This is a genomic window from Sinorhizobium fredii USDA 257 (assembly GCF_000265205.3).
In the GTDB taxonomy this organism is placed as follows: Bacteria; Pseudomonadota; Alphaproteobacteria; order Rhizobiales; family Rhizobiaceae; genus Sinorhizobium; species Sinorhizobium fredii_B.
Genome location: NC_018000.1, coordinates 2,678,647 through 2,792,296 on the forward strand (window position 1 = coordinate 2,678,647; position 113,650 = coordinate 2,792,296).

The window sequence follows — 113,650 nt, forward strand, 5'->3', positions numbered from 1 at the left end:
GGGATCGCGCTATGCCATTCCGTGGACGCTCTGGTACACCTCGAACGGCGAGAAAGGCGAGGAGCCACCCGAAAGCCAAAAGAAGCGCTTCAAGCTCTTCGACGAGGCCCGTTCGACCGCTGATCTCGCCAAGCGCGGCGAGATCATGAAACAACTCTTCGACATCACCGCCGAAGAGTTCGAAACCATTGGCGTGTGCCTCGCGGTCGGCGGCTTCGGCGTCATCCGCAACAATCTGCGCAACGTACCGGAAAAGCAGCCGGACAGTTGGACCTGGCCGAATCCGGGACCTGCTTTGCCGCAACAGTTCACCTTCACCAGCTAGCGATTTTCGAGACGCCGCCGCTTGCGGCGGCGTCTCACCTCAGACCGGATTCGCGGGGAGGGGCGCCGACCCGTCCCCGGAAAGCTGCGAGATATTTCCATGCTGAAATTCATCGTGAAACGCCTGTTCTGGATGGTTCCGTCGCTGTTTGCCGTCAGCTTCCTTGCCTTCGTGCTCATCCAGCTGCCGCCGGGCGACTTCGTCACCACCTATATCGCCACGCTTGCCGCCTCGAACGAGATCGTCGACCAGAATATGGCCGCCCAGTTGCGCGAGCGCTTCGGGCTCGGTGATCCGGTGCTTGTGCAATATTTCAAATGGATGTGGGGCATTCTCAGCCGCGGCGATTTCGGCATCTCCTTCGAATGGCAGCAACCGGTTTCCGGGCTCATCTGGGAGCGCATGGCGCTGACCTTGGTGCTGGCCGTCGCTAGTCTCCTTGCCACTTGGGCGATCGCGCTGCCGATCGGTGTCTTTTCGGCTGTGCGGAAGTATTCGATCGGCGATTATTTCTTCACCGCCTTCAGCTTTTTCGGGCTCTCTGTGCCGTCCTTCCTGCTGGCGCTGGTGCTGATGTACGTCGCCGCCGTCGAATTCGGCCAGGACGTCGGCGGACTGTTCTCGCCCGAATTTGAAACTGCCTCCTGGAGCATCGCCAAGATGCTGGACTTGCTGTCGCATCTGTGGCTGCCCGTTGCCATTCTGGCGGTCTCGTCCACCGCAAGCCTCATCCGGGTGATGCGCGCCAACATGCTCGACGAACTGCCGAAACCCTATGTCACGACGGCGCGCGCCAAGGGCCTGTCGGAGTTTCGCCTGCTGACGAAATATCCGATGCGCATCGCGCTGAACCCCTTTATCTCCACGATCGCCTGGCTGCTGCCCAATTTGATATCGGGCTCCGTCGTGGTCGCCATCGTCCTGAACCTGCCGACGGCTGCGCCCTTGCTGCTGCAGTCGCTGATGGCGCAGGACATGTATCTTGCCGGCGCCTTCGTGCTTCTGATCTGCGCTCTGACGCTGATCGGTTCTCTCATCAGCGACATCCTCCTGGCGCTGGTCGATCCCCGAATCCGGCTCGAATAGAGGTCGTCCATGTCCGATATCGCCGTCACCAATGTCCAGCCGGATCGCGCCGCCGTCGCCTCGCAATGGCAGCTCATATGGTGGGCCTTCCGCCGCCATCGCCTCGCCATGGTCGCCCTGGTGGTGACTGTTGCAATGTATGTGGTTGCACTCGTTCCAGGCTTTTTTGCCATCAACGACCCGACGCTGCAGAATGCCCGCGCGACATTTCATCCGCCGCAGGGGCTGCACCTCATCGACACGACAGATGGTTTCTCGATTGGCCTGCATTACTACCCGCTGAAGCTTACGCGCGACCCGGACACCCTGGCGGCGATCTACAAGGAAGACACCAGCCAGAAGATACCGGTCGTCCTTTTCGGACGCGGTTACGAGTATTCGTTCCTCGGTCTGTTCAGGACCAACATCCACCTGCTCGCGTCGGCCGATAAATCGCGCCCGCTCTTCCTCTTCGGCGCAGACCGCCTCGGCCGCGATGTCTATAGCCGCGTCATTCAGGGCGGGCAGATTTCGCTGTCGATCGGCCTCGTCGGCGTGTTCATCTCGCTTTTGCTAGGGGTCGTGCTCGGCGGCATCTCCGGCTATTACGGCGGCCGCATCGACTTCGTTATGCAGCGTGTCATCGATTTCGTGCTGTCGCTGCCGACGATCCCGATCTGGCTTGCGCTTGCGGCCGCATTGCCGCAGGGCTGGCCGGCGACGCTGCAATACATGATGATCACCATCATTCTCTCCTTCACCGGCTGGGCGCAGCTTGCCCGCGTCGTGCGCGGCCGCTTCCTGTCATTAAAGACTGAGGAATTCGTCGCGGCGGCCCGCCTCGACGGCGCTTCGGAGGGTCGCATCATCTTCCGGCACATGCTGCCGAGCTTCTCCAGCCATATCATCGCGTCGGTGACGCTCGCCGTTCCGGCAATGATCCTCGCCGAAACCTCGCTCTCCTTCCTGGGCCTCGGCCTGCAGCCGCCGACGATTTCCTGGGGCGTCCTTCTGCGCGAGGCACAGAACATCCGCTCCATTGCGACGGCTCCCTGGCTGTTCTTGCCGGGTGCCGCCGTGGTCGTCGCGGTGATGGCGCTGAACCTTCTCGGCGACGGCCTGCGCGATGCCGCCGATCCCTACAACAAATGAGGCCGCCGATGACCGACATAGTGCCGATCGCCGGCCGCAAGCCTCTCCTCGAAGTGCGCAACCTGACGACCGAATTCCCGTTGCGCACGGGTGTGTTCCAGGCCGTCAAGGACCTCTCTTTCTCGATCGAACCCGGCAAGACGCTCTGCGTGGTGGGCGAGAGCGGCTCCGGCAAGTCGGTGACGGCCCGCTCGATCCTGCAGATCGTCGATACCCCCGGCCGCATCGCCTCCGGCTCCATTATGCTGAGCAACGCGAACGGCTCCTCTGTCGATCTCGCCAAGCTTGACCCTCGCGGACGGGCAATCCGCGCCGTGCGCGGCCGCGACATCGCGATGATCTTTCAGGAGCCGATGTCCTCGCTCTCTCCGGTCCACACCGTCGGTGACCAGATCACCGAGGCGCTCAGGCTGCACATGAGGATGTCGAAGGCGGAGGCGCGCGCCGAGGCGATCAACCTGCTGAAGCAGGTGGAGATTCCCGATCCCGAAAAAGCAATCGACCGCTACGCCTTCCAGTATTCGGGCGGGATGCGCCAGCGCGCCATGATCGCCATGGCGCTCGCCTGCAAGCCGAAGCTCCTGATCGCCGACGAGCCGACGACGGCGCTCGATGTGACGACCCAGGCGGAAATCCTCGATCTCATCGCCCGGCTTCAGATGGCAACCGGCATGGCGGTGCTCTTCATAACCCACGACATGGGCGTGGTCGCCCAGATCGCCGACGACGTGCTTGTCATGCATAACGGCGTCGCCAAGGAATACGGGCCCGTCGAGGAGATCTTCCACGCGCCGAAGGACCCCTATACCCGGATGCTGATCGGTTCGGTGCTGAAGCTCGAACAGAAGGCGGAAATCCGATTGAAGCGGCCGCCGCTCGACACCAAGGCCGCGCCGATCCTGGAAGTCCGCGATCTTTCGATGCAGTTCGGCGAGTTGAAGGCGCTCGACCAGGTGTCGATCTCACTGCTGCCGGGCGAAACGCTCGGCATCGTCGGTGAAAGCGGCTCGGGCAAGACGACTATGGGCCGCTCCATCATGCGCCTCTACGATCCGACGGCGGGCGAGATGCTTTACCGCAGGGCCGATGGGACGGTGGTGGACCTTGCCAAGATCCACGGCCGGGATCTCAAATCCGCAAGACGCGAATTGCGCATGGTTTTTCAGGACCCGTTCGGCTCGCTCAACCCGCGCATGACCGTGGCGCAGGTGATTGGCGAGCCCCTGCTCGTCAACGGCATCGCCAAGGGCAAGGAACTGGAGGAGCGGGTCTGCCATCTGATGGAGCAGGTGGGCCTCGATCCTTCCGGGCGGGAGCGGTATCCGCATGCTTTCTCAGGGGGTCAACGCCAGCGCATCGGGATTGCCCGGGCGATCACGCTCAATCCCCGCATCATCGTCGCCGACGAGGCGACCTCGGCGCTCGACGTCTCCGTACGCTTCCAAGTGCTCGACCTTCTGATGCGGCTGCAGGACGAGCTCGGCCTCGCCTACATCTTCATCAGCCACGACATCGGCGTGATCCGCTACATGTGCGATCGCGTCGGGGTCATGTATCGCGGGCGGCTGGTCGAGGTCGGCGCTGCGGAGAAGGTCTGCAACCAACCGGACCACCCCTATACGCAGGCGCTTCTCTCCGCGATCCCGCGCCCCGATCCGCGCGACCGCGATCGCTCGCGCCGATTCCGTTACATCGAACCCACCATCAAGAATGAAAGCGTTCTCAGATGAAGATTACAGGCATCCGTACTTTTCTGATGCATGCGGGTCAGCCGGACCCGTCGAAATGGGCCTCCGACGGGCACGCCAGCCATGTGACGCAGCACAAGCTCGAAGGCACGCGCAACTGGCTGTTCCTGAAAATCGAGACGGATGAGGGGATCACCGGCATTGGCGAATGCTCGGGCTGGCCGCGCGTCATCGAGACGGCGATCAAGGATATCGCGCCGCTGCTGATCGGCGAGGACGCGGCGCACATCGAAAAGCTCTGGCAGAAGATGCAGATCGCCGTGATGGGCCATGGCATGCTCGGCACTGTCGGTGCCGGTGCGATGACCGGCATCGACATGGCGCTCTGGGACATCAAGGGCAAGGCACTCGGCGTGCCGGTCTGGATGCTGCTCGGCGGCAAGCTGCGCGACCGGATTCCGATCTATTCGCATGCCAACACCGCCGAGCGGGCGCTTGCGGTAAAATCACGCGGCATCAACACGATCAAATGCGGCGGCGTTTCCGATCCGGTGCGCAAGGTCGCAATGCTGCGCGAAACGGTCGGCGACGAGATGGATATCGCCATCGACCTGCATGGTCCGCCGTGGATGACGCCGGCCGACGCCTGCCGGCTGGTGCGGGCGCTGGAACCCTATGAACTGCTGTGGGTCGAGGATCCGATCGCGCCGGACAATCTCGAAGGGTACCGCCGCATCCGCGATGCCGCCCACATCCCGCTTGCCTCGGGCGAGCGCACCGCGACGATCTTCGGCGAACGCCAGTTGATCGAGGAGGAATTGGTCGACGTCATCCAGCCCGATACGGGCCGAGCCGGCGGCATCACCCAGATGAAGAAGATCGCCGCCATGGCCGAGGCGCATCACATCCAAATGGCGCCGCATTCCGGCTCGCTCGGACCTGTGGCGGAATACGCAGCCCTGCATGTTTTGGCGTCGATCCCCAATGCGCTGATCCTCGAGCGCATCGACGACGACTGGGAAGGACGACGCCACACCATCGTGCCGCACCCGGTTCAAGAAGGCGGCTCGATCGCCGTTCCGGACGCGCCGGGCCTCGGCTGTGACATCGACGAGGACTTCGTGGCGCGTTTTCCCAGCGAAGGCAATGTCTCCGTGCCGGTGCAGGAAAGCGCCAACTCCTACAATCCAGGCACCTATGGCGAACGCCTTTACGTGCAGACGCGGCTGTCGCGCCGCAGCTATTTCAATCCTTGAGGAACAGGCATGAAGATCGATCGCATGCGGGTCTTCGTCACCCGCGACAAGGACAGGCCGCGCGTCATCGTGGCGCTCGACACCGACGACGGGCTGACTGGCTGGGGCGAGTGCTACAATCACGGGCCCGATAAGGCCCTGCCTCCGCTGCTCGACTATCTCTACGGCTTCCTTGCCGGCCAGGATCCGACGCGCATCGAGTACCTGTACAATCTGCTGATCCAGCAAAGCCGCTTCCCGCCCGGCGCGCTCGGCCTTTCGGCCATATCCGCGCTCGACCATTGCCTGTGGGACCTCGCGGCCAAGGCGGCGGGCGTTCCCGTCTATAAGCTTCTCGGCGGCGAGGTGCGCGACCGCGTGAAAGTCTATGCCGGCGTCTATACGGCGCCGGACGCGCCGGCGGCCAAGGAGGAATTCGACCGCCTGAACGAGGAATGGGGCTTCAAGGCTTTCAAGCTCAGCCCCTGGCGGATCGACATCCATGCCAATCGCTGGGGCGAGGTGGTAAAAAGCTCGGCGGAGTATTTCCGCTCGCTCAGGGAAACCGTGCGCCCGGAATACGAGATCGCCTTCGATGCGCATGCCAAGATCTTCGAGCCGGCCGCGGCTCGGCAGCTTGGCAATGCCCTGGCACCCTATGACCCGCTGTTTTTCGAGGAACCGCTTCGCCCCGAAAACATCGAGATGTGGGGCGATCTTAAGCAGGGTCTCGACTGCATCCTGGCAACCGGCGAGTCGCTCTATCATCGCAATGAATTCCTGCGGCTGTTGCAGGTGAAGGGCGCAGACCTCATTCAGCCCGACATTTGCGCCGTCGGCGGCATTTCGGAAATGCGCCGCATTGCCACGCTTGCCGAGGCGTTCTTCGTTGGCGTCGCTCCGCATAACCCGATGGGGCCGCTGGCAACGGCGGTCAATGTCCACTTCTCGGCTGCACAGCAGAATTTCCGTATTCTCGAATACCGGCTGCCGAAGGGCCAATGCTATGTCTATGGCGGCACCGATCTCGAACGGCGTGAAGACGAGACGCGCTACGTTGTCGATCCCTATCTCCCGAAGGACGGTTATCTGGAGCTCCGGCCGGACCGGCCGGGCTGGGGGGTCGACATGGATGAGAAGGCCATGCAGGAGGACGGCTACGTTCACTGGCAGCGGCGCGTGCCGAAAAGGCCCGACGGTTCCTATGCCTTCGCCTGAACCGCTCGAGATCCGTCGCGGGCCGTTCGTGGCCCGCTTCGCGCCCCAGAATGGCGGCCGCATGACGCATCTCCGTCACGCCGCTATGGGCGACATTCTCGTTCCGACGCCGGATGCAAGCTTCGATCCGCTTTACTGGCCGAAAGCCGGAGCCTATCCGCTCTTTCCGTATCACAATCGTCTCATCGGAGCCGCATTCGTGCATGAGGGGCGGCGGTATCTGGTGAAGGCGCATCCTGCGCTCGGCACCGACGCCGTACATGGCCCTGCGCACCGGCGACCCTGGCACGTCATATCTCGCGGCGACGATCGTCTGGTGCTGGCGTTGGACTATCAGGCGGACGAAGACTGGCCCTTCGATTTCCGTGCCACACAAGCCTTTCGCCTGCACCCGGACGGGCTGGAGGTCGTGCTCACCCTCGGCAATACTGGTCGTGAAAACATGCCGTCCGGCTTCGGCTGGCATCCCTATTTCGCTGCCGGACTCGGAAAACAGGTCTTTTGTGATGCAGCGAAACGCTGGCCGCTCGATGCCGTCGGCATTCCGAGCGGCGTGCCGCCGGAGGCACGCGCCGGCAACGAGCCTTTCCCGGACGAGGCTTTTACCGAACATCTTTCCGAATGGAGCAGGGCGGCGGCCGTCCTGGACGGTGGTGCGCAGATCACGCTCGCCGCGGACTGGGCGCTGCCGCATCTCGTCGCCCACCGCATGCCCTCGTACATCTGCCTGGAACCCGTTTCGCACGTCGCCGGCGCCTTCGGCTTTCCGCCGCATTCCCGCGCCGAGACTGGACTTCGCATACAGGCACCGGGCGAAGAGCGATCGGCACGCATTTCCCTTCGCATGACGGCAAAGACCTAAAACGATGGCAAGAAGAGAGGTGGTCGGGAGCCACCTCTCTTCTTCCAACCTCAGCCCGTGGAGATTGGCTGCAGTCTGGTAACCGGGACGTTCTGAGCGGTTTTCTCCTTCTCGCGTCCTGCGTCGCATCGGTACCGGCGCTCACACTGTGAAAATGCTGCCGATCAATAGTGGATTACAGATCGAACAGACTGGCCCGCGTGCATCAGATCGAACGCTGAGTGGATTTCTTCGACCATCGTGTGGGTGACGAAAGGTGCCAACTTCCGTTCTGGCAAAGCACCAACCAGCAGCAAAGAGCGGACAGTGAAGCTCGGTCCGCATCAGCTTACGGCTAGATACTCTCTGGCGTGATGATCTCGAAAGGAACAACGCGTTGCAGGATGGTCGTGCTGTTGCGATGTTCCAACGAGTCAACCATCGTCGCGATCAATTCGTCGGAGATCTGGTCGAGGGGATGGCAGAGAGCCGCCGTGATCAGCCCTTCGGTCAGTCCTTTGCGGGTTTCGGGCCCAATGTCACGACAGACGATCCTGACCTTTTTTCGCTTTTCTTCCGGAGCTTCGCGAAGGGCTCTCAGAACCCCCGAAATGCCGCCCCCCGCAATATAGATGCCCCTGAGATCGTCGAGCCCGGAAAGCAACTCGGTCACGATCCGGTAGGCTTCCTGCGGCTCCTCGTGGGTCGGTCGGCTGTCATCCACCCGAAGATGAGGCGCATGCTCTCGCATATAGGACCGGAAGCTTGCGTCTGAAATGTCCTGACACTGGTAGCGGTGATTGCCGATGAAAACTGCGACCCGCCCGGCGGTAGAGGTCGTCTGCGCAAGAAACCACGCCGCGGTCCGGCCGAGCTTCCAGTTGTCGGTGCCGACGTAGCCCGCCCGACCTGGCGCGGATTGGTCGGTGATATAGGCAATCACCGGTTTGCCGCGCGTCCTGAGGGACTGGATCGTCTGGCCGATCAGAGGGTGGTCGCCAGCAACCACAGCCAGCGCGTCGCACCGCCTGCCGAGCACTTCGAGACGGTCTGCAATATTTTGCGGTTCAAGAAGATCGACGAAATCGACCAGCGGCTCGATCGTTTCACGGTACCTTCGCGCGGCCGCCTCGACGATCTTCGCGCCAAACAGCCGATACAGCTCGCGCGTCGACTGCTGGAGGAGAAAGCCGAAACGGTAGCTCGGAAGCGTCCGCCTCTTGCGGTCCTCTATCGCGCCGAGGCCGTAGAAGCCGATCGCCTCCGCAGCCTCCTGAACCCTCTCGATCGTATGCGCCCGGACTGAGCCGGAGCCGCCGAGAATGCGGTTTACCGTCGAGATGCTGACGCCGGCTGCTTCGGCAAGGTCGGCAATTGTCGGTCGGCTTTTCATGATATATTTCACACCAAAATCGAATGAAACTAAATGATACAAAAATTTCTTTGTATTGCAACAAGTATTCCATCTATGGGAGCCATTTGGTACAAACATTCCAGCGGGCCGAGAGCCTTTTTGAGGAGATGTTTTCTCGACCGCAACTCTAGGGAGGAATACAGATGAGTTTTACGAAACGTGCCCTGCGCGGGCTGTTGACCGGTGTCGTTCTGGTCACCAGCGCATATTCGGCCATGGCTGACGGAGCCAACATCTTCGTTGTGGGCGGCAAGCCGGACGATCCGTTCTGGTCGATCGTCAAGCGCGGCGCCGAGGATGCCGGCAAGGTCGCGGAGGCCCAGGGCGGCAAGGTAACCTGGCTCGGGCCCCAGAACTACGACAACCTTGGGGTCGATGCAGCTGAGCTGATCCGTCAGGCGATCGACCAGGGTGCCGATGCGATCGTTGGACCCGACTGGGTGCCGGAGGCAATGGACCCCGCATTCAAGGCGGTTGTCGACGCCGGCATTCCGCTGGTCATCTATAATGCTGGGGGTATCGAAGCCGCCGATCGCCTCGGGGCGATGAACTATGTCGGTTCCAACGACTACCTGTCCGGCAAGGCTGCAGGCACATACTTCGCTAAGCATGACCTGAAGAACGCAGTCTGCCTTAACACGCTGCCTGGTGCAGCGAACATCGAAGCCTTCTGCAAGGGCATGATTGATGGGGTCACCGAAGGTGGCGGCGTCGGCTCGTCACTGCCGCTGCCGGCAACCTCCTTCGGTTCGGCGACGGCGGTAGCCCAAGCCCTGAAAGCGCACCTGCTGCAGAACCCGGACATCAATGCCGTGTTCGCCATTGGCAACGTCGACACGAACTCGGCGGTGAACGGGGTGACGCAGGCCGGCAAGCAGGGTCAGGTGCAGGTCTGTGGCATGAACATGGATGAAACAATCCTGAACAACATCAAAAACGGCACCCAGCTCTGCGCGGTCGACCAACAGGGTTACCTACAGGGGTACCTCGCGGTCTCGATCCTGAACGCCAACGTCAATTACGGCCTCACCGTGCCGACGCGGGAAATCCTGACCGGTCCCGGCGTGATCGACAAAGCGAACGTCGACGCCACCTTGGCCGGTGTGCAGGCGGGCGCCCGCTAAGCTTCGGCTATGCGTCGTGAAGCTGCCTGCCGCTCGGGCAGGCCGCTTCCAGTCTTCCAATAGTGCCGACCGTTACCGGTCATTCGGCTTCATTGGTGGTATCAAATGAACACGAGAAATAGTCTCCTTGCCTCCTCCATTCCTGCAGGTGGTCAAAATATCAAAGCGACCATCGGTCAGCTCTCCCGTCGGCCCGAAGCAGGGTCTCTCCTGGGGTTGATCGCGGTGTTCGTCTTCTTCGCCATGGTGGGCGGCAAGGTCTTTGTCTCCTCGGCGGGCTATGCGAGCTGGCTCAACGTCGCCGCTGAGATCGGCATCGTGGCACTTCCAGTTGGGCTTTTGATGATCGCAGGGGAGATGGACCTCTCGATCGGCGCGATGATCCCGGCGGCATCTCTGACGGTCGCCATCGTTTCCGGTGTCTACGGCCTTCCCGAGATTGTGGGGATTTTCGCCGGTCTGGGCGTCGGGCTCATCGTAGGATTTCTCAACGGCTACATGGTCAACCGGACCGGGGTGCCCTCCCTGATTGTCACCATCGGCTCCATGTTCGGCGTCATGGGCCTGACACTGGGCCTCACCGTGCTTATCGCCGGCAGCACCGGCGTGTCGCTCGTGCCAAGCCCAACCGCCAAGGCGATCCTCGGCGAGTTCATCGGCGGCATGTTTCAAGTGACGATCTTCTGGTGGGTCCTGTTCGTGGCGGCGTTCTTCTATCTGCTGCACATCTCGCCCGTGGGCAACTGGATCCTCGCTTTGGGTGGCGACAAGGTCTCGGCCCGCAACGCAGGCATCCCGACGGCCAGACTCACCATCGCGCTCTATATGCTATCGGGCTTCTCAGCTGCCTTCGTCGGCGTAAGCCAGGTGTTCGTCTATCAAAGTGCGCAGGTGCTCGCGGGGCAATCGTTCATCTTCAATTCGATCATGTGCGTGGTCATTGGCGGTGTGCTTCTGACCGGAGGTGCCGGGTCGGTGGTGGGCATTGTCCTCGGTACGCTCACATTCGCGATCGTGAACCAGGGCATCTATTTCACTGGTATCGACCCGAACCTTGGTAGCGTCATCATCGGGGCGCTCCTGCTGCTCGCCGTGATGATGAATGACAAGTTCCGGCTGATGGCGATGTCCTACGCGACGAAGAAGAAATGAGGGCTGGGAGATGAGCGACTTTTCCATTGGACAATTTGTACGCCGCCCGGAGTTCGGGGCAGTGTTGAGCTTCGTCGCGGTGATCGCCTTCTATGTAGCCGTCGGTGGAGTCAGCCTGGGTGCGCTCTTCGGCGCGGCAAGCTGGATCAACTTCGCGGCCAATCTGGGTATCGTCGCGCTGCCCGTCGGGCTGCTGATGATCGCGGGCGAGCTCGACATCTCAATCGGTGCAATGATCCCGGCGGGCTCGATGTCGATCGCCGTCCTGTCGGGCTACTACGAGTTGCCGATCGTGATCGGCATGCTTGGCGCGCTCGCCTTCGGCGTTCTGGTGGGGCTGGTCAATGGTTTCCTGGCGGTGCGCACGAGCGTGCCCTCGCTGATCATCACACTGGGCACGTTGGTTGCGGTGCAGGGTCTCGTGCTGGCAGGATCCGTCATTCTGACCGGGGCTGCCTCGGTTCCGCTCGAAGCGCCGGCCTGGGCCAAGATGGTCTTCGGCCAACTCATCCGCGGCAACTTCCAGGTGATCATCCTGTGGTGGTTCGGCCTGACGGTGGTTTTCGGCTTCGTGCTTCACGCGACGCGCTATGGCAACTGGATCTTTGCGATGGGAGGAGACGAGGTCAGCGCGCGCAATGCCGGGATTCCGACAAAACGGCTCAAGATTGCTCTCTTTGTACTATCGAGCACGGCAGCCTCCTTCGTAGGCATGTGCGGGGCGATCCTGTTCAACTCCGCGCAGGTCTCAGGCGGCATGAACTACATCTTCAACACGATCGTTTCGATTGTGGTGGGCGGGGTGCTGCTCACCGGCGGCTTCGGTTCGGTCGTCGGGATATTCCTCGGCGCGCTGACCTTCGCCGTCGTCAACCAGGGCATTTATTTCACCGACATCGACCGCAACTGGTCAAACCTCATCATCGGCGTGATGCTCATGGCCGCCGTTCTGATGAACAACACGTTCCGGCAGATGGCACTGAGCTTCGTGCCGAAGAAAAGGAAGTGAGCGTCCACCATGTCTGACAACACTCCGATCCTTGAACTTCAAAATGTCGACAAGAGCTTTGGTCCGATCGACGTACTGCACGACATCTCGCTCAAGGTCCGTGCGGGCGAGGTGCTCTGCCTGCTCGGCGACAATGGCGCTGGTAAGTCGACGCTCATCAAGACGCTTGCGGGGGTACACAAACCGACGCGCGGCACCATCCTGATGGACGGCAAGCCCGTCGAATTCAGCGGACCGCGCGATGCGCAGGAAAAGGGCATCTCGACGGTGCACCAGTTCGGGGGCACCTTTCCGCTGATGTCGATTGGCCGCTCCTTCTTTGTAGGAGTCGAACCGACCAAGGGCTGGGGCCCGTTCAAGATCTATGACCGCAAGACGGCCAACGAGATTGCCGTCAAGGCCGTTCAGGACTTCGGAATCACCCGTATAGAGGATGGCGATCGTCTTGTCGGGGGGCTCTCGGGGGGCGAACGCCAGTCATTGGCCATCGCCCGTGCCGTGCATTTCGGGGCCCGTGTGCTGATCCTTGACGAACCGACCGCCGCTCTCGGCGTGAAACAGGCGGCGCATGTGCTGCGGATCGTGAATGAGGCGAAGCGACGTGGCCTGGCGGTGATTTTTATCACCCATCAGGTCATGCATGCGATGGCGGTTGGTGACCACTTCGCCGTGCTCATCCGCGGGGCGATCGCCGCTGATTTCCGCAGGGGTGAAAAGACCCGTGAGGAGATTACCGACTTGATGGCGGGCGGGGAAACCATGGCGGACCTCTCGGCTCAAATCGAAACCTACATGGCAAGCCACGAGGGGCATCCGCCGCCGCCAGCCCAGTAATCGCTGACGCCACCACAAACGAAATTGCGCAATGCGCCAGCTTCGACAGCGCCTGAAAAGACCGCCGTTGGAGGAGGGAGAATTGCGTCCGGAATCTGGAGGTCAAAATGAAGATTGCACTCGACCCGTTCATGCATCGGCATCTCTCGCTTGAGGAGTTGCCCAGCAAGGTCAAGAAACTCGGCTACGATTGGATCGAGCTTTCGCCTCGCGGCGATTTCCTCGAATGGTTCAAGGCGCCGCGCGTTTTCCCCAACCGCATCAAGTCGTTCAAGAAGGCACTTTCTGATGCCAATGTCGGCATCGCCTCGCTGCTGCCGATGTACCGCTGGGCCTCTAACGACGAGACCGAGCGACAGGCTGCGGTAAAACACTGGAAGCGCGCCATCGAGATCGCCGTCGAACTGGGCGTCGACACGATGAACTCGGAGTTCGGTCGCGGTCCGCATCCCGACAAAGGCTCGTGCTACTGCTGCCACACCGGCTCCATGATCGAGGCCTGCGAGGACGCCTGGTGGCGATCGATGGAAGAGCTGGTGCCGGTCTTCGAGCGCGAGGGCATCGCGCTTCATGTCGAGCCCCATCCCGAAGATTGGTGCGAGACGCTGCAGCCCGCCCTCGACATTATCCGCACGGTGAATTCGAAGAACGTCAAGTTCCTCTACTGCGCGCCGCATACGTTCTACTTCGGCGACGACACCAAGGCGATGCTGCGCGAGGCAGCGGATGTGCTCGCGCACATTCACGTGGGCGACACCTTCAACCACAAAGCGTCTTCAGGCCTGCGCTACATTCTCAATCCTCCCGGCACGCAGGCGCGGGTGCACCAGCATCTGAATATCGGGCAGGGGGAGGTGCCCTGGGACGACTTCTTCGCCACCCTGGCCGAGGTGGGCTTCGACGGCATCATGACGGCCTGCGTCTTCGCCTGGGAAGACAAGGCGGATCATTCCGGCACATTCATGCGCACCGAGATGCAGCGCTACATCGACAAGTACTGGGGCGCGAAATGACCCTGAGAGTTGGTGTCATCGGCACGGGCATGATCGGTCAGGACCACATCCGTCGCCTGACCCAAGTGCTCTCGGCTGTCGAAGTCGTCGCGGTGAGCGATATCGACGGGGCACGCGCCGCCGCGGTCGCGCCTGAAGGAGCCGAGATCTTCGCTACGGCGGGTGATCTGATCCGGTCCGAGACGGTCGAGGCGGTGGTCATCTGCTCCTGGGGGCCCGCCCATGAAGAGCAGCTTCTCGACTGCATCGCCGCCGGCAAACCTGTCTTCTGCGAAAAGCCGCTGGTCACCACCGCGGCCGCAGCACTCAGGGTTATGGAGGCCGAGGTGGCCTTTGGCCGGCGCCTGGTCCAGGTGGGCTTCATGCGCCGCTTCGATGCCGACTACCGCCGCCTCAAGGCGACGCTGGACGCTGGCATCCTCGGCGCGCCGCTGATGTTCCATTCGACCCACCGCAACGCGGCAGTTCCCGAGGGGCTCTATACCTCGGAGATGCCGCTCAACGACACGCTCGTCCATGACGCCGACATTTCGCGCTGGCTTCTGAAGGACGAGGTGACGGGGGTCGAGGTCCGCGTGCCTCGCCGCTCGCGCCGTGGCAATGACCTGCGCGATCCGGTCATGGTGCTTCTGCACATGGGCTCCGGTGCGCTGGTCGATGTCGAGATCTCGGTAAACATCACCTACGGCTACGACATACGCGGCGAGGTGAGCTGCGAGGAAGGCACGGCGAGCCTGCCGCTTCGTCCGGCGACCGTCATCCGCGACATCCATGGCGTCCGCCACATGGTACCCGCGGATTGGCGCGAGCGCTTCATCGAGGCCTATGACCAGGAGTTCCGCGAGTGGACAGCCGCGGCAGGGCAGGGGACGGCGACCGGCCCCTCCACCTGGGACGGCTATGCCGCCACGCTCGTCGCCGATGCTGCGCTCCGTGCCGTGGAAACGGGCGCACTCGAGCCCGTTCGCATGTGCGAACGACCGTCACTCTACGCTGGAGGCCGCACGGTAACCAATGTCTCCGGGCGCGCCCCGACAATCAAAAAGACAACGTCCTGAAAGGTTCAAATAATGTTGAATGGAGAAAGACTGATCGAACGGCCGCTCCGCTGGGGCATGGTCGGCGGCGGCCGTACCGGGCAGGTGGGCTACAAGCACCGGACCGGGGCGCTGCGTGACGGTGCCTATCGGCTGGTGTGCGGCGCGTTCGATCTCGACTCCGAGCGAGGCCGCGATTTCGGCGTGAATCTCGGGGTCGAGGCGGACCGCTGCTATGCCGATTACAAGGAACTGATCGCCAAGGAGACGGCGCGCGAGGACGGCGTCGAGGTCGTCTCGATCGCCACGCCAAATTTCACCCATTACGAAATCACCAAGGCATGCCTGGAAGCGGGTCTGCATGTGATCTGCGAGAAGCCGCTGTTCTTCACAGTTTCCGAATGCGAAGAGGTGGCGAAGCTCGCCGAAGAAAAGGGCCTGATCGTCGGCGTGACCTACGGCTTCACCGGTCATCCGCTGGTTCACCAGATGGCCGCCATGGTCAAGAAGGGCATGCTCGGCGACATCCGTATCGTCGACATGCAGTATACCCATGGCTTCAACTCGGGCGACGACGTCGGTGCCGGCGAGGCTGTGAAATGGCGCACCAACCCCAAGACCGCCGGCCCGACCTTCGTGCTCGGCGATATCGGCACGCATCTCTATTATCTTTCCGAGATCGTCCTGCCGCATCTGAAGATCGAGAAGCTGCTTTGCGACCGCAAGGCCTTCATCCCGACGCGGGCGCCGCTTGAAGACCATGCAACCGTTCTCATGCATTACGACAATGGCGCCCGCGGCCGTCTCTGGGTGTCTTCCGTAAACGCCGGCAACATGGGTTCGCAGCGCTACCGCTTCGTCGGCTCGAAGGCTTCGATCGAATGGTCCGACAGCCATCCCGATCAGTTGATCTACGAAGTGCAGGGCGAGCCGAACCGCACTCTGCATCACGGCATGCCCTATCTCGAGGAAGAGAGCCTCGCCGTCGATCGCATGGGCGCGCTGCATACCGAAGGCCTCGGCGACAGCTGGGCCAATATCTATCTGTGGATCGCGCAAGCGATCGACGCGAAGAATCGCGCCAACGAAGCCTTCCTGAAGACCCACCACTATCCGGGCATCAAGGCCGGGACGGAAGGTGTCCGCTGGCTGGAGAACTGCGTCCGCTCGGCTGACGCCGGCTCCGCCTGGGTTGATTTCGAATAAGTTCCTCCCCGCCTGGGGGCGCTTTCCGGCGCCCCCCTTTTTTGGACAGAGACAAACATGAAACTTTCAATCTGCACCGATGTGATGGGAGATCTCTCCTTCACCGATATGCTCGACAAATGCGTCAAACTCGGCGTCGAGGGCATCGAGATGACCGGCGGCGGTTGGTCGCGCGCACCGCATTTCCGCGCCGACGAGCTCCTGGCCGATAAGGGGCTCCTGAGGTCCAAGCTCACGGAAATCGAAGCGCGCGGCTTGGAGATCGCCGCGCTTAACTGCTCGGCCAACCCGCTTGATCCGGGCGATATGGGCAAGCGTCACCGCAAAGAGATGGAGCAGACCATCCGTCTCGCCGGCGAGATCGGCGTGAAGACCATCGTGACGATGTCCGGCCTGCCGGAAGCGACACCGGGCGACATGGTCCCCAACTGGCTCGTTTACACCAAGAGCTGGCCCGACGAGATGCCAGAGCGCGATCGCTACCAATGGGAAGACCGTGCTTTCCCGCTGTGGCACGATCTGGTGAAGCTCGCCAAGGAGGCCGGCGTCGAAAAATACGCGCTCGAAAACTTCTCGGCCATGCTCGTGTGGAACCCCGAGACCCTTTTCCGCCTGCGCAATGAAGTCGGCCCAACGGTCGGCATGAATCTCGATCCCTCGCATCTGATGTGGATGGGCGCCGATCCGATCGCCTCCGCCCGCGCGCTGGGCGATGCGATCCACCATTGCCACGGCAAGGACACCCGCATCGAGCGGGGACTTGCAGATGTGAACGGCCTTCTCGAACTGAAGGATGTGACCGACGTCGCCAACCGCAGCTGGAACTACGTTGCTGTCGGGGCGGGCCGTGATCTGCAATGGTGGAAGGAGTTCTTCTCCGTCGTCCGCATGTGCGGCTACAACGGCTGGGTCAGCCTCGAGATGGAAGATTTCACCATGTCTACAGAGGCCGGCATCCAGTCCTCCATCGACGCCCTCCAGGCAACGATCAGCCGCTGAGAGCCTTTCGCGCGGGCAGGCGGCTGCCCGCGCCCGCCGCTTCGGTCCGGCCCATCGAGGCCGGCCGCGGCGGCTTGATCACCATCGAACAGGAACGGGACACGAACAGCGGCTCCATTCTCGACGACCCGTGGCCAGCCGGCCGTTTCTGAAAACGCACGGCATTTTGAGGACAGAGCATGACCAAATCATTGGACGTTATCACGATCGGTCGCGCGGGGGTTGACCTCTATGGGGCGCAGATCGGAGGACGCCTCGAGGATATGGGATCCTTCGAGAAGTATATCGGCGGCAGCCCGACCAACATTGCTTGCGGAGCGGCGCGTCTCGGCTTGAGGTCGGCGCTCATCACCCGGGTGGGCGACGAGCATATGGGGCGGTTCATCCGCGAGGAGTTGGCGCGGCACGGGGTCGAGACGCGCGGCGTCGCGACCGATCCCGAACGGCTGACGGCGCTCGTTATCCTCGGCATCCGCGACGAGGAGCGCTTTCCGCTCATTTTCTACCGCGAGAACTGCGCGGATATGGCGCTCTGCGAAGCGGACATCGACGAAGCGCTCATTGCGTCGGCGCGCTCCGTGCTCGTAACCGGCACCCATTTGTCGAATTCACGCACCGAGGCCGCGGTTTTCAAGGCGCTCAATCTTGCCCGCAAGCACGGGGCAAAGACCGCGCTCGACATCGACTACCGTCCAAACCTCTGGGGCGTGGCCGGGCATGATGACGGCGAGAGCCGGTTCGTCGAGAGCGGCGCGGTGACGGCGAAGCTCCAGTCCACGCTGCATCTCTTCGATCTGATCGTCGGCACGGAAGAAGAGTTTCACATTGCAGGCGGGACTACCGATACGGTGGCCGCGCTGCGCGCCGTGCGCGCCGTCTCGGCCGCCACGCTCGTCTGCAAGCGGGGGGCCAGGGGCGCGGTCGCCTTCGAGACGGAGATCCCGGACAGTCTCGACGAAGGCGTCTCCGGCGAGGGCTTTGCAGTCGAGGTCTTCAATGTCCTGGGGGCGGGCGACGGCTTCTTTTCGGGGCTCCTGAAGGGCTGGCTCGACGGGGAGGACTGGCCCACTGCGCTGAAATACGCGAACGCCTGCGGAGCCTTTGCGGTATCGCGTCACGGCTGCACGCCGGCCTACCCCTCGCTCGAAGAGCTGAACTTCTTCCTGAAACGCGGCATGTCGCGGGCCGACCTCAGGAACGATGCCGAACTCGAACAGATGCACTGGTCGACCAACAGGCACGGCGACTGGCCGGAGATGCGGGTCTTCGCCTTCGACCACCGGATGCAGCTCGAGTCGCTTGCCGGCTACACGCCCTCCAAGGGCGGGGCCTTCAAGGAGCTCTGCCTCCAGGCAGCGCTTCGTGTGCAGAACGGGCGTCCCGGTTACGGTATCCTCTGCGACGACCGGATCGGGCGGCGGGCGCTGCATGCGGCCTCCGGCACGGGCCTTTGGATCGGGCGACCCTGTGAATGGCCGGGCTCGCGGCCGCTTAACCTCGAGCCCGCGCTTGGTCCCGATTGCGGCGGGCTTTCCGAATGGGCGCGCGAGAACGTGGTCAAGGTGCTGTGCTTCTGCCATCCCGATGACGCGCCCGCCATATGGGCGACGCAGCTGGCGGAGGTCAAGCGGCTCTTTACCGCCGCCCGTCGCAACAAGCTGGAGTTCCTGCTGGAGATCATTCCCTCGAAGGTGGGGCCTGTTGCTTCCGACACCGTCGCCACGCTTATCCGGCGCTTTTATGCCGAAGGGATTTATCCGGACTGGTGGAAGCTGGAGCCGATGGAAGAGGCAAACGCCTGGACGAGCGTCTGCGCGGCCATTGAGGAACGCGACCCCTACACCCGCGGCATCGTCGTCCTGGGCCTCGATGCGCCGGAATCGGTGCTCAAGGCCAGCTTCGCGGTGGCGGCGCGTTTTCCGCTCGTCAAAGGTTTTGCCGTCGGCCGCACGATCTTTGGCTCGGTCGCACGTGACTGGTTCGAGGGGCGGCAGAGCGATGAGGGTGCTGTGGAAGAGATGATTGCAAGATACGCGCGTCTTTGCGCCCTCTGGGATGAGGCGCGCACATCTGCGCAGGAGGCAGCGGCATGAACATGAAAACGATCCGACTGACGGCGGCGCAGGCCATGGTGAAATGGCTCTCGGTGCAAATGACCGAGGACGGCGAGCGCTTCATCGACGGCGTCTGGGCGATCTTCGGCCACGGCAACGTGGCCGGGCTCGGCGAAGCGCTGCATGGGATCGGCGAGGCGCTGCCGACCTGGCGCGGGCAGAACGAGCAGACGATGGCCCATGCGGCGATAGCCTATGCGAAAACGCTGAAGCGCACCCGAGCCCAGGCGGTCACCTCCTCCATCGGGCCCGGTGCCACGAACATGGTGACCGCCTGCACGCTTGCCCACGTAAACCGGCTGCCGGTGCTATTCATTCCCGGGGACGTGTTTGCCAACCGCCGCCCCGATCCGGTGCTGCAACAGGTGGAGGATTTCGGCGACGCAACGGTCAGCGCCAATGACTGCTTCCGCCCGGTCTCGGCCTATTTCGACCGAATCATGCGGCCCGAGCATCTCCTGACCTGTTTGCCGCGGGCGCTCGCGACGATGACCGATCCGGCTATCTGCGGCCCGGTCACGCTCGCCTTCTGCCAGGATGTGCAGGCCGAGGACTATGATTACCCAGTGGCGTTCTTCGAGCCGAGGGTCTGGCGCATCCGCCGCCCAGAGCCCGATCCGCGCGAGGTCGCGGATCTTGCCGAAGTGATCCGGGCGGCGAAGCGCCCGGTGATCATCTCGGGTGGCGGGGTGATCTATTCCCGGGCGGAGGCGGACCTCATCGCCTTTGCCGAGGCGCACAACATTCCTTTCGTCGAGACGCAGGCGGGAAAGGGAGCGAACAGTTGGGACCATCCGCTGAACTTCGGCTCACCCGGGGTGACGGGCTCGACCTCGGCCAATGCGCTCTGCGCCGAGGCGGATCTGGTGATGGGCGTCGGGACGCGCTTCCAGGATTTTACCACTGGCAGCTGGGCGCTGTTTCGCAACGCCGCCCGCCGGCTCATGTCGATCAATCTTGCCGGGCATGATGCGACGAAGCACGGGGCTCTGCCCTGTGTCGGCGATGCCAAAGTCACGCTGGCGCGGCTGAGCGCGGCGCTTGGTGAATATCGCGCGCCCGCTTTCGACGCCCAGAGGCGCCTGGATTGGCATGCGACGGTCACACGCGTGACGGCGGCGCCGGAGGCAGCCGGGGCGGGCAATCTGCCGTCGGACGCGCAGGTGATCGGCGCGGTGCAGCGGGTGGCAACCGAAAAGACCGTGGTCATGTGCGCGGCCGGCACGATGCCCGGCGCGCTGCAGGTGCTCTGGCAAGCGGCCGCCGGCGGCTACCACATGGAATACGGCTATTCCTGCATGGGTTACGAGGTAGCAGGGGCCATGGGCATCAAGCTCGCCCGCCCGGACAAGGAGGTGATCTGCTTTGTCGGTGACGGCTCCTACATGATGGCGAATTCGGAGCTTGCCACCGCCGTGATGCGCCGCGTGCCATTCACCGTAGTGCTCACCGACAATCGCGGCTACGGTTGCATCAACCGGCTGCAGATCGAATGCGGCGGGGCGGAGTTCAACAACATGTACAAGGATTCCAATGTCGAGGTGCAGCCCGAGATAGACTTCGTCGCTCATGCCGCGGCAATGGGAGCGCATGCCGAGAAGGTGGGCTCGATCACGGAGCTCGAAGCACGGATCGTAGCGGCGCGTGGACGGACTATCCCGAGCGTGATCGTCATTGACACGGACGCTGTACCCGGCACCGGTGCGGGGGGGCACTGGTGGGACGTCGCCGTCCCGCAAGCCGGCGGTCCGGAGCGGCTTGAACGCGCCCGGGCGCACTACAATCAGAACGCTGCCAATCAGCGGACGTTCGATTGAGGGAGAGGAATAGATGGTCGATCTGCTGCGCAAACCCTTCGGCAACCACGGCAAAGTCCACGAAATTTCGCCGCAATCGGCAGGTTGGCGCTATGTGGGCTTCTCGCTCTATCGCCTGCGCGCCGGCGAGCAAGCGGCCGAGGTCACGGGCGACAGGGAGGTGATCCTCGTGATGGTCGAGGGGAAGGCGGCCTTCACCGTAGCGGGTCAGGACTGGGGTGTGCTTGGCGAGCGGATGGATGTCTTCGAGAAGATCCCGCCGCATGGCCTGTACGTGCCGAACGGCTCGGACTGGCGGGCGGTCGCGGAAACCGGGTGTACAATTGCGGTGTGCTCGGCTCCGGGCACCGGCGGCCATCCGGCGCGGCGGATCGGGCCGGACGGAATTACGCTCACCGAGCGCGGAAAATGGACGAATACGCGTTATATCAACAACATAGCCATGGAGGCGGAGGACTATTGCGATAGCGTTCTGGTCACCGAGGTCTTCACCCCCGCGGGCCACTGGTCGTCCTATCCGAGCCACCGCCATGACGAAGACGACTTCCCGCGCATCACTTATCTCGAGGAGACCTATTACCACCGGCTCAATCCCGCCTCCGGCTTTGGGATCCAACGGGTCTACACCGATGACGGGCTACTTGACGAAACCATGGCAGTGAAGAACCACGACGTGGTGCTGGTGCCGCGCGGCCACCACCCCTGCGGTGCGCCCTACGGCTTCGAGATGTATTACCTCAATGTCATGGCTGGCCCGGTACGCAAATGGCGCTTCATTGCAGCCCCCGAGGTTGAATGGATCATGGAACGAGACGCGAAATGATTCGTCGCGCGCTCAACCAGAAGACCGCCTGTCAGCTTTCCTACGAGGGCTTCCTCGATCTGGCAAAGGACCTCGGTTGCGTGGGCGTCGAGGCCCGCAACGATCTCGGGCGGCCATTCTTCGACGGAATCGCACCCCGCCAGGCCGGCGACATGGCGCGCGCAAGGGGCCTCCGGCTCCTGGGTCTGAGCGAGGTCTATCCGTTCAACGACTGGTCAGACGTGCGTGCGGCTTCTATTCAGGGTCTCATCGATACCGCAGAGGCATGTCGTGCGGAGACGATCAGTCTCATTCCACGCGTGGACGGGACAGGAACCGAGAACGGACTGCGGCAGAGGGTGCTGCGCGACGTTATGCGAGAGATCCTGCCCCTGCTGGAGGGACGCAAAGTCCTCGCTCTGATAGAGCCCATCGGATTTTCCACCTCGTCGCTTAGGGACAAGGCCGAGCTTGTCGAGGCAATCGAGGCGGTGGGCGGTCCGACCAAGTTCAAGCTGGTGCACGACACGTTCCAGCATGCGCTCGCCGGTGGCGGCCCGATCTTCCCCGATTACACCGCGCTGGTCCATATCTCGGGAATCTCCGATCCGCTTCCGCCGCTGGACGAACGGCTCGACGCACACCGCATGCTCGTCGATGAACGGGATCGCTGCGATACTTCCGGCCAGATCAAGGCCTTTCTTGAAGCCGGATATGCCGGCACATTTTCCTTCGAATGCACCGATTCAAGTGTTCAGCGGAGTCCCACGCTGGCAAAGGACATTGCCGGTTCATTCGAATTCGTCGAGGACGATTTGGCGTCGAAATGAACGGTGAGATGGGCCTGGGAAGCAACTGATGATAGCGGCGCTGTGCTTCCCACAAAGGCACTCCGACGCTTCAGATCCGCCTATCGATGCGCTGGAAGCGTTACAACGAAGCAGGCGCCCCCGCCCGGTGGGGATTCGTAACGGACGGCGCCTCCGTGGCGCTCGGCAATCTGGCGCACCAGCGCCAGCCCCAAGCCCCAGCCGCCCGCGGCCTCGCTGCGTCCCGAGGGCCGGTAGAACGGCTCGAAAACACGGGCACCCTCGCTATCGGGTATGCCTGGTCCGTGGTCGCGGATCCTGAGTTCCACGGTACTGCTTGCCTGCGCGACGGTGGCTGAAACAGGCGGGCCGCCATGGCGCAGCGCGTTGTGCATGAGATTGCGCACCAGCCTGCCGAGCAGGCGTGCATCGCCCGTGACCGTCGCGGCAGTGCCGGAGACATCGACGCCGTTGCGGGCCCCTTCTTCCGAGACCAGGGCCAGAAAGTCGACCGGCTCGGGCGCGTCGAGCTTCTCGACATGGTCGAGCCTGCTCGCCAGCAGGATTTCCTCGACCAGCGTGTCCAGTTCGGCGAGGTTGCGGACGATCTCCTCCTTGCGGTTGTCGTCCGGCGCCTGCTCATAGAGGTCGATTGCCATGCGCAGGCGCGCAAGCGGTGAACGCAATTCGTGGCTGGCATTGGCGAGAAGAGCGCGGTGCGACTTGATCAGCCGTTCGACATGATCGGCGGCCTTGTTGAAGCTCTTCGCCACTGCCGCCACCTCGTCGCTGCCATTCGCCGGCACGCGGGCGACGAAATCGCCGCGACCCCAGGCATCGACGCCGGCGCGTAGCCGCTCCAGCCGGCGCGTCAGGTGACGCACCACCGGATAGGCGGCGAGCCCGATGACGCCGGCGATCAAGGCCAAGTAGGCGAGCGGATTGCGAGCCGACGGACGGAAAGGCCGCGCCATGCGCGCGGCCACTGCGCGACCGTCGGGCAACTCGGCCATCATGGTGTGAACGTCGCCTCCGTCGCGGCGCCAGCGCCGCTCGAGAATGTCGCGGGGGAGCGGCCGGCCGGCGCTGGCGATCAGCCTGCCGCTCGGATCATATACTGCAATGTCGGCATCGAAGGCCCGTGAAAACCGCTCCAGCGTCGCCTCGACCGACCGGCGGTCCATGTCTGACGGAATCAGCGCGGCGACGAACCGCGCCCGCTGGGTTTGCCAACTCAAATCCTCCTCGCCCTGTCCCAGCCAAACGAAGGCCGCGCTGGCGATGGCGACCGCGGCAAGGCTCGCCAGCAGCGTTAGGTAGATTTTCAGGAACAGCCGGCTGCGCATCGCTCTATCTCTCGTCATCCTGGAAGCGGGCGAAGACATAGCCGGCACCGCGTACGGTGATGATGCGCCTCGGGTGCTTGGGATCGTTCTCGATGGCTGACCGGATGCGCGAGACGTGGACGTCGATCGAGCGGTCGAAGGCTTCCAGTTCCTCGCCCTTGACGGTGTCCATCAACTGCTCGCGCGACAGCGTTCGGCCGGCATTTTCGGCAAGCGCCACAAGCAGGTCGAACTGGTAGCTGGTCAGCGCACATTCGCGGCCGTCGATCCTGACCGAGCGAGATCCCGGATCGATCTCCAGCCGTCCGAAGCGAAAGGTCCGCGAAACCGCCGCGCTGCCGTTGCGGCGGCGCAGAATCGCCTTCAGCCGCGCCAGCAGTTCGCGCGGATTGAACGGTTTGGGCAGATAGTCGTCGGCTCCGAGTTCCAGACCGACGATGCGATCTGTCTCTTCGCCTTTGGCCGTAAGCATCAGGATCGGTACGTCCGAGACCGCCCGTATGCGCCGGCAGGTTTCGAAGCCGTCAAGGTCCGGCAGCATGACGTCGAGGATCACGACGTCCGGCGCACGCCGGCCGAGGTCGGTGAGCCCAGCCGTGGCCGTCGCCGCGGTATGGACGGTGTAGCCGTTTCCGGAGAGATAGTCGGCAAGCATGGCGGACAGGCGCATGTCGTCGTCAACAATCAACACCCGTTCTGCCATCTATTGTGCTCCGATCAGCTGGCTAAAGCGCGTCGCGTAGCTACCTAACGCGCTTTGGGTCTTTGCGTTCTATGCATGTCGCTCAAAACCGCTGCTCACTTTTGAGCGACATGCAGTAGCCGACTCAGTCTTACCACCGGCCGCAGCCCCTGCGCTCCTTCAAATGCTCGACGAGCTGGGTGCGCTGCTCCGGCGTCAGCACTTCAGCGGCCTCGAGGAGCGCAGTCGTCATCTTGCGCGAGGCCTCGTCGATCGCCGCGATGCGTTCGCTGCGCAGTTTCTCGGCGGCGGCGCGGTCGATGGTCGCCGCGCCGAGGAGTTCGATAACCTCCTCGCGCGTCTCGCGGAAGTCCCGCAAGGTCGGTCTGACATCGGTGCGCGCCTTGTCGATGATCTCCCAAAGCTTGTCTTCCTGCTCAGGCGTCGCATCAAGTTCGTCAAGCATGGAGCCGATCCGCCGTTCCATGAAACCACCACCTCCCATATGCGCGTGCATCACATGGCCGCCCATGCCGAAACGGCCCATGCCGAAGCCGAAATCGTCGTTGCGCGCGGCTGCAAAACCGACCGCGCTGACGACACCGACTGCTGCGAGGCCGCCGATCGCGGCGCGCCGTCCCCATCCTTTCGAAGCGGGTTGGCCGGTGGTCGGGCTCGACAGGTTCTTGTCCTCGTTTTCCATAGTCAGTCTCCTTTCACTCCGCAGCACCTGCTGCAATGGAGGAGAGCCTAACCGGGTAACGTTTCGAGCCTTCCGGGTGAACGTAAAGAAATGTGAAGCCATAGCGTTGGCGTCGCGGCCGCTCAGCATCACTGGGAGGGCGACATGCGCTGTGAAGTCCAGGAAACTTTCGCTCCGCGGAGCGGGTGGTCGCCTGATGCGCTATCCTTTTACGCGGCGGAGCACCGCTTCAAGAGCATCGGTCAGCGCCCGGCTTCCGCCGCCGCGCTCGAACTCGTCGAATACCTGCTCATTCAAGCCGCCAACCGTCGAAAACTCGCGCCTCAGGTCGTCGAGGGGCGTCTGTTGGGCCTGGACCGCCGTCTGCGCCAGGCTGGCAAAGAGTGGCGCGAGATAGGCGCGTGCTTTCTCGCGCGCCATGCCCTTCTCGGCCAGCCATCCGGTTGCCCGGTCGAGGATGCCGAAATAGGTGCCCATCAGCGCGCTGGCGGCTGCGAGGAGGTCATATTCCTCTTTCGTGTCGCATTCGACGGCGGTGCCAAGCGCCGCGAAGATAACGGCAATTGCTGGATTGGGCGGATAAATCGCGGTGACGCCTTGATGCTCGGCGACAAAGGGCAGGGGAACCGCCTGGGTGAGGTCCACCTCTTCTTTGATCCAACCTAGAAGCCTGGGGCGGTCCGTCGCCGCTATGACGCTGACGACCGTCTGGCCCGCTCGGAATTTAAGTCCGCTGACTACCTCCTCCGCAATCTGCGGACGGACCGCCAGGAACAGGACGTCTGCGGAACCGACCACTTCCTGGTTATCCTTGGCGATGCGCACAGCCGGAAACCGGTTTGCGAGCCGGGCGGCGATCTCCCGATTGCGCGGCGAGACAACAATCTCCGTGATGTCGAACCCAGAGGTGACGATCCCGGTCACCATCGCCTCGGTAATGGTCCCTGTGCCGACAAAACCTATGCGCATTATTCCGCTGCCTTCCGCCGCGCGAGCGAGACGTCCGTCGTGTAGTTCTCGCGCATGAAGTTGATGAAGTTCTGCTGGAACTGCCGCGTATGGGCATGCGCCAGCTCGTCGGCGAGATCGACATTCTTCGTCCGGATCGCTTCGAGCATCAGGTTGTGTTCGTCGGTCAGAAGATAGCCTTCGTGGGTGCGTTCCAGATACTCGAAGTGGAGATGGAGCATGCGCTGACCCTGATTGAGCAGCCGCTCGTAGAACGAGGTGAGGTAGGGGTTCTTCCCGGCATAGGCAATCGCCATGTGGAACTGCTTGTTGGCTTCCGACATCTTGAGGTGATCGCTGGTCTTGACGGCCGCCTCGAATTCCTTCTGGCGCTTGGCGATCGCCTTCAAGTCCGCCTCGGTGCGCAGCTCCGCGGCAAGGCGGGTGTTCATGCGCTGCGCGATGTCCAGCGCCTCGACATATTTCGGGAAGGTCGCCACCTCGATCGGTGCGACGATCGTGCTGCGATTGGAAAGGGTAACGACAAGATCCTCGCCTGCGAGCCGGATCAGGGCCTCGCGAACGGGCGAGCGAGACATGTCGAAACGTTCGGCGAGCGTGCTCTCGTCCAGGAGTTGGCCGGGAGCCAGCGTCAGCGCCAGGATTTCATTGCGCAACGTCTCGTAGACGTTTTTCCAGCCAGTGCCCCTGGCCCGTTTCATTTCAATTTCGTCAGACACTTGGCTCGCTTTCTCCGATGCTGAACCCATAGGGCCAGAAAACCGCGCCCTCGACAATGTAATTTTTCCTCTTGACTTTGTCGACACGTAGACGACATAAATATTCGTGTCGACACGTAGACGACAAAAATAGCGAAGATCGGCTCGAAGCCGACGAGAGGAACCGCGCGCAGCGCGCGCCCGTCAAACAGAGGAAATGACGATGCTTTCGAAGATGCTTTCGCCCGTCCTGCGGGCGCTGCCTGCGCTTGCCCTGATCGCTGGCCTTTCGACCACCGCTGCATCCGCCCAGACCGCCGAAGGCTACTGGCAGGGCGTGCAGAAGGCGGGTGTCCTTCGCTGCGGCGCGGCTGTGGCTCCGCCCTATGTCATGCGCGATCCCGCGAGCGGCGAATATTCCGGATTCTTCGCCGATCTTTGTCGTGAATTTGCCGATGCGCTGAAGGTCAAGCCGGAATTCGTCGATACGACCTGGGACAACATCGTTGCCGGTCTGCAGGCAGGAAAATGGGACCTGTCGCTGGCGCTGAACAGGACGCCGGCGCGTGCCATGGCCGTTCAGTTCTCCGTACCGGCGATGGAGTACCAGATCTCGCTCGCCTATAATAAGGAAAACCCGAAAATCCCGGCCGGAGCGACATCGGTCGCCGACATCGACAAAAAGGATGTGACGCTGGCGGTCATGTCGGGAACGGCCCAGGACAAGGCGATCTCGTCTGCGGTGAAAAACGCCACGATCCTGCGGCTGCCGGGCAATGACGAGACGCGCCTGGCGGTGGTCTCCAGACGGGCCGACATCCTTGTCGACGCGTCGGACACCAATCAGCTTTTCACCCAGTCCAACCCCGACTGGGCAGTCTCGCTCAATCCGACGCCGGCGCTGGCGAAGCAGGGCGTCGCCTTCGGCCTGCCGCATCAGTTGTCGGCAGCCGACGTGGAGGTGGTGAACATCTTCCTGGAGGAAAAGGTCGCGACGGGCCACGTGGAAGAACTGATCCGCAAGGCTGTCGATGAGGTGCTGAAGGGCGCGCAGTGACGACAGCCGGGCCGGGCGCGGGATAACGATCGCCCGGCCACTCTCATCCCTTCTTTTTGACCAGCGAGATCGGCGATGACCATGACCTTCAGTGCTCCCCTTGTCAAAATTCAGGCCCTGCACAAGAGCTATGGGCCGCATATCCAGGTTCTCAAAGGGCTCGATATCGAAATGAAGCCTGGCGAAAGAGTCGTGGTCATCGGCCCGAGCGGCGGCGGCAAGAGCACGCTGCTACGCGTCGTGATGGGTCTCGAAAAGATCGACAGCGGCTCGATCAGCTTCGGCGGCAAGCCCTATATCTCGTCGGATGGCGCCGACAAGAAAACCCAGATCGACACCGAGGTGCGGCGCTCGATCGGCATGGTGTTTCAGCACTATACGCTGTTCCCGCACCTCACCGTCACCCAGAACCTGATCCTCGCGCCGTGCAAGGTGCGCGGTGAAAACAAGGCGAGCGCCACCAAACGCGCCCAGTCGCTCCTCGAACGCTTCGGCCTTGGCGCCAAGGCGAATGCCTATCCGGCGCAACTCTCCGGCGGCCAGAAACAGCGGGTGGCGATCGCCCGCGCCCTCATGCTCGATCCGAAGCTGATGCTGTTCGACGAGGTGACCTCGGCGCTTGATCCCGAACTCGTCGCCGAGGTCGAGCAGGTCATCCTGCAGCTTGCCGCCCAGAACATGCCGATGATGATCGTCACCCATGACATGTGGTTTGCAAAGAACATCGCCTCGCGCGTCATTTTCTGCGCCGGCGGCGTGGTCGTCGAGGACGGACCGCCCGAGCAGGTGCTAGGCTCTCCCAAGGAAGAGCGCACCCGCGACTTCATCGACCGCGTCTTCCATATCCGGCACTAGGAGGGGGAGATGGGATATTCCTTCGACTTCCAGTCCATCTCCTTCGGGCCGTTGCTTGAAGGGCTCCTCGTCACGCTTGAGCTGACGATCGCCGCCAATCTGATCGGCGTCGTGCTCGGCTTTCCGCTGGCGCTCCTCATCATGAGCCGCTTTGCGCCGATCCGGCTGCCGGCCATGCTCTTCGTCGAATTCTTCCGCTGCACGCCGGCAATCGTCCAGATCGTCTGGTTCTTCTACTGCGTGCCGATGCTCTTCAATGTCTTCCTCGGCTCGATGACGATGGGCATCCTGGCGCTTGGCCTCAATCTGATGGCCTTCAACGCCGAAGCCTATCGCGCGGCGATCCAGGCGGTGCCGCGCGAGCAGCTCGATGCCGGTATCGCACTTGGTCTCAATCCGCTGCAGCGCACCCTCTATATCGTGCTGCCTACAGCGGTTCGGGCTTCGATCCCCGTCCTGCTCACCAACGGCATCGGCATCTTCCAGCAGACCGCGCTGGTTGCCATCGTCGCCGTACAGGACCTCATGTACCAGGCCAAGACGCTTGCGACGGAGACCTATAGGCCGATCGAGACCTTCACCATCGTCGCGCTCGTCTATTTTGCCGTCTCCTTCCCCGTCAGCCAGATCGTCGGCTTCCTGGAACGCCGCCGCCAGCTGATGATGAGCTGAGGAGATGACCATGGCTCTCGATTTCTCCATCATCTTTCGGTTCCAGGAGGCGCTCGCGCTCGGTCTCTGGACGACGGTCAAGCTGACGCTGATCTGCGTCGTGCTCGGCTGCAGCCTCGGCTTTCTCATCGGCCTCGCCCGGACATCGCGTAGTGCCCTGTTGCGCGCTGTCTCCAGCGTCTATGTCGAGTTCTTCCGCGGCACGCCGGTACTCGTCCAGCTCTTCTGGATCTTCTTCTGCCTGCCGCTGGTTCTCGGAGTCGAGCTCTCCAATCTCACTTCCGGGGTGATCGCACTGACGCTCTATATGGGCGCGATCACCAGCGAGACCTTCCGGGCGTCGCTCAAGTCCATCGGTCCGGAACAGCTCGACGCCTGCGTTGCACTAGGCCTGCCGCGCGGCGCCCAGGTGACGAACGTGATCCTGCCGCAGGCGGTGCTGCGCGCTGTTCCGACGCTGCTGTCGAACTGCGTCAGCCTGTTCAAGGAAAGCGCGCTCGTCTCCGCCGTCGGCATGGCCGACCTGATGTTCGTCGGCCAGAACATTTCCAACAACACGGCGCGCCCGATCGAGGTGCTGACCGTCGTCGCCCTCATCTATTTCCTCATCGCCTTTCCGCTCACCCGTGCCGTGACGCTCGTCGAGCGGCGCGTGCTTGCCAAACTCGCGATCTGATCGCAGCCGAATTTGAAAAGGAACTTCCCATGAAACTCTCTGGCGTTATGCCCGCCCTCATCACCCCCTTCGATCAGAACAACCGGATCGACTTCAAGGCGTTTGAAAAGCTCCTGGCACATCTGCGGGAGGCCGGTGTCACCGGCTGGGTTCCAAACGGCTCGACCGGAGAGTATTTCAGCCAGTCAAAGGAAGAGCGCCGCGACGTGCTGCAATTCGTCAAGGACTTCGCCAAACCGGGCGAAATCCTGATCGCCGGCACCAATGCGCCTGCCACCCGCGAGGTTATCGAGCAGACGGCGATCGCCAAGGAAATCGGCTACGACACTGTCCTGCTGGCGCCGCCCTTCTACACCCGGCCCACGCAAGCCGAACTGATCCGGCATTATGAAACCGTGCTCGGTGCCGTGGATGTGAATTTGGTCCTCTATTCCTACCCGGCCAAGGATGGCTCGGACATCAGCTTCGAGTTGTTGGACCATTTCGCCGACAATCCGCGCGTAATCGGGATCAAGGAAAGCTCGGGGGTCTTGCAGCGCGCGATCGACATCGCCAGCCGCTACGAAGGACGCATTCAACTGGTTTCCGGGTCGGATGACATCGCCCTCGACTTCATGTTCTGGGGCGCCGAAAGCTGGATCTGCGGGCCGTCGAACTGCATGGCCAAGGCGTGCTGCGATCTCGACCGAACGTTCAAGTCCGGCGATTTGGACAAGGCGCGTGCGCAGATGAAAACGCTCTACCGGGCGATGAATATCCTCGAAAGCGGCAAGTTCGTACAGAAGATCAAGTATGGCTGCGAGCTTCAAGGCCTGCCCGTGGGTGAGTGCCGCGCGCCGCTCGGACCGCTGACCGACGATGAAAAGGCCGAGTTCCGCGCGGCGATGCAGCCGATCCTGAACTGGTGATCTTGTGAAAGCACCGTTTCCCGGCCGTTCGGCAATAGGGCAGCGGCCCGTCTACGACTTATCCGTGGCTATGGAGCTAGACAGATGCGCTTCAGCAAGGTCCTGTCCGTCGTCGATTGCCACGCCGAAGGAGAAAGCGGCAAGGTCATCGTCGGCGGCGTCGGTCAGGTTCCCGGCGAAACCATGTTCGACAAGCGGGTTCATCTCGAAACCCACATGGACGACATCCGCAAGATGGTCCTGTTCGAACCGCGCGGCGCGGTCTGGCACAATGCCAATATCGCGCTCCCCTCCAATCACCCCGAAGCCGACATGGGATACGTCATCCTCGAGACGACCGAATACCCGGCTATGTCGGGTTCGAACACGATGTGCGTGGCGACGGTGCTTCTCGAGACCGGAATTTTGCCGATGCGGGAGCCCATCACTGAAGTGACGCTCGAGTCGCCGGCGGGCCTGATCAAGGTGCGTTGCGAATGCTCAAACGGCAAGGTGACGAGCGTTCGGCTCGTGAATCAGCCGGCTTTTTGCTATCACCTGGACGCCAACATCGAAGTCGCGGGTCTCGGCACCGTTCGGGTCGACATCGTCTATGGCGGCATGACCTATACGATGGTCAACGCCGCCGATCTCGGCTTCTCGATCGACCCCTCGGAAGCCCGCGACCTCTGCGAGGTTGGACAGAAGCTCAAGCTCGCAGCCGCCGAGCAGCTGGCTGTCGAGCATCCCGAGAACCCGGCCATACCCGGAATCACCAACACCGAGTTCATGGGGCCGCTTCGGCGCGAGCATGGCCAGCTCATTTCGAAAAACTGCGTGGTCGTCTCGCCGGGGCGTTGCGATCGCTCGCCCTGTGGGACCGGCTCATCGGCGAAGCTGGCGCTGCTTCATGCCCAGGGTCGGATCCGGCCTGACGAAACGCTCATCCACGGGTCGATCACCGGCAGCCGCTTCATCTGCAACATCGACGGCGTGACGAGGGTCGGGACGTACGACGCCGTCATCCCGGCGATCGCCGGTCAGGCCTGGATCACCGGTCTCTATCAGATGGGCATGGACCCGACGGATCCCTATCCCGAGGGCTTCACGGTGGCCGACACCTGGATGACCACAGTTTGAACGCCGCAGCAAGCGCCCTCCGAGAGCAGAGAAATGATGAGCGATAATGAGGGCCATGTCGTGGTCGTAGGCGCCGGCATCATCGGCACGACCATCGCCTACGAGCTGCAGCGTCGCGGGAAAGCCGCCGTTCTCGTCGAGCGGGATCCCTGCGGCGAGGGCGCCTCCTACGGCAATATGGCGTCGATCGCGGTCACCGAGTTCATGCCCGCTTCTCGGCCGTCGGTCTGGGCGCAAATGCCGAAATGGCTGATCGACCCGGAAGGACCGGTGCGTATCCGGCCCTCCTATATGCCGAGGCTCGTGCCTTGGTTCCTCCGGTTTCTGGAAGCGAGCCGCCCCTCCCGGGTCAAGGAATTGGAGGCGGCTGGTGCCGTGCTGTGTCGCCGCGTCTACGAAGACCTGATGCCTCTGCTGCAGGAGGCGAATCTAACGGACATGCTGACCGAGGAGGGATGCCTCAGCCTCTATGCGGATGAGGCCGAGTTCAGCGCCGACCGGGAGCATATCGAGGTTCTTGAGCGTTTCGGTTTCCGCCACGAAGTCCTCGGCGGCAACGCCATTCGCGATCTTGAACCCGCCCTGACCTCGAAGATCGCCAAAGCGGTGCTGTTTCCCGAAAACCGCTCGATTAGCGACCCCTACCGGTTGCTCCTGAAACTGCGCGAGAAATTCCTGGCGCTCGGCGGCAGGATCGAGCAAGGCGAGGTGGTCGGCTTCGACGAGGGCGATCGCGTCAAGGCCGTCCGCCTGAAGGATGGTCGGTCGATCGCAGCGTTTCAAACCGTGCTTTCAGCCGGCGCCTATACCGGTAAATTGTCGCGCATTCTCGGAGAGCCGATGCCGCTCGAAACCGAGCGCGGCTACCACACCCAGATCATGGCGCCGGGCATCTCGATGCGCCACTCGATCATCTGGCCGGCGCGTGCCTTCATGGTGACGCCGACGGCGGGCGGCATCCGCGTCGGCGGCACGGTGGAGATGGCCGGGCTCGACACTGCGCCGGATTACCGGCGGGCAAAGGTGCTGGTCAAGCGGGCCCGGGAGGCGCTGCCGGAGCTTCGGTCGGAGAAGGCCACGGAGTGGATGGGTCACCGGCCAGCGCTTCCCGATACGGTGCCGATCATCGGCCCTTCCGCGAAACACCGCGGTGTCTTCTACGCCACTGGCCACGGACATCTGGGCCTCACCTATGCGGCGACGACCGCGCGGCTGATTGGTGACCTTGTGACCGGCGTCAATCCGCCGATCGATCTCAAAGCATACCGCGTGGATCGGTTCTGACAGCAGAGCCGATCACCGACAGCAACGATTGGAGAGAACCATGCGCAGCGAACTCTATATCGATGGAAAATGGACGGCGGCCGCAAACGGCAGCACGTTCGACGTCATCAATCCGGCGACGGAGGAAGTCATCCACAAGATCGCCGCTGCAACGGCGCAAGATGTCGACGTCGCGGTAAAGGCGGCACGCCGTGCCTTCGACGAGGATGGTTGGCCGAAGCTGTCGGGTGCACAAAGAGCAAAATACCTCCGCGCCATCGCCGAAGGCATCCGCGCCCGACAGGCGGAAATCGCCCGACTGGAGGTGATCGACAATGGCAAGCCGTTTCCGGAGGCGGATTGGGACACCGCCGACGCCGCCGGCTGCTTCGACTACTATGCCGGACTTGCCGAACAGCTCGACAACAACCCGGAAGAGCCGATCGCGCTCCCCGACGCCCGCTTTACATCCAAGGCAGTCAAGGAGCCGATCGGCGTCGCCGGTGCGATCATCCCATGGAACTATCCGCTGCTGATGGCGGCCTGGAAGGTGGCGCCGGCGCTTGCCGCCGGCTGTACCGTCGTGCTGAAGCCGGCCGAAGTCACGTCCCTGACGGCGCTGGAACTCGCGGCGGTCGCAGATGAGGCGGGCCTGCCGCCGGGCGTCCTCAACATCGTGACCGGTTCCGGCTCGATCGCCGGGCAGGCGATCATCGATCATCAGGGCGTCGACAAGCTGGCGTTTACCGGCTCCGGGTCGGTCGGCTCGAAGATCATGGCGGCGGCGGCCCGCGACATCAAGCGCGTCAGCCTCGAACTCGGCGGCAAGTCGCCCTTCGTCGTCTTCGATGACGCCGACATCGACGAGGCGGTCGAATGGATCATGTTCGGCATCTTCTGGAATCAGGGCCAGGTCTGCTCGGCGACATCACGCGTCCTCGTCCAGGAACGGATTTACGACCGCCTGCTGACGCGGCTCGTAGACGAGACGAAGAAGATCAAGATCGGCGACGGCCTCGAGGACGGCGTGCTGCTCGGGCCGCTGGTCTCCAGGCGCCAGCACGAGCACGTCGTCGCGGCGATCGAGGCGGCGAAAGCCGCCGGTGCAACCCTCGCCTGCGGCGGAAAGCGGCCTGGGGGTTTCGAGACCGGCTACTATCTCGAGCCGACGATCCTGACCGACGTGCCCCTGGAGAGCGACGCCTGGCGGGAGGAAATCTTCGGCCCGGTCGTCTGCATCCGGCCGTTCTCGACCGAAGAGGAAGCGATCGAGCTTGCCAACGATTCCCGCTTCGGTCTTGCCGCCGCGGTGATGTCGAAGGACGATGTCCGTGCCGAACGGGTCGCGAGCGCCTTCCGCGCCGGCATCGTCTGGATCAACTGCTCGCAGCCGACCTTCACCGAGGCGCCTTGGGGCGGCTACAAGGAATCGGGCATCGGGCGCGAGCTCGGCCGCTGGGGTCTCGAAAACTATCTCGAGACGAAGCAGATCACCCGCTTTGCCTCCGGCGAGAAATGGGGCTGGTACATCAAATGAATGGAAGCCCGATGAACTGGGACCGGACGCTCGACCTGCTTCTGGTCCATTGCCAGGGTGAGATCGGCAAGGTGATCATCGGCGGCGCGCCGGAAATCCCTGGCGCCACCATGCTCGACAAGATGAACCACATCAACCAGGTCGATGACAGTCTCCGCCGGTTCGTGACCTTCGAGCCGCGGGCCAGCGTCGCCATGTCGGTCAACCTGCTCGTCGCGCCGACGCGGCCCGATGCCGATGCCGGCTTCATCGTGCTGCAGGCCGATCGTGCCCACCCGATGTCCGGCAGCAATTGCATCTGCGTCGTTACCGCCCTGCTCGAGAGCGGACGGGTGGCGATGCAGGAGCCGGAAACGATCGTCCGCCTCGACACGCCGGCCGGACTGATCGTTGCCCGCGCCACGTGCCGGGAGAAACGCTGCCTGTCGGTCAGTCTCGACAATGTGCCGAGTTTCGCCGAGGCGCTGGATCGGGACATCGAGACGCCGCGCTGGGGGCGCATCAAGGCCGATATCGCTTTTGGCGGCGTCTACTATGCGATCGTCGATGTCGATCTGGTCGGCAGCGAGATCGCCCCGGCCAATGCGCGTTATCTGGCGGAAGCCGGAATCGAGCTGAAGTCGCTGCTGGCCGATCAGGTGACGGTGAAGCATCCGGAACTCACCGGCGTCAATGAGATCGCCTACGTGATGTTCCGCGGGCAGGAGCCGGACGGCGCGGTGCGCACCTGCACGACGTTGAAGCCGGGCCGGGTCGACCGGTCTCCCTGCGGCACCGGCAGCTCCGCAAATCTGGCGACCCTCTACGCACGCGGCGAAATAGGGATCGGGGACAGGCGAACCTCGCGGTCGATCATCGGCGGCGAGTTCACGGCGGAGGCGATCGGCGTCACCGAGGTGGGCGGACGCCCGGCCGTGCTGCCGCGGATCACCGGGCGCGGCTGGATCTATGGCCGCGAGCAGCTTCGCCTCTCCGACGACGATCCGTTCAAAAGCGGCTTTGCGCTCTCCGACAGCTGGGGACCGCAGGTCGATGTACTGGGCTGAAGGAGAAGAGCGATGACCATGAGACCTCTTCGGGGCCAGAATATCCTCGTCACCGGCGCCTCCGGTGGCATCGGCGCTGCTATCGTCGAGCGTCTGGCGGAGGAGGGTGCTCATCCAATAATCCACTATGGGCGCGACGTAGCCGCGGCCGAAGCGCTGCTCGAATGCATTTCGGGGGAAGGATCGATCGTCCAGGCGGATCTCTCGAAAGCGAGCGGCGCCTTCAGCCTCTGGAAGGAAACAGAAGCCGCGGTCGGTCGCATCCATGCCCTCGTCAACAATGCCGGCATCCGAACCGAGATTTCGATCGACGCCGATGCCGACATTTGGAGGGAAGCCTGGCAGAGGGAGTTCCAGGTGAACTTCTTTGCCGCGGCCGATCTCTGCAAGGAGGCATTGCAGCACTTCAAGGCGCGTGGCGGCGGGCGGATCGTCAACATGGCGAGCCGTGCCGGACAGCGCGGCTATGCGGCCGATGCGCTGCCATATGGTGCAACGAAGGCGGCGCTGATCAATCTGACCAAATCGATCGCCCGCAGCTTTGGCGCCGATGGCGTCGTCGCATTGGCGATCGCCCCCGGCTGGGTCCGGACGGAGATGGCCGAGGAGTTCGTGGAAAGATTCGGCAAGCAGGCGGCTGTTGCCGACATACCGATCGGCGAGATGGCCGAGGTCTCCGAGATTGCCGAACTCGTCGCCTTCGCGCTCAGGCCTTCGCAGCGTTCGCTGAGCGGCGCGACGCTCGACGTCAACGGCGGCAGCTATATTCGATAATTCGAGGAGCGGAACTTGAAAAGATTCGAAGACAAAGTTGCCGTCGTCACTGGCGGGGGCGGCGGCATCGGTTCGGCCACTGCGCGTCGGCTGGCGGGCGAGGGAGCGTTGGTCGTCGTCTCCGACGTGAACGGCGAAGCAGCGGGCGCCGTGGCGGACGAAATCGTTGCAGCAGGCAATTCCGCCATCGCCATCGCCGCCGATATTTCTCAGAAGGAACCCTGCTTCGGCCTGATTGCAGAGGCGTTCGACCGGAAGAAGCGCGTCGACATTCTCGTCAACAATGCTGGCATCAACCGGCGCGGCAACCTCTTGTCGCTGACAGACGACGACTGGCATGCGAGCTTTGCGGTCAATGTGGATTCGATGTTCCACCTCTGCCGTGCAGCAATTCCGCACATGATCGAGGCTGGCGGTGGAGCGATCGTCAACACCGCCTCCCAATGGGGTCTCTACCCGGCGCCGAACCATATCGCCTACAACACCACCAAGGCGGCGGTGGCAGCCTTCACGCAGAATCTGGCGCGCGACTATGCTCCGGACAAAATCCGCGTAAACGCCGTCTGCCCCGGCGAAATCCACACGCCGATGCTCGAAGCGGGGATGAGGCGGTCGGGGCGAACGATCGCCGATCTCGACAGGCTCGTTCCCTTCGGCAGGATTGGAAAACCGGAGGAGGTCGCCGCCCTCGTTGCCTTCCTCGCGTCCGACGAGGCCGCCTTCATGTGCGGCTCGCTCGTCGAGATAACCGGCGCCCAGGCAGTTGCCTGAAGCTATCACATAGGAGGCTCGAAGGTCAGTGCCCGGGCCTTGAAGATCGCCGCGATCCGTCCGTCGGCAAGTGCCGCGACGATCGCGTCGTCGACGGCATAGGCGAGATCCTTGTGCTGGAAGTTCACGCCGACGCCCAGAGTCCATTTGCCGCGCGCCAAACCGACGAGCGGCGGCTCGTGCACCGCCAGAGCGGCAACCGGATGCGCGGTAATGCCCGCCTGAAGCTCTGCCCGCGGGCCCATCGCGGCCATGGTCTCGCCGTCCGCGAGCGCTTCCACGGCGCGCACGGTGTTGCGGTAGCGACGGATCTTGTCCACCGGACCGAGCAGCGAAGTCAGATGGAAATCGGAAATCGAGTCGTTTTCCACCGCCACCTTATTGTAACGGAAGAAGGGCGGCGTCGGTCCCTTTTCGGGATAGTCGGCCTTGTCATAGGCAATTGCGATCGCCTCCCGCGCATATTGCCCGGTGAAGGTGACTTGCTCGATCCGGCAGGCATAGTCGCTGTCATAGGGTACATGCAGCATGACATCGCTGACATGGCCGCCGACAACCGCTCCCTTCCAGACATAATTGAGCAGGTCGGCGTCGAGCGTCTCGCCCGCCTGCACGGGACGGAAGCGGGGCTCGACACCGAGCGCGGCGGCTATAAGCCGGCCGATCTCCACGTCGACTCCGCGCACTTCGCCCTTCTCCGCATAGGACCATGGCGGGAAATCCTCGTAGACGGCGAACTCGATCCAGCCCTCTTCGACGATTCTGTCGAAGGAGCGTCCGACGTCCTGGGAAAAGGTGTTCTGCGGTTTCGGCTGCGGCATGTGGCCCTCGCAGCGCGCGAAGGCCACGGCCGGCAGGATAAGCCAAGCCAGTGCCGAGAGCATTGTGGCTCGAGGAGCGTGCATGGCTCACTCCGATGCCGAGAGTCCGACAGTCAAGATGTCGCTTGCCTTTTTCCAGCTCTCCGGCGCATCGCTCAGCACCCGGGCTGCCTCATAGGCGACGCTGTCAGCAACCGGCGCACCGGACGCGGTCTTGACTTCAGCTGCGATCTTTTCGAGCTCGGCTTTCAGCGCCTTCGGATCGGAAATCTTGGCGGCGGCAAGTTCGTTGCGCACCTCGTGCAGCCGGTCCGCGTGAGCGTCGAGCGCCCCGTCTTCCGGGCGAGTCTCGATATAGGTGCGGATCGCCCAGGCAGCCTTTTGGCCGAGAATGTCGCCGAAGGCCGGCATTTTGGTCGTGCCATCCTGCGTGTAACCGAGGCGGAAACGCTCGACGAACCACTCGTCGCCATATTCCGCCGCCTCCAGCAGCCGGAGGTCGGGGGCGAGCCCGCCGGATACGGCGCCCAGCCCGTGACAGCGGGCGCAGTTCTGGTTGTACCCGGAAGCGCCGATCTCGACGGCCTTGAGCCAGACGTCGCGCCCGACCTTCTCTTCGCGATACGGGTTCTCCGTAAGCCATTCCTCACCGACCGCTGGCAGTGCGTCGGTGTTGATGGGCTGGGGCGCGACGTCGCCATGCGCAACGACGATCGTCGCGGTTGCGAGCAGTGCAAGCGCCGCAAGTCCGGCGCGGATACGGTTCGTGGACATCTTTCCTCCCTGGCAAGACTTCGTTCCGATCGGCATTTTCTTACCGCTCATCGCCGCGGCCGCGGTATACGACCTATGTCGCAGCCGGGCACGGCACCTTGGTCGTATTCCTCTCTTCTCCGCTCGCATCCTAAGGTCTGCAGCAGGAGGAGTTCCCAATGCCGACAGTCTCGAAAGTGCGCATCAGACGGAAAATCTCCGCGAGCCTGCTGATCGCGCTTGTCGGCGTTTTCGGTCCGGCACGGGCGGAGACAACCGTCGCCATGACCTATCTGCGACAGGAGGTGCAGGCGCCGCCGGTGCTGTCGAACCTCGACCCGATTCCGGAGGACCTCGGCATTGCCGGGGCGAAGGTCGCCCTTGCCGATACCGAGACGACCGGAGGATTCCTCGGGCACCACTACACGCTGAAGGTGATTTCCGTTGCCCCGGGAGGGGATCTTGCTGCGAGCGCGAAAGCGGCGCTCGTCACCTCGTCCGTGCTCTTTATCGATGCTCCCGCCGAAGGCCTGTTAAACGTCGCCGATCTGCCTGAGGCCGGCGGCGCGCTGCTTTTCAACGTTGCATCCGGCGAGCGCCGCCTGCGTGACGCCGACTGTCGCGCCAACCTCTTTCACACCATCCCCGAGGACGCGATGCGTGCCGATGCGCTGATGCAGATGTTGAGGGCGCGGCGCTGGACACGCACGGCCATGATTGTCGGGCCGAGACAGCAGGACGAGGCCTATGCCGCCACATTGCGCGCGGCAGCGGCGAAATTCGGTGTCGAGATCCTTGCCGACAAACTGTGGACCTTCGACACCGACGTGCGGCGAGCGGCCGGGAAAGAGGTGCCGCTATTCACCCAGGACCTTCCGGATCACGATGTGCTGCTTGTCGCCGACGAGGCAGACGATTTTGCCCGCTATGTCGCCGATAACACCTGGCTGGCGCGTCCGGTCGCCGGCTCCGAGGGCTTGCGCGGCGAGGGCTGGGCGCCCGTTTTGGAACAATGGGGGGCCGTTCAGTTGCAGAACCGCTTCGAGAGCGCGGCGAAGCGCGAAATGCGGCCGCGCGATTACGCCGCCTGGGCGGCTCTGCGCAGCGTCGGCGAAGCGGTAACGCGCATCAACTCCGCCGATCCCACGAAGCTCAGGGCCTATATCTTGTCGGATGCCTTTGCACTCGACGGTTTCAAGGGCCGCTCGCTCACCTATCGGCGCTGGAATGGCCAGTTGCGCCAGCCAATGCCGGTCGTCAACGGCCGTGCACTCGTGGAGCTCACGCCCCTCGACGACTACCTGCATCAGGAAAACGAAATGGACACGCTTGGTCTCGACCGCGCGGAAAGCACGTGCAAGGCATTCGGAGGCTGAAATGAGACGGATTTGCCTTTTCCTCGTTGCGCTCCCTCTCGCAGCGTTTGCCTTTACTGCTGCAGCCGGCGAAATCTGGGTAACCAATGAGAAGGACGACGATATCTCGGTGATCGACACCGCGACGTTCGAAGTCATCCGCACTATTCCGACCGGCGAGCGGCCCCGCGGGATCACCTTCAACTCCGACCATTCGCGCGTCTATATCTGCGCGTCCGACAGCGACGCCGTGGAAGTGATGGATCCGGCGACCGGCGAAATCCTCTACGAGCTGCCCTCCGGAGAAGATCCGGAGCAGTTCGTGCTCGCCCCCGACGACAAGCATTTGTGGATCGCCAACGAGGACGATGCGGTGACGACGGTGGTCGACGTCGACGCGCGGGAGGTCGTGGCCCAGATCAATGTCGGCATAGAGCCGGAAGGCATGGCCGTTTCCTCCGACGGCAAGATCGTCGTGACGACCTCAGAGACGACCAATATGGCGCACTGGATCGATACGGCGACGATGAAGATCTTCGCCAACACACTCGTCGACAGTCGTCCTCGCCATGCGGAGTTCACCGGGGACGGCAAGGAGCTCTGGGTGTCCTCCGAAATCGGAGGCAGCGTGACAGTGTTCGATGTCGCGACCCGGTCGGAGAAGGCCAAGATCCGCTTCGCCATCACCGGCGTCAAGGACGACCTGATCCAGCCCGTTGGCTTCGAATTCACGCCCGACGGCAAGACAGCCTTCGTCGCGCTCGGTCCGGCAAACCACGTCGCCGCGGTCGACATGAAGACCTTCGAGGTCGATGAGTACATCCTGGTCGGCCGGCGCGTCTGGCACATGGCTTTTTCGCCGGATCACACCCAGCTCTTCACAACGAACGGCATCTCGGGCGACGTGACGGTGATCGATGTGGCCTCGCGCGAGGCCGTCAAATCGATCAAGGTCGGCCGATATCCCTGGGGAGCCGCGAGCCGCCCGTGAGAGACCGGGCGAATATGGGGAGTGGAGCCGGTATACCGGTTTCGGTCCTACCGGTCGCCGGGGAAAGGAAGGGAAATCCCGTTTTGGCCGCATTTGGACATTGCACGCCACGCTGAGGTCCAAATCGAGGGGTGCGGTGCCGTGCGAGGGCATTATTTGAAGGGAATGCTATGCTGCTACTGGAAATTCGTTGAACCGACGTCGGTTTGAGCACAAAATAATCCAGCAAGTCCAAATGCTGCAGCGTCCTTTGTGCGTCATGTTCCAAGTGCGGCGCTGTAGAGGAAAGGTGAAGCCAATGACGAGGTTAGCAATCGTTGCCCTGTCGCTGGCGACGGCGCTGACGAGCGTTCCGCCGGCCATGGCGTTTCCCACCGTTGTCGCGCCAAAGATCGAGGTAGCGGAGGCGCAGACAGTCCAGTACAGGCGCTACCGTGGTGGCTATCGCGGCGGATACCGCGGGCATCACCACAACGGTGGCGATGATGATTGGGCTTGGGCGCTCGGCGGGCTCGCGACCGGCGCGATCCTCGGTGGGCTGCTGGCGCAGCCGAGGTATTATGGCCCCAGCTACTACGATCAGGGTTACTATGATCAAAGCTACTACGATCAAGGCTACTACGGCCCGACCTATTACCGCCCACGCTACTACGCGCCACGCTATTACCGCCAGACCTATTATAATGGCGGCAATGCGCATACGCGCTGGTGCTTCGCGCGCTATCGGTCCTACAGGGCTTACGACAACACGTTCCAGCCCTATTACGGTCCGCGCCAGGCGTGCGTCTCGCCCTACTATTGATGGCGGACCGGCGATAGCCTCTTGTCCGATTTTGGGCGCAACACGGCGCTGTAGCACCGATCGGCAAAGCACCAGCGCCGCGGGCCGATCAATCCCGCGGCGCCGCAAGCTTCCCTTGAGATCAATTGGAAGGGGCGGGAAGCGCCGCCTTCAGCCTTTCGTCAGCCTTCTTCGGCAGTTTCACGGCATTCACGGCCTCCACATTGGCCGGTACGTCACCCACTTGGATCAGCGCCACCATGCCCATCGCGAAATGCGGCGAGCACTTCACGCCGTAGAGGCCGGGCACGGTCGGCGTCATCACATATTCCTCGTTAATCTTGCTTTTGAATTTGTCGACGCCGTCGGGCAGCATGCCCTTGATCGACTCGACATTGTGACCCTTATCCACCGGCACGAAGCGGATCGTGTCGCCGGGAGCGGCCTTCACGAAGGCCGGCTCGAAGACCATAGCCCCGCTCTCTCCCTTGTTCAGCATCTTCACTTCGTGCTCCGCGGCATGAGCCCCGCCTGCCATCAGCACCAACGCGGCAACGATTCTCATTCTTGTCAGCATTCGCTTCTCCCTGGGGTTTTCGATTGTCCGCAAGGAAACATGAAAGACGGCGGGCAGGCAATGCGACCTTGGTGCCGGTCGGCGTCTGCAGGATAGTAAAAGGTAATTATTGCAATAGGTTGAGGCGAGCGACGAGCAGCAAAGGGTCGTCACACTTTCCTCACCCCCCTCTGGTGACGAACGCTTCAAGCACCTCCGGGTCAAGGGGCTTGTAGATGATCTCGACGTCGGCTTTGGCGCAGGCCTCGCGCACACCCGGCGTGCGGTCGGCGGTGATGATCCTTGCCGGTCGGTCGCCGTGACGTGTCTTGAGAGCCGTCAAGGTCTCGATGCCCGTCAGTCCGTCCCCGAGCTGCTGGTCGACCAGGTAAAGATCGGGAACAATGCCCATCTCGTCGACCAGTTCCAGTGCTTCCTCGCCGCTTGCCACCTCCAGAACGGTAATCCCTCGTCGCTCCAGAACCAGGCTGATCGCATGGCGCAGTTCCTCGTCATTCTCGACGAGAAGGGCGATGCGGTCGCCAACGTCGGCCGTCGTGCCATCCTCGCTAGCATCGCAGCAAGGGTAGCTCGCAGCGGCGCGTGCAGGTGCCTGCTCCAGTTCGACGCCAAAGCAGGTGCCGCGTCCCGGCGTCGATTTGAGCGTCAGTCGGTGATTGAGCAGTGCGCAGGCGCGCTCGACGATGGCCAGGCCGAGTCCCAGACCCTCCGAGGCGGATGCAGAGGCGTTCAGACGGTGGAACTCGCGAAAGATCGCCACCTGGTCCTCGAGAGCGATGCCGGGGCCAGTGTCGTGCACCTCGATCCGTACGCCACCCGGCACGCGCCGCGGACCGACAAGCACGCGGCCGGTGCGTGTATATCGGATCGCATTGCTGATGAGGTTTTGCAGGATGCGCCTGAGATAGCTCGGATCACTGAAGACCGTCAGCGCGCAGGGCAGTATGGCAAGCCTCAACCCCTTGCGTTCCGCCACGGGTGCGAATTCGTCGGTGAGCTGCGCAAACAGCGGCGCAAGACGGACAGGTGATATCTCGACAACCGCCTCGTCCAGGCGCGAAATGTCAAGCAGGGCGCCGAGGATCGCCTCGACGCTTGCCAGCGCCTTGTGCGCCTTGTCGAGAGTGCCGCCGGCGTGCTCGTTTTCCGTTTCGTCACGGGCCGAGGCAACAAAAAGCTTGGCGGCGGAAAGCGGTTGCAGGAGGTCGTGGCTGGCGGCCGCGACAAACCGGGCGCGGGTGGAATTGGCGCGCTCTGCATCGGCGAGAGCGGTGCGCAGATCTTCGGTACGGGCAGCCACCCGCGCCTCGAGCGAGGCGTTGGCGCGCTGCATTGCCTGGATTGCCTGGCGTTCGCGCGTCACGTCGCTGAACGACATGACGAAGCCTCGATCCGGCGTCTCCTCGGCAAAGACCACGAGCATCACGCCCGAGGCGCGGCGGATCTCCAGGAAAAGCGGCGGCCTTTGCGTCTCTTGGACGGCCCAGGAGAAAAGCTCCGAGGGTGCGATGGAACTGACCAGTTCGCCGTCGCGGTGAATCCAGCGTTGCAGCGTGTCGAAGCCGGTCCCCGTGCGCAGCACGGTCACCGGGATGTCGAGCAACAGGCGAAGCCGTTCGTTCCAGCCGACCAGTCGACCGGCCGCGTCGAAGATGCATATGCCCTGGTTGATATGTTCCAACGTCGCGTGGATCAGGCGGGCTTGATCATCCAGCATCCTGCCCCGTTCGGTTCGCTCCATACGAATGATTTCCGTAACGTCCGTCTGGAGAACGACCGTGCCGCCGTCGGAAGTCGGCTGTTCGCTCACCTGCAGCCAGCGGTCGCCGGCAAGCGCTACCTGAAAGACGCTGCGCGTGCGGTGGCGCTCTATTCGTGTTGCCATCCATTCAGCAGGCCCCTCGTCCTTTGGCAAGGCGAGGAAGCGCGAACGGCTACAGGCCTCGATATAGTCCGCAAAGGACAGGCCCGGATGAAGCATGGCGCGCACGTCCTGGAGATCACAGCAAAAGCGCGAATTGTACATCACCAGGGTTTCGCTGGCGTCGAAGAGGGCAAATCCCTCTTCCACCGCCTCGATGGCATCGGCAAGGTTGCGGCGCGCCCGCTCGGTCGCGCGGTTGGCCTCGGCGAGGCGCGCATTCGTCTCGTTCAGGATCCGCAGCGTCGATTCAAGGTCGGACGTGCGCTGCCGCACCCGCTCTTCCAACTGGGCGGCGCGCTGGAACTGCTCGTAGGCGATCCCGCGTTCGCCGGATGCCTGCTCGACCTGGCGCATCAGCACCTCGGCGATGGTCAGAAGCTTGGCGGTATTGCGTTCGGGATTGTCGGCAGGATCGATGAGCCAGTCGGAGATGCGGGTCATTCCGAGACCTTCTCGGGTAGGGTGGTGCCCGGCGGGTAAATGGCGAGGCCAGTCATCGTCTGGTTGACATGCATCGGGCCGAACTGTTCGCCATAGGTGGAAAAGCCGATGACGCCATAGCGGCGCAAGAGCCCGGAAACCCGGCCGATGACCTGCTTCTCTTCTGCCTCCAGCCGGCGCAGGATGCAGTCGAAGGCAAGGATCGCCGTTGGCCGCTCCGGCATGCACAGGCCGGCGAGTTCGCGTTTAAGCTGGCCGAGCATGTCCGCCGGCTCGGTGATCGTCAGCACCACGCCCTCGTCGATGGCCGAGAAGAAGACAAGATCGCCGTTTTCCATCACCTGACGGATGGCGCGCACGTGGTGACGCGTACCCATGCGGACCGCGACGGGATTGGCCGCGAAGGTGAAGGGGGTGAGCTGCTGCGGGTCCTTGCCGACGAGGCGGGCGTATTCACGCGCAGCGGGTTCGGCATTGATCTGGCGGACGATGCGGCGGTGCGGATCGGCCTCGGTGACCACCATGCGTTTTTCGGTGGGGATAAGGTGGTCGAAATTGAAGACGCGGACCGGGCATTCCGTACGCACCAGCGCTAGAACGGCCGCGTTGCGCGACAGTCGATGACCATCGAGCACGTAGGTCCGGTCGAAACGCGTTCCATCGCCAGCCGAGCCTCCGAGCATGGGTGTCGCTCCGAGGCCGGCGGCAAGCGCCGAGGTCAGTTCGTCCTCCTTCTGCGACAGCCCGTCGACGAGCAGCATTGCAAATTCATGCGCCAGCTCGGGATATTGCTGGGCCATTGCCGTGCGCGTGCGAACGAGGGCGGCGGCAAGCGCGGGCGGATCGAGCCGCATCAGGTCGGGGATCGTGACCGTGTCGACGCGGAAATATTCCGTGGGCAGGGCGAGCGCGACGATGGTGCCCTCGTCATAGCCGGCGTCGGAAATCTCGCCCGCGGTGGTGCAGCCAACGATCGGGACGCCATCGAAGATCCGCGCTGCTTCGATCGGCAGGCGCACCAGGTCGGCTGCCGGCGACATGAAAAGCATGATCAGCGAGAACGGTCCCGATCCCAATTGACGCGACAGGGTCTCGACGGCATTCGGATCGCCTGCCGTCGTACTGGCACGTCGGACGATCGCGTCGCGCACCGCGCCGCTTCCATCGGATATCCGCATTCCTCCTCCTCCGCCAACTGCATTCAGCGCTAAGGCAACTCTCGAGGGCAGGGGCCGGAGCGTCAATCCTCCGGCGTCAGTGCCGTAAATCGCGCTTCCTGCGCGAACAAGACGGCCTGCATGCGTGTCTGGACGCCAAGTTTGCGCATGATCGCGGTAACGTGCGCCTTCACCGTGGTCTCGGCGATGGAAAGTTCGTAGGCGATTTGCTTGTTCATAAGACCGGCGCAGACGAGTTGCAGGATTTTCGCCTGTTGCCGCGTCAGCAGCCCCAACCGGGCGACGGCCTCGTCCGATAGTGAAGGACTGCCCGGCTCCAAGGCCATTTGCGGGGCATGGATTTCGCCTCGCGCGATCGCCGCGAAGGCGGCACGAAATTCGTCTCGGGCAGCATGCTTCGGTACGAAGCCGTTGATGCCCGCTTTCAGTAAGGCGCGGATTACCCGCAACTCGTCCAGTGACGAGACGACGACGATCGGTACATGGGGGACCGCCTGGCGGAGCCGCACGACGCCATCCAGCCCGTTGACGTCAGGCAGATTGAGGTCGAGCACAACGACATCCGGCCGCGTATCCTGATCCAGACGGGTGAGAGCGGCTTCCAGCGTGCCGACGGACTCGATCGTTTCAATCCCGACGAGCCCGTTCAAAGTCATCGCAAGCGCATCGCAGAACAGGGGATGATCGTCGACGATCAGTGCCGATCGCAATTCGACAGGGTTGAATATGGGCAGCACCGGCGAACTCGGTCGCGGTGCCTGGAATGTATTGCGGATGATGATCATCTGAGAGCGCCCCGCACCGTTCTGCCATTGTCGCAACGGTCAAGGGGCCGGGCAACCAAACCCGGCCCTTTTTCCCTATTTTGCCAAAGCCAGCTGTTTCGGCAAGCGGAAGGTCCAAACCATGCCACCTTGGTTGAGGTAATTGACCTTCTTGGCTACCTCGCCGCCCCAGAGCGGGACCGCACCGCCCCAACCGGAGATCACCGATACATATTGCTCGCCGTCCTGCTCCCAGGTGATGGGCTGGCCGACCACGCCCGAGCCGGTCTGGAAGGACCAGAGCTCTTTGCCTGTCTCGTCATCTAGCGCCTTGAATTCGCCCTCGGGCGTTCCGACGAAAACCAGGCCGCCGGCAGTGGCCATGACACCGCCCCATAGGGGCGCCGCGTTCTTGTATTCCCACTTGATCTCTCCGCTGTTGGGGTCGATCGCCTTCAGCGAGCCGATGTAATCGTCGAACAGCGGCTTGATGGTGAAACCGGCCCCGAGATAAGCGGCGCCCTTCTTATAGGAGATCGGCTCATTCCAGATGTCCATGCCCCATTCGTTCGAGGGCACATAGAAGAGCTCGGTCTTCTGGCTGTAGGCCATCGGCATCCAGTTCTTGCCGCCGAGGAAGGAGGGAACCGAAAAGACCTGCTGCCCCTTGCCGCCATCGGCGGCGGACGTCGGATCGCCGGGGCGGTTCTCCTCGGCATAGATCGGGCGGCCGTTTTCATCGATACCCTTCGCCCAGGTGATGTTCTTGACGAAAGGATAGGCGGCAACGAATTTTCCGTCCTCGCGGTTGAGGACATAGAAGAAGCCGTTCCGGTCGGCGGTCGCGAAACGTTTCGTGCCGTCCTTGGAGAGGAAGGGGACGACTTCATTGACGCCGTCGAAGTCCCAGCCTTCCCTCGGCGTCGTCTGGAAGTGCCACTTGATCTCGCCGTTTTCCGGGTTGATGCCAAGGCGGCTTGCCGCGTAGAGGTTGTCGCCCTTGTTGCCCTCGACCGGCTTGCCGGCGTTGCGCAGATGGCTGTTCCACGGAGCGGGGTTGCCGGTGCCGAAGACCAGCGTATCCGTATCGGCGTCGTAGGAGCCACCGAGCCAGGTGGCGCCGCCGCCGGTCTTCCAAAGGTCCCCCGGCCAGGTCGCGTTCAGCGTCCCGGTCATGGAGCTTTCCTTGCCCTTGTAGGTCCCGATATGCCCTTCGATGACCGGACGGGTCCATACCAGTTCGCCGGTCTTGGCGTCGCGGGCCTGCACCTCGCCGACGATGCCGAACTCGCCGCCGGAATTGCCGGTGATGACGAGACCGTTCACGATCAAGGGCGCGGCCGTATAGCTGTAGCCTTCCTTGTAATTGGCGATCTTCTTGTTCCAGACCACATCGCCCGTCTTGCGGTTGAGCGCGACGAGACGGGCATCGAGCGTGCCGAAATAGATATTGTCGCCATAGATGGCGGCACCGCGGTTGATCACGTCGCAACAGGGCAGGATGCCCTCGGGCAAGCGCGCGTCGAACTGCCAGAGCTCCTTGCCGGTCTTGATATCGATGGCGAAAAGCCGGCTGTAGGAGGCGGTGATATACATCACGCCGTCATGGACGATCGGCTGGCTTTCCTGTCCGCGCTGCTTCTCGCCGCCGAGGCTGAAACCCCAGGCAGGCAGCAGGTTCTTGACGTTGGTCTTGTTCAGTGTTTCGAGGGGGGAGTAGCGCTGCAGCCCCCTGCCCATACCGTTGGTGAGCACGTCGCCGACCGTGGTGGCGTCCTTGGCGAGGTCTTCCTCCGTCACCTCGGCCTTGGCCAGTCCCGCCAGTGACAGCACCGTCACGGCAGTCAGCATCAATCTGTTCATATCCTTCTCCTTCCCTCGCAATCGTTGCGTGAGCCGCAACCGCCTGGCAGCACCGATCATCCTCCCGCGACAAAGCCGGGGATATTGCACCTTGGTCGTAATGGCGGGAGGGGCCGGCCAATAGTGGGCTAACCCCGAGATCAAACCCGATATCGATTGTCCCTAGGTCGTATTGCGAGGCCCCGCCTGGTTGCTACCCTCGGCACGGAAAGGGAGGTTCTGTCACGCTGATCCATTCGATCTTAGCTGCGGCAGCCGATCCCGAAAAAGCCCGGCGGCGCCGTTGCCGGGCCTTGCCGGTGCGGCAGAAAGCCGTTCCGGATTTTCACCCAAGCGTCGTTCCGACGAACGACGCTTGGCTCCGTGTTCGACCCGGCCGTAACGGCGCCTGCAAGTGCCGGAGCGAACACACCAACTGCCTGAAGCGAATGGAGAAAACATGTCCTGGCATGCACCAAAATTCATCGACGTCAGCTGCGCTATGGAAATCACCCGCTACGCCCCCGCGGACGGGAGCGAGCCGGTCCTTTTTTGACGCTCCGCCAAACGTTGGTCGGCGGGCAATTCGTTAGGTCAGCCAATGAAGAAAACGTCCGATCTTCGTGTCGTCGTCCTGGAGGCCGCCGCTGGCGGCGGCTTCCACAATAGAATTGCGGTTGCGGCCCCACCGCAAATACGAAGGCATAGTTGAGATCGACTATGTGCCGGCCGACTATCACTCCAGCTATCCAAAGGCCTGCAGGATCCGGTCTGCGTTCGATCGCCGCTGTGAGAAGGCTTGACGGGGAATACGGATCGGCTGCTGGCGCTGTCGTCGGCCGATTTGGTTCTCCGCGGCCGCTGAGGGAACCTGGGCGGTTTTGGCCATGCAGGCGGCACGGGGCCACCGTTGGTGTCGGCGTGGAGTGCTGTTGCGCAATGATCTTGCCGGCTCTATGCTCCCATCCCGCGTCATAGTTTCCGATCGGGCTCATCGAAACACTTCGCCCATATTGTCGGCATCGCGGAAGCGGGGGCATATGCCCGACCTGCGGCCCCCGCGGCCCGCAAGGTCCATGTGTCCATCGCGGCGCTTTGGTGCGAGGAAGTTACCTACACCATCCCTCATCGTGTGTTGTGGCCGCTTGGAGGGTGAAAACCGGGAGTCGCATGTCGGATAGCAGCACTGCACCAAACTCGTTTCAGTTTCGCGGTTCGTCGTTCGACAGCATGATTGAAACGCTTGGCGGCGCTTTTGGCACATTTGATGCCGAGCCTATCAGCCAGGCTCGGGATTTCCGTTGGGGGATCGATTTTTCGGTGTCTGACAGCGCCGTGTTGATCACCGGTTATCATCAGACCGATTTCCAGTTCCATATCGAGCCAACCGCCGATACGACCGAGTATTTGTCGATTGTCGTGCCTCGAAGCGGCGGCATGGGGGTGACCTATGGACCCCGTACGGCCGAGACGGGGCAAGGAGGATTGCTTCTCTACAACAATTTCGAGCCGAACAGCGTTATCATGCGCGGCGAAGAAAACGTTGTAGACGAGCTGCTGATCAATTGGTCTGTCGTCCTGCAGACATTGGGTCAGACTTTCGAGGCGCCTTTCGACGGCTCTCTCGACCTGTTGCCCGAGGTGAGCTTGTCTACGCCGGCCGGCCAGTTGATCGGCAATCTCACGGAAACAATCATGGGCGGCATACGCAACAATGGCCCCCTGCTGCAGTCGCCGATCGCCATGGCGCATGTCACGCAGGCGTTGGCAGACGTGGTGGTGCGTCTGGTCCCCCACCGGCTGTCGCATTTGCTGGAGAAGAAGCCGTGCCTGATCGCCCCTCGCCATGTGCGCCGGGCGATCGAGTTCATGCAGGCCAATATCAATCAGCCGATTACGATGCCAATGGTCGCCGAAGCGGCGGGCGTATCTGTCCGGGCCCTCGAAACCGGCTTTCGTGCCTTCAGGGACACCACGCCCGCCGCCTATCTCCTCAGGCTTCGTCTGCGCGCAGCACGACAGGACCTGCTCGATCCCGACAACAATCAGGCAATGAGGGAGATCTGCCTGAAATGGGGCTTCTTTCATTTCGGGCGGTTTTCCGCTGTTTACAGGGCGACGTATGGCGAAAACCCTTCCGACACAAGACGGCGCGTGGGCGGCTCCAGTTGGGTGCGCTCCGAGGTTGTGAAACAACTTTGAGAAGAGCAGCGCTTTCGAATGTACCCGAGCGAGATGGCCTGGATTCACTTTGCCGTTGTCGATCCCGTCTTGCCCGTGGGCGCGACAGCTCGCCTCCCTTAGCCGGAACGAAAGCCCCGAATTTCTTCGAGAAGACGGGCATCGATCTCGATCTCATCCGCGTCATTGGGCGCCTCCACAGCCGATCCGCTGCCGGGAATGTGGACCCCGAGTTCCTGCAGACGGCCGAAATGGTCAGCGCTGCGAAGCGCAAAGGATGGATCGACGGCGGCGGGGGCGATCGCGATGACCGTCAAGCCCACATTCGGGGGCTCATTGCCGGAGCGAAAATTTCCCGCATCGAGGGACCATGCTGCTCCGGAAAGTCCGGCTGACAGGACTTCGACAAGCAGTGCGATATTGGCGCCCTTGTAACCTCCAAACGGCAGGAGTGCGCCAAGAATGGCTTTGGCGGGATCGGTCGTCACTGCTCCCGCCTCATCGGTCGCCCACCCTTCGGGAATGGCGACGTTGTCTGCCGCTGCCCGAACGATGTTCACGAATGCCGTGGCGCTGGCAGCCTGATCGATAATCAGCGGAGCCTGCGGTGCCGGCAAAGGAGCCCCGAAAGCGAGTGGATTTGTCCCGAATACCGGCTTGCCGCCGGCCGCGGCGGCCATCAAAGCGTGCGCATTCGCAACGGCCATCGACACCAGGCCTTCAACGGCAAGACGTCGGACATAGTAGCCCAGCTCGCCGGCGGTGTAGCTGTTCCTCTGCGAAAAGATTGCCACGCCGAATGTTCGTGCCCGCTTGACCAGGTCCTCGAAGGCTAGATCGAAGCCGAGCTGGGCGATTCCGCCCTTGGCGTCGGAGTGGATGAAAGCGGGCAGCGGATGCTGCATGCGCGGTTGTGCCTTTCCGTCGATGCGCCCCTCTACGAAGCTCCTCAGGTAATCGATGAAATGGGGAAGTCCCACCTCGGGCCGGCCGCGAAGCGCAGCGGACAAGGTCGCTTCGACGAGCGACTTCGCTGTCGCTGCACTTGCTCCGCATGCCAGACAGGCATCCGCTGCTATATTCCGGATTTCCGCGACAGATAGTCTTGCCTTCTCCTCCGCCATCACAACTCCAATGCGACCTTCCTGCCTTCGTAGAATGCGTAAGGGGCTTGGCGCGGAGCCGCGCAGTCACCGATCTGAACGAATGGTGTGGCTTGAGCTGCCAACGCTTCGGCCAGCCAGTTGGCCGGCATGTTTGTCGTGGCAAGGACGAGACAATCTGCCTCGACGAAGGACTGTTCTCCGCTGTTGTGGTCCACAACTGTTGCGCCGTTGCCGTGCCATTCGAGAGCGCTGGCTTCCAACAACCATTTGACCCTGAGCTTCTTCAGGATGCGCCGAAGCGGCACGTCGGCCGTGGTGCGCTGGAGTTCCTTGCCGATGAACGGGTCCGGCGAAAGAATAATGACTTCGTGACCGTCCTCGGCGAGCTTCCACGCTGTGCCGCAGCCGCGCCAGCCCCCGCCCTCATCGAGGAGCAGGATGCGCTTTCCAGGTCTTACCTGTCGAGCCATAACGGCCTCGACGGCGAACACGTTGCCTTTCTCGAGTCCAGGCAGTGTCTCACTTGCGGGCAGCGCCTTCTGAAACCCGGTTTCAGGTGAATAGGAGCCGGTCGCGAGGATGACGGAATCGGCGCCGTAATCCTGGATATCGGAAGCCTCCACATAACAGTTGAGACGCACATCGATTTTCAGCTTCTCCAGTTGGCGTTCATACCACTGGATGAGATTGAGGATCTGCCCGCGGCGAGGCTGCATTCCGGCGAGCAGGAAGTTGCCGCCGAGCCGGCTGGAAGCTTCCGCAAGAATAACCCTATGACCCCTTTCCGCTGCGACCCTGGCCGCTTCGAGGCCAGCCGGTCCGCCGCCCACGACGAGAACCTTCCTCGGCTCCGCCGCTGGCGTAAATCGATCGCCACCCCATTCAAATTCCCTTCCCGCGGACGGGTTGATAAGACAGCTTATCCAGTAGTCGCGCGAACGCCTGCCCCAGCACATCTGATTGCAGGAGATGCAGCCCCGGATGTCGTCGGCACGGTCTTCGCTTGCCTTTCGCGCGAGATGGGGATCGGCTATCTGGCCGCGAACAATGGATACGAGATCCGCCGCACTTTCGCCAAGCACGGTCTCGGCATTTTCGGGCGTCCGAATGTGGCTTTCGGCGATCACCAGTGCCTTCTTTACGGTGCGTTTGAGCGTTGCCGAAAGGTCGGCCCCAAGCTTTTCGGGGTAGAGGAAGGTCGGCATCAGCTTATGGAAATCCAGATAGCCACCCGAACCGCATGTCACGTAGTCCATCAGCCCGAGTTCGTCATGAAGTTGGACGATTTCGGCAAGCTCGTCTCTGGTCAGCGCCACGCTGTAGTCCGGTTCGTCGCTGACAGCGAGGCCGATGATGAAGTCAGGCCCGCAGGTTGCCCGGATGCGGGCGAGAATTTCCCGCGACATTCTTGTGCGGTTCTCCAGCGAGCCACCCCATGCATCATCGCGACGGTTCGACCATGGCGTCCAGAACTGATCGACCATGCCGAAATAGGCGGCCCATACCTCGATGCCGTCGAAACCAGCCTCCCGGCACCGGCGAGCTGCCTGCACGAAACCGTCGATCGTTTCCCAGATCTCCGCCTCGCTCATCGGATGCGAGCCGTCGCTATCGTGATAGCTCGGAAAGCCCGAAGGGGACCAATGCGGATGGAAGGAGTTGTCCGAATCGCCGTGGGCACCAACATGGTAGAGCTGCTGGATGGCGACCGCTCCGTTGTCCTTGATGGCGCTCGCCACTTTCTTGAAATGCGGGATCACGCTGTCATCACAAGGTCTGAAGTTTCCACGCGTCAGGACCGCGGCGCGATGGACTGGCATCGGTTCCACCACGATCATGGCCGCTCCGCCGATCGCCCGCTCGGCATAGTAGGCGACGTGCCGGTCTGTCGGCAGGCCGCCTTCGGCCATGTTCGCCGTATGGGCACCGAACACGATCCTGTTTCTCAAGACGTGCGGCCCCAACCCTACGGGTGAGAACAGGCGAGGGAAGAGCTTGGACATCCGGATTCTCCGCAAGTGCGAATGAATGGAGAGGCGGCGCCGCGGTCCCCCTCGCATCAGATCTCATGGGTGCTGCGACTTCTGTCGAGCCTGAACGACGCCGCTCTGAGCCTACAGTGCCCTCGTCAGGGAGCCACTGCCCTGGATTACGGAGCTCTGCGAGTTGACCATCGCACCCGCGAGCTGACGCAGGTTGACCATACCAAGTTGCTTCCCGTCTTGCCTGACCACAGCGACGTCGTTATCCGGGCCGTGAGCAATCATCCGAATTGCATCCTCGATGGTGGTACCCGCCGGTATGGTCGTGCCGTTCGGCGAAAAGCCCGGATGCAAGGGCGCCATGACGGCCTCGACGTGGACGACCCTGCCCCGGTTGACCTCCTTGACGAAGTTCGCCACGTAGGCATCCGCCGGCCACAGGACGATGTCCTGGCTGGTACCCTGCTGAATGACCTCGCCATCGCGCAGGATGGCGACCTGGTCTCCGAGCCGAAGTGCCTCGTCGAGGTCATGGGTAATGAAGACGATCGTCTTCTTGATCTCCTTCTGCAGGTCGAGAAGGACGGTCTGCATGTCCGTGCGGATCAGCGGGTCGAGAGCCGAATAGGCTTCGTCCATGAGGAGGACCGGGGCGTCGTTGGCGAGCGCCCGGGCCAGGCCGACGCGTTGCTGCATGCCGCCCGAAAGCTGATTGGGGTACCTGGTCTCAAAGCCCCTGAGACCGACGCGCTCGATCCATCTCATGGCAATCTCGACGGCCCTGGAACGCGCCATGCCCTGAATCTCGAGGCCGTAGAGCGTGTTCTCGAGCACGTTGCGGTGCGGGAGCAGCGCAAACTTCTGGAACACCATGGCGGTCTGCTGCCTGCGGAACCCGCGCAGCTCGGATTCGCTCATCTTCACGACGTCGACGCCATTGACCAGAACCTCGCCGGCCGTCGGGTCGATCAGGCGGTTGATGTGCCGGATCAGTGTCGACTTGCCCGACCCCGAGAGCCCCATGATCACCTGGATGCACCCCGAAGGTATCTCGATGTTGATGTCCCGCAAGCCCAGGACATGCCCGTGCCGCTCGTTGAGTTCGGTCTTGGTCAGACCCTTATGGACCGCGTCGACGTACGACTCAGCGTTGGGGCCGAAGATCTTGTAAAGGTGACGGATCTTGATGCCGCTGAAATGCTCAGCCATGGACGATCTCCCGGTGCTTCTGGAGTCTCTTGCCATATGCCTGGCTGACCCGGTCGAAGATGATGGCGATGCCGACAATGGCAAGGCCGTTGAAGATTCCGAGCGTGAAATACTGGTTGGCAATCGCCTTCAGAACCGGCTGGCCGAGACCCTGGACTCCGATCATCGAGGCGATGACGACCATTGCAAGCGCCATCATGATGGTCTGGTTGATGCCGGCCATGATGGTTGGTAGTGCCAGCGGTAGTTGCACGTTCCTGAGCTTCTGCCAGCTCGACGAGCCGAAGGCGTCGGCCGCCTCGAGAACGTCCTTGTCGACCAGACGAATGCCGAGGTCGGTAAGCCGGATCATCGGCGGGATCGCATAGATGACCACCGCGATCAGCCCCGGAACCTTGCCGATACCCAGCAGCATGACGACGGGGATGAGATAGACGAAGCTCGGCATCGTCTGCATGACGTCGAGCACCGGGTTCACCAGCCGCTGCAACCGGTCGGACCGAGACATCAGGATGCCGGTCGGAATGCCGATGGCGATCGACAGAAGGGTGCAGACGCAGATCATCGAAACCGTCCGCATCGTGTCGTCCCACATGTCGAGATAGCCGATGGCCAGCAGGGTCACAAGACAGCCCAACACCACCTTCCAGCTCCTGCTCGCACCCCAGGCAATCGCCAGGACGATGAGCGTGATGATCGGCCAGGGCGTCTGCGTCATGAAACGTTCGGCTGCGATCAGAAAGTGCTGCAAGGGTGAGAAGAAACCCTCGATGGCATCGCCATAGGCACGCGTGAACCCACGGAATCCTTCGTCGATGGCCTTCTTCAGGCTCCGAAGGGAATCGTCGTTCATGTGCGGGAATTCATAAAACCAGTCCATTCGGTTCCCCTTTTTGAAGAAGCCGTCGCAGTCTTTTTGATTTTATCGGCGAGTGTGCGGTGCGCCTTTGGCGCACCGCACGCAGTTCGTTTAAAGCGCCGCCTTGACCTTCTCGGCGACCTCCGGAGAGACCCACTTCGTCCAGACGTCCTCGTTCTCCTCGAGGAAGTGCTTCGCACCTTCTTCGCCGCTGGCCTGGTTGTCGGTCATCCAGGCCATCAGCTTGCTGACCGTTTCGTTGCTCCAGGAGCGCTTATTGAGATAGTCCATGACCTCGGGACCGACCTTCTCCGAGAAGGGCTTGGCCACCAGCGTCACGATCGTGTCGACCGGCCACGCACTCGGCTTCGGATCGGGGCAGTCGGCAACGGTAATGCAGCGCTTCCACTCCGCTGGGTCGTTCGGAACGCCTGGTTCCAGCTTGATCATTTCATACTTGCCGAGGAGGGCCGTCGGTGCCCAGTAGTAGCCAAGCCACCCTTGCTTGCGTTCGTAGGCCTTGGCGATAGAGCCATCGAGGCCAGCCGCCGAACCGGTGTCGACCAGCGTGAAGCCCGCCTTTTCGCCCCCGAACGCATTGTAAAGCTGCGTCGTCACCACCGTACCGCCCCAGCCCTGCGGGCCATTAAAAATAGCACCCTTCGTCGGGTCCTCCGGATCGGGGAAGAGTTCCGGGTGCTTCAGCGCATCGCCAATGGTTTTGATATCCGGATGGGCGTCGGCAATGTACTTCGGAATCCACCAGCCCTGGACGCCGCCATCGGGCAGTGGGGAACCCACCTTGATGATCCGGCCCTCGTCCGTGCCCTTCTTGACGACATCGGGCAGCAGGTCGATCCAGGCTTCCGGCGCGATGTCGGGCTGACCCTTTTCCGCCATCGAGGTGATCGTCGGCACGGTGTCGCCGATGGTTATCTCGGCACTGCAGCCGTAGCCTTCGTTGAGAATGATCTTGTCCAGGTTCGAGAGGACCTCGGCGCTCTGCCAGTTCATGCTGGCGATGGTGACGCTCCCGCACTCCGCGGCATTCGATACCGATGCTCCACCAATGAGGCCAAACACCAGACATGTAGACGCAAGCAGCTTTTTCATTAGACGTTCCCACTTTTTCTTTGCGGCGCTTTAGGGGGAGCGGGGTGCCGCGTTTACCCGCCCCGACGGAGGTCAGGCGCTTTGTCCCATACTCACCGATTTCGTAAAAGCGGCTTGAAGTCCGCCGGCGACGGCGGCCTCAAAGCCGGCGGCGCGCATCGCCTCGATGGCTGCCGCGGTCGTGCCGCGATAACTGAGAAATGTTTCGACCGTTTCTGCGGGACATCCCTCGCGCAGTTCGAGCAGGCGTCCGGTTCCGATCAGGACGGCCACGACCGCACGACGGGCAATTTCCGGGGAGAGGCCGCGCTCCACCGCATCCTTCATCATCGCATTCGCCAGGAGGGCGGGGAATGCCGGCCCGGAGCCCGACAGGCCGGTCAAATAGTCGATATCGGCTTCGCCTGCCACTTCGTCCGCGCTGCCGCAAGCTTCGAAAATGCGGCGCACGGCGGAGCGATCGCCATCCTTCAAGGCCGACGGCGCGACCCAGGGCGTGTAGGATTTGCCGACCTCGGCGGCCGCATTTGGCAGAGCACGAACGACGCGCCCCGTCTTTAGCTGTGTCGCGAGCTGGTCGAGCCGGATGCCGGCCATGACGGATATGACGAGCTTGCCACCCGCGTCGACTTCCAGCGAAGGCCAGTCATCCGGGCGCACCGAAATGATGATCACATCCGATCGATCGGCGAGTTCCTGATTGTCTCGGGTCCAGAGGCTGCCCTGAAAGCGTGTCGGTTGTTTGCGTCGATAGGACAGCGTGAGGTTTTCAGAGGAGGTGAGCTCTGCATCGAGGATCGCCTGGGCAATGGCGCCGCCAAGCCAGCCGCTTCCGCCAATGATACCGATCTTCAACGTGCTGCTCATCGCCACCCATCTTCGCCGCTATCCGGAGTAGCCGTGCCGCGCGAAGAAGCGATCAAGCTCTCTTTGCTCAGGCGCCTGCCCGGTGAAAATTTCCACGTATTCGGGGATGCGTTTCATGCGGACGGAGATGTCTTCCCTCGTCTGCATCGTAATGTATCCGATCTGCACCAGATAGATCGTACGCGCCCGAACATCGGCATGGGCCACGTCGTAGCCAAACCGCAGGAACATGCGCGACAGAGCATCGAGCCGCTGGTGGTCGGCGTTCTGAACTTCTTTCAGAGTTTCGGGCGACTGGAGGGCCCAGCTCCGCACCGCGAACTCGAATTGAGAGTCGAAAAGTCCGCCATCCAGCCAGCAGTCAAAAACATTCAGCATCGCCTCGGCAACCGTCTCGGCATAAGCCTCGGCCTGCTTGACGAGATTGCCGGTGTTCTTCTCGCGCCAGCGCGAAACCAAGGCATCAAGCAGTTCCTCGCGGTCCTTGAAGAACCAGTAGAAGCTTGTTCGCGAGAGGTTCAGCTTTTTCGCCAGCGGCTGGATTTTTACCGCCTCGACGCCGGCCTCCAGCAGGGACTCGTAGGCCGCGCCCAGCCAGACATCCGCGGAACCGCGCCAACCGCTATCGTTCAAGGTCTGCTCCATGACGCTCTCCTAACAAATCGGGAAGAACGATGCAAGAAAAATGTACACAACTGTCAACTAACATGACTTGCATGATCTCTTTATTGACACATGTGTACATTTTCAACTACGTTCCTGAACACCTCTAAATCGGAGCCCGGCAGATGTCGAACGATCCCCTCCTGCAGCCCTACAAGCTCAAGCATCTCACCCTGCGCAACCGCATCATCGTGACCGCGCACGAGCCCGCCTATCCTGAAGACGGGATGCCCAAGGAGCGGTATCGCGCCTACACTGTGGAACGTGCGAAGGGGGGCGTGGCGATGACCATGACCGCCGGTTCGGCGGCCGTCTCGAAGGACAGCCCGCCGGTGTTCAACAACCTGCTCGCCTACAAGGACGAGATCGTACCCTGGATCAAGGAGATGACCGACGCCGTGCACGAAGAAGGCGCGGCGATCATGATCCAGCTCACCCATCTCGGTCGGCGGACGCGGTGGGACAAGGGTGAGTGGCTGCCGGTTGTCGCTCCGTCGCATCACCGCGAAGCTTCGCACCGCGCCTTTCCCAAGAAAATCGAAGACTGGGACATCGAGAGGATCATCAAGGATTTCGCCGATGCAGCCGAGCGCATGAAGGCGGGCGGCATGGATGGTGTTGAACTGGAGGCCTATGGTCACCTCCTCGACCAGTTCGCCTCGCCGCTGACGAACGAGCTCGACGGTCCATACGGCGGATCGCTCGACAACCGCATGCGCTTTTGTTTCGACGTCCTGAAGGCGATCCGATCGCGCGTCGGAGAAGATTTCATTTTGGGCGTGCGATACACGGCCGATGAATGTCTTCCCGGCGGGACGGGCAAGGAGGAAGGCCTTGAAATCTCTAAGCGCCTCAAGGAAAGCGGGCTTATCGATTACTTGAACGTTATCCGTGGCCATATCGATACGGACGCCGGCCTAACGGACGTGATTCCGATCCAGGGCATGGCCAATTCCCCGCATCTCGATTTCGCAGGCGAAATTCGAGCCGCTACGAACTTCCCGACTTTCCATGCGGCGAAAATCCCGGATGTCGCCACCGCCCGCCACGCGATTGCGTCTGGCAAGGTCGACATGGTGGGGATGACCCGCGCCCACATGACCGACCCGCATATCGTCCGGAAGATCATCGAGAAACGGGAGGACGACATCCGGCCCTGTGTCGGGGCAAACTACTGTCTCGACCGGATCTATCAGGGGGGCGCCGCCTACTGCATCCACAATGCGGCGACCGGCCGTGAGCTGACAATGCCGCACACGATCGCCAAGGCCGACCGCCGCAAGAAGGTCGTGGTCGTCGGCGCCGGCCCTGCCGGGCTCGAGGCGGCCCGCGTGGCGGGGGAGCGCGGCCACGAGGTCGTCGTCTTCGAAGCAGCTAACGACCCGGGCGGCCAAATCCGTCTGACGGCGCAGAGCGAACGCCGCCGGGAGATGATCAGCATCATCGACTGGCGCATGGGGCAGTGCGAGAAGCTGGGCGTCACCTTCAATTTCAACAGCTGGGCGGAAGCCGAGACCGTCGAGGCCGAAAACCCCGACGTCGTCATCATCGCGACGGGCGGGCTTCCGCATACGGAGGTCCTGTCGAAGGGCAATGAGCTGGTCGTCTCCGCCTGGGACATCATCTCCGGGGACGTCAAGCCGGGCAACAACGTCCTGATCTTCGATGACGCCGGCGACCATGCCGGTCTCCAGGCCGCCGAATTTCTCGCCAATGCCGGCGCCAAGGTCGAGATCATGACGCCTGACCGCTCCTTCGCACCGGAAGTCATGGCGATGAACCTTGTTCCCTATATGCGCTCCCTGCAGAAGCTCGACGTGACCTTCACCGTCACCTTCAGGCTTGATGCGGTTGAAAAGAGCGGTAATCAGCTGATCGCCCATGTCGGCAGCGACTATGGCGGCGTAGCAAAGCAGCGGACGGTAGACCAGGTGGTGATCAACCACGGCACCATTCCGCTCGATGAGCTATATTTCGAGCTGAAGCCCGCCTCGAGCAATCTCGGAGAGATATCGCACGACCAACTGGTGGCCGGCGAGCCGCAAACTGTGGTGCGCAACCGGGAAGGCAAATTCCAGCTCTTCCGCATCGGCGATGCAGTTGCAGCGCGCAATACGCACGCGGCGATCTACGACGCGCTTCGCCTCATCAAGGACATCTGAGGGCAAGGCGGGTCCGGCTGGGCCCGCCGCATCACGACAAGGGACGCGCCATGACACGACGAAGTGAAGTCCTTCAATCGTTCGTCGATGCCGCTTTCGCGGCGTTCGACCAGTTCGCTGAGGCTCCGCAATCGCGCCGCTCGATCCTGCAGATTTTCTCTGCACTCGAGGTGCCGGGCGTGGAAAGGCCAGGTCCTGGGAGTCGGCTGCCGGCGTGTTCCCAGCTCGAAACCGCACTCGCCATCGAGACGGAACACGAGTCGCTGCATAGTCTGGTCGACCGGTTCAAGTGGATCGAACCGCTGCTTGAATGGCGGCGCCGTACGAACGACACTTCGGCCAGCGAGAATTTCGTCGACGGCCATGCCAATGCGATGATCATCGGACCGGGAGGCCTTGAGGATCGGCGGGATCTATGGTTCGGCGTCACAGTGATGGCACCGAATGTCCGCTATCCGGACCATGATCACGCACCCGAGGAAGTCTACCTCGTCCTCTCGGACGGAGAATTCCGGCAGGGGGAGGCCGCCTGGTTTTCCCCCGGCGTCGGCGGTTCCTTCTATAATCCGCCGGGAATCAAACACACCATGCGGTCGCTCGACGCACCGCTGTTTGCCTTCTGGGCATTGCTGGCGGCAGCTCCGGCATAGCAGCAGAAGACGGAATGACATTCATCAGAGGGAACCACGATGAAAATCCTAGTAACGGTGAAACGGGTCGTCGACTTCAACGTCAAGATCCGGGTGAAGGCGGACGGATCGGGCGTCGAGCTTGCCAACGTCAAGATGTCGATGAACCCGTTCGACGAGATCTCGGTCGAAGAGGCGCTAAGGCTCAAGGAAGCCGGCAAGGCCTCGGAAGTGGTCGTCGTGTCGATCGGTCCGGCCAAGGCCGAGGAGACGCTGAGGACGGCGCTTGCCATGGGCGCCGACCGGGCGATCCTCGTCGAGACCGACGACCAGGTCGAGCCGCTCACCGTCGCCAAGATCGTCAAGGCTGTGGCAGAAGCCGAACAGCCGGGGCTGATCATCGTCGGCAAGCAGGCGATCGACGACGATTCCAACCAGACCGGCCAGATGCTGTCGGCACTGCTCGGCTGGGCCCAGGGTACCTTCGCCTCGAAGGTCGAGATCGGCGACGGCAAGGTCAATATCACCCGCGAGGTCGACGGCGGCCTGCAGACGGTCGAACTGAAACTGCCGGCGGTGGTGACCACCGACCTCAGGCTGAACGAGCCGCGCTATGCCTCGCTGCCGAACATCATGAAGGCGAAGAAGAAGCCGCTCGACAGACACACCCCGGCCGATTTCGGCGTCGACACGGCGCCACGGCTGAAGGTGCTGAAGACCGAGGAGCCGTCCGGCCGCAAGGCCGGCATCAAGGTCAAGTCGGTCGCCGAGCTCGTCGACAAGCTCAAGACCGAAGCCGGCGTATTGTAAGAGACGGGAAAGGGAGACTTATATCATGGCCATTCTGCTTCTGGCTGACCACGACACCAGCCACCTTTCCGACCAGACGGCGAAGGCGCTGACGGCGGCAACGAAGATCGCCGGTGGGACTGGAACCGACGTTCACGTCCTCGTTGCCGGCTCTGGTGCGAAAGCCGTCGCCGAGCAGGCGGCGAAGCTTGCCGGCGTATCCAGGGTGCTGGTCGCCGACGACGCGTCGCTTGCCAACAACCTCGCCGAGCCGCTCGCCGCCTTGATCGTTTCGCTGGCCGGCGCCTACGACACGCTGATTGCCGCTGCCACCTCGGTCGGCAAGAACGTCATGCCGCGGGTCGCGGCGCTCCTCGACGTCGCCCAGGTCTCGGAAATCGTCGAGGTCGTTTCCGCCGATACCTTCAAGCGGCCGATCTATGCCGGCAACGCCATCCAGACGGTGCAGACGACGGAAGCGAAAAAGGTCATCACCGTCCGCACCGCCTCCTTCGCCGCAGCCCCTGAAGGCGGTTCGGCGGCGATCGAGACGGTATCGGCCGCCGCCGATCCGGGGCTGTCGAGCCACGTTTCCGACGCGCTGTCGTCCTCCGACCGCCCCGAACTGACCTCGGCCAGGATCATCATCTCCGGTGGCCGGGCGCTCGGCTCGTCAGCGAAGTTCAGGGAAGTCATCCTGCCGGTCGCCGACAAGCTCGGTGCCGCCGTCGGTGCCAGCCGCGCCGCCGTCGATGCCGGCTATGCGCCGAACGACTGGCAGGTCGGCCAGACCGGCAAGGTGGTCGCCCCCGACCTCTACATCGCCTGCGGCATCTCCGGGGCGATTCAACACCTCGCCGGCATGAAGGACTCCAAGGTGATCGTCGCCATCAACAAGGACGAGGAGGCGCCGATCTTCCAGGTCGCCGACTACGGCCTCGTCGCCGATCTCTTCGACGTCCTGCCGGAGCTCGAAAAGGCGCGTTAAGGCGTGGCTAAGTCAATTCGGAGCATCAAATAGGGGCCGCCACAATGAGGCGGCCGGGGCTCGGTCTCCGAACCTCGAATTCAATCACTATTCAAAAGGATCGAAAAATGGACGTACGTGCCGCCGTCGCCACTGAAGCCGGCAAGCCTCTGGAAGTCATGACCGTCAAGCTCGAAGGCCCGCGGGCCGGCGAGGTGCTGGTCGAGGTCAAGGCCACCGGCATCTGCCATACCGACGACTTCACCCTGTCGGGTGCCGATCCGGAGGGGCTGTTCCCGGCCATCCTCGGCCATGAGGGCGCCGGCATCGTCGTCGATGTCGGCCCCGGCGTCACCTCGGTGAAGAAAGGCGATCACGTCATTCCGCTCTATACGCCGGAATGCCGCGCCTGCCCGTCCTGCCTTTCGCGCAAGACCAATCTGTGCACCGCCATCCGCGCCACCCAAGGCCAGGGCGTCATGCCGGACGGCTCGTCGCGGTTTTCGATCGGCAAGGACAAGATCCACCACTATATGGGCTGCTCGACCTTTTCGAACTTCACCGTCTTGCCGGAAATCGCCGTAGCCAAGGTCAACCCCGACGCGCCGTTCGACAAGATCTGCTACATCGGCTGCGGCGTCACCACCGGCATCGGTGCGGTGATCAACACCGCCAAGGTGGAGATGGGCGCCACGGCGATCGTCTTCGGGCTCGGCGGCATCGGCCTCAACGTCATCCAGGGGCTTCGGCTTGCCGGTGCCGACATGATCATCGGCGTCGATTTGAACAACGACAAGAAGGCATGGGGCGAACGCTTCGGGATGACCCACTTCGTCAACCCGAAGGAGGTCGGCGACGACATCGTCGCTCATCTCGTCAACATGACGAAGCGCGGTGCCGACCAGATCGGCGGCGCCGACTACACCTTCGACTGCACCGGCAACACCCGCGTCATGCGCCAGGCGCTCGAGGCCTCGCATCGCGGCTGGGGCAAGTCGGTGATCATCGGGGTGGCCGGCGCCGGCCAGGAGATCGCCACCCGGCCGTTCCAGCTGGTCACCGGCCGCTCCTGGATGGGCACCGCCTTCGGCGGCGCCCGCGGCCGCACCGACGTGCCGAGGATCGTCGACTGGTACATGGAGGGCAAGATCGAGATCGATCCGATGATCACCCACACCATGCCGCTCGACGACATCAACAAGGGCTTCGAACTGATGCATTCCGGCGAAAGCATCCGGAGCGTGGTGGTGTACTGACGCGAAGGGGGAGAACGGCATTCTCGCCGCCAAGGGGCGGAGGCAGCCTCGCCGAAGCGGGGCTGCCTCTACGCTACGGCTACCTGTCGATGACTAGGTCGCTGAGAGGTTTGGAGCAGCAGGGCAGGAAAAAGCCGGCGTCGATTTCCCTCTGCCGGATGCCACCGGAATGCTTCATGTCGACCGTTCCGCTGACAAGCTTCGACTTGCAGGTCCCGCACAGGCCATTGGCGCAGGACGAGGGTATCCTGACGCCGGATTTCTTGGCGCAGGACAGCACGGTCTGCTCGCCAGAGACATCGATTGTGCGGGACTGCTTCGAAAATTCGACCTTGAACGTCGCGCTCTCAACCGGATCCGAGACCGGCAGCACATCCTCTTCCAAGGCGGCGGCATCGAAGCTTTCCTCGATATAGTTCGACGAAGGGACCCCCAATTCCGCCGTATTCCTGCGCGCCGCCGCCATGAAGGGCGCCGGGCCGCAGCACATGACGATGCGCTCGGCGAGATCGGGAACGGCGAGACCGAGAAATTCCCGAGATATCCGCCCGGACAGACCCGGCCAATTGCGTTCGCCCGCCACCTCTTCGGGCAGGAAATGAAGGCGTAGAGCTTTCAGCTTGTTGGCAAGATAAGCGAGCTCTTCCCGGAAGATAAGGTCTTTCGGCGTTCTGCCCGCATGCATGAACACGGCGTCCGCCGGCTCCGAGGTGTCGGCCAGTTCTCTTACCATGGACATCACCGGCGTAATGCCTGAGCCGCCCGAAAGGAAGAGGAACTTCCGGCCGGACGGCCGGACGAACCGGCCAAGCGGTCCGTTGGCTCGAACGTGGACCCCGGGGGAGAGATTGTCGTGGAGCCAGTTCGATACCTTGCCCCCAGGCACCCGTTTGACCGTGATGGAGATGGCATTCTTTCGACATGGCGACGACGAGACGCTGTAGCAGCGGCTCTCGGCATCGCCGCCAAGCTCCAGGTCGAAGAGGAAGTATTGGCCGGCAAGGAAACCAAATTGCCTGCCGTCCGGAGAAGCGAACGTGAAGGTTTTCACGTCGTGCGTCTCCTGATGGACGTCGACGCAGATCAGCGTGTCGTCTGCGTCGGGGTTCCAGTCCGCCGGGCTTGGGCCCGCGGTCGATGCTTGGGGCTTAAAGTCCATGAGCGCGCATCCGGTTGATGTACCACGTGGCGAATTGATCGAGGTGACCTTCGGTGAAGCGGGAGTAGGCGCTCGGCTCATAGGCGGGATCCTCAATCCCGGCGTGGGAGCGCGCGACGAGCTCAGCATCCTGGTCGGTCGTGGCCAGCCAAACACTCGTCAGTTTATCCAGATCGTAATCGACGCCTTCGACCGCGTCCTTGTGGACCAGCCACTTGGTTCTGACGAGCGTCCTGTCGGCCGAAAGGGGAATGACGATCGCGGTAACCGCATGATCGCCCATGAAATGGTTCCAGCTGTTGTGTCCCCAGAGATGCATATCCCCGAGATCCTTTCGCTTCATCGAACCGAGTAGCTTGGCGGATGCGGCAGTGGCGTCCGGCGTCTGCGACTCGCCTGCGCCCGCGATGATCAGCCGCTGCGACCGAAAATTCGTCGCCCCGTCGATGACCGGCTCCACGGCCGACGATGGATGGCCCTCGGCCTCCCAGGTCTTCGTCCGCTCCGCATAGAGGGCATGATGTTGTTCGGCCTCTTTCCGGTCCTCCGGGCTCAGGCTTGTGGGATCAAACCCGAAGTCCAGGTCGACGAACGATACGCAGAGTTCCGGGTGATTGGCCGAGCAATGGTAGCATTCGCGATTGTTCTCGATCGTCAGCTTCCAATTGCCCTTCTCGATCACATCGGACTGGAATGCGACCTTGGCGTTGCGGATGTCGTAGGGAGCGAGCCGCTCGGCCATCACCTGCTCGAGGCGGGCGATGTCCTCGGGGGGATTGTCGGAAAGACATACATAGATCAAGCCGCCGATGGACTTGAAGTTGACGGGCTTCAGGTTCTTGCAGCTTTTGTCGAAGTCGATGCCCATATGCGGCGCATAACTCAGCTCCCCGGACAGCTCGTAGGTCCACTGATGGTAGGGACAGACGAGCTTCGACACGACGGTCGTGCCAGGATCCAGCAGCCGTGAGCCGCGATGGCGGCAGACGTTGTGCACGACGCGGATCTGCTCATCGTCATCGCGAAGTAGGATGAGGCTGGAATTTCCGATTTCGATGACGCTGGCGTCGCCTGGTTCCGGAACGTCGCATTCGAGGCCGATGCAGATCCAGTGTCTGCGAAAAAAGACCTCTACGTCGGCTTCGAAAACGTCGGTCCGCGTGTAAAGCCCCTGGGGCAGCGAATGACCGTCTGCGCGTGCGTCGAGCAGTGGCGATATGGAGGAGGAGAAGGTCTGAAGCATAAGCCACCCTTATCGTTGGACGATGCGATCATCGAACCTAAACGCCTTCTTCTCAACGGCAGAAATGTGCACGCTTGACATAAGGAAATGTAATGCGACTGATAGGGGGCGTGGCCTTTGCAGGATCACGTGGGTGGCAAGAATGAGCGGTCGCAGGAGCCGAACATCCCCCGGAGGTATGAAATGGATTTGACAACCAGTCGATCGCGCGGGGACCTGCTGTCGTGGCCGGATTGAGAAGAAAGTTGCCGCCGCTCACCGGGCTGACAGTCTTCGAGGCGGCAGCTCGGCTGGGAAGTTTCACCAAGGCGGCGGCTGAACTCGGCGTCACCCAGGCCGCCGTCAGTCGGCAGATCCATCTGCTCGAGGATATTTTCGGATTTCCCCTGTTCCGCCGCCTGCATCGAAAGATAGAGGTGACGGACAAGGGGAGACTGCTGTCTTCCGCCACGACGACTGCCTTCAATCTCATCGCAGATACGATTGCAGACATATCGAAAGAGGAAGGCGGTGACGAACTCGCTATTTCAGCGACCGTCGCATTCTCGCACTTCTGGCTGCTTCCAAGGATATCGTCGTTTGCGCGATCGTATCCGCAGGTCAAGCTGCGAATTATCACCCAGGACAAGTCTGCCGATATCGAAGGCGGCGACGTCGACCTTGTCATCCGGTACGGCAACGGAATGTGGCCCGACGGTCAGGCCGAGTTCCTGTTCGACGACGAGATATTTCCTGTCTGCAGTCCTGAGTACGCTAGCGAAATCGGCCAGGTGGCCACATTGGCAGACCTGATCCGATACCCCCTCATTACTCACGACACGGATGATCCGGCCTGGACGGGCTGGAACGAGTGGCTTGCCGCTTTTTCTGTTCAAGGCCCGAAAAGACCGACGGGACTGCGATGCAGTTTTTACACAGAGGCCATCTATGCGGCGCTGAACGGGCAGGGAATTGCGCTTGGGTGGAAGCGTCTCGTGGAGGATCTTCTCAATCAGAAGCGTCTGGTTCGTCTCACCGATGCGAGTATAAGCACCAGGAACGGCTATTTTGTCGTGGTTCCACGCCGCCAACGGAAGAAGGAATACGTGGAATTGCTTATCGAATGGCTGAAACGCTCAACTGAGGTGGGTCACGGATAGAGGCTGCGTCACTCCTTCGAGCAGAGCGTGATGGACTATAACGCGAGTCTGTTGCATTGCACGTTCGATCGTATGATGCTGTGCCCCCGCTGCAATGCGTGGTGGCATGCTGTTACAGCATGCCACCGCCACGCCGTGGAATCCTGCTAATCGAGTATCAGCAAGGAGATCAATATCGATGGCTTTGGGGGATGCGGCGAACCGGCCGGACTATGTTTCGTTCGAAGGAAGCGACCCGGACCGCCTTGCAGCAACGTTGACGAACTGGACCACCAATGTCGTTGTTCGACCGCTTAACAACGAGAGCATCTACTATAAATGTGCCTGGGCGAACGCCGGCATCGTATCGATCGGCTTTACACACGTCGACGGCCAAATTCTCTTCGAGAGCGAGGGCGCCGACGGTCAGCTCGTGTTGATCGTGCCGCGTCGCGGTGGCCTTGACCTTCGGATGGGAAGGCAGGCATTTTGCACGTCTCCCGGACGGGGCGCCGTCATCGAAGGCAACCAGCGCATTGCCGCCCTCTCGTTGAGCGCTCGCGAGCACATGTTCGTCGCGATCGATCAAGCGGCGCTTGTCCGCCAGCTGTCCGAAATGGTTGAGATGCCGGTCTCCGGAACCTTGGAGTTCTCGCCAGAGATCGACCTCATATCGGGACCAGGAACGGCAATTGCCAACATTGCGGCCACGCTCCAGGCGGGCGTTGCCGGCGATGCGCCGCTGCGCAGATCTCCCCTCGCGCTGACAAACCTGAGCGAAGCCCTGATCCAAATGATCCTCGATACGTTACCTCATCGCTTCTCGGAAAAAATGCGCCGCGCCGCTACGCCGGTACCGCGTCATGTGAAGAAGGCGATCGACTTCATGATGGCCAACCTGTCGAAGCCGATAACGCTGGTCGAGGTCGCCGTCGCCTGTGGGGTCAGTTCGCGCACGCTCCAGCACGGTTTTCGGCAATTCAAGATGACCACTCCCATGAGTTACCTCCAGGATTTGCGTCTGAATGCGCTTCGCGAAGAGCTGACGCTGGCTCGGCCCGGCCAAAGCATCGCCGACATCGCATTCAAATGGGGCTTCACCCATATGGGGCGCCTGGCCATGGAGTACCGAAATCGTTTCGGGGAGCTTCCATCCCAGACACTCCGTTCCTGTTGATCGGACGGTCGCAGCCACCCGCACGCTTTTTCTGCGGTGCTATGCAGCCGGAGGGGTTACATTTGCGAGGAGTTGCAGCCAGGAGGCTCTTCCGCAAAGCACTCTCTCGAAATCGCGCAATCGCACCCTATAAATCAGGTTCAGCGACGCTAATGGTGACGGAGCCGGAAATGCGTGAGCCTGAAATCATCAGATTCCCACCGAGCGAATGGGTGCCGAACCACCCACGACTGCCGGTTCTGGTTTATCGTCAAGCCCTTGCGGCGAACGACATGGCGGCCGAATTCGAGCGGCGGTTTGCCGGGACCGGCTGGCGAGGCGTCTGGCGTAACGGTGTCTTCTCCTATCAGCACTATCATATCGGTGCGCACGAAGTCCTTGGTATCGCGAAGGGCAATGCCAAGCTGTTGATCGGCGGTCGCAGGGTGCTGTGATGGAGGTCGGCGCAGGCGACTGTCTCGTCCTGCCGGCCGGCACTGGTCACATGACTCTCGGAGCGAGCGACGGTTTTCTCGTTGTCGGCGGCTACCCGCCCGGACAAAGCGCCGATATTCAGACGAAGGCGGTCAGCAGGAGCGACCTTCAAACGATTGCCGACATGCCGCTCCCTCCAGCCGACCCGCTCTACGGCGCGAACGGCCCTCTCATGCGGCTCTGGAAAAACGCCTAGGGAGCGGCCGACTCGAGCGTTGCCTTTGCGGAAGCCTTGGCTTTTCGTCAGTTCGCGCCCGATGGCAGCTTGGATTGTGTAGTCGCTGCGCGAGCGACATTCGAACACCGGCAGGATGGCATGCTCGTGCCGGCATCTGAACCCGAACCGTTCCAATACGAGGACGTCTACGAAGGCGATGCGCATTCGACGGCGCTCTTGCGGCAAAGCGACCTCGTACCGGAGAAGCCGGGCACGGACGTCACTTTCCTCGGCTCAAGCTTCGCCCCCGGCGGCAAACTGGCACAATCGTGGACAGCGGAAATCCGCATCGGCGTTCGATTACATAAGCGCCTTCTGGTGACCGGTCCACGGCAATGGCTTCCGCAAACACGGCTGACCTGGTCGGGCCTCTTCGCACGTGATCCGAAGCCGCTTTTGACAGGGTGGACTTTGGGCGAACCGGAACCGGTGGGCCAAGTGGATCTGACATGGGCAAAGGCTTTCGGTGGGCCCGTTACGGGCACCGAGGAGGAAGGCGCTCCGGCGGATGTGCATCGTGAGAATCCGCTCGGGCCGGGGCTGCTCGATATCACTCACGGCGACCCGGAAGTACTGCTTCCAGCCCATCAACTCGACGACCCCGATAACCCGCTACGAGATTGGCAGCAGCACAACGCATCACCGCAATGTTTCGGGCCGATGCCCCCGTGGTGGCGTCAGCGCCAGCAATTTGCTGGCACCTATGACGAAGACTGGTTCGAGAATCGCCATCCCTTGCTGCCCGTAGATTTCGATCCGCGCTTCTGGCAATGCGCTCACCCTGACCTGGTCGCCGTACCGCATCTCAAGGGGGACGAGCAATATCAATTAGTCCACCTGCATCGCGAGCATGACGTGGCGCGCGGCAGGCTGCCCAGTATTGCGCTTGGCGTGCACTGCGAAGGGGGCGATGCGGAGAGCAGCGGCTGGCACATACTGACGCTAGATGGCGCGCACTTCGATTTTCGCGGACATCGCGACCTTGTCCTGCTGACATGGCGAACGAGGTTTCCGTTGAACGAGGCGGAGCGGACGGTCCTTACCCTGAAGCGAATTCGGATCGGCGATAGCAGCCCTGCCACGCAGGAATCCGCTGCATGAGCTTTCCGCCGTCCCGGGACAATTATGTTGGCGAACCACAGTACCCATCGCCGTGGACGACAAACCGGCCGTTGGAAGGTCTTCGCGACACCGACGCAGCGAAGATCGTCTGCCTGTCGCCTGACGTCTGCCTAACGCCGGTCGGCAAGGCCGTGGTTCCGATCCCTTATCAGATCATCGATTATTGCGGCCACGACGAAAGTTACACGCCCTCCGTTCGATTTACGCGGCAGAAAGCCATGGTGCAGCGCTCCAACACGACGCACGTGCATGGCGACGCTCCCGGCACGAGGAAAGGCATCAAGTCCGGCGCGGTAGAAGACATCTGTGAGCCCATCGGCCATGCCTCGCAAGTGCGGGCAGAGGGTTCACATGTCATTCGCCACCTCGACCGGTTCTGGATGAACCAACGCAATACACAAGGCGAGGCGATCTTCGTTCGCAGCACCGACACCTACAGGCCGCCCTTAGATGACGATCCCGTGCCGGGGTCGCTGAGGTTGCCACAAAAGCCAATTCAATTGGCCTTCGATTCGAGCGGCCCCGAGGGACAAAGGCTATTAAGGCAGTTGATGGGGGATGCCGCCAAAAAGCCAGCATCGCCACCCCAGCTTCCCACTCCACCTTCCGGAGGAAGCTCACTCCTCCAGCGCCTTGGAACATTCGGTAAAGTTCTTGGAAGGATAGCAGCGCCAGTCGCAATTATTACAAGCGGCGGAACCCCGGAGTTGGACAACGCAATCCTTGCTGATAGCGGGGCCGAAGACGCACTTGACGGCATACATCCTTTAGGAACAGCGGAAAAAGCGCTGTATGAACAAACAAAAAAGCGCATCGCTTCTCATCTCTATGATGCGTATAGCAACCCGTTTGCAGGCCCCGACGATGATTATATCGATCGTGCCCACTGGAGTGGTGTAACTGACGGCTTTGGTCGCCGTGCTCTCCGGCGTAGGCCGGACTGATCAGCGTGCCACTGCCGGCAGGCTGATGAGCGGATCATCACTCATCTGGCTAATAGTTTCCAGTGTCATGTAGCGAGCCCGCTGCACGGCCCACTCGTCATTTTGTTCAAGCAGCAATGCGCCGACGAGGCGGACGATGGCATCGTCGTTGGGAAAGATGCCAACGACCTCGGTGCGCCGCTTGATCTCGCCATTGAGTCGCTCGATCGGATTGATCGAGTGTAGCTTGACGCGGTGCTCCTTGGGGAAGCTCATGTAGGCGAGGACGTCGTGCTCGGCCTCGTCCATGATGGCGGCGAGCTTCGGCACTTTCGGGCGGATCTGGTCGGCGACGGCGCGCCATTGCAGGCTTGCCGCCTCTGCCGTCTCCTGGGCGAAGGCGGTGGCAATGAAGGCCGACACGACACGACGGCCACTCTTTCCGGCATGCGCCAGCACGTTGCGAGCGAAATGAACCCTGCAGCGCTGCCAGGTGGCGCACAGAACTTTGGAAACCGCCGCCTTGATGCCTTCGTGGGCATCGGAAACGACGAGCCTGACGCCGCGCAGGCCACGCCGAGTTAGCTTGCGCAGGAACTCTGTCCAGATCGGCTCGGCTTCCGATGTGCCGACCTCCATGCCCAGCACCTCGCGCCGGCCGTCCGTGTTGACGCCGACGGCGATGATCACAGCGACGGAGACGATGCGGCCGCCGCGGCGCACCTTCAGGTAGGTGGCATCGACCCACAGATATGGCCAGTCGCCCTCGATCGGCCGGTCGAGAAAGGCCTTCACCTTGCCGTCGATCTCCTCGCAGAGCCGGCTGACCTGGCTCTTGGAGACGCCGCTCATGCCCATGGCCTTGACCAGGTCGTCGACCGAGCGGGTCGAGATGCCCTGAATGTAAGCCTCCTGGATCACCGCCGTCAGCGCCTTCTCAGCCATGCGCCGCGGCTCCAGGAACGAAGGGAAGTAGGTGCCTTTCCTGAGCTTGGGGATGCGCAGCTCGACGGTGCCGGCTCGCGTCTCCCAGTCCCGGTCGCGATATCCGTTGCGCTGGGCCGTGCGCAACGGGTTCTTCTCGCCATAGCCGGCGCCGGTGGAGGCACCCACCTCCATCTCCATCAGCCGTTCAGCGGCAAAGCCGATCATCTCGCGCAGAATATCGGCGTCGGGGGTCTTCTCCACGAGCATGCGCAGGTTCATCATGGCATCGGTCATCGGTGCTTCCTTCGAATCAGGTTGGTGTGAGCAACCCGACCCTACCGGGGAACATCGATGACCGCTGCTAGCCGCTCGCTCGCTACAGCGCTGTTGAGGGCGCGCTCCCGAGCGGCTTCGCTACCGCCGAGTTACACCACTCGACGGGACACAACCGATTATATCGCAAGGGAGCGCCACGCCGACAGCGCCATCTCCTGGGCGAAGCCGTCGGCCTCGGCGCAGGGCGAAGGCCGGGTGCGGCTGGCGCAGGGGTCGTCGGACCGAAACCACATCAACGACGGTCGCATCGCTTCCCTACGTGCCGGGAAGCCGCGCCGGCGCCGACTGGAAATTTGAGATGCCGCGGATGGTGCCGGGCAATACGACGCCGTCGCTGGTGCAGATGTCGGAGGCGATGAAGTGCGAATCCCACCGACCCGACACTCACGCATCCGGCAGCGTAAACACCGCACAAGGCGCCGCGATGCCGCGCAGTTCGTGGTCGCCGAGCGGCACCAGCGGCTGGGCGGTCTCCGCGGCGACGGCGCCGGAGATCAGCACCGACCGGCCGAGCGGCCGGCACAGGCCCTCGAGGCGGCTGACCAGGTTGACGGCGGGGCCGATGGCGGTGAAGTCCAGCCGGTCGACCGCGCCGATATTGCCCCAGAGGACATCGCCGAGATGCAGCGCCGTGCCGAAGGGCAGCTGCGGCAGGCCTTGCGCCTCACGCAGGGCGTCGAAATGCGCCATGCCGGCACGGGCGGCGGCGATGGCGCGCAGCGCCGCCTCGCAGGCCTCGGCCGGCGAACCGGTGACTGGGAAGATCGCCAGCAGGCCATCGCCGATGAACTTCAACACTTCGCCCCCGAAGGCGTGGATCGCCCCGGCAACGCGGTCGAACCAGGCGTCCAGGGCAGCGATCATTTCCGTGGGCTGCGTTGCTTCGGAGAGCGCGGTGAAATTGCGGAGATCCGCATAAAGCAGCGCGGCGCGAATGGTCTCGCCGGTGCCCCGTGTCAGCGCTCCGGCCTTAACCCGGGCGGCGCTCCGTCGGCCGAGATAGGCCTCTAGCAGAGCCGACAGCGCCGCCCGCTCGGCGAGGGCCGCCAGGGGCGCTGCGGCGAAGCGCGCAGCTTCGCGCAGCCGGCCTGTCTCGGCGGGGTTGAACGGCCGCATCCCGGCCCAGGCGAGCACCGGTTTGTCGGCCGCCGCTCCGATCGTGTCCTCCAGCACCGGACCGAGCCCGGCCAGCCAATCGCGTTCGGCCTGGCTCGGCGGGGCGCCGGCGAAGCCGAGGGACTCGATCACCGCCCCGGTCTCCGCCCGCCACAGCCAGGTTCGGCGGGCGATGATCGGATGCGGCACGGCGAGCGTCAAGGCGCCGCCGGCCAAGGGGAGACAGTCGGCCAGCAGCCGGCTACCGAGCTCGGCCAGGAACCGGTCAGGGCCGGGCGAGGCACCGGCCTCGTCCACCAGCCAGGCGAGGGGTGCGGGCAGATCCATGCCGGGATCATACTGCCACGGCCCTTGACGTGTCATCCGCGCACCCCGTGATCCTTCAATTTCGATTGGTTGGGGGAAGAGTCATTCAGTAATTCAACGGCTTACAGCGCCCTCGTGCGTCTTCACGGGCGCGCGGCACTGTCGGTGGTGGCGCATCCGGCGCCGCCGGGCTATCATCGGGACAGGCCCGATCCTGCCTGCTCCTTCTTCGTCGCAGTCGGGAAAGCCATCGCAACCATGGGGGAGACCGATGCAAGAGGCTCTCGTCGTACGCCGCGAGACGCACATCGCGGCGCCGCCCGCGGCGGTATTCGCGCTGTTGACCGATCCTGAGAAGATCCTGCGCTGGATGGGCACCGAGGCTGAGATCGAGCCTCAGCCCGAGGGGCTCTATCTCGTCAATGTCACCGGCGCCCGCTTCGCCCGTGGCTCTTTCCGCGAGGTGGTGCCGGTGCATCGGCTCGCCTATAGCTTCGGCTGGGAGGGCAGCGAGGTCGTGCCGCCGGGATCAAGCCTGGTGGAGATCGACCTGATCGAGCAGCCGGACGGAACGCTGCTGCGCCTGACCCATAGCGGCCTGCCCAGTGCCGAGCAATGCGCCGGCCATGCGGAAGGCTGGGCCCACTACCTCGGCCGGCTGGGCCAGGTCGCGGCGGGGGGCGATCCAGGGCCGGATCCCTGGCACGGCCGCGCCGGCTAATCGTGCGCTTGCTGTCCCGTGGTGGAGCGGCAAGGGCTGCGAATGTCGGCTATGGCTTCAAGCCGGCCGCGCGCAGCGCATAGCGGATGACTTTCTGGATTTTATCGTCCAAAGAAGACGAACGATCGGCGGGCGTGAGGGGTGCGGATGGCGGCTTTACTGCCGCTTTGTCGCGCCGGCTGGTCGCGAGTCGTCGCGTCAGCCCCCATGAATGGGCGATGTGTGCGGTGGAAGAGATGCCGACATCAAGCATATAAGGACCGCTCTTGCCGTAGCCGCTCGCCACGTCAAGCGGCAGTCCATGCCCCATGTCGTGGATGCTGTAGAGCGTGATGCGGACCCGTCCGTCGATGTCCTTCCACACCTTCCGCGTCTGCCCGTCCACGGTCTCGGTAACGGTTGGTGCCGAAGCCAGTTCGTGGACGCCGCGCCACTGTTCGACGATTGCTCGCGCGTTCGCCTCGGCAACGGTGCTGTCCTTCGTCCCGTGCCAGATCGAGAGCGTCGGCCATGGTCCGGTGTGGCTGGACGCAGTTCGAACGCTGGTCCGCAGCTCTCGAGCTTTCGGGATGCCGTGCCCGCGCATCCGCTCGAATGCCTCCGGGACGGTGAACGCGGTGGCGTATGGTAATCCGGCAATGATCGCCCCGCCGGCAAAGACTTCCGGATAGGTCGCGAGCAGGACATTCGCCATTGCGCCGCCGGCGGACAGTCCAGTGACGTATATCCTGTCACTGGCAACCTTGTGCCTCGAGCGCATCGTTTCGATCATCTGGCGTATGGAAAGAGCCTCGCCCCCTTCGCGCCTGATGTCGTCGGGCAAGAACCAGTTGAAGCAGAGATTGCCGTTATTGTCGCGCACCTGTTGCGGGTAGAGCAGCGCGAAGCCATGATCGTCCGCCATTTTCGACCAGCCCGAGCAGGCATCGTAATCGGCCGGGATCTGCGTGCATCCATGCAGGATGACGACAAGCGCCGGTCTTTTCGGCAGGTTCTTCGGCAAGTAATAGCTGGCTTTCAATCCACCTGGGTTCGAACCGAAATCCATGAGTGGGGAAAGCTTGTTGCGGGAGTGCAGATGCTCGGCTTTGCCTGTCCGGGGTCGCGTGATTCTTGCAAGTGTACCGGGTAGGGTTCTCATGAACGGATATCTCCTTGCGTCAGCGGCCAGATGGCGCGACCGAGTAACAACGCGGCCAGGTCGGATTTCGTTGCTGCACTGCACAATGAAATATACGTGATTGCCATTTCAGCAAACCCCCTGCGCGTGCGGTCACCCGGAGAACTGGGGATGATCGGCGATCCGATCGCGCGCTTCGACGCGGTGGCGACGCCGCTCGTGCTCAGGAACGAGCAAGAAATTCATCGAACGCACCCATCGGCCCTGGCGCCACCAAGCCGCGCGAAGAAACCCGCCGCCGCGCCCGCCGTTGGCCGAACCAGGTGTAGCTACGACGTCGATCCACCTGACCCGGACCTTAGTCGGAGCTCCCTCCGGTCCTTTGCCCCAGTCTCCAGACGCAAAGGTCTGGTGACGACCTTTCGCCGGAACGAAAGACCATAAAATCGCTTAGCTGCCGTTGAGGAGCTGCGGCGCTGCCATCCGGTCTGAAGGCTGGCGGCAAAGCTGAGCCGCTCTGACACGCCGGGGATTTGGTCTCACGGCCAAACTGAACGGAGATCCGCGATGCGATACAGGATGTCAGAGAGTCCGGAACGGGAAGCCAGCAGCGGAATACCCGTCGCACTCATCGTTGTGCTCATCGCCGGGTTGAGCGCCTATCTGGTCATAGGAGATTTGCTCACGGAAACCCGCCAGCAAACCCGTGTCTATCCGCCCGAGGCCGTAACACTCGCCGAGAGCGGCAGGAAAGCGCCGTAGTGGTCCGCGACGTGTCGGAGCTCCGGACCTCGGATACGCGCATGCTCGAGGTCTTGCAGCGTATCGGCCTTTGGTCTGAGCGTTGCGCGCATAGGTCTGAGTGACACCTCAAGGGAGGAACTTATAGGCGAAGGAACTGTTCTTGCCGCAAGTCTTCGCGCAGCGCCGTCCCTTCCTGCGCGGGGTCGAGCCCGCCGGTCCTATCCGGCGGGCTCTCTTTGTCGTTGGTGAAGCTGACGCGGCGTCTGAGGCAATCTGACCTCCTCAGACCTTGGTCCGATAAGGGCCGGGCGAATGTCCGGCCGTGGTGTGAGAAAGGTCCAATAATGCCGGGGATGGCAAGCCGCGGGTTGACGATTGACTGGCGCCGTGAGCAAGGTATCGCAAGAAAAGGCGAGCACAAAAATCGCCGGATTGGCTCGACTCTACCGAACTCGACATAAGCCGGCCTTTGCTCGTTCCCTTGGGATAGCCAATGCTAGGCGAATGGTGCGCCAATGATTTTCCTGCGGAGCAATACGAAGACCATCAGGCGAAAGGTCGTGGCCGTCCTGTGCACGGCGACCATCAGCTTCGTCGCTGCAAGTCTTCCCTATAAGGCAACCATCACCGGCTCTGCGCTCGAACTCTCCGTTCAGTCCGCCTTCGCCAAGAACGGCGGCAATAGCGGAAACGGGAAAGGCGGCGGCAATAGCAATGGTGGCGGAAACGGCAATGGAAAGGGCGGCGGTGGTTCGAACAGCAGCAGTTCGAACAGCAGCAGGTCGAGCGGGGCGAGCACAAAAGCCACGTCCGTGGGAGATTTCGGCTCCGTTTTAAGAATTCGCCACGTCGAAGGAATAAGCGAGGAGATCAAAGACGGCCGCTACATCATGAAAGACTCCCGAGGGCGCACCATTGTGAACCGGCGCGCGACTTCGGTCGATCAGAAGCGGCTGCTTTCTCTCATTGACTGAGCGGCCGGTCGAGCGCGTCGCGGAGCACCATCGCAGCCTCGGTGCGGTTGGCGACGTCAAGCTTCGCCATGATCTGTGTCATGTGGTGCTTGATCGTCTTCTCGTGAAGATTGAGCTGGCGAGCGACCTGCTTGTTGCTCATTCCCGACGCTACGAGATTGAGAACCTCCCGCTCTCTAGTGGTCAGGTTGTGGATCAAGTCGAACTTGCTTGCAGCGGCCGGCGCACCGTTGGACAGGAGCTTGGCCGAGAGTGTCGGAGCCACATAGCTTTCGCCTGAGGCCACAGTGCGGATGACATCCGCCAGCGCTCTCGATCCGATCCCCTTGAGGACGTAGCCCTTGGCGCCGCCCTGCAAGGCTGCCTTAACGTCATCGCCAGCCTCGGATACGGTGAGCATGACGATCTTCTGTGACGGAGCGATCTGAAGAATGAGCGGAACCGCCTCGATCCCGCTACCCGGCATGGATATATCGAGCAGCATCACGTCGGGGGCGAGGTTTTCGGCTATCTTCAGTGCATCGTCGCGCGAACCGCCTTCCGCTACGATTTCGAAGCCTTCGAGCTCCGATAGGCTCCTCGTCACTCCCTCTCTGAACAGAGGATGATCGTCGATCACCGCAACGCGAATTGCCGTCGTCATAGCTCCCCAACCTCCTCGATGCCGAGCGACATCCGGACAACAGTGCCCGGAGCGGCCGCGTTCAGTTCAAACGTTCCCCCAAGACTTTCTATCCGTTCTCTCAGACCGGCAAGCCCAAGGCTTGTCGGCCTTATCTTGTTCGGATCGAAACCAGGTCCGCCATCGGCTACCTCGATCTGCACCCTGTTGCCGTCGATGCTCTGCACGACGCGCTGCCCGATGCCTCCTCCATGCCGGTAAGCATTGTTAAGGGCTTCCTGCACAAAGCGGTATATGCATATCTTTGCCGAGGGGGAAAGGTGATCGGGCGGGCGGGACAGCGACAAATCCACGGCCGAACCGGTTCGCTGCTTGTGGGCGCGAACACAGCGCTCGAGTATCTCCGTCAAGCTCGCGGTTTCGATCTGCGGCAGCACCAGCCCGTTGCATATGGTCCGGATCTCGTGCATCGCCTCGTCGAGACTTGCCTTGATAGCGGCGGCCTCACGCTCGCGCTTTTCCGTTGACGCCGAAGGGTTCATCAAAGCCTCGCTGTCCAGCCTCAGCGAGGCGAAAGCCAGGAGCTGCGCAGGGCCATCATGCAAGTCCGCACCGATGCGCCTCAGCATTTGCTCGTTGAGAGCAGTGGCCCTCTGCGACGCTTGCTGCAACCGTCCACGCAGCGTCTCGTTCTGCGACAGCAGCGCAGAAAGTTCCTCGACCCGCTGCTTAAGCGCGAGACGCTGCTTCTCGATCGTTCGGCCGCCGCGCATCACGATCGCGGAAAGCACGATGAAGAAGGCAAGCGTAAAGCCCGCAACGGCCAGCCACGTCAGGATTCTGGCCCGACCCAAGCTGAGCTGGAAATCATTGGCAATCTCGTGGAACTCTGAAACCGCGACGACCTGTCCCGACCAGGGCTGCAGCAGAGGATTGTAGATCTCGAGAAGCGGCTTATCGGCCGCACGCTCGGTTTCACCGTCCAGATCGTCGACCGGCTTGAACTGAGCGACCACCTGGCCACCGAATGCAGCCTTCAACTCGGGACTGAGCTCGAATCGTTTTCCGACCATGCTCTCTTCATTCGAGTAGAGGAGGGTGCCGTCCGCACGCCAAAGGCGGAACGCCAGCAGCCGGTTGCCGAGCGCGCCATGACCAAGCGTCTCGTCGAGCGCACGCGAGACGGCATCGTCGAGCACTTCGGTCGTCTGCATGTCCGGCAGGAGTGGCGCGATTACGCTGTCGACGTAGAGCGCCGTCGTCGCCGCCGAGTTTCGGGTGACGGCGTCTTCTATGAGACTGGTGACGAAGGCGCCGACCACGAGCATTGCCGAAGTCGCGACGATGCCGCCGGCCATCAGGAACTGCTTCGCCAAAGGCTGCGCGTTCCATCGTGTGATCAAGTCTTTGGCGCGCACGACAAATCTCGGGCCTGTCCGCTCGATTCGCTGGCGGCACATCGTTCGATTGATGCCGATATAACTATCGTCTCCGATAGGCGGGTCAATGGCGCGCCACGTTCTGCGATGGTTGGTCGGACCTTTTGTGGCCGGTCCGTCAGACCTAGGTCCCACGAACCATCGCAATAGTCTGACCGCTGTGGTGCTGCGGCATCGCGCAAGCTACCGTCGATCTGGATAGAAATTTGACACCTCCGTTGATGAGGCGAGTGATACCAAAGGAGACCGGCTATGGCTATTTCCAAGACAATCGGAAGGAGCGTCCTTGCACTGGCGATCGCCGTCGCTCCGTTGGCAACCGTCACATTTGGTGCCTCAGGGGTCGCTTTTGCCAAGGGTGGCAATGGCGGCGGGAACGGCGGGGGTAATGGTGGCGGCAACGGCGGCGGCAACGGTGGCGGCAAGGGCGGCAGCAGCGGAGGCAGCCATGGAGGGGGGCAGAGCAAGTCCCATACCGGCAGTGGCAAACAGGACAAGGCACGGTCCGGCAAGAGCAATGGCGACAATCTCCTGAAGTCGCTCTTTTCGCGCGGCACCAAATCCAAGAAGACGATCAAGGCAGCCAAGCCGGTGAAATCCGGAAAGGTCGCGGCCGCCAAGCCGAAGAGCGTCGAACCTGAAAAAGTCAAGCTGGGCTCCGGGTTCAGTTCACTGAACCGGAATTATCACGCCTATCTCAACTCCAACGACCCCCGCATGGCGGCAATCTCGGCCTATGCGATTGCCTATGCCGAGTTCGAGGCTGAGAACGGCATTGACGCCATCCCGACCGATCCCGACTTGAGCGATGAAGCACTCCGCGAAGCGCTGGAAAGCTTCAGCAAAGACGGTGTCGTGACCGACGGCGACCTTCTCGAGGCCAAGGAGATCCTCGGCGTCGGACCAGCAGTCGGCAAAATTGACCAGATACGCGAGACGCTGCCGGACACTTCGGAAACTTTGGATACTTCAGACGTTTCGGATACGTTGCCTGAGGAACCCGAAACCGCCGGTCTGAATTCCGGATTCAGTTCGCTGAACAGGAATTATCACGCCTATCTCAACTCCAACGACCCCCGCATGGCGGCGATCTCTGACTACGCGATCAACTATGCCGAGTTCGAGGCCGAGTTCGGCGCCGACGCCATCCCGACCGATCCTGCCTTAAGCGACGAAGCGCTCCGCGAGGCCCTTGAAAGCTTCACGAAAGACGGCGTCGTGACCGACGACGATCTCGCCGAGGCAAAGGATATCCTCGGCGTCGGGCCGGAATTCGGCAAGATCGACGAGATACGCGCGACGCTGCCGGACACGTCTGATACTGAACTGGATGTTGCGAACTGAACCAAAGCGCGGACTGTGCCGACAGTATTTGACATCGGTCCGACAACCGGATGGGGCAGCTTGATCCATGAAGTTGGAGACACGTGACGACGCAATCGGCGGTGCCGCGCGGGCGATGCGGCACGGGCGGATCGGCTTTTCCCTGCAGCAGGTCAACGCGGTCGACGATTCAAGCGAGGTCCTCTATTCCGAGTGCCTGGGCAGGTTCGTGGAGCCTGACGGCACGGTCAGAACCCGCGGAGAATTCTTGGCACTGCCCGAAGCCGCGGCGGTTGATCGTGTCCTTGGCCTCGATCTCCTCGACCTGGCTTTCGAATGGCTCGCTTGTCATCCGTTGGATGTGCTCGGCTGCGACATCTCGGCCGAGAACATGACCGACGAGCGAAGCTGCATGGTGCTGCACGATCTCCTTTCCCGGCACAGAGCTTTGGCGACGCGCATGGTGCTCGAGGTCACCGAAAACCTGTCCCTGAAAACGCTCCCGGTCGCTGCTGACTTGCTCAAGTCTGCTCGCTCGATCGGGTACAGAATTGCGATAGACAAGTTCGGGACCGGCAACGCGCTGTCCATCCCGGCCGACCTCGTGAAAATCGACGCATGCTTCGCCCAGCACAGCCGGGGTGACGCAGCGCCGATCCTGCGCGACATGGTCGCTCTGGCCTCCTATGCGGTATCAATCGTGGTTGTCGAAGGCATCGAAACCTATGATCAGCTTGAAGCTGCCAGGAGCGCCGGAGCGACACATGTGCAGGGATTTCTCCTTTCGGAGCCAACTCTGCCGCCCATCTATTCGCGCAGCGCAAAGGCCTTCAAGCGAAGGCATCGCCCGGTGTCGCACGGCGCGCACTTCGTGCAGCGGTCATGGCGTCTGTAGCGGTCGGGCTCGCAAACGACCTGCTCATACTGCTCGAGGGCCCGAGCTCGGCTTAGCGCACGTTGCCCGAATGCATTCCCTCAGCCAGCGATGGGCCGGATCGGCATCAAGGCGAGGGTGCCAGAGCATCGACACGGTGACCTTGGGAATGGAGACCGGCAGGGGAAAGCTGAACAAGCCCAAACGAAGATTGCCGGTGTGGCGCTCTGGAACGGTGGCGACCATGTCCGAGCTTCGCGTCAGCGCCAGCGCGGGTGAAAAACCGCCGACGGTCGCGGCGATCTCCCGTTCCAGTCCGATCATCTCCAAAGCGTCATCGATCGGTCCCTTCTCGGGCCGATGGCGGGCGACGAGGATATGCCGCCCGGCGGCGTAGCGGGCAGGCGTGATCTCGCCCCGGCAGAGTTCGTGTCCGACACGCACGACGCCGACGAAACGGTCCCTGAACAAAGCCTGCGTACGGACCTCCGGGCTCTGGCTCCTGCCCAGGACGCCGGTCTCCAGGTCGACGCTTCCGTCTCGTAGCGGCGTGCTGTCCTTGTCCAGCTTCGGAACGAAGCGCAGCCGCACGCCCGGCGACTCGGCATTGACAGTGGCAATCAGGGCCGGCCCGAAATTCTCGACGAAGCCATCGCTGGTGCGCAGCGTGAAGGTCCGGACCAGCCGCCCGAGATCCAGCCGGTCGGCAGGCCTGAGCACCGCTTCCACCTCCTCCACCAGGCGGCCGACCCGCTCGCTGAGTTCGAGCGCACGGGGTGTTAGGACAAGACCGCGTCCGGCCCGCACCAGCAGCGGGTCGCCCATCGTTTCGCGCAGCCGCGCCAGTTGCCGGCTCATGGCGGAGGGGCTCAGCCGCAGCCTTCGCGCGGCGCGGGCGACGCTGCCCTCGGAGAGCAGAACATCGAGGGTGACGAGGAGATTGAGGTCAGGGTGCGTCATGCGGGCGACGATAGCACACAGATCGACATCGCGTCAGATGCACGAATGAAGTGCAAACGGTGCGCCTTCCGCCATGTCCGGCGACGGTCTACCTGTCGTCCGACGCTTTTTGAGAGGGACGACGACGATGACATCCTACCCACAGGAGACGTTTGCTGCAGGCACGGAGCAGGCGGTCTCGGTCCGCTGGACGCTGGCCAGCCTTTCCCTTTCCATGCTGCTCGCCTCCTTGGGAACCAGCATCGCCAATGTCGGCTTGCCCACCCTGGCCGGGGCCTTCTCCGCCTCGTTTCAAGAGGTGCAATGGGTCGTGCTCGCCTATCTCCTGGCCATCACCACGTTGATCATCAGCGTCGGCAGGCTTGGCGATATCGTCGGCCGCCGCAAGCTGCTGCTGGCTGGCATCGCCCTGTTCACGATGGCCTCGGCCTCGTGCGCGGCCGCTCCGCATCTCTCCTGGCTCGTCGCGGCACGAGCCGTGCAGGGTCTGGGCGCCGCGGTCATGATGGCGCTGGCGATGGCCATGGTCGGCGAGGCCGTGCCAAAGGAAAGAACCGGCAGTGCCATGGGGCTGCTCGGCACCATGTCCGCGATCGGGACGGCGCTCGGCCCTTCGCTGGGCGGCGTGCTGATTGGCGGCTTCGGCTGGCGAGCGATCTTCCTGGTGACGGTGCCCTGCGGTCTCCTGGCTCTGTTTCTCGGCCACCATGCCCTGCCTGCAGCTCGACCGAGAGCAAAGTCCACCAGACCCGCCTTCGACGTCATCGGCACGCTGGTGCTGGCCCTGACGCTTGGCGCCTATGCACTCGCAATGACCATTGGAGGCGGCACGTTCGGCACGATCAACCTGATTCTGTTGCTGGCGGCGATCTTCGGCATTTGCGCTTTCCTGTTCGTGGAGTCCCGCGCGGCCTCGCCCCTGGTCCGTCTTGCGACGCTTCGCGAACCGCGGCTGCGATCGGGCCTTGCGACGAGCATGCTCGTCGCGACGGTCATGATGACGACATTGGTGGTCGGGCCTTTCTACCTGTCGCGCGGCCTGGGACTGGATGCGGCGCTCGTCGGCCTGGTGATGTCGGCCGGACCGGTCGTCTCGGCGCTGGCGGGTGTGCCGGCGGGGCGGCTCGTGGATCGCTTCGGCGCGGGGCGCATGGCTGCGGCGGGTCTTGGCATCATGGCGATCGGCTGCCTCGCACTTTCCGTTGTTCCGCAGCCGTTCGGCGTCGCCGGCTATGTCATGGCTCTCGTCACCCTCACCGCCGGCTATGCCCTGTTCCAGGCGGCCAACACTACCGGCGTGATGAAAGATGCGCGCCCCGAGCAACGTGGTATCGTCTCCGGCCTGCTGAACCTCTCGCGCAATCTCGGGCTCGTCACCGGCGCGTCGGTCATGGGCGCGGTCTTCTCCTTCGCCGCGACGGCGAGCGCCTTTGCGACAGCCGATAGCGTCGCAGCCGCGGCCGGCATGAGGGCCACTTTTGCCGTCGCCACGGTGCTGGTCGTCTTTGCCGCCGCGATTGCCGTGGCAAGCCGCGTCCACGTGGTCGAGCCCACACCCGAAGAGACAGAGGGGGTCGGCGGCTCGTAGCGGCGCCTTCTCTAGTCGGCGTGTCGGCGTCAAGCGATTTTTTATAGCTGAGTCGAGGACGTCTGGATTCGGCCCATACTCACCGTCGCACAATCTGCTAGAGTGATCTAATGTTCGCGACCAATCCGTACGAGTTTCGCAGAGCGACCCTGGATGATCTCGCTTTACTGAAGGCGTGGCGGTCGAACCCGCATGTCCTGGAATGGTGGGGTTCTGGTGAGCCGTATGGTGAAGCAGAACTGGTTGATCCTCGTTCGTCAATTGAAATGATCCAGCGAAGGCCCTTTGCGTTCTTGCAGGACTACACGGTGCACGGATGGGAAGATCACCATTTTGCCGGTCTTCCCAAAGGGTCGCGGGGAATTGATCAATATATCGGAGACCCCGAAATGGTCGGCGTTGGACATGGTTCAGCGTTTATCGGAATGAGGATGCAGGCTCTTGTCGATGAGGGCGCACCTGTGATCGCGACCGATCCGCATCCAGACAATGAACGGGCGATAGCCGTCTACAAGAAGTTGGGGTTCGAACCGTCTGGACCACCTCAAGAGACCGGATGGGGCTTGATCTTGCCAATGCTGGCGAGGCGGTAAGCAGAAGGGATGCAACGGCAGCAAAGTCCGCTTTCCAGCCGAAATCGCCGCTCTACAGAAAGTAGGCGATCATTGGCTGCGTCCGGCTTGTGCAGCGTTTGACCTTGTGCAGCGTTTGACATCGGTTCGCGGCCCGCGCTTTACTCCGGGATCGGCACTTGGCCCTCCCATGATGGGGTCCAATAGATGATGTGGTCCAATCTATGCTGCTTCCTGATGACGGATCATCGGTATAAACGCGGCCACGAACTTACATCACCATCGTCCGCGAAGGACGTCTTCCGCCGCTACGCGGAACTTTTAATTCCTGCCGCGGTCGCCCTTTATGGCTGGCGACTATGCCGCTGCGGTTGAGTTATTCTCCTCCTTCGTCCAGCGGAATTCCGAGCCATCCAGCCACATGCGATGCATGACGACCGCGAGCCTGCGCGCCAATGCCACCTTGGCTTTCTTCCTACCACGCCGCTTCGCAATGTTCATTGCCCACGCCTTCAACCAGCACCATTTCACCACGCGCGTCATCATCGACTGGGCAGCCTAGTAGAGCAGCTTTCGCATCATGGCATCCCCTCGGAGAGAGACATGACCGACCCGGCTCACTTCGCCGGATTGATGGAGAACGGGTGTAAGTCCAAGAACGGCTCCTACCGATCGCGAATGACGGAACCGGGCGGGAACCGCAAGGAGCGTGCCAGATTGTGAATGTGACGCGCGCCAATGCCGCAACACCCGCCGACGATCGATGCACCGGCTTCGACCCAATCGCAGGCAAAGCGCGAATAGCGGTCGGCGGTCAGGTCGACGCGGGTGTGATGGAGCGTTTCATTGGCTGCGCCTTCGGCTTCTTCCGCCTCGAAGGCGTTGGCGTAGACGCCGATGCCGATATTCGCTCGTCTGTCCCGGAACGTCGCAGCCGCAACAGCCACGGCGCGGGCCATGACTTCCGGACGGCTGCAGTTGAACAGAAGCGCTTCGGCACCGGAGCCGGCCGCCCAGGCGGCAGCCGCGGCCACGGTTTCCCCGGATCGGAGCTTCGGCTCGTCGCCTTCGAGGGCCCCGGGCTCATCAGTTAGGGTGAAGGAAACCCAAAACGGCTTGCCGGTCGCGGCAACGGCGGCGCGGACAGCATCCCCTTCCGCGATCAGGCTCAGGGTCTCGCCGAGCCAGACATCGACATAGGGCGCCAATCCTTCGACGAGGACCTTCAGATAGTCCTGCACGCGCTCGGGGTCGAAGCGTTCCGGCTCATAGGAGCCGAAGATCGGCGGCAATGAACCCGCGACCAGGACCTTCCGGTCGGCCCTCTCATCGGCGGCCTCTCGCGCGAGTTTTCCGGCCAGTTCGATCAGCGAGCGTCCCTCGGAGCGGAAACGCTCTTCGCCGATGTGAAACGGCACGAGCGCATAACTGTTCGTCGTGATCACGTCCGCCCCGGCGTCGATGAATTCCCTATGAACTCTTCCGACGATCTCAGAGCTCTCCATCAGCGCCAGCGCGGACCATTCCGGTTGCCTGAGTTCGGCGCCGAGGCGGATCAGCTCCCGGCTCATGCCGCCGTCGAGAATGCGTAGTTGGCTCATTGATGATGGGCTCCAGTTGCTCGCTTCAGCGCCGGATGACCGAAGACGTCGTAAGCGGTCCGGGTCGCCCGGGAATATGGAATGGGATGTCGCTGCGGTCTTCATCGGAGCGCCTGATCCAGGTCTGCGATGATGTCCTCGACGGCCTCCAGACCGACGGAAAGCCGGAAGACGCCGTCGCCGGCGAAGGCGCGGTAGTCGTCGAGTTGCGCCCCTTGCAGCCGATAGGTGGACTTCATCATCTCGTTGGTGTCGAGAAGGACGACGATGCTGCGCTGGTGGCCGAGCGAAAAGGCGTAATGCACCACTCGCAGCCGATCGGCGAGCCGGACCGCCATTTTTTGCTGGTCGTCCGTCTGGAATGTCAGGATGCCGCCGAAGGCATTCATCTGGCGGTTTGCCAGCGCGTACTGGGGGTGCGTCTCCAAGCCGGGATAGATGACCGATTTGACGCCCGGATGATCGCAAAGGAAACGGGCAATACGCATCGCCGAATCGGACACTGCCCTGAGCCTCGGGAAGAGCGTGTCGATGCCGCGCATGATGAGCCAGGCGTTGTGAGCCGACAGCGACGCACCGAGATAGACGCCGGCGCGCGAGCGGATTTTCTCGACCAGCTCCTTGCGGCCGCAAACCACGCCCCCGAGGGCGTCGCCGTGGCCGTTGATGAACTTCGTCAGCGAGTGAATGACGAGATCGACGCCAAGAGCGAGCGGCCGGGTGGCAACAGGCGTGGCAAGCGTGGAATCGACCGAAACGATTGCCCCGTGCCGATGGGCGAGCGCCGCCACAGCGCAAAGATCGGTCAATCGCAGGATCGGGTTGCAGGGGCTTTCGCAATGGACGAGCCGCGTGCTGGGACGGAAGGCAGCAGCGACCTCGTCGAGGCGCGCCATGTTCACGGCGGTCACCTCGATCCCGTAGTCGGGCAAGATCCGCCGGGCCAGCTCGTTGGCGCCCGCGTAGCAGACATCGCTGATGATCAGGTGATCGCCCTTCTTGAGGCAGGTCAGGAAGGTGGCGGCGATCGCCGCGACGCCAGTCGCGGTCGCTAGCGCATCCTCGGTGCCCTCGAGGGCGGCCATCCGCTGTTCGAGCTGCCGCACCGTCGGATTGGTCCAACGCGCGTAGAGGAATGGCAGCGCCGTCAGATCCTCGACGCCGTCGGCCGAAAAGGCACCGTCACCGGGGGTGAGCATATTGTTGACCGACATCGAGATATTGGGGGCGATCGCCCTCGTCGTCGGATCGATCTCCAGCCCACCGTCGAGCGCGAGGGTTTCCCAGTGCAGAGACGGGCGGCCGACCGCAGGTGGCCGGATCATCGTCTGGCTGCGGTCCTCCGCCATGACTATGGGGGTCGCCTGATCCGAGGACATGAAAAACCTTTCCCAGATGCGTTTCGACACGGACTCTAGTGCTCGCTCAATGTTTTTGGCCGCTCAGGAGCTGCCGAACTGCCGAGAAAAGGCGCCATAAGGGCCTCGTGCGCGGCCAAATCGATAAGCCCCTCGCGGCGCTAGCGCCGCACGGGAACCTGGGCTTCGACGATCTTGAAGGCGCGGGTGATGATAAGCGTCAGGCAGACATAGAAGACCGTCACCACCATCAGCGGTTCGTAGACCAGCAGTGTGTCCTGTCTCACCTTGTAGGCCACGGCATAGAGGTCCATCACCGTCACCGTGAAGGCGAGAGGTGTTGCCTTCAATTGCAGCACGACCTCGCCGGCGATCGTCGGCAATGCGATGCGGATGGCGCGCGGCAGCCAGATACGCCTGAGCAGCGTCCGTGAAGACATGCCGAAGGACCGGCCGGCCTCGAGCTCGCCCTTGGGAACGGCGAGAAGCGCGCCGCGCAGCACCTCGGCCTCGTAGGCCGCATAGTTGAGAGTGAAGCTCACGGCTGCAAAGAAGAACCCTTCGCGCAGGACCGGCCAGAGGAAGCTTGCGCGCAGGCCCGGGATCATCGGCAGGAGCGAGCCGACGCCGTAGTAGAGCAGCCACAGCTGGATCAAGAGCGGCGTTCCGCGCAGGCAGGTGCAGTAGCCGCGTGCCAGCAATTTGAGCCAGCGCGGGCCAATCACCTGCGCCAGGGCAAGGCCGATCGCCAGAACGAAGCCGAAGCCGACCGAAATGACCAGCAGCAGCACGGTCTGGACTGCGCCTGCGGCAAGCAGCGGCCAATAGGAGAAAATCCACGAGAAACTCACGAGGCCCTCCTATGCGGTCTTCGGCTGGCCGCGCCGGAAGCGGGTCTCGAGCGCCGAGAAGACGACGTTGGAGAGCAGCGTTATGGCGAGATACAGCGCGGCGGAGGCGAGGAAAAACAGAAAGTAGTGCTTGGTGTTGCCTGCGGCGATCCGGGTCGCCAGCGCCAGCTCCTGATAGCCGACGACGGCGATCAGCGCGCTATCCTTGGTGACGCACATCCAGAGATTGGCAAGGCCCGGCAGCGCATTCGGCATCAAGGCCGGCAGCACGATGCGGCGGAAGCGGAGCCGCGGTCTCATGCCGAAGGCGGCAGCCGCTTCGACCTGTCCGATCGGAACGGCGAGGATCGCCCCGCGAAACACTTCGGTCATGTAGGCGCCCTGGACAATGCCGAGCACCGCGACGGCGGCGACGAAACCGTTGATCTCGATCGGCGGAAGGCCGAGTGCCGCCAGGAGGCGGTTCAGCCCATCGGTCCCCGCATAATAGAGGCCGATGATCAGGATCAGCTCCGGGATGGCGCGAACCGCCGTCGTATAGAGATCGAGGACGAGCAGAACCGGACGGTTACCCTTCAGCTTGCCGATCGCGCCGATCAAGCCGATGACGATGCCGACGAGATAAGCGCCGAGCGAAATCAACACGGTCGAGAGCGCTCCGGCAAGCAGCACGCCTCCCCACCCGGGCGGGTAGGGGGAGAGCAGTTCCAGGAGCGATTGGCTGGATGACATTCGGATCTACCTGATTGCAATCAAAGGCAGTGGGCAATCGGCGCATGACCCGTCATGCGCCGATTGCCCCTCCAGTCATTCGCCATAGGGATCGAAGTCGAAATACTTCTTGGAGATCTCGGTATATTTGCCGCTGGCCCTGACGGCGGCGATCGCCGCATTGAGCTTGTCGCGCAGTGCTGTATCGTCCTTGCGCAGCCCGCCGCCGATGCCGGTTCCAAGGATCGCCGCGTCGTCCTTGACGTTGCCCTTGTCTTCGCAGCAATTCTTGCCGAAATCCGATTTCAGTAATTCCGCCAGCGGAATGGCATCGCCGAAGACATAGTCGATCCGGCCGGCGGCCAGGTCCTGGAAGGCTTCGTCGAGCGTCGCATAGGTCTGTTCCGATGCCTTGTCGGCAAAATACTTCTTGTAATATTCGGACTGGATCGTCGAGACCTGTATGCCGATGGTCTTGTCGGCAACATCCTCGGGGGCAGCTCCGATCTTGCCGTCCTTGGCGCCGATCAGCTTGCTCGGCGTGTTGTAGTATTTGTCGGTGAAGTCGATCGTCTTCTTGCGTTCGTCGGTGATCGACATCGACGACCAGATGACATCGAATTTCTTCGCATCGAGGCCGGGGATCAGGCCGTCCCAGGACATGTCGACGATGGAGCAGGTCTCCTTCATCTCCGCGCAGACCGCGTCCATCAGCTCGATTTCCCAACCGACCCATTTGCCGGACGGATCCTTCGTGAAGAAGGGCGGGTAGGCTTCGTTCATGATGCCGAAGCGCACTTCCGCATTGGCCGCACCTGCAAGAGAGAAGGCCACGCCGGCCATCAGGATGGAAAACAACTTCATTCGACTACCCCTTCTAGTTTTCGTCGGAATGGAAACGGACGGATCAATGGCTGAGAGCACCGGTGAACGCGCGGCAGCGGGCGCTGAGCGGCGCGCCGAAGACCTGGGCGGGAGGCCCTTCTTCCTCGACGCAGCCCTGATCAAGGAACATCACGTGACTGGAGACGTCCCGGGCGAATTTCATCTCGTGCGTAACGAGCAGCATCGTGCGGCCCTCTTCGGCGAGCTCGCGGATGACCTTCAGCACCTCGCCGACAAGCTCGGGATCGAGTGCCGAAGTGGGCTCGTCGAAAAGCATCAGCGCCGGATCGACGCAGAGCGCGCGGGCGATCGAGGCACGCTGCTGCTGTCCACCCGAAAGGAACGCCGGATAGGCGTGCCGCTTGTCGTAAAGACCGACCTTGGAAAGCAAGGCCTCGGCCCGCTCGATCGCTTCCTTGCGGTTCATTCGCAGAACATGAATGGGCGCCTCGATGACATTTTCAAGCACAGTCATATGAGCCCATAGGTTGAAACTCTGGAACACCATGCCGAGGCCGGTCCGGATCCGTTCGATCTGCCGCCAATTGGCCGGATGGGAGCGCCCCTCCCGGCTCGGCTTCATCAGGACCTCTTCGCCGCTGATAACGAAGCGGCCGCGGTCGGGAATCTCCAGAAAGTTGATGCAACGGAGGAAGGTGCTCTTCCCGGAGCCCGAAGAGCCGATGAGGGAAATGACGTCGCCCTTGTGTGCCGACAGCGACACGCCCTTCAGGACCCGGTGATGTCCAAAGCTCTTGTGGACGTCTTCGACCAGCAAGGCGGCGGCCGTTTGCTTCATTCCTGTCGGTCCCCTTGCGTTTTTTAGTTATTTGGTCGGCAATAATATTGCCTTGCCGGGCGGCTTTGCCGCGCATTTGGCGTTCAATATGCGGAATTTGTGCAGAAGTTCGGCGAACGTGCGGCCAAGCTCCCAACCACACCGGGGGCCCATGATGTTCGGCGGCACTCCCATTACAATAGGACAACGACGCGCTCAATGACGCGGAAGTTTCGTCCTCGCGCGCCGGAAAAAGGCGTACATGGCCCGAATTTGGGGCGACGTGCCGCGCCAATGGGGTATAGGCTGCGGCAAATCACCGAGGCGAGGAGACAATGACGGAGCCACTGGACCAATTCGATCGGAAGATTCTCGAGATCGTGCAGCGCGACTGTCAACTCAAAGCGGAGGCGATCGGCGACATCATCGGCCTTTCGGCGTCCGCCGTTCAACGCCGCCTCAAGCGGATGCGCGAGGACGGGATCATTTCCGCCGAGATTGCCCTGGTCGACCGCAAGATCGCCGGAAATCCGATGACGTTCATCGCCGGCATGGAGATCGAGCGTGAAAATTACGATGCTCTGGCGAAATTCCGCAGCTGGGTCGATAAGCAGGATCACATCCAGCAGGTCTATTACGTGACCGGATCGGTGGATCTCGTGGCAATCATCACCGCCGAGGACGTCACTCAATACGACGAGATCACCGCGCAGATCATGTCACAAAATCCTCAGATCAAGCGAATCCACACGAATGTCGTACTGAAAGATGTGAAGCTCGGAATGTTCGTTCCCGTGGCTTCCGACTAGTGCCACATTCCGGTGAGGCGGTGCCGGTGGAACTGAGCAGGCAGCGGTTATCAGGATGATCTATTTTACGAGTGACACGCATTTTGGCGAGGCGCGGGTGCTCAGCATCGATCGTCGGCCGTTCTCCAACCTGGCCGATCATGATGCTGCGCTCGTCGCCAACTGGAACGAAACGGTCTCGCCGGAGGATGAGATCTGGCATCTAGGCGACTTTGCCTCGAGGAAATCGGGCTTTGCGGAAGGTTTGCTCTCCAAACTAAACGGCAGGAAGCATCTGATCGTCGGCAACAACGATCCGCTCGCCACGGTCAAAGCGAGCGGCTGGCAGAGCATACAGCACTACGCGGAACTCTTGGTCGACGGGCGTCTGCTCATTCTCTGCCACTATCCGTTCCGAACCTGGAACCAGATGGGAAAGCGGTCGATCGATCTGCACGGCCACTCCCACGGCAAATTGAAGCCGATGCCTCGGCAGTTCGACGTGGGCGTCGATGCCAGAGATCTGCGGCCGGTCAGTCTCGCAGACATTCTCCGGAGCCGCGCCTGAAGCCATAGCCCACGTGCCTCGACGGGAACGACTCGTCTTCTGAATTGTTTTCGCACGAGATCGGCGGCCGTGGCGAGGTGCTTATGCAAGGAGACCTGTTCGGAAATCCGGTCGGCAATCTGCCGGAGGGCTTTCGCTACGAGCCGGACATCGTCCCTCAGAAGATTCAAGAGGATCTCCTCGGGGCAATACCGCAGCTTCCGTTCAAGCCTTTCGATTTCCATGGTTTCGAAGGCAGGAGACGGGTGATCTCCTTCGGCTGGAAATACGATTTCAGCACGGAATCGCTTCGGGAAATCGACCCTATCCCGCCGATGCTCCTGCCGGTGCGCCAGTTGGCCGCGGATTTCGCCGGATTGCCGGCAGAGGGGTTGGAACAGGCGCTGGTCACGGAATACGACATCGGGGCGCCGATCGGATGGCACAAGGACAAGGGAGTCTTCGGCAACGTCGTCGGGGTGTCGCTCCGGTCCGCTTGCACGTTCAGACTGCGCCGTCGATCCGGTGGAAAGTGGGAGCGCGCTTCGATCGTTCTCCAGCCCGGTTCGGCCTATCTCCTTGCCGGTCCATCTCGCAGCGAATGGGAACATTCCATTCCGCCGGTGAACCAACTGCGATACTCGATTACCTTCCGGCAGCTGCGTACGAAAGAAGGCGGGCGCTGAGCACGTCGTTCCCGGGCCGGACCATAGCGGCTGGGCATTCGTTCATGCAAGCGCGCCGTCGGCGACATCGAACGGCGACGGGGACTGTCCCGCGTCGATCAGTTTCTTGGCCATCATGTAGGCGCGCGCATCATTGATCGCGTCGACGGCGAGCAGTTTCTCGCCGGCGAAATACCAATAGGAGCACGAGCCCGGCCTGGCGCCTTTTCTCTCGACGATCCGGTCGTAGCCGCTGTTGAGCCCGGCGATCTGCAGCTTGACGTCGAACTGATCCGACCAGAACCATAGCCTCGGGCGATAGTCGCGGTTCGCGCCGAGGATGTTGGCCGCAACGGCCTCCGCCTGGTCGATCGCGTGCGGCACGCTCTCGATGCGCAGGCGGCGGCCATCCATCAGGAAGGAGGCGCAATCGCCGGCCGCCCAGATCCCGTCTGCGGAAGTCCTTCCCTGAGGGTCGACGCAGACGCCGTTTTCCAACGCCAGTCCAGCCGCGTCGGCGAGCGCCACGCTCGGGCGGATTCCGATGCCGACGATGACGAAATCGATGTTGATGCACGAACCATCCGAAAGCCGTGCCTTGCGGACGCGGTTCTCCCCCTCCAGGCTGACGAGCCCGATGCCTTCGAGGAGCCTGACACCGCGATCGGCATGAAGCGAGCGGAAATAGGCGGAGGTCTCGGGAGCGGCGACGCGGCCGAGGATGCGGTCCTGGAGTTCGACGAGCGTCACATCGACGCCCGCCTGTTTGAGTGCGGCGGCGACCTCCAGCCCGATATAGCCGCCGCCGATGATCAAGGCGCGCTTTCCGGAGGCGACATGCGGCGTGATCTCTTCGACGTCGCCGATCGTTCTCAGCGTGAAGATATTGGCGCGCGCTCCGCCGATATCGGCCGGCAGACGGATGGGTGCTGCGCCCGTCGCAAGCACGAGGTCGTCATAGGCGAGGCTCTCCGGACCTAGTTCGATGCGCTTCTCGGCCGGTACGATCCGCGTGACCTTCGTTGCGAGCCGCAGATCGATGCCGCGTTCGGCGTAGAACGTGGGTCCACGCAGCGCGAGCCTGTCGGCAGCGAGCTTGCCAAGCAGATAGGCCTTGGAAAGGGGTGGCCGCTGATAGGGCGGGTGCAGTTCGTCGCCGATCAGCGTGATGCGGCCGTCAAAGCCGAGCTCCCTGAGCTTTGCTGCCAGGGCACTGCCGGCCTGGCCCACCCCGATGATCGCTACGTGACGCATGTCGCCCTCCCTGCTGCCTCGTAGACCTACTGCACGGCCGGTATGCGCACCGTCATCCCGTGGAGCGCATCGGCGACGCGGATCTGACAGCTGAGCCGGCTTTCCGGCCGGCGCGGCGAGGCGGTGAAGTCGAGCATGTCGCTCTCGTGCTCGCCGATCGGCCCGATCGCTTCGACAAAGGCCGGGTCGAAATAGCAATGACAGGTGGCGCAGGCGGCCGATCCGTTGCACTCGGCGACGACGCCCGGAATGCTCTTCTCCAGCGCAATCTCCATGACCGACCTGCCGATTTCCGCGGTGACGGCATGTTCCTTGCCCTCGGCGGTAATGAAAGTGATGGTCGGCATCGACATTCCTCCTGGACTGGCGGGTAGGTTGGACGGGGCCGGCTTACACGTCCCAGGCGACCGGCAGAAAAACGGGACCGCGGAACACCCATCCGTGGATCCGCGCCGGCGCATCCGGTTGGAGGCGCAGGTTCTTCAGGCGCGAGAAAAGCATCGGCACGACGATCCGGCCGACCATCTGGCGGGCAACCCAGGCGCCGGCGCAAAAATGGGGGCCGGCGCCGAAGGCGAGATGCGGCTGCTTGGGGCGGAAGAGGTCGAAGTTATCCGGGTTCTCGAAACGGCGGTCGTCGCGATTGGCCGCGCCGACGCAAAGGCCGAGCTGGTCGCCCGCCCGCAACTCTACGCCGGAGAGTTCGACATCGCGGGTCACGCGTCGCGGATACATGCCGATCGGCGAGATCCAGCGCACCGCCTCATCGAGAGCCAACGGCCAGAGATCCGGGTTGGCCATGACGGTGGCCAATTGAACCGGATTGGAAAGGAGCCCCAGCGTCAGCGAAAGAATGGAATCGCGCGGTTCGTTGAGGCCGCCACCGATGATCACCTTGATATTCGCCCGGATCTGCTCAAGGTTCATCGGGTGATCAGCATTGACCATCGAGGACAGCACCGCCGGATTGGGGTTCTGGCGATGCCAGGGGAGGACCGCGTCGATTGCCGCATCGACGCCCGCGGCAGCTCCCGTCGCCCGGGCGGAAATTGCAGGATCGCCGGAATAGTTGCCGGCGCCATCCATCAGCGCCTGCGACCAATGCGCCAGCGTCTGCCAGGATAAATCCTTGAGGCCGAGAAGTTCGATGAGGGCGAGCGACGCCATCGGCGCCGCCAGCGCATCGAACAGATCCGCCTCGCCCCGGCTTTCAATCTCCGAGACGAGCCGGTCGCTGATCGCCTCGAATTGCGCCGCCCAGTGGTTCTTGATCGTGCCCGGCCGGAAGCTGACCTCGATCGCCCGACGTTCGATGGCGTGCGCTTCGCCGTCCTTGCGCATCATGGTGTGGCCCATGACCTTGTTGACGAGCGAGCCCGGATTGCTCGAGGCAAAGGTCTCGGAATCGCGCTCGATCGTCATGATGTCATCGAAGCGCGTCACGAGCGCGAGCCGGGCGGTATCCACATAGACGGCCGAGGCCATGTCGCGCAGGCGCTTGTAGATGGGATAGGGGTCGGCCAGCAGATCCGAAAAAGCAATGTCCGATACGACGGGAACGGCGAGCGCCATCTTGTCCCTCCCTGACAATCCGTTGCACTTGATGGGGGGACGTTACCTCGCACGGAGACCATCCTTCAATTCGATGACTTGGATTGAGGATATGCAGTAATTGCATAAGCTTTCGTCGGAACGTATCCTGCGGCAGACGATGTCGCGGGGATCGAATGGGGCAGAAGCAGCATCTGGACGGGATCGATCTCGGCAGCCTCAAGGTTTTGGTGCTGGTTTGCGATCTCGGCTCTTTCTCGGCGGCTGCGAACCGCCTGCAGGTCAATCAGTCGACGGTGAGCTATACGGTGGAGCGGCTGAGGACGGTGTTCCGCGATCCCTTGTTCCTCAGGCAGGGCAACCGGATGTTGCCGACGGAGAAATGCTCGGAACTGACCGAAACCGCCCGCCGCATGCTCGACCAGCTCCTCGCATTCACGGCCGAGCAGACTTTTGATCCTACCTCGGCCACGGGAGCGGTCACCGTGTCCTGCAATTTCCACGAACGGCAGATCGTCATGCCGGAATTCTGCGCGCGCCTCAGGCGGGCGGCGCCGAACGTCCGTCTCGTGGTGCTCGAGTCTGCCGTGCACGGCAAGCGACAGTTGAAGCAGAATGAGTGCGACGTCGTGCTCGGCCCGATCGAGATATTCGGGGAGGCCTATTTCCGCACCCATCTCTTCACCGACCGCTATGTTTGCGTGATGGATCCGGGCAACCCTTTGGCGCAGGCGCCGCTCAGCCTCTCGGACTATCGCTCCGCGCGGCACATCCAGGTGAACCACAACGGCGAATGGCGGGGACTCTATATCGCGGCGCTGGGTGCCAAGGGCATCCCCTTCGAACCGGCCGTCGTTCTTCCGAGCCATGACAATCTCGAACGTATCATTGCCGGAAGCGACCTGATCGCGACCATTCCCGGCCGGCTTGCGCATGGGTTGAGCGACAGGCTGAGCGTGGTGGACTTTCCGCTCGACGTGCCAATCCATATCGACATGTACTGGACCGCGCGCACCGCACAGTCGGGGCTGCACCGCTGGGTGCGGCAGTTGCTTGCCGAGGTCGCCCGGTCGCGGCCGGAAGGAGATGGGGCGTCTTAGAGCGTCACTGCGCGACTCGGCGAGGCTACTCGGCGGCGACGTTCGCGCCGCTTCTCGGAAGGCCGCCGCTGAACAGGTGGCCGGCATGTTCCACCACGTTTTCGGTGGTCTCGCGGATATGGCGCTCGATGAGATCGCTCGCCCGTTTCGGATCGCGGGCCAGAACAGCTTCCATGATCGTGCGATGCTCGACATCCTTTTCACGCCATTTTGGCCGAAAATGCGAGGACATGCGCCGGTAGCGGTGCGCACGCTCGAAGAGCTTCTGGCGGATCTCCAAGAGGTTGGGCGATCCGCAAGCGGAAACGAGCGCATAGTGGAATTCGCCGTGAACCTTGGACCAGTCCTCCGACAGGTAATATTCGTGACCGAGGCGGCTCTGCAACCTGTCCATGCGGTGATAGGTGCCGATGATCTCGGCCTCCCAGCGGTCGTCGCCCTTTTCGATGGCGCGGCGAAGAGCTTCACGCTCGACCAGCACGCGCACATCGGTCAGATCGATGAGATCGGCAAGCGAGAGGGGGGCGACGATGAACCCGCGCTGGCCTTCCGCGATGACCAGACCTTCCGCGACCAGGCGCGACAGCGCTTCCCGCAAGGTCGAGAAACTGACTGCATACATGTCCTTCAACGGCTCGAAACGCAGCTTCGATCCGGGTTTCAGGACGCAGGAGATGATGTCGAGGCGCATGCGTTGCAGCACGTCGCCGGCGCGGGTTTCTCCCGATGGTTTACGGCCGTCGGTCATATCTCTCGGAATCCTCTTCGAAGGCGATACGGGCGTCAGACTCGGGTCTACAGGCATAAAATAGCGATAATTTCGAAAAGAGCAAACCAGCCACGGCCGATCGCTGGGGGCTTGCGCCGCTCGTTTGTATTAGGAGTATTTCTGGCAAAAGAAATTGCGTATTTGCCAGGTCTGTGCGGCAAAACCCAAAGAAATTTCGAAATATTCCCGGTTGCGCGATGCGCTTGTCCAAAGACAGGTTTCTGGGCTGCGAACCGGATCGCTCATCAGACTGGACGTTTCATTTCATTATTGCATTTTATAATTATTTAATGCAGATTGCCCACAACGGCAAGGAGGCTCGCCGTTCGTTTTCCGTTTTGGGAGCAGCAATCGCATGCGACAATTTCTGAAAACCGCCCTCTGCCTGGCAGCATTGGCGGGCACTGCCGTTTATCCCGGCGTCTCGGCCGCCAGCGACCTCGAATTGACCATCACGGCGCCGGCCGGGGCTGGCGGTGGCTGGGATTCGGCGGCGCGCTCGCTGCAGGAAGCGATGATGGCGTCCGGCCAGGCCAAGAGCGTCCAGGTCGTCAACGTGCCGGGCGCCGGCGGCACCGTCGGCCTCGCTCAGTTCGTCGGCAGCGCCAAGGGCGTGGCCGATCAGCTGCTTGTCGCCGGAATCACGCTGGTCGGCGCCAGCATCTCGAACAATTCGCCGGTCGATCTCACCCAGGTCACGCCGCTTGCGCGCCTGACGGGCGACCCGCTTGTCGTCGTGGTTCCGAAGGATTCGCCGATCCGGACGATCGACGACCTGCTCGCCACCATCAAGAAGGACGTGGCGACCACCATCTGGGTGGGTGGATCGGCCGGTGGGGCCGACCATATCCTGGCGGCGCTGATCACCAAGTCGGCGGGCGCCGACCCGAGCAAGATCAACTATGCCGCCTATTCCGGCGGCGGCGAGGCACTGGCCGCCATGCTCGGCGGTCAGGCGACCGCCGGCGTCTCCGGCTATGGCGAATGGGAAGGGCAGATCAAGTCGGGCGATCTCCGGGCGCTTGCCATCTCCTATCCGGAGCCGATCGAAGGCATCGAAGCCAAGCCGCTGAAGGCGCAGGGGCTCGATATCGAGCTCGTCAACTGGCGCGGGATCTTCGCTCCTCCGGGCGTCGAAGGCGAGGACCTCGAGGCGCTCAAAGCCGCCATCGACAACACCGTCAAGTCGCAGCAATGGAAGGACATCGTCAAGGCGCGCGGCTGGACGGACTACTATGCCCCCTCCAACGAGTTCACTGGGTTCATCGCCTCCGAAACCGAACGGGTCCGCACGATCCTGACGTCGATCGGCCTTGCACAGTGATGACTGCAGAGGGGAGGCGTTAGCCTCCCCGACTACCGATGAGGATTTCATGACCGAGAGTAGCTTGAAGCAGGCAAACCGCCCGGCCGTGGTCGTTGCCATCGTGCTGTTCGCCGTGGCGGCGGTGACCTACTGGGATGCGAGCCAGATGACCGCCCGCGCCACCTATGGCATGGGCGCCAATGCCGCCTCCTATTTCATCTGTCTCTTCCTGGCTGTGCTGGGTGTCGGGCATTTGCTCACCGCTTTCCAGACGTCGGCCGTTGAAGCTGACGACGCCGACTGGAAAGCCATCGGCTGGATCGCGGTCGCCTTGTCGGGACTGATCGGCTCGATCTTTCTGGGCGCCGGTTTCGTCCTCGGATCGACCCTGCTGTTCGCCTTCACTGCACGGGCATTTGGCCGCAAGGCGCTGCTCGTCGATCTCGCAATCGGGGCGGTCATGGGCCTCATCATATTTCTTCTGTTCAACAAGCTTCTGAGCCTCGCCTTGCCGAAAGGTCCGTTCGAGCGGCTGTTCTAGGATCGGGGCAATGGACGCAATCAACCTGCTCATCGATGGTTTCTCGCTGGCGATCCAGCCGGCCAACCTCATTTTCGCGGCCATCGGCGTGTTCATAGGCACGGCCGTCGGCGTGCTGCCGGGCATCGGCCCGGCGCTCACCGTCGCACTTCTGCTGCCGGTGACGTTCAAGCTCGATCCGGGCGGCTCGATCATCATGTTCGCCGGCATCTATTACGGCGGCATGTATGGCGGCTCCACCACCGCCATCCTGTTGAACACGCCAGGCGAAAGCGCCGCCGTCGTCACCGCGCTCGAAGGCAACAAGATGGCTCGCTCCGGGCGTGGCGGCCCGGCGTTGGCGACCGCCGCGATCGGATCCTTCGTGGCCGCTTTGGTCGCCACCGTCGCTTTGGCTTTCCTGGCGCCGCCGCTCGTGAAGGTCGCGGTCAAGTTCGCTCCTTGGGACTATTTCCGCCTGATGCTAATTGCCTTCGTCACCGTCTCGGCGACGTTCGGCTCCTCGCCGCTGCGCGGCCTGACGAGCCTCGCCTTCGGCCTCTGGCTCGGCCTCATGGGGCTCGACCAGCTGACCGGGCAGGCGCGCCTCACCTTCGGCGTGCCGCAATTGCTCGACGGGGTGGAGGTGACGACGCTTGCGGTCGGGCTGTTCGCAATCGGCGAAGCGCTCCATGTCGCTTCGCGCCACCTCTACAAGCCGGAAAAGCCTATTCCCGTCAAAGGCTCGATCTGGATGACCAAGGAAGACTGGTCGCGTTCCTGGAAAGCCTGGCTGCGCGGGACGGTGGTCGGCTTTCCAATCGGCGCACTGCCGGCCGGCGGCGCGGAAATCCCCACCTTCCTGAGCTATACGATGGAGAAAAGGCTGAGCCGCAAGCCTCAGGAATTCGGCTCGGGCGCGATCGAGGGCGTCGCCGGCCCGGAGGCGGCAAACAACGCCTCGGCCGCCGGAACGCTGGTTCCGCTTCTGACCCTCGGCCTGCCGACCTCGGCAACGGCCGCCGTCATGCTGGCCGGCTTTCAGCAGTACAATATCCAGCCGGGTCCGCTCCTCTTCACCCAGCACGCCGATCTCGTCTGGGGGCTTGTCGCCAGCCTCTTCATCGCCAATGTGATGCTGCTGATCCTCAACCTGCCGCTTGTCAGTCTGTGGGTGAAGCTGCTGCGCATTCCGCTGCCCTGGCTCTATGGCGGCATCCTGATCTTCGCCTCCATGGGCACGATCGCCGCCAATCCTTCGGTCGTCGAACTGCTGTTGCTCAGCGCATTCGGCTTCCTGATGCGGCGGTACGATTATCCCGTCGCTCCGGCGGTGGTCGGACTGATCCTCGGTCCTTTGGCCGACAACGCCCTCAGGCGCTCGCTGCAGATGAGCCTCGGCGATCCGATGATCTTCCTGCAGCATCCGAGCTCGGCCATCATGATCGGGATCGCCACCATCGCCCTTATCGCACCTTTCGTGTTCAGCGGATTGTCGCGCTTCAAGCATGACGAGGATTGACGTCGTTAGCGGGCTTTGCAATCGCGCTGCTGAATGCATAAATCGACGTTGAGCTCGTTCGTTACCGAGCCGAAACCAAACGGCGAACCATGGCAAGACAAAGTGTGTCCCCGCAGATCACCGCGAACATCCTCGAATTCGTGAAAACGAACCAGATGCGCGCCGGCGAGCATCTGCCATGTCAAATGCTCGCCGATGCGTTTCGCGTTTCCCGCGCCCCGGTCAATGCCGCATTGAAGAAGCTCGAGACGATGGGAATCGTGCGCGCCGAGCCCAATCGCGGCTACTTTCTGACGATGGACGCGGCAAAGGTCGAGACGGCGAAACCCGACGGTCAGCCTCGGCGCGAGGAGGAGGACCCGCTCTACTTCCGCATCGCCGAGGACCGTCTCGCCGGCAAGCTCGAGGAGCGCGTCAGCGAAAACGAGCTGATGCGGCTTTATGACGTCGCCCGCAGCCGGCTCTTGAAAACCCTGCATCGGATTGCCGAAGAGGGCTGGATGGAGCGCCTGCCGGGCAACGGATGGGCCTTTCGCGAAACGCTGACCTCGCGCCAGAGCTATGAGGAGGGCTACGTCTTCCGCGCGGTCATCGAGCAGCAGGCGATGCTGTTGCCGACGTTCGAACCGAACCCGGAGGAGTTCAGGAAGGCCCGCGCCGTGCAGACGGCTTTGGGGCAGGGCGGTTACGAGACCTGGTCGCGCGCCGAGATATTCAAGGCGAACAACGACTTTCACGAAATGCTCGTGGCCTGTTCGCAGAACGACTTCTTCCTCGATGCGATCAAGCGCATCAATCGGCTGCGCCGGCTGATCGAGTATCAGATCACGATCGACCGCAGCTGCCTGCCTCGGCAGACGAGCGAGCACCTGCACATCCTCGACCTCGTCGAGGCGGGACGCAGAACCGAAGCGGCGGCATTTCTCTACACGCACATCATGGGGGCAAGCCGGATCAAGACGCCGCAGGTCTGAGAGCGCGAGGATACGGCGCTGTCCTAGGGGCTTTGTTTTTCCTCGAAGGCTTCTCTGTCCGGAGACCCTGATCTGCCTCTACTTGCCGATATTTAGTGACGCCCGTTGGCGCTCGGCGCCCGGCGTCGGCCAATTCATAGCATGTCGCCTTGCTGACTACCCCAACCCAAAGAACGCCAAGACAGCGAGCACGACCACAACGAGTCCAACCAGGTAAATTATCTGATTCATTGTTCACTCCTTTCATGGGCAATGAACGGAGTTCTTCGCGGGTATGTTCCAAACCAACATGTCGGTGTGCCGTGAGAGGAGGGTGTTGCGCAGCTTTCGCCGCACGATCTAGATTGCATTTTATGATTATAATATGTAATTTGCCTCCCGAAGGCTCAGGAAGCCGCTCATTCTCGAGACGGAGGAATCAATGCCCGAGACTAAGCTGGCACATCTCGGCGTCAACGGCGTGGATTATACGATTGTGGATCTTCCCGCTGAGGCAGGCGAGGCGTTGACGCGTCTTCCCTATATCCATCGCATCCTGCTGGAGAACGTGCTGCGCACCGCCGGGAACGATGCGGCGAGGTCGAAGGACGCAATCCTGGCGTGGCTTGGGACCGGAACGAGCGAGCATGAGATCCCGTTTCTGCCCAACCGCGTCCTCATGCACGATACCACCTGCGGTCCGGCGCTCGTCGATATCGCCGGCATGCGCTCGGCGCTCGCGGAGGCCGGCGGCGATCCCGCCTTGCTCAATCCGGTCGTGCCGGTAGACGTCTCGACGGATCATTCGGTGGGCGTCGATTTCTTCGGACAGGCGGGCTCGCTCCAAAAGAACATGGCGCGCGAGTTCGAGCGCAATGCAGAGCGCTATCGCTTCATGAAATGGGCCACCAATACGCTGAGTGGTTTCACGGTGCATCCGCCCGGTACCGGGATCATGCATAATCTCGAAAGGCTTGCCACCGTCGCGACAAGCAAGCTCGTCGATGGCGTGCTCTGGGCGATGCCGGACACGCTGATCGGCACCGACAGCCACACGCCGATGATCAACGGCATCGGCGTGCTTGCCTGGGGCGTCGGCGGGCTCGAGGCGGAGAGCGTCTTCTTCGGGATGCCGGTGACGCTCCGGGTTCCCGACGTCGTCGGAGTGAAGTTCACCGGAGCCCTGAAAAGCGGCGTGCTCGCAACCGATCTGGCGCTCACCGTCACCGAACAGCTTCGCAGGATCGATCTGCAGGACCGCTATGTCGAATTCTTCGGCCCCGGCGTTTCGACGCTGACCGCCGGCGACCGCGCAGTGGTCGCCAACATGACGCCGGAGTTCGGCGGAAACAGCGGCTTTTTTCCGATCGACGAGCAGACAATCAAATATCTCGAGATGACGGGGCGCTCGCGCGATCAGGTCACGTTCGTCAAGGCCTATGCCAGGCGCGCCGGCCTATGGTTCGATCCGCACAAGGAGCCGCGCTACACAGCCGTCGTAGAGGTCGATCTTTCGACCGTGGAAGTCAGTCTTGCCGGACCGACGCGCCCGCAGGACCGGATCTCGGCCGGGGCTACCCTCCAATCGATCCGACCCATGCTCCCGGAGCGCGGCGAAGACGAGCAGCCGGGCCGCCCGGAGGACGGCGCGGTCGCGATTGCCGCGATCACCAGCTGTACCAACACGTCCGATCCGCGGCTCGTGGTCGCGGCGGGGCTCCTGGCGCGCAAGGCACGGGCCCTCGGACTGAAGCCACCCGATTGGGTGAAGACGTCGCTCGCACCCGGCTCGCCCACGGCGGAGCGATACCTCAGGCGCGCCGGGCTCCTCGAAGACCTCGAAGCGGTCGGCTTCGGCATCGTCGGCTATGGCTGCACCACCTGCATCCGAAATTCCGGGCCGCTGACGGCGCCGATTGCCGCCGCCATGGAAGAGCGCGGCATCGTACCGGTTGCGGTGCTATCTGGTAACCGGAATTTTCCGGGCCGTGTCCACCCGCAGCTCGAAGCCGGCTTTCTCGCCTCGCCGCCGCTGGTCGTCGCCTTTGCGCTGGCCGGGACCGTCAAGCTCGATATTCTGACCGATCCGATCGGAACAGCCGCCGACGGCAGCAACATCACCCTTTCGATGCTGTGGCCGACGAGCGCCGAGATCGACGAGGCGCTCGCGCTGGCATTGAGCGCGCGCGATTTCAAGCCGGCCTATGATGCGGCGGAAGCCAGTCGCGTCTGGGGCGAACTCGACGCGCCGACCACGACGCTCTTTCCATGGGACGAGCGTTCCACCTATATCCGTAGGGCCCCCTTTGCCGCCTTTGGCAACGGTACCCTGCTCGGCAGCTACGAGGCGCATCCGCTTCTTGTTGTTGGGGACGACATCACCACCGACCACATCTCTCCGGCCGGCGCCATTCCGGCGAGCGGCACGGCCGGCAGATACCTTATAGAACGCGGCGACAGCCCGGTGGACCTCAACGTCTTCGCGTCCCGGCGCGGCAATTGGGAAGTGATGGTGCGCGGGCTGTTCACCAACAAGACGGTGCGCAACAAGCTCGGCGACGTTCCGGCGGGCTCCACCATTCACGCGCCCTCCGGCGAGGTCCTGCCGCTCTGGGACGCAGCTCGTCGTTATCGCGCAAACGGCCAGTCCGTCGTCGTATTCGCCGGTGAGCGCTACGGCATGGGCTCGTCGCGCGACTGGGCGGCGAAAGGGGTGTCGCTGCTTGGCGCCCGCGCCGTGCTGGCCTTGAGCTTCGAGCGCATTCACCGCTCCAACCTGATCGGCATGGGGATCTTGCCGTTGCGGCTGCCGGCCGAGTTCGGTCCCGACCGGTTGAACCTGGAACCGGGAGATGTCGTCGTTATCTCGGCCGATCCGAAAACGATTGCCCCTCGATGCGCAATTCCGGTGACGATCCGCAGGAAGGACGGCAGCAGCGTTTCCTTCGAGGCAAGCGCGGCCATGGAAACCAATGTCGAAATCCGCACCCTGAAGGCCGGCGGCATTCTGCCCTTCATCCTCGATAAGGTGCTGAATTCATCCCGCAAGGCAGAACCGGGGGGCGCCGGTTGCGCGTAAAAAGAGGGGATTGGGAACACCGGGGATACGGGCGCTCTCGCGGCCTTATGCCCTAACCTTTTCGATCAGGCTCCACAGCATTTCCTTTTCCTTCGGCTTCAGGTCCGTCAACGGCGGCCGCACCGGCCCCGGGGTTCGTCCGATGAGTTCGACGCCGGCTTTGATGATCGAGACCGGATAGCCCTGCTCGCGGTCGCGCAATGCCGCGAAGGGGAAGAAAAAGCCGTGCAGGATCTCCTCCATCGTCGCGCGGTCGCCCGCCCGCATGGCCTTGTAGAAGCGCTGCGCCAGCTCGGGCACGAAGTTGAAGACGGCCGAGGAGTAGGTCGTCACCCCGACGCCGTTGAAGCCTTCGGCAAAGAGCTCATGAGTGGGCATCCCGCCGATATAGCAGAGCCGATTACCGAGTTTTGCCGTCACATGCCGGACGAGATCGACCTTGCCGGTACCGTCCTTGAAACCGACGAGATTGGGGCATGCCTCGGCGAGGCGAGCGACCGTGTCGGCATTGGCGACTGAGTTCGCCCGGTTGTAGATGATGACCCCGAGGCCGGTGGATTCGCATACGGCCTTCACATGCCGGTAGATGCCCTCCTGGGGCGCTTCCATGAGATAGTGGGGCAGGAGCAGAAGACCGTCGGCACCCGCCGCTTCGGCGCGGCGGGCCGTCTCTCTGGCAAGTGCGGTGCCGTAGCCGCAGCCTGCAATGATCGGCACGTTCCCGGAGGCTTCCTTCGCCGCGCGTGTCACCTCGCCAACCTCTTCCGGTGAGAGGGAAAAGAATTCGCCAGTGCCGCCGGCGACGAACAGTGCTGCCGCGCCGAAGCCGGAAAGCCACTCCACGTGACTGCGATAGCTCTCGAGATTGAGGCTGTAGTCTTCGTGGAAGTGAGTAACCGGAAACGACAATAGTCCCGAAGCGATGCGAGACTTGATCTCATCTGGCGACAAAGGATCCCTCCCATGAATTGGTATTATGTGTTGCGAAGTCATATGATGACATCGGCTGGAAGTCAACCACCGTGCGGCGCGCCCCGATGACCTGGCAGACTGTTTGGCGTGGAAGTCATAATATGTATTTGTTGGATCTATCGAGATCAAGCTGCAGCCAATACAAGAAACCGGTGAATAGCACTACCGCCAAACTTGCGAAGAAACCTCCGCATGTCTAGTCAACGCGCAGCAGTCTCAATCATTCGCGTCGTGAAAGGACGAACATCGTGGAGCTAGCAGGGAAGGAAACCGGCAAGGGCCGGCGCAGGGCGCTTTGGGCGGCGGTCGCGGTGATTGCGATCGCTGCCGCGGGCGTCACCGGCGGCAAGATCGTCCTCGAAAGGAAAGCCACCGATTTGCTCGCAGAGCGCGGCGGCAAGGCGGGCTCCGTCGAGGTGGATTTTCTCGGACGCGTTCATCTGCGCGACGTGGCGCTGCCGCTCGCCGATGGCTCCAATGTTCATATCGCGGCGGTCGACGGACGACCCAAGATCCTCTTCCTGAACGGGGTGCTCGAGGTGAACGGCCTCGACATCGAAATGGCGATCGGCAAGATCTCCATACCGCATGCGAGCGTCGAAGGCGCCAATCTCGATCCTGGTAGGCTCACCGAAATACTCAGCAACAAAAGCGCTGCCTCGCTGTCGCAACGCATCGAACGCTTTGCGGCAAGGAAGATATCCGCGCCCGAGATTGCCCTGACCCAGGCGATTGCCGGCAGCGAGCAGAAGACGATCTACAAGAACGTGGCCCTGGAGGATATCGCCAATGGCCGTGTCGCGCGCTATTCCGCCGACGGCGCCAGTTTCGAATTCGCCATGAATATCCCTGATGGAGACGGTGCAACGAAGAAAGAACGCCTGACCGGTTCGATCGGCGCAGTAACGGGTCGGGACTTCGACGCGGCCTCTATGGCCCGACTTTACACGGAAAAGTCGGGTCCGGAAGACATGGAGGCAAAGCCGCTCTACGGTCCTCTTTCGGTCAAGGCAATCACCTTCTCGGACGGCCAGGCGCATTTCGCCTATGACGAAATGCGCAGCAACGGGTTCAGCATGCGCATGCCGACCGAGCCGCTTCTCGAAACGCTGGAGAAGTTGACGTCCGTCACAAATCCCGAAGAGCTCGCTCCGGAGGAACGCCGGGCGTTTTTTGCCCGAATCCTGTCGGTTGCCGACATGATCGGCAAGGGCGATATGGAGATGCTTGGCCTCAGGATCGAGGCGCCAGCAAAGGACGGCGAAGACGAGAGCAAGAAGGTCGGCCTCACCGTCGATCGTTTGGCGCTTCAACTGGACGGTCGGAAGCTCGACGCGGCCTTGCACGGCCTGTCGATGGGCGAGGGCGGCGACTACGTCAAGCTCTCCGAAGCGAGCATGACCGGCTTTTCGTGGGATAGCACCCTGGAAGCGCTGAAGAAGATGGCCGGGCTCGACGAGCAACAGCTTGGAGCGTTCCCGTTCACCACGCTGTTGCCTGAGTTCGGCACGTTCCGGGTTGCGGGAATCGATGTCGATATGCCTAATCCCGAGACAGGCGCAGGCAACGCCAATGCAGAAGACTACGCCGACGAAACCGACGAGGCGGATGCGCTGGCCGGCGAGGGGCCTATGCCCGATGCCGAGCGGGCGGATGAGGCGGATCAGCAGACGAGCCAGGCTGCCAATCCCGCGCAGCAGCCTGCTACCACAGCCGTTCCTGACCGCATCCGCTTCACGCTCAAAAACTATGAGCTGGCGCTCACCAGTCCTTATAACGGTATCCCGACGGATATCCGCGTCCGCTATGAGGATCTGAGCGTGCCGGTGCCGGCGGACGCGCAGGATGAGACCTTCGCAGAGCTCCGCAAACTGGGCTTCGAAGAGCTGGTCCTCTCCTCGAACATTCAAGCGGCCTGGGATGAGCCCAAGCAGGCCCTGGTGATCAAGGACATTTCGCTCAGCGGCAAGGACGTGGGCAGCCTCTCCCTCTCCGGCCTGATGGGTGGGGTAACCAAGGACTTTTTCTCCGGCGACGCGGCCTTGACCCAGGTGGCGCTTTTCGGCCTCACCGCGCGGGAAGTGAAGCTCAAGATCGAGGACACAGGCGGCATGGCCAAGGGGATCAAGCTCTATGCCGGGCAAAACGGCGTGACCGAGGACCAGGCGCGCGGCATGTTTACGATGATGGCCGCGGCGGTGTTGCAGCAGTTTGCGGCCGACCAGCCGAAACTGCGGGGCGCGGTCGACGCGCTTTCGCGCTTCATTGCCAAGCCTGGGACTTTCAACCTGACGATCAGATCCAAGGCCGAAAACGGCATCGGCGCCTTTGATTTTGTTGCGGCTTCTGAGAACCCCATCCTCCTTCTCGACAAGGTCGACCTCGAGGCAACCGCGCAATAAGCCGCACTGTTCCGGGGGCTGGGCCCTACAGGGCCCGGAAGCGACGGCGTCAACCGGCAACTGGTATGGCGATCTCAAACCGGGCGCCTCGATCGCGAGCGTCCATGAGCCTTATCGTGCCGCCATGAGAGGCGAGCATCGCCTGGGCGATCGCCAGACCCATGCCGGTACCGCCGCTTTCGCGGCGGGTCGAGAAGAACGGCTGAAATATGAGAGCGCGTTTACCGACCGGGATCCCCGAACCATTGTCCGAGACGACGACGATTAGCGTGCGCTCCCTGGTAGAAGCATCGAGCTCTAGCCGCGACGCCCCATGCTGGAGAGCATTTTCGGCGATGTTCCCGATTGCAATCGCCAAGGCTTCGCGCGTCAGAGCAATGCCGGTCTCGGTGTCGCCGGAACTCGAAATTTCGAGCGCCGGGAATCGCCGGACCAATGCGGCAGCGACCTCTGCGAGCGTCGTCCTTCCCTTCGTCACCGGCAGTTCAGCGTGCGCAAGCTCTCTCAGCCGCACGAGCAACCGGTCGAGTCTCTCAGCATCGGCGAGGATATTCTCAAGGAAACGTCGCCTGTCCGCTTCAGGCATGGGCGCCTCTGCGTCGTCCTCCAGCAGAAGCTCGGCAGCACCCCTGATCGCGGTCAGCGGTGACTTCAGTTCATGGCAAACATGGGCAGCAAAGGAACGCACATAGTCCGTGCGCTCGACCAACTCACCGGCAAGATCGAGAAAACTTTGTGACAGCGTCGCGATTTCACGCGTGCCGTAACGCTCCAGCGGTTTTAGGGCTGCTTTTCCGCCCTGTGCAATTTCCTGCGTTCGGCCGATCAGCGCTTCGATCGGTCCGGTAATGCTGCGCGTCAATACGTAGCCAACACCCAGAGTGAAGGCGAGCGCGATGACCAGCGCGCCGATCTCCGCGGCTGTGAGGGAGCCGGTTCCTTGTTCAATGGTACGAAGCCAGATGAGAATGCTGATCGGCAGGGCGAGCACTGCGAGCAGGACCGCGTAGACGATCAGTGCCAATGTCGGCCGCCATTTCCGCCTGACCCTCGGTGCCTGCGTCATGCTCATGTTCCAAGCGCCGGGGCAAGCTTGAAGCCCACGCCATGCACCGTCGCAATGACGCTGGTGCATCCGGCATCTGCGAATTTGGCCCGGATATTGCGGACATGGCTGTCAATGGTCCGATCGGCCACGTGGATGCCGGCGCCATAGGCGGCTCCCATCAGCTGTTCCCTGGTGAACACTGTATTCGGACGAGCGAGGATGGTTGCGAGGATGGCGAACTCGACTGCAGTCAGACCAACTTCCATGCCGTCGCTGGTCACCGAACGGCTATCTCGATCGAGCCGGATTGGCCCTTGCGTTAGACACGGTTGCTGCCCAATCGCGATGCCGCTCGCTCTCTTCAGGATGGCTTTGACGCGGGCCACCAGCTCGCGCGGACTGAAGGGCTTGGTAACGTAGTCGTCGCCGCCGATCTCGAATCCAACGACCCTGTCGATCTCGTCGTCGCGGGCGGAGAGAAACAGGATAGGCAGTGCCGATTCCGCGCGGATGCGGCGGCAGACTTCTAGGCCGTCTATTTCCGGCATTCCGATGTCGAGTATGGCAAGATCTATGTTGCCGCGCCGGAATGCCATCATTGCTTCCGCCCCGTTTCTTGCGACCACCGTGGTCATGCCGGCTCGTTCGATGGCGAAGCAAATCACATCGCGAATGTGCGGTTCGTCGTCGACGACCAGGATGCGTGACACCGTGTATGTCCTGTCAGAACTGTTCCCGATAGTTCTTATCGGCCTCCCCAGGCGTTGCAACGTTTATGTGCCCGGTGAGGTAGTCGTGAAGGCGTTGGGTGCGATAATTCCAGCCCCGCCAACCCGAAGCAGATTCAAGAAAGTCGGCGGCGAGGCCTGCCCGGGTGTAACGTGCGCGATAGTCGCTTTTGGCGGCGCCTGAGGGCAGCGCAGCAATAAAAGTGTCCAGGGCCGGAATGGCGGATGGCCCAAGGGTTAACAAGTAGTCGATGTCGAGCGGTATGCCGGTCCCGGTGAGTTCGCGGCTGTGGACCACGTTGAATCGCGCCACCAACGCCGGAATGTCGACCAAGGCGCAAACATAGAGCGTTGCCGCCAATGCCGTCAGATTCGTCGCGATCAGCCACTCGTTGGTCCGGCGCAACAAGATGCGCAAGAGGATCAGGGCTAGGCCGACGGCGACGAGAGCCATCCAGATGCCAGCGGCGACGCGCAATTCGGTCAGCGAATAGACTTCGACATAAAGGTCGAGTCGAAGGATGGAAGAAATGCAAAGCAGGATATTCTGGGAAATCCATGCGTGAACGAGACCACGGAGGGCGGCGTTGCTTTCTCCCGGGCCACCGCTGCGCATGACCACGAGGACGAAGCCGGCGGCCAGGAGAGCGGTGATGATCAGCGGGTAAGCGCCGCGATGGGCGTATTGCGCATGGGTCATGCCGGCCGGCAGCTCCGCTCCGCCCCAAAGATAGAGGAGGTCAAGCAATGTCTGGACGGCGAACAGGGCGTTGAAGACAAGCAGGGATCGAAGAACGGTGGCTTCGCCGAGGAGCATGCCCTCGATAGCCTTGCCGGCCGCCTCTGCACGGGGGGACGGTTTGCTGCGCCGCTTGAGCCGGGGCCGCAGCAGCGGCCAGACTGCCGCTACCGCCAGAAGCCAGAAGGCAATGCGCCATGGGTTGCAGAAGCGAAGAACTGCAGCGAGATCGATCGCCGAGAGCGCCCGCTCGATAACGGGATTGGCAAGCGCAAAGAGGGCCACGAAAATCAGGGCGAAGAGCCCCGGAACGAGCCAGATGACCAGGCCGGGAATGATCTTGGCAGTCGTGTGCCGGGATGCACCCTTGGCGAAGTGCCTATGGCAGTCGCGGACGAGCCGCATCGGAGCTGCAAGCGCAAAGCGGTACAGGACAGGGGGCAATCCAGCGAGCCGCTGCGGGACAAGCTTCGATCGGGCCAAAGCCACTAGCGCGAGGCCGCACGCCGAACTCAAGCACCCCAGGAAGGATGGCGCCTCCAGCAACGGCGCGGATGCGATGAGCGACACCGCGCAAAGGACAAGAATTTTTGCCGTCGCCGGCCTTGGAACGGAAAACAGGGTGCCGGCGGTGACAGCCATCGCATAGATGAATGCGTTCACGCCGAGCGGCTGTTGGTAGAAAAGCGCATCGGCCAGCGCCACGAGGGCAAGTCCGACGGCTGCGCTGGCGCTCCTGCGGTCGATCCGATTCGGAACGACTGCGTTATCGGAAAATGTCATCAGCTATTTTCTCCTTGGGGCCGCCGCCGGCCCTGACAAGCATTTGCGCGCCGTCGCGGCCGGATAGGGCGCGCTGGCAGACGCCTTCGGAACTCAACCACCAGCCGTCGACGCGGAGGTGATCTGGAATGGGGAGGGAGGAAGGAATTTCGGTGCGGGTCATGACATTAGCATGTCGCGTGCAATTGCAGATTCCGTGCAGGCCCTTGGGAAAAACTTAGGAGCATGCGCCCGCCGAGGCGGCTGCCCCAGCCAACCGGCGCTTCTCAACGCTTTCGTCCGGAAAACTTGTTCAAGTCGCGGAGCTTGTCGAAAAGCGGCGAATTCGAGCGACCAGGGTTTTATGTCAGAAGCCCCCGGTCGGAGCCGGCGCGCTCCTCCGGGAGCCGCCCTGGCGGCGCGTGGGCCATGAACCCATAAACTGGACGACTGAGATAGGGTAGATTCCGGCCCGTCCGCTTTTGGTCAAAGGCGGAACGCGACATGACCACGAGCACACGTATAAAAACCAACAGTCCGCCGCCATCGGCTTTACGTCAGGCTCA

Annotated in this window: 104 protein-coding genes and 3 pseudogenes (2 of these 107 running past the window's edge); 63 read left to right on the forward strand and 44 right to left on the reverse strand. The window is 62.4% G+C overall.

The window, feature by feature from the left end; all coding sequences use genetic code 11:
• The 7 genes from USDA257_RS12365 to USDA257_RS12395 all read left to right on the forward strand — a co-directional run.
• On the forward strand, window positions 1-325 hold the final stretch of the coding sequence (locus USDA257_RS12365) for an ABC transporter substrate-binding protein (protein ID WP_014763296.1). It extends 1,625 nt beyond the left edge of the window; the window shows 325 of its 1,950 coding nt (coding positions 1,626-1,950); the start codon falls outside the window, past its left edge; its stop codon occupies window positions 323-325.
• Between the two features lie 99 nt (window positions 326-424).
• On the forward strand, window positions 425-1,411 hold the full coding sequence (locus USDA257_RS12370; RefSeq protein ID WP_014763297.1) for an ABC transporter permease: 987 nt from the start codon (window positions 425-427) through the stop codon (window positions 1,409-1,411).
• Window positions 1,412-1,420: 9 nt separating this feature from the next.
• Window positions 1,421-2,542 carry an ABC transporter permease gene (locus tag USDA257_RS12375; RefSeq protein ID WP_014763298.1) on the forward strand — a complete coding sequence of 374 codons (1,122 nt, stop codon included), beginning with the start codon at window positions 1,421-1,423 and terminating at the stop codon, window positions 2,540-2,542.
• An 8-nt stretch (window positions 2,543-2,550) separates the two neighbouring features.
• Window positions 2,551-4,272, forward strand: a complete 1,722-nt coding sequence (locus USDA257_RS12380; RefSeq protein ID WP_014763299.1) for an ABC transporter ATP-binding protein — start codon at window positions 2,551-2,553, stop codon at window positions 4,270-4,272.
• A complete protein-coding gene (locus tag USDA257_RS12385; RefSeq protein ID WP_014763300.1) occupies window positions 4,269-5,486 on the forward strand; it encodes a mandelate racemase/muconate lactonizing enzyme family protein in 1,218 nt (405 codons plus the stop codon). Before USDA257_RS12380 ends, USDA257_RS12385 begins: the two co-directional genes overlap by 4 nt.
• A gap of 9 nt (window positions 5,487-5,495) precedes the next feature.
• Window positions 5,496-6,683: a galactarate dehydratase gene (locus tag USDA257_RS12390; protein WP_014763301.1), complete on the forward strand. Its 1,188-nt coding sequence runs from the start codon at window positions 5,496-5,498 to the stop codon at window positions 6,681-6,683.
• The gene (locus tag USDA257_RS12395; RefSeq protein WP_041414148.1) at window positions 6,670-7,545 is read left to right on the forward strand and encodes an aldose epimerase family protein; all 876 of its coding nucleotides are present in this window, start codon (window positions 6,670-6,672) and stop codon (window positions 7,543-7,545) included. Before USDA257_RS12390 ends, USDA257_RS12395 begins: the two co-directional genes overlap by 14 nt.
• Before the next feature lie 334 nt (window positions 7,546-7,879).
• On the opposite strand, the gene USDA257_RS12400 is transcribed toward USDA257_RS12395, so the two are convergent.
• Window positions 7,880-8,917: a LacI family DNA-binding transcriptional regulator gene (locus USDA257_RS12400; RefSeq protein WP_014763303.1), complete on the reverse strand. Its 1,038-nt coding sequence runs from the start codon at window positions 8,915-8,917 to the stop codon at window positions 7,880-7,882.
• Between the two features lie 164 nt (window positions 8,918-9,081).
• Between USDA257_RS12400 and USDA257_RS12405 the strand changes: the two genes are divergently transcribed.
• From USDA257_RS12405 to USDA257_RS12460, 12 genes are all read left to right on the forward strand, one after another.
• On the forward strand, window positions 9,082-10,062 hold the full coding sequence (locus USDA257_RS12405; protein ID WP_014763304.1) for a sugar ABC transporter substrate-binding protein: 981 nt from the start codon (window positions 9,082-9,084) through the stop codon (window positions 10,060-10,062).
• Between the two features lie 105 nt (window positions 10,063-10,167).
• Window positions 10,168-11,214: an ABC transporter permease gene (locus tag USDA257_RS12410; RefSeq protein WP_014763305.1), complete on the forward strand. Its 1,047-nt coding sequence runs from the start codon at window positions 10,168-10,170 to the stop codon at window positions 11,212-11,214.
• A 10-nt stretch (window positions 11,215-11,224) separates the two neighbouring features.
• Window positions 11,225-12,223, forward strand: a complete 999-nt coding sequence (locus USDA257_RS12415; RefSeq protein WP_014763306.1) for an ABC transporter permease — start codon at window positions 11,225-11,227, stop codon at window positions 12,221-12,223.
• Between the two features lie 9 nt (window positions 12,224-12,232).
• Window positions 12,233-13,057: an ATP-binding cassette domain-containing protein gene (locus tag USDA257_RS12420; protein WP_014763307.1), complete on the forward strand. Its 825-nt coding sequence runs from the start codon at window positions 12,233-12,235 to the stop codon at window positions 13,055-13,057.
• 107 nt (window positions 13,058-13,164) lie between these two features.
• On the forward strand, window positions 13,165-14,070 hold the full coding sequence (locus tag USDA257_RS12425) for a sugar phosphate isomerase/epimerase family protein (protein WP_014763308.1): 906 nt from the start codon (window positions 13,165-13,167) through the stop codon (window positions 14,068-14,070).
• Window positions 14,067-15,128, forward strand: coding sequence for a Gfo/Idh/MocA family oxidoreductase (locus tag USDA257_RS12430; protein WP_014763309.1), 1,062 nt, complete (start codon window positions 14,067-14,069; stop codon window positions 15,126-15,128). The genes USDA257_RS12425 and USDA257_RS12430 overlap by 4 nt, the downstream gene beginning before the upstream one ends.
• Before the next feature lie 12 nt (window positions 15,129-15,140).
• A complete protein-coding gene (locus USDA257_RS12435) occupies window positions 15,141-16,313 on the forward strand; it encodes a Gfo/Idh/MocA family protein (RefSeq protein WP_014763310.1) in 1,173 nt (390 codons plus the stop codon).
• Window positions 16,314-16,370: 57 nt separating this feature from the next.
• Complete coding sequence (locus tag USDA257_RS12440) at window positions 16,371-17,312, forward strand: sugar phosphate isomerase/epimerase family protein (RefSeq protein WP_014763311.1); 942 nt, start codon at window positions 16,371-16,373, stop codon at window positions 17,310-17,312.
• Between the two features lie 179 nt (window positions 17,313-17,491).
• The gene (locus tag USDA257_RS12445; protein WP_014763313.1) at window positions 17,492-19,405 is read left to right on the forward strand and encodes a bifunctional 5-dehydro-2-deoxygluconokinase/5-dehydro-2-deoxyphosphogluconate aldolase; all 1,914 of its coding nucleotides are present in this window, start codon (window positions 17,492-17,494) and stop codon (window positions 19,403-19,405) included.
• Window positions 19,402-21,243 carry a 3D-(3,5/4)-trihydroxycyclohexane-1,2-dione acylhydrolase (decyclizing) gene (iolD, locus tag USDA257_RS12450; RefSeq protein ID WP_014763314.1) on the forward strand — a complete coding sequence of 614 codons (1,842 nt, stop codon included), beginning with the start codon at window positions 19,402-19,404 and terminating at the stop codon, window positions 21,241-21,243. The genes USDA257_RS12445 and iolD overlap by 4 nt, the downstream gene beginning before the upstream one ends.
• A gap of 13 nt (window positions 21,244-21,256) precedes the next feature.
• Complete coding sequence (gene iolB, locus USDA257_RS12455; RefSeq protein WP_014763315.1) at window positions 21,257-22,066, forward strand: 5-deoxy-glucuronate isomerase; 810 nt, start codon at window positions 21,257-21,259, stop codon at window positions 22,064-22,066.
• Window positions 22,063-22,875, forward strand: a complete 813-nt coding sequence (locus USDA257_RS12460; RefSeq protein ID WP_041414149.1) for a TIM barrel protein — start codon at window positions 22,063-22,065, stop codon at window positions 22,873-22,875. Before iolB ends, USDA257_RS12460 begins: the two co-directional genes overlap by 4 nt.
• A gap of 80 nt (window positions 22,876-22,955) precedes the next feature.
• Here USDA257_RS12460 and USDA257_RS12465 read toward each other — a convergent pair whose 3' ends face one another.
• The 5 genes from USDA257_RS12465 to USDA257_RS12485 form a co-directional block, all read right to left on the reverse strand.
• A complete protein-coding gene (locus USDA257_RS12465; RefSeq protein WP_041414150.1) occupies window positions 22,956-24,200 on the reverse strand; it encodes a sensor histidine kinase in 1,245 nt (414 codons plus the stop codon).
• Window positions 24,201-24,204: 4 nt separating this feature from the next.
• On the reverse strand, window positions 24,205-24,903 hold the full coding sequence (locus tag USDA257_RS12470) for a response regulator (RefSeq protein ID WP_014763318.1): 699 nt from the start codon (window positions 24,901-24,903) through the stop codon (window positions 24,205-24,207).
• 130 nt (window positions 24,904-25,033) lie between these two features.
• Window positions 25,034-25,585 carry a Spy/CpxP family protein refolding chaperone gene (locus USDA257_RS12475; RefSeq protein WP_014763319.1) on the reverse strand — a complete coding sequence of 184 codons (552 nt, stop codon included), beginning with the start codon at window positions 25,583-25,585 and terminating at the stop codon, window positions 25,034-25,036.
• Between the two features lie 201 nt (window positions 25,586-25,786).
• Complete coding sequence (locus USDA257_RS12480; RefSeq protein WP_014763320.1) at window positions 25,787-26,554, reverse strand: pyrroline-5-carboxylate reductase; 768 nt, start codon at window positions 26,552-26,554, stop codon at window positions 25,787-25,789.
• Window positions 26,554-27,273: a GntR family transcriptional regulator gene (locus tag USDA257_RS12485; protein ID WP_014763321.1), complete on the reverse strand. Its 720-nt coding sequence runs from the start codon at window positions 27,271-27,273 to the stop codon at window positions 26,554-26,556. Before USDA257_RS12485 ends, USDA257_RS12480 begins: the two co-directional genes overlap by 1 nt.
• A 202-nt stretch (window positions 27,274-27,475) precedes the next feature.
• Between USDA257_RS12485 and USDA257_RS12490 the strand changes: the two genes are divergently transcribed.
• From USDA257_RS12490 to USDA257_RS12540, 11 genes are all read left to right on the forward strand, one after another.
• On the forward strand, window positions 27,476-28,309 hold the full coding sequence (locus tag USDA257_RS12490; RefSeq protein ID WP_014763323.1) for a substrate-binding periplasmic protein: 834 nt from the start codon (window positions 27,476-27,478) through the stop codon (window positions 28,307-28,309).
• A gap of 75 nt (window positions 28,310-28,384) precedes the next feature.
• Window positions 28,385-29,164 carry an amino acid ABC transporter ATP-binding protein gene (locus USDA257_RS12495; RefSeq protein ID WP_014763324.1) on the forward strand — a complete coding sequence of 260 codons (780 nt, stop codon included), beginning with the start codon at window positions 28,385-28,387 and terminating at the stop codon, window positions 29,162-29,164.
• A 9-nt stretch (window positions 29,165-29,173) separates the two neighbouring features.
• Window positions 29,174-29,836, forward strand: coding sequence for an amino acid ABC transporter permease (locus tag USDA257_RS12500; protein WP_014763325.1), 663 nt, complete (start codon window positions 29,174-29,176; stop codon window positions 29,834-29,836).
• A 10-nt stretch (window positions 29,837-29,846) separates the two neighbouring features.
• Window positions 29,847-30,512, forward strand: a complete 666-nt coding sequence (locus USDA257_RS12505; RefSeq protein ID WP_014763326.1) for an amino acid ABC transporter permease — start codon at window positions 29,847-29,849, stop codon at window positions 30,510-30,512.
• 29 nt (window positions 30,513-30,541) lie between these two features.
• Window positions 30,542-31,420, forward strand: a complete 879-nt coding sequence (locus USDA257_RS12510) for a dihydrodipicolinate synthase family protein (protein WP_014763327.1) — start codon at window positions 30,542-30,544, stop codon at window positions 31,418-31,420.
• A gap of 84 nt (window positions 31,421-31,504) precedes the next feature.
• Entirely contained in the window at window positions 31,505-32,539 is a 1,035-nt protein-coding gene (locus tag USDA257_RS12515; protein WP_014763328.1) for a proline racemase family protein, read from the forward strand.
• Window positions 32,540-32,575: 36 nt separating this feature from the next.
• A complete protein-coding gene (locus USDA257_RS12520) occupies window positions 32,576-33,823 on the forward strand; it encodes an NAD(P)/FAD-dependent oxidoreductase (RefSeq protein ID WP_041415189.1) in 1,248 nt (415 codons plus the stop codon).
• Between the two features lie 40 nt (window positions 33,824-33,863).
• Window positions 33,864-35,339: an aldehyde dehydrogenase family protein gene (locus tag USDA257_RS12525; protein ID WP_014763330.1), complete on the forward strand. Its 1,476-nt coding sequence runs from the start codon at window positions 33,864-33,866 to the stop codon at window positions 35,337-35,339.
• An 11-nt stretch (window positions 35,340-35,350) separates the two neighbouring features.
• Window positions 35,351-36,385, forward strand: coding sequence for a proline racemase family protein (locus USDA257_RS12530; protein WP_041415191.1), 1,035 nt, complete (start codon window positions 35,351-35,353; stop codon window positions 36,383-36,385).
• Window positions 36,386-36,397: 12 nt separating this feature from the next.
• A complete protein-coding gene (locus USDA257_RS12535) occupies window positions 36,398-37,159 on the forward strand; it encodes an SDR family NAD(P)-dependent oxidoreductase (protein WP_014763332.1) in 762 nt (253 codons plus the stop codon).
• 15 nt (window positions 37,160-37,174) lie between these two features.
• Complete coding sequence (locus tag USDA257_RS12540) at window positions 37,175-37,930, forward strand: SDR family NAD(P)-dependent oxidoreductase (RefSeq protein WP_014763333.1); 756 nt, start codon at window positions 37,175-37,177, stop codon at window positions 37,928-37,930.
• A gap of 5 nt (window positions 37,931-37,935) precedes the next feature.
• Here USDA257_RS12540 and USDA257_RS12545 read toward each other — a convergent pair whose 3' ends face one another.
• Window positions 37,936-38,835, reverse strand: coding sequence for a substrate-binding periplasmic protein (locus USDA257_RS12545; RefSeq protein ID WP_014763334.1), 900 nt, complete (start codon window positions 38,833-38,835; stop codon window positions 37,936-37,938).
• A gap of 3 nt (window positions 38,836-38,838) precedes the next feature.
• A complete protein-coding gene (gene pedF / locus USDA257_RS12550) occupies window positions 38,839-39,525 on the reverse strand; it encodes a cytochrome c-550 PedF (RefSeq protein ID WP_014763335.1) in 687 nt (228 codons plus the stop codon).
• 158 nt (window positions 39,526-39,683) lie between these two features.
• Between pedF and USDA257_RS12555 the strand changes: the two genes are divergently transcribed.
• The 3 genes from USDA257_RS12555 to USDA257_RS12565 all read left to right on the forward strand — a co-directional run bounded on the left by USDA257_RS12555 (window position 39,684) and on the right by USDA257_RS12565 (window position 42,652).
• Window positions 39,684-40,880: an ABC transporter substrate-binding protein gene (locus USDA257_RS12555; RefSeq protein ID WP_014763336.1), complete on the forward strand. Its 1,197-nt coding sequence runs from the start codon at window positions 39,684-39,686 to the stop codon at window positions 40,878-40,880.
• A 1-nt stretch (window position 40,881) separates the two neighbouring features.
• Complete coding sequence (locus USDA257_RS12560) at window positions 40,882-41,850, forward strand: YVTN family beta-propeller repeat protein (RefSeq protein ID WP_014763337.1); 969 nt, start codon at window positions 40,882-40,884, stop codon at window positions 41,848-41,850.
• 298 nt (window positions 41,851-42,148) lie between these two features.
• Complete coding sequence (locus tag USDA257_RS12565) at window positions 42,149-42,652, forward strand: BA14K family protein (protein WP_014763338.1); 504 nt, start codon at window positions 42,149-42,151, stop codon at window positions 42,650-42,652.
• A gap of 121 nt (window positions 42,653-42,773) precedes the next feature.
• Here the strand turns inward: USDA257_RS12565 and USDA257_RS12570 are convergent, their stop codons facing one another.
• The 5 genes from USDA257_RS12570 to USDA257_RS12590 form a co-directional block, all read right to left on the reverse strand.
• Complete coding sequence (locus USDA257_RS12570) at window positions 42,774-43,208, reverse strand: pseudoazurin (RefSeq protein ID WP_014763339.1); 435 nt, start codon at window positions 43,206-43,208, stop codon at window positions 42,774-42,776.
• Window positions 43,209-43,368: 160 nt separating this feature from the next.
• A complete protein-coding gene (locus USDA257_RS12575; protein WP_014763340.1) occupies window positions 43,369-45,573 on the reverse strand; it encodes a hybrid sensor histidine kinase/response regulator in 2,205 nt (734 codons plus the stop codon).
• The gene (locus tag USDA257_RS12580) at window positions 45,570-46,751 is read right to left on the reverse strand and encodes an FIST N-terminal domain-containing protein (RefSeq protein WP_014763341.1); all 1,182 of its coding nucleotides are present in this window, start codon (window positions 46,749-46,751) and stop codon (window positions 45,570-45,572) included. Before USDA257_RS12580 ends, USDA257_RS12575 begins: the two co-directional genes overlap by 4 nt.
• Window positions 46,752-46,813: 62 nt before the next feature.
• Window positions 46,814-47,536: a response regulator transcription factor gene (locus tag USDA257_RS12585; protein ID WP_014763342.1), complete on the reverse strand. Its 723-nt coding sequence runs from the start codon at window positions 47,534-47,536 to the stop codon at window positions 46,814-46,816.
• Window positions 47,537-47,611: 75 nt separating this feature from the next.
• Window positions 47,612-49,378 (reverse strand): PQQ-dependent methanol/ethanol family dehydrogenase, encoded by a 1,767-nt coding sequence (locus USDA257_RS12590; RefSeq protein WP_014763343.1) that lies wholly within the window; start codon window positions 49,376-49,378, stop codon window positions 47,612-47,614.
• Between the two features lie 439 nt (window positions 49,379-49,817).
• Here USDA257_RS12590 and pqqA point away from each other — a divergent pair, with 439 nt between their 5' ends.
• Together pqqA and USDA257_RS12600 are read left to right on the forward strand one after the other, a co-directional pair.
• On the forward strand, window positions 49,818-49,913 hold the full coding sequence (gene pqqA / locus USDA257_RS12595; protein WP_037399381.1) for a pyrroloquinoline quinone precursor peptide PqqA: 96 nt from the start codon (window positions 49,818-49,820) through the stop codon (window positions 49,911-49,913).
• Window positions 49,914-50,527: 614 nt separating this feature from the next.
• Window positions 50,528-51,559 carry an AraC family transcriptional regulator gene (locus USDA257_RS12600; RefSeq protein WP_014763345.1) on the forward strand — a complete coding sequence of 344 codons (1,032 nt, stop codon included), beginning with the start codon at window positions 50,528-50,530 and terminating at the stop codon, window positions 51,557-51,559.
• A 98-nt stretch (window positions 51,560-51,657) separates the two neighbouring features.
• Here the strand turns inward: USDA257_RS12600 and USDA257_RS12605 are convergent, their stop codons facing one another.
• The 7 genes from USDA257_RS12605 to USDA257_RS12635 all read right to left on the reverse strand — a co-directional run bounded on the left by USDA257_RS12605 (window position 51,658) and on the right by USDA257_RS12635 (window position 59,319).
• Window positions 51,658-52,662: an Ldh family oxidoreductase gene (locus USDA257_RS12605; RefSeq protein WP_014763346.1), complete on the reverse strand. Its 1,005-nt coding sequence runs from the start codon at window positions 52,660-52,662 to the stop codon at window positions 51,658-51,660.
• Window positions 52,662-54,647, reverse strand: coding sequence for an oxidoreductase (locus tag USDA257_RS12610; protein ID WP_014763347.1), 1,986 nt, complete (start codon window positions 54,645-54,647; stop codon window positions 52,662-52,664). The genes USDA257_RS12605 and USDA257_RS12610 overlap by 1 nt, the downstream gene beginning before the upstream one ends.
• Before the next feature lie 111 nt (window positions 54,648-54,758).
• Window positions 54,759-55,835, reverse strand: a complete 1,077-nt coding sequence (locus USDA257_RS12615; protein ID WP_014763348.1) for a quaternary amine ABC transporter ATP-binding protein — start codon at window positions 55,833-55,835, stop codon at window positions 54,759-54,761.
• On the reverse strand, window positions 55,828-56,715 hold the full coding sequence (locus tag USDA257_RS12620; RefSeq protein ID WP_014763349.1) for an ABC transporter permease: 888 nt from the start codon (window positions 56,713-56,715) through the stop codon (window positions 55,828-55,830). The genes USDA257_RS12615 and USDA257_RS12620 overlap by 8 nt, the downstream gene beginning before the upstream one ends.
• Before the next feature lie 90 nt (window positions 56,716-56,805).
• The gene (locus tag USDA257_RS12625) at window positions 56,806-57,807 is read right to left on the reverse strand and encodes an ABC transporter substrate-binding protein (RefSeq protein ID WP_014763350.1); all 1,002 of its coding nucleotides are present in this window, start codon (window positions 57,805-57,807) and stop codon (window positions 56,806-56,808) included.
• Window positions 57,808-57,879: 72 nt separating this feature from the next.
• Window positions 57,880-58,674, reverse strand: coding sequence for a pyrroline-5-carboxylate reductase family protein (locus USDA257_RS12630; protein WP_014763351.1), 795 nt, complete (start codon window positions 58,672-58,674; stop codon window positions 57,880-57,882).
• An 18-nt stretch (window positions 58,675-58,692) separates the two neighbouring features.
• On the reverse strand, window positions 58,693-59,319 hold the full coding sequence (locus tag USDA257_RS12635; RefSeq protein WP_014763352.1) for a TetR/AcrR family transcriptional regulator: 627 nt from the start codon (window positions 59,317-59,319) through the stop codon (window positions 58,693-58,695).
• 143 nt (window positions 59,320-59,462) lie between these two features.
• Here USDA257_RS12635 and USDA257_RS12640 point away from each other — a divergent pair, with 143 nt between their 5' ends.
• The 5 genes from USDA257_RS12640 to USDA257_RS12660 all read left to right on the forward strand — a co-directional run bounded on the left by USDA257_RS12640 (window position 59,463) and on the right by USDA257_RS12660 (window position 65,140).
• The gene (locus USDA257_RS12640; protein ID WP_014763353.1) at window positions 59,463-61,499 is read left to right on the forward strand and encodes an NADH:flavin oxidoreductase; all 2,037 of its coding nucleotides are present in this window, start codon (window positions 59,463-59,465) and stop codon (window positions 61,497-61,499) included.
• 50 nt (window positions 61,500-61,549) lie between these two features.
• Window positions 61,550-62,149: a dimethylsulfoniopropionate lyase gene (locus USDA257_RS12645; RefSeq protein ID WP_014763354.1), complete on the forward strand. Its 600-nt coding sequence runs from the start codon at window positions 61,550-61,552 to the stop codon at window positions 62,147-62,149.
• Between the two features lie 39 nt (window positions 62,150-62,188).
• Window positions 62,189-62,938, forward strand: a complete 750-nt coding sequence (locus USDA257_RS12650) for an electron transfer flavoprotein subunit beta/FixA family protein (RefSeq protein WP_014763355.1) — start codon at window positions 62,189-62,191, stop codon at window positions 62,936-62,938.
• Window positions 62,939-62,963: 25 nt separating this feature from the next.
• The gene (locus tag USDA257_RS12655) at window positions 62,964-63,905 is read left to right on the forward strand and encodes an electron transfer flavoprotein subunit alpha/FixB family protein (RefSeq protein ID WP_014763356.1); all 942 of its coding nucleotides are present in this window, start codon (window positions 62,964-62,966) and stop codon (window positions 63,903-63,905) included.
• 107 nt (window positions 63,906-64,012) lie between these two features.
• The gene (locus tag USDA257_RS12660; protein ID WP_041414154.1) at window positions 64,013-65,140 is read left to right on the forward strand and encodes an S-(hydroxymethyl)glutathione dehydrogenase/class III alcohol dehydrogenase; all 1,128 of its coding nucleotides are present in this window, start codon (window positions 64,013-64,015) and stop codon (window positions 65,138-65,140) included.
• Between the two features lie 79 nt (window positions 65,141-65,219).
• On the opposite strand, the gene USDA257_RS12665 is transcribed toward USDA257_RS12660, so the two are convergent.
• Together USDA257_RS12665 and USDA257_RS12670 are read right to left on the reverse strand one after the other, a co-directional pair.
• Window positions 65,220-66,299: a hybrid-cluster NAD(P)-dependent oxidoreductase gene (locus tag USDA257_RS12665; RefSeq protein WP_041414156.1), complete on the reverse strand. Its 1,080-nt coding sequence runs from the start codon at window positions 66,297-66,299 to the stop codon at window positions 65,220-65,222.
• Entirely contained in the window at window positions 66,289-67,542 is a 1,254-nt protein-coding gene (locus USDA257_RS12670; RefSeq protein WP_014763359.1) for an aromatic ring-hydroxylating oxygenase subunit alpha, read from the reverse strand. Before USDA257_RS12670 ends, USDA257_RS12665 begins: the two co-directional genes overlap by 11 nt.
• Window positions 67,543-67,766: 224 nt before the next feature.
• On the opposite strand from USDA257_RS12670, the gene USDA257_RS12675 reads away from it, so the two are divergent.
• The 5 genes and pseudogenes from USDA257_RS12675 to USDA257_RS33000 all read left to right on the forward strand — a co-directional run bounded on the left by USDA257_RS12675 (window position 67,767) and on the right by USDA257_RS33000 (window position 72,594).
• On the forward strand, window positions 67,767-68,681 hold the full coding sequence (locus USDA257_RS12675) for a LysR substrate-binding domain-containing protein (protein ID WP_014763360.1): 915 nt from the start codon (window positions 67,767-67,769) through the stop codon (window positions 68,679-68,681).
• A 94-nt stretch (window positions 68,682-68,775) separates the two neighbouring features.
• Window positions 68,776-69,837 (forward strand): AraC family transcriptional regulator, encoded by a 1,062-nt coding sequence (locus USDA257_RS12680; RefSeq protein WP_223843425.1) that lies wholly within the window; start codon window positions 68,776-68,778, stop codon window positions 69,835-69,837.
• A gap of 170 nt (window positions 69,838-70,007) precedes the next feature.
• Window positions 70,008-70,507, forward strand: a pseudogene (locus USDA257_RS12685) (cupin).
• A 120-nt stretch (window positions 70,508-70,627) separates the two neighbouring features.
• Window positions 70,628-71,629, forward strand: coding sequence for a DUF2169 family type VI secretion system accessory protein (locus tag USDA257_RS12690; RefSeq protein WP_014763362.1), 1,002 nt, complete (start codon window positions 70,628-70,630; stop codon window positions 71,627-71,629).
• On the forward strand, window positions 71,626-72,594 hold the full coding sequence (locus tag USDA257_RS33000; protein ID WP_014763363.1) for a DUF4150 domain-containing protein: 969 nt from the start codon (window positions 71,626-71,628) through the stop codon (window positions 72,592-72,594). The genes USDA257_RS12690 and USDA257_RS33000 overlap by 4 nt, the downstream gene beginning before the upstream one ends.
• Here the strand turns inward: USDA257_RS33000 and USDA257_RS12700 are convergent, their stop codons facing one another.
• On the reverse strand, window positions 72,595-73,794 hold the full coding sequence (locus USDA257_RS12700; protein ID WP_014761859.1) for an IS256 family transposase: 1,200 nt from the start codon (window positions 73,792-73,794) through the stop codon (window positions 72,595-72,597).
• Between the two features lie 180 nt (window positions 73,795-73,974).
• On the opposite strand from USDA257_RS12700, the pseudogene USDA257_RS37785 reads away from it, so the two are divergent.
• A pseudogene (locus USDA257_RS37785) lies at window positions 73,975-74,203 on the forward strand (type VI secretion system tip protein VgrG); the annotation flags it as partial.
• Between the two features lie 17 nt (window positions 74,204-74,220).
• On the opposite strand, the gene USDA257_RS12705 reads toward USDA257_RS37785, so the two are convergent.
• Window positions 74,221-75,279: an adenylate/guanylate cyclase domain-containing protein gene (locus tag USDA257_RS12705; RefSeq protein WP_041414157.1), complete on the reverse strand. Its 1,059-nt coding sequence runs from the start codon at window positions 75,277-75,279 to the stop codon at window positions 74,221-74,223.
• Window positions 75,280-75,529: 250 nt separating this feature from the next.
• Here USDA257_RS12705 and USDA257_RS12710 point away from each other — a divergent pair, with 250 nt between their 5' ends.
• Window positions 75,530-75,979: an SRPBCC family protein gene (locus USDA257_RS12710; RefSeq protein WP_014763366.1), complete on the forward strand. Its 450-nt coding sequence runs from the start codon at window positions 75,530-75,532 to the stop codon at window positions 75,977-75,979.
• 49 nt (window positions 75,980-76,028) lie between these two features.
• Here USDA257_RS12710 and USDA257_RS12715 read toward each other — a convergent pair whose 3' ends face one another.
• Window positions 76,029-77,120: an extracellular catalytic domain type 1 short-chain-length polyhydroxyalkanoate depolymerase gene (locus USDA257_RS12715; RefSeq protein WP_014763367.1), complete on the reverse strand. Its 1,092-nt coding sequence runs from the start codon at window positions 77,118-77,120 to the stop codon at window positions 76,029-76,031.
• 546 nt (window positions 77,121-77,666) lie between these two features.
• Between USDA257_RS12715 and USDA257_RS12720 the strand changes: the two genes are divergently transcribed.
• The gene (locus USDA257_RS12720; protein ID WP_014763368.1) at window positions 77,667-77,861 is read left to right on the forward strand and encodes a hypothetical protein; all 195 of its coding nucleotides are present in this window, start codon (window positions 77,667-77,669) and stop codon (window positions 77,859-77,861) included.
• Window positions 77,862-78,358: 497 nt separating this feature from the next.
• Window positions 78,359-78,817 carry a hypothetical protein gene (locus USDA257_RS12725; protein ID WP_014763369.1) on the forward strand — a complete coding sequence of 153 codons (459 nt, stop codon included), beginning with the start codon at window positions 78,359-78,361 and terminating at the stop codon, window positions 78,815-78,817.
• Here the strand turns inward: USDA257_RS12725 and USDA257_RS12730 are convergent.
• Entirely contained in the window at window positions 78,807-79,460 is a 654-nt protein-coding gene (locus USDA257_RS12730; RefSeq protein ID WP_014763370.1) for a response regulator, read from the reverse strand. The genes USDA257_RS12725 and USDA257_RS12730 overlap by 11 nt on opposite strands.
• A complete protein-coding gene (locus USDA257_RS12735; RefSeq protein ID WP_014763371.1) occupies window positions 79,457-80,899 on the reverse strand; it encodes a sensor histidine kinase in 1,443 nt (480 codons plus the stop codon). The genes USDA257_RS12730 and USDA257_RS12735 overlap by 4 nt, the downstream gene beginning before the upstream one ends.
• 231 nt (window positions 80,900-81,130) lie before the next feature.
• Here USDA257_RS12735 and USDA257_RS12740 point away from each other — a divergent pair, with 231 nt between their 5' ends.
• Together USDA257_RS12740 and USDA257_RS12745 are read left to right on the forward strand one after the other, a co-directional pair.
• Complete coding sequence (locus USDA257_RS12740; RefSeq protein WP_014763372.1) at window positions 81,131-82,222, forward strand: hypothetical protein; 1,092 nt, start codon at window positions 81,131-81,133, stop codon at window positions 82,220-82,222.
• 67 nt (window positions 82,223-82,289) lie between these two features.
• On the forward strand, window positions 82,290-83,096 hold the full coding sequence (locus USDA257_RS12745; protein WP_014763373.1) for an EAL domain-containing protein: 807 nt from the start codon (window positions 82,290-82,292) through the stop codon (window positions 83,094-83,096).
• A 24-nt stretch (window positions 83,097-83,120) separates the two neighbouring features.
• On the opposite strand, the gene USDA257_RS12750 is transcribed toward USDA257_RS12745, so the two are convergent.
• Window positions 83,121-84,035 (reverse strand): LysR family transcriptional regulator, encoded by a 915-nt coding sequence (locus USDA257_RS12750; protein WP_014763374.1) that lies wholly within the window; start codon window positions 84,033-84,035, stop codon window positions 83,121-83,123.
• 127 nt (window positions 84,036-84,162) lie between these two features.
• Between USDA257_RS12750 and USDA257_RS12755 the strand changes: the two genes are divergently transcribed.
• Complete coding sequence (locus USDA257_RS12755; RefSeq protein ID WP_014763375.1) at window positions 84,163-85,623, forward strand: MFS transporter; 1,461 nt, start codon at window positions 84,163-84,165, stop codon at window positions 85,621-85,623.
• A gap of 110 nt (window positions 85,624-85,733) precedes the next feature.
• Window positions 85,734-86,216 carry a GNAT family N-acetyltransferase gene (locus USDA257_RS33005; protein WP_014763376.1) on the forward strand — a complete coding sequence of 161 codons (483 nt, stop codon included), beginning with the start codon at window positions 85,734-85,736 and terminating at the stop codon, window positions 86,214-86,216.
• Window positions 86,217-86,552: 336 nt separating this feature from the next.
• Here USDA257_RS33005 and USDA257_RS33945 read toward each other — a convergent pair.
• The 7 genes and pseudogenes from USDA257_RS33945 to USDA257_RS12795 form a co-directional block, all read right to left on the reverse strand.
• A pseudogene (locus USDA257_RS33945) lies at window positions 86,553-86,894 on the reverse strand (transposase); the annotation flags it as partial.
• Window positions 86,861-87,796 carry a homocysteine S-methyltransferase family protein gene (locus USDA257_RS12770; protein WP_014763378.1) on the reverse strand — a complete coding sequence of 312 codons (936 nt, stop codon included), beginning with the start codon at window positions 87,794-87,796 and terminating at the stop codon, window positions 86,861-86,863. The gene USDA257_RS12770 and the pseudogene USDA257_RS33945, both read right to left, overlap by 34 nt.
• Window positions 87,797-87,897: 101 nt before the next feature.
• A complete protein-coding gene (locus USDA257_RS12775; protein ID WP_370057272.1) occupies window positions 87,898-89,121 on the reverse strand; it encodes a trans-sulfuration enzyme family protein in 1,224 nt (407 codons plus the stop codon).
• A 194-nt stretch (window positions 89,122-89,315) separates the two neighbouring features.
• Window positions 89,316-90,005: an ABC transporter permease gene (locus USDA257_RS12780; protein WP_014763380.1), complete on the reverse strand. Its 690-nt coding sequence runs from the start codon at window positions 90,003-90,005 to the stop codon at window positions 89,316-89,318.
• A 9-nt stretch (window positions 90,006-90,014) separates the two neighbouring features.
• Window positions 90,015-90,737, reverse strand: a complete 723-nt coding sequence (locus USDA257_RS12785; protein WP_014763381.1) for an ABC transporter permease — start codon at window positions 90,735-90,737, stop codon at window positions 90,015-90,017.
• A 75-nt stretch (window positions 90,738-90,812) separates the two neighbouring features.
• Complete coding sequence (locus USDA257_RS12790) at window positions 90,813-91,580, reverse strand: transporter substrate-binding domain-containing protein (RefSeq protein ID WP_014763382.1); 768 nt, start codon at window positions 91,578-91,580, stop codon at window positions 90,813-90,815.
• A 43-nt stretch (window positions 91,581-91,623) separates the two neighbouring features.
• Window positions 91,624-92,400: an ABC transporter ATP-binding protein gene (locus USDA257_RS12795; RefSeq protein ID WP_014763383.1), complete on the reverse strand. Its 777-nt coding sequence runs from the start codon at window positions 92,398-92,400 to the stop codon at window positions 91,624-91,626.
• 314 nt (window positions 92,401-92,714) lie between these two features.
• Here USDA257_RS12795 and USDA257_RS12800 point away from each other — a divergent pair, with 314 nt between their 5' ends.
• The 3 genes from USDA257_RS12800 to USDA257_RS12810 all read left to right on the forward strand — a co-directional run bounded on the left by USDA257_RS12800 (window position 92,715) and on the right by USDA257_RS12810 (window position 94,400).
• On the forward strand, window positions 92,715-93,188 hold the full coding sequence (locus USDA257_RS12800) for an Lrp/AsnC family transcriptional regulator (RefSeq protein ID WP_014763385.1): 474 nt from the start codon (window positions 92,715-92,717) through the stop codon (window positions 93,186-93,188).
• A 55-nt stretch (window positions 93,189-93,243) separates the two neighbouring features.
• Complete coding sequence (locus USDA257_RS12805) at window positions 93,244-93,735, forward strand: metallophosphoesterase family protein (RefSeq protein ID WP_014763386.1); 492 nt, start codon at window positions 93,244-93,246, stop codon at window positions 93,733-93,735.
• A gap of 83 nt (window positions 93,736-93,818) precedes the next feature.
• Window positions 93,819-94,400, forward strand: a complete 582-nt coding sequence (locus tag USDA257_RS12810) for an alpha-ketoglutarate-dependent dioxygenase AlkB (protein WP_014763387.1) — start codon at window positions 93,819-93,821, stop codon at window positions 94,398-94,400.
• 42 nt (window positions 94,401-94,442) lie between these two features.
• Here the strand turns inward: USDA257_RS12810 and USDA257_RS12815 are convergent, their stop codons facing one another.
• Genes USDA257_RS12815 through USDA257_RS12825 form a run of 3 tightly spaced genes read right to left on the reverse strand, consistent with a single transcriptional unit; the run spans window position 94,443 to window position 97,205 of the window.
• Window positions 94,443-95,633, reverse strand: a complete 1,191-nt coding sequence (locus tag USDA257_RS12815; protein ID WP_014763388.1) for an NAD(P)/FAD-dependent oxidoreductase — start codon at window positions 95,631-95,633, stop codon at window positions 94,443-94,445.
• A 26-nt stretch (window positions 95,634-95,659) separates the two neighbouring features.
• The gene (locus USDA257_RS12820) at window positions 95,660-95,980 is read right to left on the reverse strand and encodes a 2Fe-2S iron-sulfur cluster-binding protein (protein ID WP_014763389.1); all 321 of its coding nucleotides are present in this window, start codon (window positions 95,978-95,980) and stop codon (window positions 95,660-95,662) included.
• A gap of 43 nt (window positions 95,981-96,023) precedes the next feature.
• Entirely contained in the window at window positions 96,024-97,205 is a 1,182-nt protein-coding gene (locus tag USDA257_RS12825; protein ID WP_014763390.1) for a cytochrome P450, read from the reverse strand.
• 155 nt (window positions 97,206-97,360) lie between these two features.
• Between USDA257_RS12825 and USDA257_RS12830 the strand changes: the two genes are divergently transcribed.
• Entirely contained in the window at window positions 97,361-98,284 is a 924-nt protein-coding gene (locus USDA257_RS12830) for a LysR family transcriptional regulator (RefSeq protein ID WP_014763391.1), read from the forward strand.
• Window positions 98,285-98,309: 25 nt separating this feature from the next.
• Here USDA257_RS12830 and USDA257_RS12835 read toward each other — a convergent pair whose 3' ends face one another.
• Window positions 98,310-99,032 carry a GntR family transcriptional regulator gene (locus tag USDA257_RS12835; protein ID WP_014763392.1) on the reverse strand — a complete coding sequence of 241 codons (723 nt, stop codon included), beginning with the start codon at window positions 99,030-99,032 and terminating at the stop codon, window positions 98,310-98,312.
• 376 nt (window positions 99,033-99,408) lie between these two features.
• On the opposite strand from USDA257_RS12835, the gene USDA257_RS12840 reads away from it, so the two are divergent.
• The 5 genes from USDA257_RS12840 to acnA all read left to right on the forward strand — a co-directional run bounded on the left by USDA257_RS12840 (window position 99,409) and on the right by acnA (window position 106,433).
• Window positions 99,409-100,377 (forward strand): Bug family tripartite tricarboxylate transporter substrate binding protein, encoded by a 969-nt coding sequence (locus tag USDA257_RS12840; protein WP_014763393.1) that lies wholly within the window; start codon window positions 99,409-99,411, stop codon window positions 100,375-100,377.
• 49 nt (window positions 100,378-100,426) lie between these two features.
• Window positions 100,427-100,900 carry a tripartite tricarboxylate transporter TctB family protein gene (locus USDA257_RS12845; protein WP_014763394.1) on the forward strand — a complete coding sequence of 158 codons (474 nt, stop codon included), beginning with the start codon at window positions 100,427-100,429 and terminating at the stop codon, window positions 100,898-100,900.
• Between the two features lie 10 nt (window positions 100,901-100,910).
• Window positions 100,911-102,401, forward strand: coding sequence for a tripartite tricarboxylate transporter permease (locus USDA257_RS12850; protein ID WP_014763395.1), 1,491 nt, complete (start codon window positions 100,911-100,913; stop codon window positions 102,399-102,401).
• Window positions 102,402-102,490: 89 nt separating this feature from the next.
• Window positions 102,491-103,375 carry a GntR family transcriptional regulator gene (locus USDA257_RS12855; protein WP_041414164.1) on the forward strand — a complete coding sequence of 295 codons (885 nt, stop codon included), beginning with the start codon at window positions 102,491-102,493 and terminating at the stop codon, window positions 103,373-103,375.
• A 421-nt stretch (window positions 103,376-103,796) separates the two neighbouring features.
• On the forward strand, window positions 103,797-106,433 hold the full coding sequence (gene acnA / locus USDA257_RS12860; protein WP_014763397.1) for an aconitate hydratase AcnA: 2,637 nt from the start codon (window positions 103,797-103,799) through the stop codon (window positions 106,431-106,433).
• A 45-nt stretch (window positions 106,434-106,478) separates the two neighbouring features.
• Here acnA and kdgD read toward each other — a convergent pair whose 3' ends face one another.
• Complete coding sequence (kdgD, locus tag USDA257_RS12865; RefSeq protein WP_014763398.1) at window positions 106,479-107,384, reverse strand: 5-dehydro-4-deoxyglucarate dehydratase; 906 nt, start codon at window positions 107,382-107,384, stop codon at window positions 106,479-106,481.
• Between the two features lie 269 nt (window positions 107,385-107,653).
• On the opposite strand from kdgD, the gene USDA257_RS12870 reads away from it, so the two are divergent.
• Window positions 107,654-109,807 carry a hypothetical protein gene (locus USDA257_RS12870; protein WP_014763399.1) on the forward strand — a complete coding sequence of 718 codons (2,154 nt, stop codon included), beginning with the start codon at window positions 107,654-107,656 and terminating at the stop codon, window positions 109,805-109,807.
• A gap of 49 nt (window positions 109,808-109,856) precedes the next feature.
• Here USDA257_RS12870 and USDA257_RS12875 read toward each other — a convergent pair whose 3' ends face one another.
• From USDA257_RS12875 to USDA257_RS12890, 4 genes are all read right to left on the reverse strand, one after another.
• Entirely contained in the window at window positions 109,857-110,873 is a 1,017-nt protein-coding gene (locus USDA257_RS12875) for a sensor histidine kinase (protein ID WP_041414167.1), read from the reverse strand.
• Between the two features lie 2 nt (window positions 110,874-110,875).
• Entirely contained in the window at window positions 110,876-111,565 is a 690-nt protein-coding gene (locus tag USDA257_RS12880; protein WP_014763401.1) for a response regulator, read from the reverse strand.
• Window positions 111,566-111,578: 13 nt separating this feature from the next.
• Complete coding sequence (locus tag USDA257_RS12885) at window positions 111,579-113,105, reverse strand: DUF4153 domain-containing protein (RefSeq protein ID WP_014763402.1); 1,527 nt, start codon at window positions 113,103-113,105, stop codon at window positions 111,579-111,581.
• 542 nt (window positions 113,106-113,647) lie between these two features.
• Window positions 113,648-113,650, reverse strand: partial view of a VOC family protein gene (locus USDA257_RS12890; protein ID WP_014763404.1) — the end only. The gene runs 363 nt beyond the window's last position; the window shows 3 of its 366 coding nt (coding positions 364-366); its start codon lies beyond the right edge, outside the window; its stop codon occupies window positions 113,648-113,650.

Bases quoted from the DNA above. Each gene is read 5' to 3' on its own strand.
- USDA257_RS12370 (WP_014763297.1), top strand. From the start codon at position 425: ATGCTGAAATTCATCGTGAAACGCCTGTTCTGGATGGTTCCGTCGCTG.
- USDA257_RS12375 (WP_014763298.1), top strand. From the start codon at position 1,421: ATGTCCGATATCGCCGTCACCAATGTCCAGCCGGATCGCGCCGCCGTC.
- USDA257_RS12380 (WP_014763299.1), top strand. From the start codon at position 2,551: ATGACCGACATAGTGCCGATCGCCGGCCGCAAGCCTCTCCTCGAAGTG.
- USDA257_RS12385 (WP_014763300.1), top strand. From the start codon at position 4,269: ATGAAGATTACAGGCATCCGTACTTTTCTGATGCATGCGGGTCAGCCG.
- USDA257_RS12390 (WP_014763301.1), top strand. From the start codon at position 5,496: ATGAAGATCGATCGCATGCGGGTCTTCGTCACCCGCGACAAGGACAGG.
- USDA257_RS12395 (WP_041414148.1), top strand. From the start codon at position 6,670: ATGCCTTCGCCTGAACCGCTCGAGATCCGTCGCGGGCCGTTCGTGGCC.
- USDA257_RS12400 (WP_014763303.1), bottom strand. From the start codon at position 8,917: ATGAAAAGCCGACCGACAATTGCCGACCTTGCCGAAGCAGCCGGCGTC.
- USDA257_RS12405 (WP_014763304.1), top strand. From the start codon at position 9,082: ATGAGTTTTACGAAACGTGCCCTGCGCGGGCTGTTGACCGGTGTCGTT.
- USDA257_RS12410 (WP_014763305.1), top strand. From the start codon at position 10,168: ATGAACACGAGAAATAGTCTCCTTGCCTCCTCCATTCCTGCAGGTGGT.
- USDA257_RS12415 (WP_014763306.1), top strand. From the start codon at position 11,225: ATGAGCGACTTTTCCATTGGACAATTTGTACGCCGCCCGGAGTTCGGG.
- USDA257_RS12420 (WP_014763307.1), top strand. From the start codon at position 12,233: ATGTCTGACAACACTCCGATCCTTGAACTTCAAAATGTCGACAAGAGC.
- USDA257_RS12425 (WP_014763308.1), top strand. From the start codon at position 13,165: ATGAAGATTGCACTCGACCCGTTCATGCATCGGCATCTCTCGCTTGAG.
- USDA257_RS12430 (WP_014763309.1), top strand. From the start codon at position 14,067: ATGACCCTGAGAGTTGGTGTCATCGGCACGGGCATGATCGGTCAGGAC.
- USDA257_RS12435 (WP_014763310.1), top strand. From the start codon at position 15,141: ATGTTGAATGGAGAAAGACTGATCGAACGGCCGCTCCGCTGGGGCATG.
- USDA257_RS12440 (WP_014763311.1), top strand. From the start codon at position 16,371: ATGAAACTTTCAATCTGCACCGATGTGATGGGAGATCTCTCCTTCACC.
- USDA257_RS12445 (WP_014763313.1), top strand. From the start codon at position 17,492: ATGACCAAATCATTGGACGTTATCACGATCGGTCGCGCGGGGGTTGAC.
- iolD (WP_014763314.1), top strand. From the start codon at position 19,402: ATGAACATGAAAACGATCCGACTGACGGCGGCGCAGGCCATGGTGAAA.
- iolB (WP_014763315.1), top strand. From the start codon at position 21,257: ATGGTCGATCTGCTGCGCAAACCCTTCGGCAACCACGGCAAAGTCCAC.
- USDA257_RS12460 (WP_041414149.1), top strand. From the start codon at position 22,063: ATGATTCGTCGCGCGCTCAACCAGAAGACCGCCTGTCAGCTTTCCTAC.
- USDA257_RS12465 (WP_041414150.1), bottom strand. From the start codon at position 24,200: ATGCGCAGCCGGCTGTTCCTGAAAATCTACCTAACGCTGCTGGCGAGC.
- USDA257_RS12470 (WP_014763318.1), bottom strand. From the start codon at position 24,903: ATGGCAGAACGGGTGTTGATTGTTGACGACGACATGCGCCTGTCCGCC.
- USDA257_RS12475 (WP_014763319.1), bottom strand. From the start codon at position 25,585: ATGGAAAACGAGGACAAGAACCTGTCGAGCCCGACCACCGGCCAACCC.
- USDA257_RS12480 (WP_014763320.1), bottom strand. From the start codon at position 26,554: ATGCGCATAGGTTTTGTCGGCACAGGGACCATTACCGAGGCGATGGTG.
- USDA257_RS12490 (WP_014763323.1), top strand. From the start codon at position 27,476: ATGCTTTCGAAGATGCTTTCGCCCGTCCTGCGGGCGCTGCCTGCGCTT.
- USDA257_RS12495 (WP_014763324.1), top strand. From the start codon at position 28,385: ATGACCATGACCTTCAGTGCTCCCCTTGTCAAAATTCAGGCCCTGCAC.
- USDA257_RS12500 (WP_014763325.1), top strand. From the start codon at position 29,174: ATGGGATATTCCTTCGACTTCCAGTCCATCTCCTTCGGGCCGTTGCTT.
- USDA257_RS12505 (WP_014763326.1), top strand. From the start codon at position 29,847: ATGGCTCTCGATTTCTCCATCATCTTTCGGTTCCAGGAGGCGCTCGCG.
- USDA257_RS12510 (WP_014763327.1), top strand. From the start codon at position 30,542: ATGAAACTCTCTGGCGTTATGCCCGCCCTCATCACCCCCTTCGATCAG.
- USDA257_RS12515 (WP_014763328.1), top strand. From the start codon at position 31,505: ATGCGCTTCAGCAAGGTCCTGTCCGTCGTCGATTGCCACGCCGAAGGA.
- USDA257_RS12520 (WP_041415189.1), top strand. From the start codon at position 32,576: ATGAGCGATAATGAGGGCCATGTCGTGGTCGTAGGCGCCGGCATCATC.
- USDA257_RS12525 (WP_014763330.1), top strand. From the start codon at position 33,864: ATGCGCAGCGAACTCTATATCGATGGAAAATGGACGGCGGCCGCAAAC.
- USDA257_RS12530 (WP_041415191.1), top strand. From the start codon at position 35,351: ATGAACTGGGACCGGACGCTCGACCTGCTTCTGGTCCATTGCCAGGGT.
- USDA257_RS12535 (WP_014763332.1), top strand. From the start codon at position 36,398: ATGACCATGAGACCTCTTCGGGGCCAGAATATCCTCGTCACCGGCGCC.
- USDA257_RS12545 (WP_014763334.1), bottom strand. From the start codon at position 38,835: ATGCACGCTCCTCGAGCCACAATGCTCTCGGCACTGGCTTGGCTTATC.
- pedF (WP_014763335.1), bottom strand. From the start codon at position 39,525: ATGTCCACGAACCGTATCCGCGCCGGACTTGCGGCGCTTGCACTGCTC.
- USDA257_RS12555 (WP_014763336.1), top strand. From the start codon at position 39,684: ATGCCGACAGTCTCGAAAGTGCGCATCAGACGGAAAATCTCCGCGAGC.
- USDA257_RS12560 (WP_014763337.1), top strand. From the start codon at position 40,882: ATGAGACGGATTTGCCTTTTCCTCGTTGCGCTCCCTCTCGCAGCGTTT.
- USDA257_RS12565 (WP_014763338.1), top strand. From the start codon at position 42,149: ATGACGAGGTTAGCAATCGTTGCCCTGTCGCTGGCGACGGCGCTGACG.
- USDA257_RS12570 (WP_014763339.1), bottom strand. From the start codon at position 43,208: ATGCTGACAAGAATGAGAATCGTTGCCGCGTTGGTGCTGATGGCAGGC.
- USDA257_RS12575 (WP_014763340.1), bottom strand. From the start codon at position 45,573: ATGACCCGCATCTCCGACTGGCTCATCGATCCTGCCGACAATCCCGAA.
- USDA257_RS12580 (WP_014763341.1), bottom strand. From the start codon at position 46,751: ATGCGGATATCCGATGGAAGCGGCGCGGTGCGCGACGCGATCGTCCGA.
- USDA257_RS12585 (WP_014763342.1), bottom strand. From the start codon at position 47,536: ATGATCATCATCCGCAATACATTCCAGGCACCGCGACCGAGTTCGCCG.
- USDA257_RS12590 (WP_014763343.1), bottom strand. From the start codon at position 49,378: ATGAACAGATTGATGCTGACTGCCGTGACGGTGCTGTCACTGGCGGGA.
- pqqA (WP_037399381.1), top strand. From the start codon at position 49,818: ATGTCCTGGCATGCACCAAAATTCATCGACGTCAGCTGCGCTATGGAA.
- USDA257_RS12600 (WP_014763345.1), top strand. From the start codon at position 50,528: ATGTCGGATAGCAGCACTGCACCAAACTCGTTTCAGTTTCGCGGTTCG.
- USDA257_RS12605 (WP_014763346.1), bottom strand. From the start codon at position 52,662: ATGGCGGAGGAGAAGGCAAGACTATCTGTCGCGGAAATCCGGAATATA.
- USDA257_RS12610 (WP_014763347.1), bottom strand. From the start codon at position 54,647: ATGTCCAAGCTCTTCCCTCGCCTGTTCTCACCCGTAGGGTTGGGGCCG.
- USDA257_RS12615 (WP_014763348.1), bottom strand. From the start codon at position 55,835: ATGGCTGAGCATTTCAGCGGCATCAAGATCCGTCACCTTTACAAGATC.
- USDA257_RS12620 (WP_014763349.1), bottom strand. From the start codon at position 56,715: ATGGACTGGTTTTATGAATTCCCGCACATGAACGACGATTCCCTTCGG.
- USDA257_RS12625 (WP_014763350.1), bottom strand. From the start codon at position 57,807: ATGAAAAAGCTGCTTGCGTCTACATGTCTGGTGTTTGGCCTCATTGGT.
- USDA257_RS12630 (WP_014763351.1), bottom strand. From the start codon at position 58,674: ATGAGCAGCACGTTGAAGATCGGTATCATTGGCGGAAGCGGCTGGCTT.
- USDA257_RS12635 (WP_014763352.1), bottom strand. From the start codon at position 59,319: ATGGAGCAGACCTTGAACGATAGCGGTTGGCGCGGTTCCGCGGATGTC.
- USDA257_RS12640 (WP_014763353.1), top strand. From the start codon at position 59,463: ATGTCGAACGATCCCCTCCTGCAGCCCTACAAGCTCAAGCATCTCACC.
- USDA257_RS12645 (WP_014763354.1), top strand. From the start codon at position 61,550: ATGACACGACGAAGTGAAGTCCTTCAATCGTTCGTCGATGCCGCTTTC.
- USDA257_RS12650 (WP_014763355.1), top strand. From the start codon at position 62,189: ATGAAAATCCTAGTAACGGTGAAACGGGTCGTCGACTTCAACGTCAAG.
- USDA257_RS12655 (WP_014763356.1), top strand. From the start codon at position 62,964: ATGGCCATTCTGCTTCTGGCTGACCACGACACCAGCCACCTTTCCGAC.
- USDA257_RS12660 (WP_041414154.1), top strand. From the start codon at position 64,013: ATGGACGTACGTGCCGCCGTCGCCACTGAAGCCGGCAAGCCTCTGGAA.
- USDA257_RS12665 (WP_041414156.1), bottom strand. From the start codon at position 66,299: ATGGACTTTAAGCCCCAAGCATCGACCGCGGGCCCAAGCCCGGCGGAC.
- USDA257_RS12670 (WP_014763359.1), bottom strand. From the start codon at position 67,542: ATGCTTCAGACCTTCTCCTCCTCCATATCGCCACTGCTCGACGCACGC.
- USDA257_RS12680 (WP_223843425.1), top strand. From the start codon at position 68,776: ATGCGTGGTGGCATGCTGTTACAGCATGCCACCGCCACGCCGTGGAAT.
- USDA257_RS12690 (WP_014763362.1), top strand. From the start codon at position 70,628: ATGCTCGTGCCGGCATCTGAACCCGAACCGTTCCAATACGAGGACGTC.
- USDA257_RS33000 (WP_014763363.1), top strand. From the start codon at position 71,626: ATGAGCTTTCCGCCGTCCCGGGACAATTATGTTGGCGAACCACAGTAC.
- USDA257_RS12700 (WP_014761859.1), bottom strand. From the start codon at position 73,794: ATGACCGATGCCATGATGAACCTGCGCATGCTCGTGGAGAAGACCCCC.
- USDA257_RS12705 (WP_041414157.1), bottom strand. From the start codon at position 75,279: ATGGATCTGCCCGCACCCCTCGCCTGGCTGGTGGACGAGGCCGGTGCC.
- USDA257_RS12710 (WP_014763366.1), top strand. From the start codon at position 75,530: ATGCAAGAGGCTCTCGTCGTACGCCGCGAGACGCACATCGCGGCGCCG.
- USDA257_RS12715 (WP_014763367.1), bottom strand. From the start codon at position 77,120: ATGAGAACCCTACCCGGTACACTTGCAAGAATCACGCGACCCCGGACA.
- USDA257_RS12720 (WP_014763368.1), top strand. From the start codon at position 77,667: ATGCGATACAGGATGTCAGAGAGTCCGGAACGGGAAGCCAGCAGCGGA.
- USDA257_RS12725 (WP_014763369.1), top strand. From the start codon at position 78,359: ATGATTTTCCTGCGGAGCAATACGAAGACCATCAGGCGAAAGGTCGTG.
- USDA257_RS12730 (WP_014763370.1), bottom strand. From the start codon at position 79,460: ATGACGACGGCAATTCGCGTTGCGGTGATCGACGATCATCCTCTGTTC.
- USDA257_RS12735 (WP_014763371.1), bottom strand. From the start codon at position 80,899: ATGTGCCGCCAGCGAATCGAGCGGACAGGCCCGAGATTTGTCGTGCGC.
- USDA257_RS12740 (WP_014763372.1), top strand. From the start codon at position 81,131: ATGGCTATTTCCAAGACAATCGGAAGGAGCGTCCTTGCACTGGCGATC.
- USDA257_RS12745 (WP_014763373.1), top strand. From the start codon at position 82,290: ATGAAGTTGGAGACACGTGACGACGCAATCGGCGGTGCCGCGCGGGCG.
- USDA257_RS12750 (WP_014763374.1), bottom strand. From the start codon at position 84,035: ATGACGCACCCTGACCTCAATCTCCTCGTCACCCTCGATGTTCTGCTC.
- USDA257_RS12755 (WP_014763375.1), top strand. From the start codon at position 84,163: ATGACATCCTACCCACAGGAGACGTTTGCTGCAGGCACGGAGCAGGCG.
- USDA257_RS33005 (WP_014763376.1), top strand. From the start codon at position 85,734: ATGTTCGCGACCAATCCGTACGAGTTTCGCAGAGCGACCCTGGATGAT.
- USDA257_RS12770 (WP_014763378.1), bottom strand. From the start codon at position 87,796: ATGAGCCAACTACGCATTCTCGACGGCGGCATGAGCCGGGAGCTGATC.
- USDA257_RS12775 (WP_370057272.1), bottom strand. From the start codon at position 89,121: ATGATCCGGCCACCTGCGGTCGGCCGCCCGTCTCTGCACTGGGAAACC.
- USDA257_RS12785 (WP_014763381.1), bottom strand. From the start codon at position 90,737: ATGTCATCCAGCCAATCGCTCCTGGAACTGCTCTCCCCCTACCCGCCC.
- USDA257_RS12790 (WP_014763382.1), bottom strand. From the start codon at position 91,580: ATGAAGTTGTTTTCCATCCTGATGGCCGGCGTGGCCTTCTCTCTTGCA.
- USDA257_RS12795 (WP_014763383.1), bottom strand. From the start codon at position 92,400: ATGAAGCAAACGGCCGCCGCCTTGCTGGTCGAAGACGTCCACAAGAGC.
- USDA257_RS12800 (WP_014763385.1), top strand. From the start codon at position 92,715: ATGACGGAGCCACTGGACCAATTCGATCGGAAGATTCTCGAGATCGTG.
- USDA257_RS12805 (WP_014763386.1), top strand. From the start codon at position 93,244: ATGATCTATTTTACGAGTGACACGCATTTTGGCGAGGCGCGGGTGCTC.
- USDA257_RS12810 (WP_014763387.1), top strand. From the start codon at position 93,819: ATGCAAGGAGACCTGTTCGGAAATCCGGTCGGCAATCTGCCGGAGGGC.
- USDA257_RS12815 (WP_014763388.1), bottom strand. From the start codon at position 95,633: ATGCGTCACGTAGCGATCATCGGGGTGGGCCAGGCCGGCAGTGCCCTG.
- USDA257_RS12820 (WP_014763389.1), bottom strand. From the start codon at position 95,980: ATGCCGACCATCACTTTCATTACCGCCGAGGGCAAGGAACATGCCGTC.
- USDA257_RS12825 (WP_014763390.1), bottom strand. From the start codon at position 97,205: ATGGCGCTCGCCGTTCCCGTCGTATCGGACATTGCTTTTTCGGATCTG.
- USDA257_RS12830 (WP_014763391.1), top strand. From the start codon at position 97,361: ATGGGGCAGAAGCAGCATCTGGACGGGATCGATCTCGGCAGCCTCAAG.
- USDA257_RS12835 (WP_014763392.1), bottom strand. From the start codon at position 99,032: ATGACCGACGGCCGTAAACCATCGGGAGAAACCCGCGCCGGCGACGTG.
- USDA257_RS12840 (WP_014763393.1), top strand. From the start codon at position 99,409: ATGCGACAATTTCTGAAAACCGCCCTCTGCCTGGCAGCATTGGCGGGC.
- USDA257_RS12845 (WP_014763394.1), top strand. From the start codon at position 100,427: ATGACCGAGAGTAGCTTGAAGCAGGCAAACCGCCCGGCCGTGGTCGTT.
- USDA257_RS12850 (WP_014763395.1), top strand. From the start codon at position 100,911: ATGGACGCAATCAACCTGCTCATCGATGGTTTCTCGCTGGCGATCCAG.
- USDA257_RS12855 (WP_041414164.1), top strand. From the start codon at position 102,491: ATGGCAAGACAAAGTGTGTCCCCGCAGATCACCGCGAACATCCTCGAA.
- acnA (WP_014763397.1), top strand. From the start codon at position 103,797: ATGCCCGAGACTAAGCTGGCACATCTCGGCGTCAACGGCGTGGATTAT.
- USDA257_RS12875 (WP_041414167.1), bottom strand. From the start codon at position 110,873: ATGACGCAGGCACCGAGGGTCAGGCGGAAATGGCGGCCGACATTGGCA.
- USDA257_RS12885 (WP_014763402.1), bottom strand. From the start codon at position 113,105: ATGACATTTTCCGATAACGCAGTCGTTCCGAATCGGATCGACCGCAGG.